The organism is Janthinobacterium sp. 75 (assembly GCF_004365495.1).
Classification (GTDB): Bacteria; Pseudomonadota; Gammaproteobacteria; order Burkholderiales; family Burkholderiaceae_D; genus Janthinobacterium.
This window is the reverse complement of record NZ_SORD01000001.1, coordinates 4,392,704-4,503,843: the sequence shown is the minus strand read 5'-3', so window position 1 is coordinate 4,503,843 and position 111,140 is coordinate 4,392,704. Positions and strand designations below refer to the sequence as shown.

112 protein-coding genes (2 of these 112 running past the window's edge) are annotated in these 111,140 nt (G+C 60.8%); 47 read left to right on the top strand and 65 right to left on the bottom strand.

Translation table 11 applies throughout. From position 1 onward, the window contains the following. On the top strand, positions 1-744 hold the 3' portion of the coding sequence (locus tag C8C89_RS20490; RefSeq protein ID WP_101480792.1) for a histidine kinase. It extends 519 nt beyond the left edge of the window; 744 of the gene's 1,263 nt are visible here — the last part of the coding sequence; its start codon lies beyond the left edge, outside the window; its stop codon occupies positions 742-744. Continuing rightward, positions 741-1,490 carry a LytTR family DNA-binding domain-containing protein gene (locus C8C89_RS20485; protein WP_101480793.1) on the top strand — a complete coding sequence of 250 codons (750 nt, stop codon included), beginning with the start codon at positions 741-743 and terminating at the stop codon, positions 1,488-1,490. The genes C8C89_RS20490 and C8C89_RS20485 overlap by 4 nt, the downstream gene beginning before the upstream one ends. 58 nt (positions 1,491-1,548) lie before the next feature. Here the strand turns inward: C8C89_RS20485 and C8C89_RS20480 are convergent, their stop codons facing one another. Continuing rightward, complete coding sequence (locus tag C8C89_RS20480; protein WP_034757699.1) at positions 1,549-1,767, bottom strand: TOBE domain-containing protein; 219 nt, start codon at positions 1,765-1,767, stop codon at positions 1,549-1,551. A gap of 162 nt (positions 1,768-1,929) precedes the next feature. Beyond that, the gene (locus C8C89_RS20475) at positions 1,930-2,985 is read right to left on the bottom strand and encodes a sulfate ABC transporter substrate-binding protein (RefSeq protein WP_101480794.1); all 1,056 of its coding nucleotides are present in this window, start codon (positions 2,983-2,985) and stop codon (positions 1,930-1,932) included. Positions 2,986-3,287: 302 nt separating this feature from the next. Here C8C89_RS20475 and C8C89_RS20470 point away from each other — a divergent pair, with 302 nt between their 5' ends. Further along, positions 3,288-3,818, top strand: a complete 531-nt coding sequence (locus C8C89_RS20470; RefSeq protein WP_133992212.1) for a GNAT family N-acetyltransferase — start codon at positions 3,288-3,290, stop codon at positions 3,816-3,818. Between the two features lie 65 nt (positions 3,819-3,883). Here C8C89_RS20470 and C8C89_RS20465 read toward each other — a convergent pair whose 3' ends face one another. Continuing rightward, complete coding sequence (locus C8C89_RS20465) at positions 3,884-4,696, bottom strand: class II glutamine amidotransferase (protein ID WP_133992210.1); 813 nt, start codon at positions 4,694-4,696, stop codon at positions 3,884-3,886. 234 nt (positions 4,697-4,930) lie between these two features. Between C8C89_RS20465 and C8C89_RS20460 the strand changes: the two genes are divergently transcribed. The 3 genes from C8C89_RS20460 (at position 4,931) to C8C89_RS20450 (ending at position 7,739) form a co-directional block, all read left to right on the top strand. Then, positions 4,931-5,767: an EAL domain-containing protein gene (locus tag C8C89_RS20460; RefSeq protein ID WP_133992208.1), complete on the top strand. Its 837-nt coding sequence runs from the start codon at positions 4,931-4,933 to the stop codon at positions 5,765-5,767. Between the two features lie 132 nt (positions 5,768-5,899). Next, positions 5,900-6,616 (top strand): DUF882 domain-containing protein, encoded by a 717-nt coding sequence (locus C8C89_RS20455; RefSeq protein ID WP_101480798.1) that lies wholly within the window; start codon positions 5,900-5,902, stop codon positions 6,614-6,616. 229 nt (positions 6,617-6,845) lie between these two features. Continuing rightward, positions 6,846-7,739 carry a LysR family transcriptional regulator gene (locus C8C89_RS20450; protein ID WP_133992206.1) on the top strand — a complete coding sequence of 298 codons (894 nt, stop codon included), beginning with the start codon at positions 6,846-6,848 and terminating at the stop codon, positions 7,737-7,739. Here C8C89_RS20450 and C8C89_RS20445 read toward each other — a convergent pair. Then, the gene (locus C8C89_RS20445) at positions 7,703-8,182 is read right to left on the bottom strand and encodes a PACE efflux transporter (protein ID WP_101480800.1); all 480 of its coding nucleotides are present in this window, start codon (positions 8,180-8,182) and stop codon (positions 7,703-7,705) included. The two genes, C8C89_RS20450 and C8C89_RS20445, sit on opposite strands and share 37 nt — an antisense overlap. A gap of 182 nt (positions 8,183-8,364) precedes the next feature. Here C8C89_RS20445 and C8C89_RS20440 point away from each other — a divergent pair, with 182 nt between their 5' ends. From C8C89_RS20440 to C8C89_RS20430, 3 genes are all read left to right on the top strand, one after another. Beyond that, positions 8,365-8,808 carry a hypothetical protein gene (locus tag C8C89_RS20440; RefSeq protein ID WP_133992204.1) on the top strand — a complete coding sequence of 148 codons (444 nt, stop codon included), beginning with the start codon at positions 8,365-8,367 and terminating at the stop codon, positions 8,806-8,808. A gap of 140 nt (positions 8,809-8,948) precedes the next feature. After that, positions 8,949-9,545, top strand: coding sequence for a DUF5672 family protein (locus C8C89_RS20435; RefSeq protein WP_133992202.1), 597 nt, complete (start codon positions 8,949-8,951; stop codon positions 9,543-9,545). A gap of 120 nt (positions 9,546-9,665) precedes the next feature. Then, positions 9,666-11,831 carry an EAL domain-containing protein gene (locus C8C89_RS20430; protein ID WP_166674809.1) on the top strand — a complete coding sequence of 722 codons (2,166 nt, stop codon included), beginning with the start codon at positions 9,666-9,668 and terminating at the stop codon, positions 11,829-11,831. On the opposite strand, the gene C8C89_RS20425 is transcribed toward C8C89_RS20430, so the two are convergent. The 13 genes from C8C89_RS20425 to flgB form a co-directional block, all read right to left on the bottom strand. Next, positions 11,816-12,916, bottom strand: coding sequence for a glycosyltransferase family 9 protein (locus tag C8C89_RS20425; protein WP_133992200.1), 1,101 nt, complete (start codon positions 12,914-12,916; stop codon positions 11,816-11,818). The two genes, C8C89_RS20430 and C8C89_RS20425, sit on opposite strands and share 16 nt — an antisense overlap. 152 nt (positions 12,917-13,068) lie before the next feature. Continuing rightward, positions 13,069-14,112: a hypothetical protein gene (locus C8C89_RS20420; RefSeq protein ID WP_243858151.1), complete on the bottom strand. Its 1,044-nt coding sequence runs from the start codon at positions 14,110-14,112 to the stop codon at positions 13,069-13,071. Positions 14,113-14,117: 5 nt separating this feature from the next. After that, positions 14,118-15,029, bottom strand: coding sequence for a flagellar hook-associated protein FlgL (gene flgL, locus C8C89_RS20415; protein WP_133992198.1), 912 nt, complete (start codon positions 15,027-15,029; stop codon positions 14,118-14,120). A gap of 10 nt (positions 15,030-15,039) precedes the next feature. Continuing rightward, complete coding sequence (flgK, locus tag C8C89_RS20410) at positions 15,040-16,401, bottom strand: flagellar hook-associated protein FlgK (protein WP_133992196.1); 1,362 nt, start codon at positions 16,399-16,401, stop codon at positions 15,040-15,042. An 81-nt stretch (positions 16,402-16,482) separates the two neighbouring features. Further along, positions 16,483-16,875, bottom strand: a complete 393-nt coding sequence (locus tag C8C89_RS20405; RefSeq protein WP_101480806.1) for a rod-binding protein — start codon at positions 16,873-16,875, stop codon at positions 16,483-16,485. After that, positions 16,875-17,987 (bottom strand): flagellar basal body P-ring protein FlgI, encoded by a 1,113-nt coding sequence (locus C8C89_RS20400; RefSeq protein WP_101480807.1) that lies wholly within the window; start codon positions 17,985-17,987, stop codon positions 16,875-16,877. Before C8C89_RS20400 ends, C8C89_RS20405 begins: the two co-directional genes overlap by 1 nt. A gap of 9 nt (positions 17,988-17,996) precedes the next feature. Next, positions 17,997-18,659, bottom strand: a complete 663-nt coding sequence (gene flgH, locus C8C89_RS20395) for a flagellar basal body L-ring protein FlgH (protein WP_166674808.1) — start codon at positions 18,657-18,659, stop codon at positions 17,997-17,999. Positions 18,660-18,670: 11 nt separating this feature from the next. Continuing rightward, positions 18,671-19,459 (bottom strand): flagellar basal-body rod protein FlgG, encoded by a 789-nt coding sequence (gene flgG / locus C8C89_RS20390; protein ID WP_180338421.1) that lies wholly within the window; start codon positions 19,457-19,459, stop codon positions 18,671-18,673. 32 nt (positions 19,460-19,491) lie between these two features. Next, on the bottom strand, positions 19,492-20,220 hold the full coding sequence (locus C8C89_RS20385) for a flagellar basal body rod protein FlgF (protein WP_133992194.1): 729 nt from the start codon (positions 20,218-20,220) through the stop codon (positions 19,492-19,494). Positions 20,221-20,246: 26 nt separating this feature from the next. Next, positions 20,247-21,425, bottom strand: coding sequence for a flagellar hook-basal body complex protein (locus tag C8C89_RS20380; RefSeq protein ID WP_133992192.1), 1,179 nt, complete (start codon positions 21,423-21,425; stop codon positions 20,247-20,249). A 58-nt stretch (positions 21,426-21,483) separates the two neighbouring features. After that, complete coding sequence (locus C8C89_RS20375) at positions 21,484-22,137, bottom strand: flagellar hook capping FlgD N-terminal domain-containing protein (protein ID WP_101480812.1); 654 nt, start codon at positions 22,135-22,137, stop codon at positions 21,484-21,486. Between the two features lie 3 nt (positions 22,138-22,140). After that, positions 22,141-22,557: a flagellar basal body rod protein FlgC gene (flgC, locus tag C8C89_RS20370; protein WP_034757795.1), complete on the bottom strand. Its 417-nt coding sequence runs from the start codon at positions 22,555-22,557 to the stop codon at positions 22,141-22,143. An 8-nt stretch (positions 22,558-22,565) separates the two neighbouring features. Then, positions 22,566-22,928 (bottom strand): flagellar basal body rod protein FlgB, encoded by a 363-nt coding sequence (gene flgB, locus C8C89_RS20365; RefSeq protein WP_034758109.1) that lies wholly within the window; start codon positions 22,926-22,928, stop codon positions 22,566-22,568. A 254-nt stretch (positions 22,929-23,182) separates the two neighbouring features. Between flgB and flgA the strand changes: the two genes are divergently transcribed. Next, on the top strand, positions 23,183-23,830 hold the full coding sequence (flgA, locus tag C8C89_RS20360; RefSeq protein WP_133992190.1) for a flagellar basal body P-ring formation chaperone FlgA: 648 nt from the start codon (positions 23,183-23,185) through the stop codon (positions 23,828-23,830). Between the two features lie 6 nt (positions 23,831-23,836). Here the strand turns inward: flgA and C8C89_RS20355 are convergent, their stop codons facing one another. The 17 genes from C8C89_RS20355 to C8C89_RS20275 all read right to left on the bottom strand — a co-directional run bounded on the left by C8C89_RS20355 (position 23,837) and on the right by C8C89_RS20275 (position 37,572). After that, positions 23,837-24,589 carry a glucosaminidase domain-containing protein gene (locus tag C8C89_RS20355; protein ID WP_101480814.1) on the bottom strand — a complete coding sequence of 251 codons (753 nt, stop codon included), beginning with the start codon at positions 24,587-24,589 and terminating at the stop codon, positions 23,837-23,839. Further along, on the bottom strand, positions 24,576-25,016 hold the full coding sequence (flgN, locus tag C8C89_RS20350; RefSeq protein ID WP_101480815.1) for a flagellar export chaperone FlgN: 441 nt from the start codon (positions 25,014-25,016) through the stop codon (positions 24,576-24,578). Before flgN ends, C8C89_RS20355 begins: the two co-directional genes overlap by 14 nt. Then, positions 25,013-25,303, bottom strand: a complete 291-nt coding sequence (gene flgM, locus C8C89_RS20345; protein WP_133992188.1) for a flagellar biosynthesis anti-sigma factor FlgM — start codon at positions 25,301-25,303, stop codon at positions 25,013-25,015. The genes flgN and flgM overlap by 4 nt, the downstream gene beginning before the upstream one ends. A gap of 16 nt (positions 25,304-25,319) precedes the next feature. Continuing rightward, positions 25,320-26,381: a flagellar motor protein MotB gene (locus C8C89_RS20340; protein ID WP_101480817.1), complete on the bottom strand. Its 1,062-nt coding sequence runs from the start codon at positions 26,379-26,381 to the stop codon at positions 25,320-25,322. Beyond that, positions 26,308-27,222 (bottom strand): flagellar motor stator protein MotA, encoded by a 915-nt coding sequence (gene motA, locus C8C89_RS20335; RefSeq protein WP_034757817.1) that lies wholly within the window; start codon positions 27,220-27,222, stop codon positions 26,308-26,310. The genes C8C89_RS20340 and motA overlap by 74 nt, the downstream gene beginning before the upstream one ends. A gap of 68 nt (positions 27,223-27,290) precedes the next feature. Next, positions 27,291-28,034, bottom strand: coding sequence for a FliA/WhiG family RNA polymerase sigma factor (locus C8C89_RS20330; protein ID WP_133992186.1), 744 nt, complete (start codon positions 28,032-28,034; stop codon positions 27,291-27,293). 33 nt (positions 28,035-28,067) lie between these two features. Continuing rightward, positions 28,068-28,544, bottom strand: coding sequence for a flagellar basal body-associated FliL family protein (locus tag C8C89_RS20325; protein ID WP_101480818.1), 477 nt, complete (start codon positions 28,542-28,544; stop codon positions 28,068-28,070). Beyond that, positions 28,544-29,740, bottom strand: coding sequence for a flagellar hook-length control protein FliK (locus C8C89_RS20320; protein ID WP_133992184.1), 1,197 nt, complete (start codon positions 29,738-29,740; stop codon positions 28,544-28,546). Before C8C89_RS20320 ends, C8C89_RS20325 begins: the two co-directional genes overlap by 1 nt. Next, on the bottom strand, positions 29,737-30,015 hold the full coding sequence (locus C8C89_RS20315) for a hypothetical protein (RefSeq protein WP_243858149.1): 279 nt from the start codon (positions 30,013-30,015) through the stop codon (positions 29,737-29,739). Before C8C89_RS20315 ends, C8C89_RS20320 begins: the two co-directional genes overlap by 4 nt. Positions 30,016-30,046: 31 nt before the next feature. Continuing rightward, positions 30,047-30,436, bottom strand: coding sequence for a flagellar export chaperone FliS (gene fliS / locus C8C89_RS20310; RefSeq protein WP_092802392.1), 390 nt, complete (start codon positions 30,434-30,436; stop codon positions 30,047-30,049). A gap of 50 nt (positions 30,437-30,486) precedes the next feature. Beyond that, positions 30,487-31,896 (bottom strand): flagellar filament capping protein FliD, encoded by a 1,410-nt coding sequence (fliD, locus tag C8C89_RS20305; RefSeq protein WP_133992182.1) that lies wholly within the window; start codon positions 31,894-31,896, stop codon positions 30,487-30,489. An 89-nt stretch (positions 31,897-31,985) separates the two neighbouring features. After that, positions 31,986-32,423, bottom strand: coding sequence for a flagellar export protein FliJ (locus C8C89_RS20300; RefSeq protein WP_133992180.1), 438 nt, complete (start codon positions 32,421-32,423; stop codon positions 31,986-31,988). A gap of 8 nt (positions 32,424-32,431) precedes the next feature. Further along, positions 32,432-33,742, bottom strand: coding sequence for a flagellar protein export ATPase FliI (fliI, locus tag C8C89_RS20295; RefSeq protein ID WP_133992178.1), 1,311 nt, complete (start codon positions 33,740-33,742; stop codon positions 32,432-32,434). Then, entirely contained in the window at positions 33,739-34,428 is a 690-nt protein-coding gene (fliH, locus tag C8C89_RS20290; protein ID WP_077403169.1) for a flagellar assembly protein FliH, read from the bottom strand. The genes fliI and fliH overlap by 4 nt, the downstream gene beginning before the upstream one ends. After that, positions 34,425-35,465, bottom strand: coding sequence for a flagellar motor switch protein FliG (locus C8C89_RS20285; protein WP_035818015.1), 1,041 nt, complete (start codon positions 35,463-35,465; stop codon positions 34,425-34,427). The genes fliH and C8C89_RS20285 overlap by 4 nt, the downstream gene beginning before the upstream one ends. Beyond that, positions 35,443-37,173 (bottom strand): flagellar basal-body MS-ring/collar protein FliF, encoded by a 1,731-nt coding sequence (fliF, locus tag C8C89_RS20280; RefSeq protein ID WP_101480823.1) that lies wholly within the window; start codon positions 37,171-37,173, stop codon positions 35,443-35,445. The genes C8C89_RS20285 and fliF overlap by 23 nt, the downstream gene beginning before the upstream one ends. Positions 37,174-37,233: 60 nt before the next feature. Continuing rightward, complete coding sequence (locus tag C8C89_RS20275) at positions 37,234-37,572, bottom strand: flagellar hook-basal body complex protein FliE (protein WP_096235044.1); 339 nt, start codon at positions 37,570-37,572, stop codon at positions 37,234-37,236. 74 nt (positions 37,573-37,646) lie between these two features. On the opposite strand from C8C89_RS20275, the gene C8C89_RS27545 reads away from it, so the two are divergent. From C8C89_RS27545 to C8C89_RS20240, 8 genes are all read left to right on the top strand, one after another. Then, positions 37,647-37,778 (top strand): hypothetical protein, encoded by a 132-nt coding sequence (locus C8C89_RS27545; protein WP_279587401.1) that lies wholly within the window; start codon positions 37,647-37,649, stop codon positions 37,776-37,778. Between the two features lie 344 nt (positions 37,779-38,122). Continuing rightward, entirely contained in the window at positions 38,123-38,998 is an 876-nt protein-coding gene (locus tag C8C89_RS20270) for a FliM/FliN family flagellar motor switch protein (RefSeq protein ID WP_243858147.1), read from the top strand. A 1-nt stretch (position 38,999) separates the two neighbouring features. Further along, positions 39,000-39,365, top strand: a complete 366-nt coding sequence (locus tag C8C89_RS20265) for a FliM/FliN family flagellar motor switch protein (protein ID WP_046684914.1) — start codon at positions 39,000-39,002, stop codon at positions 39,363-39,365. Continuing rightward, complete coding sequence (gene fliP, locus C8C89_RS20260; protein WP_133992176.1) at positions 39,362-40,132, top strand: flagellar type III secretion system pore protein FliP; 771 nt, start codon at positions 39,362-39,364, stop codon at positions 40,130-40,132. The genes C8C89_RS20265 and fliP overlap by 4 nt, the downstream gene beginning before the upstream one ends. A gap of 3 nt (positions 40,133-40,135) precedes the next feature. Beyond that, the gene (locus tag C8C89_RS20255) at positions 40,136-40,408 is read left to right on the top strand and encodes a flagellar biosynthetic protein FliQ (RefSeq protein WP_034757874.1); all 273 of its coding nucleotides are present in this window, start codon (positions 40,136-40,138) and stop codon (positions 40,406-40,408) included. 12 nt (positions 40,409-40,420) lie between these two features. Further along, positions 40,421-41,221, top strand: coding sequence for a flagellar biosynthetic protein FliR (locus C8C89_RS20250; protein ID WP_133992174.1), 801 nt, complete (start codon positions 40,421-40,423; stop codon positions 41,219-41,221). After that, entirely contained in the window at positions 41,211-42,350 is a 1,140-nt protein-coding gene (locus tag C8C89_RS20245; RefSeq protein ID WP_101480828.1) for a flagellar type III secretion system protein FlhB, read from the top strand. Before C8C89_RS20250 ends, C8C89_RS20245 begins: the two co-directional genes overlap by 11 nt. After that, complete coding sequence (locus C8C89_RS20240) at positions 42,347-44,434, top strand: flagellar biosynthesis protein FlhA (RefSeq protein ID WP_101480829.1); 2,088 nt, start codon at positions 42,347-42,349, stop codon at positions 44,432-44,434. Before C8C89_RS20245 ends, C8C89_RS20240 begins: the two co-directional genes overlap by 4 nt. Before the next feature lie 66 nt (positions 44,435-44,500). On the opposite strand, the gene C8C89_RS20235 is transcribed toward C8C89_RS20240, so the two are convergent. From C8C89_RS20235 to C8C89_RS20185, 11 genes are all read right to left on the bottom strand, one after another. After that, positions 44,501-45,601 carry a hypothetical protein gene (locus C8C89_RS20235; RefSeq protein ID WP_208327740.1) on the bottom strand — a complete coding sequence of 367 codons (1,101 nt, stop codon included), beginning with the start codon at positions 45,599-45,601 and terminating at the stop codon, positions 44,501-44,503. A gap of 56 nt (positions 45,602-45,657) precedes the next feature. Next, on the bottom strand, positions 45,658-46,536 hold the full coding sequence (locus C8C89_RS20230) for a flagellin (protein ID WP_133992172.1): 879 nt from the start codon (positions 46,534-46,536) through the stop codon (positions 45,658-45,660). A 174-nt stretch (positions 46,537-46,710) separates the two neighbouring features. Next, a complete protein-coding gene (locus C8C89_RS20225) occupies positions 46,711-47,592 on the bottom strand; it encodes a flagellin (RefSeq protein WP_101480831.1) in 882 nt (293 codons plus the stop codon). A gap of 193 nt (positions 47,593-47,785) precedes the next feature. Then, positions 47,786-48,658: a flagellin gene (locus tag C8C89_RS20220; RefSeq protein ID WP_133992170.1), complete on the bottom strand. Its 873-nt coding sequence runs from the start codon at positions 48,656-48,658 to the stop codon at positions 47,786-47,788. A gap of 176 nt (positions 48,659-48,834) precedes the next feature. Continuing rightward, entirely contained in the window at positions 48,835-49,704 is an 870-nt protein-coding gene (locus C8C89_RS20215) for a flagellin (RefSeq protein WP_133992168.1), read from the bottom strand. Between the two features lie 180 nt (positions 49,705-49,884). Then, positions 49,885-50,772 (bottom strand): flagellin, encoded by an 888-nt coding sequence (locus tag C8C89_RS20210; protein WP_133992166.1) that lies wholly within the window; start codon positions 50,770-50,772, stop codon positions 49,885-49,887. Positions 50,773-50,898: 126 nt separating this feature from the next. Further along, positions 50,899-54,111, bottom strand: a complete 3,213-nt coding sequence (locus tag C8C89_RS20205; protein WP_133992164.1) for a tetratricopeptide repeat protein — start codon at positions 54,109-54,111, stop codon at positions 50,899-50,901. Positions 54,112-54,245: 134 nt separating this feature from the next. Then, complete coding sequence (locus C8C89_RS20200; protein WP_133992162.1) at positions 54,246-54,701, bottom strand: GNAT family N-acetyltransferase; 456 nt, start codon at positions 54,699-54,701, stop codon at positions 54,246-54,248. Next, complete coding sequence (locus tag C8C89_RS20195) at positions 54,698-55,669, bottom strand: hypothetical protein (RefSeq protein WP_133992160.1); 972 nt, start codon at positions 55,667-55,669, stop codon at positions 54,698-54,700. Before C8C89_RS20195 ends, C8C89_RS20200 begins: the two co-directional genes overlap by 4 nt. A 129-nt stretch (positions 55,670-55,798) precedes the next feature. Next, positions 55,799-56,509 (bottom strand): WbqC family protein, encoded by a 711-nt coding sequence (locus C8C89_RS20190; protein WP_133992158.1) that lies wholly within the window; start codon positions 56,507-56,509, stop codon positions 55,799-55,801. Then, positions 56,506-57,657, bottom strand: coding sequence for a DegT/DnrJ/EryC1/StrS family aminotransferase (locus C8C89_RS20185; RefSeq protein ID WP_133992156.1), 1,152 nt, complete (start codon positions 57,655-57,657; stop codon positions 56,506-56,508). The genes C8C89_RS20190 and C8C89_RS20185 overlap by 4 nt, the downstream gene beginning before the upstream one ends. Before the next feature lie 324 nt (positions 57,658-57,981). On the opposite strand from C8C89_RS20185, the gene C8C89_RS20180 reads away from it, so the two are divergent. The 3 genes from C8C89_RS20180 to C8C89_RS20170 are packed head-to-tail and all read left to right on the top strand — an operon-like array spanning position 57,982 to position 61,040. After that, positions 57,982-59,145 (top strand): hypothetical protein, encoded by a 1,164-nt coding sequence (locus C8C89_RS20180; RefSeq protein WP_208327739.1) that lies wholly within the window; start codon positions 57,982-57,984, stop codon positions 59,143-59,145. A 26-nt stretch (positions 59,146-59,171) separates the two neighbouring features. Further along, a complete protein-coding gene (locus tag C8C89_RS20175; protein WP_133992154.1) occupies positions 59,172-59,921 on the top strand; it encodes a class I SAM-dependent methyltransferase in 750 nt (249 codons plus the stop codon). 21 nt (positions 59,922-59,942) lie between these two features. Further along, a complete protein-coding gene (locus C8C89_RS20170; RefSeq protein WP_133992152.1) occupies positions 59,943-61,040 on the top strand; it encodes a class I SAM-dependent methyltransferase in 1,098 nt (365 codons plus the stop codon). A 136-nt stretch (positions 61,041-61,176) separates the two neighbouring features. Here the strand turns inward: C8C89_RS20170 and C8C89_RS20165 are convergent, their stop codons facing one another. Beyond that, complete coding sequence (locus C8C89_RS20165; RefSeq protein WP_208327738.1) at positions 61,177-62,853, bottom strand: electron transfer flavoprotein-ubiquinone oxidoreductase; 1,677 nt, start codon at positions 62,851-62,853, stop codon at positions 61,177-61,179. A gap of 251 nt (positions 62,854-63,104) precedes the next feature. On the opposite strand from C8C89_RS20165, the gene C8C89_RS20160 reads away from it, so the two are divergent. Next, entirely contained in the window at positions 63,105-63,881 is a 777-nt protein-coding gene (locus C8C89_RS20160) for an SDR family oxidoreductase (RefSeq protein WP_034752351.1), read from the top strand. Between the two features lie 29 nt (positions 63,882-63,910). Here C8C89_RS20160 and C8C89_RS20155 read toward each other — a convergent pair whose 3' ends face one another. After that, positions 63,911-64,477, bottom strand: a complete 567-nt coding sequence (locus C8C89_RS20155) for a LuxR C-terminal-related transcriptional regulator (protein ID WP_101480843.1) — start codon at positions 64,475-64,477, stop codon at positions 63,911-63,913. 147 nt (positions 64,478-64,624) lie between these two features. Here C8C89_RS20155 and C8C89_RS20150 point away from each other — a divergent pair, with 147 nt between their 5' ends. Further along, a complete protein-coding gene (locus C8C89_RS20150; protein ID WP_133992150.1) occupies positions 64,625-65,326 on the top strand; it encodes a CoA transferase subunit A in 702 nt (233 codons plus the stop codon). Between the two features lie 20 nt (positions 65,327-65,346). Continuing rightward, the gene (locus C8C89_RS20145; protein WP_101480845.1) at positions 65,347-65,997 is read left to right on the top strand and encodes a CoA transferase subunit B; all 651 of its coding nucleotides are present in this window, start codon (positions 65,347-65,349) and stop codon (positions 65,995-65,997) included. 49 nt (positions 65,998-66,046) lie between these two features. Here the strand turns inward: C8C89_RS20145 and C8C89_RS20140 are convergent, their stop codons facing one another. After that, positions 66,047-66,457 (bottom strand): DoxX family protein, encoded by a 411-nt coding sequence (locus tag C8C89_RS20140; protein ID WP_133992148.1) that lies wholly within the window; start codon positions 66,455-66,457, stop codon positions 66,047-66,049. Positions 66,458-66,691: 234 nt separating this feature from the next. After that, a complete protein-coding gene (locus C8C89_RS20135) occupies positions 66,692-68,029 on the bottom strand; it encodes a dicarboxylate/amino acid:cation symporter (RefSeq protein WP_243858145.1) in 1,338 nt (445 codons plus the stop codon). A 215-nt stretch (positions 68,030-68,244) separates the two neighbouring features. Here C8C89_RS20135 and C8C89_RS20130 point away from each other — a divergent pair, with 215 nt between their 5' ends. The 3 genes from C8C89_RS20130 to C8C89_RS20120 are packed head-to-tail and all read left to right on the top strand — an operon-like array spanning position 68,245 to position 71,824. Beyond that, positions 68,245-69,126, top strand: coding sequence for an alpha/beta hydrolase (locus C8C89_RS20130; protein WP_133992146.1), 882 nt, complete (start codon positions 68,245-68,247; stop codon positions 69,124-69,126). Positions 69,127-69,179: 53 nt separating this feature from the next. After that, positions 69,180-69,530 (top strand): RidA family protein, encoded by a 351-nt coding sequence (locus tag C8C89_RS20125; RefSeq protein WP_101480849.1) that lies wholly within the window; start codon positions 69,180-69,182, stop codon positions 69,528-69,530. Positions 69,531-69,571: 41 nt separating this feature from the next. Beyond that, positions 69,572-71,824 (top strand): bifunctional (p)ppGpp synthetase/guanosine-3',5'-bis(diphosphate) 3'-pyrophosphohydrolase, encoded by a 2,253-nt coding sequence (locus C8C89_RS20120; RefSeq protein WP_133992144.1) that lies wholly within the window; start codon positions 69,572-69,574, stop codon positions 71,822-71,824. 53 nt (positions 71,825-71,877) lie between these two features. Here C8C89_RS20120 and C8C89_RS20115 read toward each other — a convergent pair whose 3' ends face one another. The 3 genes from C8C89_RS20115 to C8C89_RS20105 all read right to left on the bottom strand — a co-directional run bounded on the left by C8C89_RS20115 (position 71,878) and on the right by C8C89_RS20105 (position 74,497). Further along, on the bottom strand, positions 71,878-72,861 hold the full coding sequence (locus C8C89_RS20115) for a cation diffusion facilitator family transporter (protein WP_101480851.1): 984 nt from the start codon (positions 72,859-72,861) through the stop codon (positions 71,878-71,880). A 117-nt stretch (positions 72,862-72,978) separates the two neighbouring features. Continuing rightward, a complete protein-coding gene (locus tag C8C89_RS20110) occupies positions 72,979-73,854 on the bottom strand; it encodes a pirin family protein (protein ID WP_133992142.1) in 876 nt (291 codons plus the stop codon). A gap of 43 nt (positions 73,855-73,897) precedes the next feature. Beyond that, on the bottom strand, positions 73,898-74,497 hold the full coding sequence (locus tag C8C89_RS20105; RefSeq protein WP_101480853.1) for an NAD(P)H-dependent oxidoreductase: 600 nt from the start codon (positions 74,495-74,497) through the stop codon (positions 73,898-73,900). A 113-nt stretch (positions 74,498-74,610) separates the two neighbouring features. Here C8C89_RS20105 and C8C89_RS20100 point away from each other — a divergent pair, with 113 nt between their 5' ends. After that, positions 74,611-75,516, top strand: a complete 906-nt coding sequence (locus C8C89_RS20100) for a LysR family transcriptional regulator (protein ID WP_101484479.1) — start codon at positions 74,611-74,613, stop codon at positions 75,514-75,516. Positions 75,517-75,533: 17 nt separating this feature from the next. Here C8C89_RS20100 and asd read toward each other — a convergent pair whose 3' ends face one another. Beyond that, positions 75,534-76,382 (bottom strand): archaetidylserine decarboxylase, encoded by an 849-nt coding sequence (asd, locus tag C8C89_RS20095; RefSeq protein WP_133992140.1) that lies wholly within the window; start codon positions 76,380-76,382, stop codon positions 75,534-75,536. Between the two features lie 240 nt (positions 76,383-76,622). On the opposite strand from asd, the gene C8C89_RS20090 reads away from it, so the two are divergent. The 5 genes from C8C89_RS20090 (at position 76,623) to C8C89_RS20070 (ending at position 83,007) form a co-directional block, all read left to right on the top strand. After that, a complete protein-coding gene (locus C8C89_RS20090) occupies positions 76,623-78,851 on the top strand; it encodes a TonB-dependent receptor (protein ID WP_243858144.1) in 2,229 nt (742 codons plus the stop codon). A 119-nt stretch (positions 78,852-78,970) separates the two neighbouring features. Beyond that, the gene (locus C8C89_RS20085) at positions 78,971-80,209 is read left to right on the top strand and encodes a DEAD/DEAH box helicase (RefSeq protein WP_101484481.1); all 1,239 of its coding nucleotides are present in this window, start codon (positions 78,971-78,973) and stop codon (positions 80,207-80,209) included. 67 nt (positions 80,210-80,276) lie between these two features. Next, on the top strand, positions 80,277-80,894 hold the full coding sequence (locus tag C8C89_RS20080) for an LON peptidase substrate-binding domain-containing protein (protein ID WP_133992138.1): 618 nt from the start codon (positions 80,277-80,279) through the stop codon (positions 80,892-80,894). Between the two features lie 143 nt (positions 80,895-81,037). Then, positions 81,038-81,781 carry a DNA-binding protein gene (locus C8C89_RS20075; RefSeq protein WP_133992136.1) on the top strand — a complete coding sequence of 248 codons (744 nt, stop codon included), beginning with the start codon at positions 81,038-81,040 and terminating at the stop codon, positions 81,779-81,781. Between the two features lie 278 nt (positions 81,782-82,059). Further along, entirely contained in the window at positions 82,060-83,007 is a 948-nt protein-coding gene (locus tag C8C89_RS20070) for a cupin-like domain-containing protein (RefSeq protein WP_133992134.1), read from the top strand. Here C8C89_RS20070 and C8C89_RS20065 read toward each other — a convergent pair. Beyond that, positions 83,004-83,921 carry a DMT family transporter gene (locus C8C89_RS20065; RefSeq protein WP_133992132.1) on the bottom strand — a complete coding sequence of 306 codons (918 nt, stop codon included), beginning with the start codon at positions 83,919-83,921 and terminating at the stop codon, positions 83,004-83,006. The two genes, C8C89_RS20070 and C8C89_RS20065, sit on opposite strands and share 4 nt — an antisense overlap. 51 nt (positions 83,922-83,972) lie before the next feature. Here C8C89_RS20065 and C8C89_RS20060 point away from each other — a divergent pair, with 51 nt between their 5' ends. Beyond that, complete coding sequence (locus C8C89_RS20060; protein ID WP_101480858.1) at positions 83,973-84,530, top strand: XRE family transcriptional regulator; 558 nt, start codon at positions 83,973-83,975, stop codon at positions 84,528-84,530. 15 nt (positions 84,531-84,545) lie between these two features. Further along, the gene (locus tag C8C89_RS20055; RefSeq protein WP_208327737.1) at positions 84,546-85,457 is read left to right on the top strand and encodes an ADP-ribosylglycohydrolase family protein; all 912 of its coding nucleotides are present in this window, start codon (positions 84,546-84,548) and stop codon (positions 85,455-85,457) included. Here the strand turns inward: C8C89_RS20055 and C8C89_RS20050 are convergent. The 4 genes from C8C89_RS20050 to trpS all read right to left on the bottom strand — a co-directional run bounded on the left by C8C89_RS20050 (position 85,454) and on the right by trpS (position 90,243). Further along, positions 85,454-86,185: a class I SAM-dependent methyltransferase gene (locus C8C89_RS20050; RefSeq protein WP_101480859.1), complete on the bottom strand. Its 732-nt coding sequence runs from the start codon at positions 86,183-86,185 to the stop codon at positions 85,454-85,456. The two genes, C8C89_RS20055 and C8C89_RS20050, sit on opposite strands and share 4 nt — an antisense overlap. Next, positions 86,182-87,423: a voltage-gated chloride channel family protein gene (locus C8C89_RS20045; RefSeq protein ID WP_133992130.1), complete on the bottom strand. Its 1,242-nt coding sequence runs from the start codon at positions 87,421-87,423 to the stop codon at positions 86,182-86,184. The genes C8C89_RS20050 and C8C89_RS20045 overlap by 4 nt, the downstream gene beginning before the upstream one ends. 34 nt (positions 87,424-87,457) lie before the next feature. After that, a complete protein-coding gene (locus C8C89_RS20040; RefSeq protein ID WP_133992128.1) occupies positions 87,458-89,047 on the bottom strand; it encodes a pyridoxal-dependent decarboxylase in 1,590 nt (529 codons plus the stop codon). A gap of 119 nt (positions 89,048-89,166) precedes the next feature. After that, the gene (trpS, locus tag C8C89_RS20035; RefSeq protein WP_243858142.1) at positions 89,167-90,243 is read right to left on the bottom strand and encodes a tryptophan--tRNA ligase; all 1,077 of its coding nucleotides are present in this window, start codon (positions 90,241-90,243) and stop codon (positions 89,167-89,169) included. Positions 90,244-90,561: 318 nt separating this feature from the next. Here trpS and C8C89_RS20030 point away from each other — a divergent pair, with 318 nt between their 5' ends. After that, positions 90,562-92,517 (top strand): CocE/NonD family hydrolase, encoded by a 1,956-nt coding sequence (locus tag C8C89_RS20030; protein ID WP_208327736.1) that lies wholly within the window; start codon positions 90,562-90,564, stop codon positions 92,515-92,517. On the opposite strand, the gene C8C89_RS20025 is transcribed toward C8C89_RS20030, so the two are convergent. The 4 genes from C8C89_RS20025 to C8C89_RS20010 form a co-directional block, all read right to left on the bottom strand. Then, entirely contained in the window at positions 92,514-93,371 is an 858-nt protein-coding gene (locus tag C8C89_RS20025; RefSeq protein WP_133992126.1) for a DMT family transporter, read from the bottom strand. The two genes, C8C89_RS20030 and C8C89_RS20025, sit on opposite strands and share 4 nt — an antisense overlap. Before the next feature lie 10 nt (positions 93,372-93,381). Next, positions 93,382-94,203: a transporter substrate-binding domain-containing protein gene (locus tag C8C89_RS20020; RefSeq protein ID WP_133992124.1), complete on the bottom strand. Its 822-nt coding sequence runs from the start codon at positions 94,201-94,203 to the stop codon at positions 93,382-93,384. A gap of 100 nt (positions 94,204-94,303) precedes the next feature. Further along, a complete protein-coding gene (locus C8C89_RS20015) occupies positions 94,304-95,578 on the bottom strand; it encodes a TCR/Tet family MFS transporter (protein ID WP_101480863.1) in 1,275 nt (424 codons plus the stop codon). Positions 95,579-95,697: 119 nt separating this feature from the next. Then, positions 95,698-96,348 (bottom strand): HD domain-containing protein, encoded by a 651-nt coding sequence (locus C8C89_RS20010; RefSeq protein ID WP_133992121.1) that lies wholly within the window; start codon positions 96,346-96,348, stop codon positions 95,698-95,700. Positions 96,349-96,681: 333 nt separating this feature from the next. Between C8C89_RS20010 and C8C89_RS20005 the strand changes: the two genes are divergently transcribed. The 3 genes from C8C89_RS20005 to C8C89_RS19995 all read left to right on the top strand — a co-directional run bounded on the left by C8C89_RS20005 (position 96,682) and on the right by C8C89_RS19995 (position 100,734). Further along, positions 96,682-97,173, top strand: coding sequence for a chemotaxis protein CheW (locus C8C89_RS20005; protein ID WP_101480865.1), 492 nt, complete (start codon positions 96,682-96,684; stop codon positions 97,171-97,173). Between the two features lie 217 nt (positions 97,174-97,390). Then, on the top strand, positions 97,391-99,019 hold the full coding sequence (locus C8C89_RS20000; protein ID WP_133992119.1) for a methyl-accepting chemotaxis protein: 1,629 nt from the start codon (positions 97,391-97,393) through the stop codon (positions 99,017-99,019). Between the two features lie 77 nt (positions 99,020-99,096). Further along, entirely contained in the window at positions 99,097-100,734 is a 1,638-nt protein-coding gene (locus C8C89_RS19995) for a methyl-accepting chemotaxis protein (protein WP_133992117.1), read from the top strand. Here the strand turns inward: C8C89_RS19995 and C8C89_RS19990 are convergent. Genes C8C89_RS19990 through mgtA form a run of 3 tightly spaced genes read right to left on the bottom strand, consistent with a single transcriptional unit; the run spans position 100,731 to position 104,317 of the window. Then, entirely contained in the window at positions 100,731-101,258 is a 528-nt protein-coding gene (locus C8C89_RS19990; RefSeq protein WP_101480868.1) for a ribonuclease HI family protein, read from the bottom strand. The two genes, C8C89_RS19995 and C8C89_RS19990, sit on opposite strands and share 4 nt — an antisense overlap. Next, positions 101,255-101,596 (bottom strand): DUF6677 family protein, encoded by a 342-nt coding sequence (locus tag C8C89_RS19985; protein WP_101480869.1) that lies wholly within the window; start codon positions 101,594-101,596, stop codon positions 101,255-101,257. Before C8C89_RS19985 ends, C8C89_RS19990 begins: the two co-directional genes overlap by 4 nt. Positions 101,597-101,632: 36 nt before the next feature. Continuing rightward, entirely contained in the window at positions 101,633-104,317 is a 2,685-nt protein-coding gene (gene mgtA / locus C8C89_RS19980) for a magnesium-translocating P-type ATPase (RefSeq protein WP_133992115.1), read from the bottom strand. A 578-nt stretch (positions 104,318-104,895) separates the two neighbouring features. Between mgtA and C8C89_RS19975 the strand changes: the two genes are divergently transcribed. The 8 genes from C8C89_RS19975 to C8C89_RS19940 form a co-directional block, all read left to right on the top strand. Then, on the top strand, positions 104,896-105,249 hold the full coding sequence (locus tag C8C89_RS19975; RefSeq protein ID WP_133992113.1) for a hypothetical protein: 354 nt from the start codon (positions 104,896-104,898) through the stop codon (positions 105,247-105,249). Between the two features lie 12 nt (positions 105,250-105,261). Beyond that, positions 105,262-105,663 (top strand): hypothetical protein, encoded by a 402-nt coding sequence (locus tag C8C89_RS19970; protein ID WP_133992111.1) that lies wholly within the window; start codon positions 105,262-105,264, stop codon positions 105,661-105,663. Positions 105,664-105,696: 33 nt separating this feature from the next. Next, the gene (locus C8C89_RS19965; RefSeq protein WP_243858140.1) at positions 105,697-106,890 is read left to right on the top strand and encodes a GGDEF domain-containing protein; all 1,194 of its coding nucleotides are present in this window, start codon (positions 105,697-105,699) and stop codon (positions 106,888-106,890) included. Between the two features lie 138 nt (positions 106,891-107,028). Further along, complete coding sequence (locus tag C8C89_RS19960) at positions 107,029-107,325, top strand: hypothetical protein (RefSeq protein ID WP_133992109.1); 297 nt, start codon at positions 107,029-107,031, stop codon at positions 107,323-107,325. A gap of 234 nt (positions 107,326-107,559) precedes the next feature. Then, positions 107,560-108,081: a hypothetical protein gene (locus C8C89_RS19955; protein WP_133992107.1), complete on the top strand. Its 522-nt coding sequence runs from the start codon at positions 107,560-107,562 to the stop codon at positions 108,079-108,081. Positions 108,082-108,325: 244 nt separating this feature from the next. Continuing rightward, positions 108,326-110,020: an ATP-binding protein gene (locus tag C8C89_RS19950; RefSeq protein WP_133992104.1), complete on the top strand. Its 1,695-nt coding sequence runs from the start codon at positions 108,326-108,328 to the stop codon at positions 110,018-110,020. Between the two features lie 431 nt (positions 110,021-110,451). Beyond that, positions 110,452-110,814 (top strand): DUF6434 domain-containing protein, encoded by a 363-nt coding sequence (locus C8C89_RS27420; protein WP_243858138.1) that lies wholly within the window; start codon positions 110,452-110,454, stop codon positions 110,812-110,814. 99 nt (positions 110,815-110,913) lie between these two features. Beyond that, on the top strand, positions 110,914-111,140 hold the start of the coding sequence (locus C8C89_RS19940) for a hypothetical protein (RefSeq protein ID WP_133992102.1). The gene runs 283 nt beyond the window's last position; the window shows 227 of its 510 coding nt (coding positions 1-227); its start codon is at positions 110,914-110,916; the stop codon falls past the right edge of the window.

The window sequence follows — 111,140 nt, the reverse complement described above, 5'->3', positions numbered from 1 at the left end:
AGCCTGCTTTACTTCGTGCCGCTGGGAATAGTCGCCATGTGGCGCAACCGCCAGTACGAAGCACTGACTCTGCAACTGCAGCAAGGTGCCGAGCGCGACCGCCTGGCGCGCGAACTGAGCGAGTCGCAGCTGCGGCTGTTGCGTGCCCAGATCGAACCGCATTTCCTGTTCAATACCCTGGGTGCGGTGCAGCAGCTGGCCGAGCAGGGTGAGCAAGGCGCCGGCAAGGCCGCAGCGTTGACAGCCGACCTGATCGCATTTTTGCGCGCCAGCCTGGCGGAGATGCGCAGCGAGCAAGTGCCGCTGCATAGCGAATTCGACATGGTGGCGGCGTATTTGCGTGTGATGCAGGCGCGCATGGGCGCCCGCCTGCGCTACACACTGGATTTGCCGGCCGAGTTTGCGCACGCGACGATACCCAGCATGATCTTGCTGACATTGGCGGAAAATGCCATCAAGCACGGTATTGAACCCTCCTTGCGCGGCGGCGAGATCCGCCTGTCGGCGCTGCTGGTGGATGGCATGCTGCGCCTGCGCGTGCAGGATACGGGCATGGGTTTGCCAGAAAGCGGCGCGGAGAGCGCGCAGGAAAGTGGTCTGGGCCTGGAAAACGTGCGCAGCCGGCTGTTGCTGTCCGATCCGTCCGCCAGCCTGATCGTGCGCGACGGCGAAGAGGGCGGCGTGATCGCTGAAATATTGCTGTCCATCAAAATTGCATCCAGCCTGAAAGAAGCCGCCGCATGAACACCACCATCCTGATCGCCGAAGACGAACCTTTGATGCGCGAGCGCCTGCAAACGATGCTGGCGCTGGCCTGGCCCGAGGCGCGCATCGTACTGGCGGCGGAAAACGGCAACGATGCCTGGGACGGCTTCCTCGAGCACGAGCCGGACGTGGTCTTTCTCGATATCCGCATGCCTGGCCTGTCGGGCCTGGAAGTGGCCGAGCGCATCGGCAAGCGCGCCCACGTGGTGTTTGTCACGGCCTATGACCAGTACGCCGTTGATGCGTTCGACGCGGGCGCCGTCGACTACCTGTTGAAACCCGTGCAGGCTGGGCGACTGCAGCGGGCGCTGGCGCGTTTGCGCGACAAGCTCGGGGCCCAGCCGGCCGACATGGCCAATTTATTGCAGTCGCTGCGCGCGGCGTTGCCGGCCGCTCCGCGCGACAAGTTGAAATGGATCAAGGCCAGCGTGGGCAAGCAGATCCGTTTGATCGACATCGACGACGTGCTGTTTTTTCAGGCCGACACCAAGTACACGCGCGTGGTGCTGGCCGGCTCGGAAGCGCTCGTGCGCACGCCGCTGAAGGATTTGCTGGGCGGTCTTGATCCCGACCAGTTCTGGCAAATCCACCGCGGCACCATGGTCAACGTGAAAGCCATCGAGGCGGCCGAACGTATCGACGCCGAGCGCATGCAGGTACTGGTGCGCGGCAGCACGGAAAAGTTGCCCGTCAGCCGCACATTCACGTATTTGTTTCGCGATTAGCCTGTAATGCAAACGCCCCGCACTTGGCGGGGCGGGGCGATCAGCGGCGCTGCTGTGCTTACTGGATCTTGGCGATCGACACTTCCGTCGATTTCACCAGGGCGATGACTTCGCTGCCCACTTTCAGGTCCAGGTCCTTGATCGAGCGCGAGGTGATCACCGAAGTGACGATGCCGTGCGGCGTTTCCACGTCCACTTCCGAGACCACGGGGCCAAAGATGATTTCCTTGATCTTGCCGCGAAACTGGTTGCGTACATTCACTTCCGAGATAGCCATGATTTTTCCTCTGTGCCCGTAATACGCCGTGCGGCGCGACATGGCCAGAGTACGGCGCGCGCACGCTTTTGACCACGAATCGATGCGCATATCGATATGCGCAAACCGGGCGGACATGAAAAAACCGGGACAAGTCCCGGTTTTTGTTGATACAGCGCAAGCTTACTTCTGATAAATCTTGTCGAATTCGCCGCCATCGTCAAAATGTTTCTTTTGCGCTTGTTTCCAGCCGCCAAAGACGTCATCGATGGTAAACAGGGAGATCGGCTTGAAGCTGGCCGCATATTTCTTCGCGACGGCTGCCGAACGGGGACGCAGGTAGTGCTTGGCGACCAGTTCCTGGCCCGGTTCCGAGTACAGGTATTGCAGGTAGGCCGTGGCTTCCTTGCGGATGCCACGGCGGTCGACCACCTTGTCGACGACGGCCACTGGCGACTCGGCCAGGATGGAGATGCTCGGATAGACCACTTCGAAGTTGTCGCCGAATTCGGCGCGCACCAGTTGTACTTCGTTTTCAAACGTCACCAGCACGTCGCCGATTTCACGCTGCGTGAAGGTGGTGGTGGCGCCGCGGCCGCCGCCGTCGAGCACGGGCACGTTCTTGAACAGCTTGGTCACCAGCTCGCGCGCCTGCGCTTCGCTGCCACCTTTTTTCACGGCATAGCCCCAGGCTGCCAGATAGGTGTAGCGGCCGTTGCCCGAGGTTTTCGGGTTCGGCACGATGACCTTGATGCCGGGCTTGGCCAGGTCGTCCCAATCCTTGATGTGTTTCGGGTTGCCTTTGCGCACCAGATACACCATGGTGGAATAGAACGGCGCCGCATTGTTCGGAAACTTCTTGGCCCAGTCGGCCACCACCAGGCCACGGTCGACGAGGATATCGATGTCATTCGCCTGGTTCATGGTCACGACGGACGCTTCCAGGCCATCGGCAACGGAGCGCGCCTGCTTGCTCGAGCCGCCGTGCGACTGCTTGATGGTGATGGTTTCGCCCGTTTTGGCTTTCCAATCAGCAATAAATGCAGGATTCACATCCTTGAACAGTTCGCGCATCACGTCGTACGAGGCGTTCAGCAAGACCACGGGTTCGGCGGCGCTGGCGGCCATCGGCAGGCTCATGGCGGCAGCGGAAGCTGCCAGGGCGCTGGCCAGGAACCAGCGGCGCGAGCGTTGGGTGAGTGTCGCTGCGGCAGTCGATACGGCGTTGGAATGGGTCATGTTGAACTCTTATTGTGAGAATAGACAGTCATAGTCTAAAATTCCGGCCGGAAAAGAAACGAATTTTTCGTAATATGCTTAGATCCGATTCCCGTTTGCGCTGAAAAACAGATATCGATTTTTGAAATGATTCGTGGGCAAGACGACAGTCAAGGCTTAGCCTGCAAGAGGTCCGTCATAGGCAAATCCGTCCCGTGGCGTGGCGCGAAAAAACCCGATCGCGCCGCTTGGTGTATAGTCGAACGGCGCGATACAGGGGCAAAACCGTCTGCATCGGCAACTGGAATATTTTGTGAGCGTACATGAGTCTTGAAATTCGTATTGCAACATCGACCGACGCTTTCGAGGCGTGCAACGTATTACGACGCTCCATCGTCGAATGCTGCAGCCTCGATCATCGGGACGATCCGGTCATCCTGGAAGCTTGGCTGGGCAATAAAACACCGCAGATGGTGGCGTGCTGGTTTGCGTCGCCTACCAATTTTTCGCTGGTCGCAATCGAGCATGGCGCCGTCGTCGGCGTCGGTTTGCTGACGCGCGCCGGCAAGCTGGCCCTGTGCTACCTGCTGCCCGAGGCGCAAGGCCGGGGCGCGGGCAAGGCGCTAGTGGAACAGCTGGAAGCGCAGGCGCGCGAGTGGGGCATCAAGGCCCTGCAATTGCACAGCACGGCCAGCAGCCAGGCCTTTTTCGTCAAGCAGGGATATATCGAGGCGGGCAATGTGCGTTCGCCGTATGGCGTGGAAACGATTTTTTGCTGGAAACAGATTGACCCCGCAGGCCTCTCCAGCGGTGACCCCAAGCGCAAGCGCTTTTGCAACTGCAATTCGGCCTGACTTACCGTTGGCGCCTCAGCCCGCCCATCCGGCGGCGGGCCTTCCCCCTCTTTGAATATTTCCCTTCAGTAACTGATCTGGATATACACGCCTTGTTGCGCGCTATCGTTTGCCGGCAGCAAGGTGCCGCCGGCAAACATTTTCAGTTCGCCGGGCGCGAACGCCAGCCAGTCTTCGTTTTGCGTCAGGGGATGCGTGGCGATCACGGCGATGCGGTCGTCCAGGTGGTTGTGCTGGCGAAAGTCGATGCTGCGCTCGCAGTCGATCAGTTGCGCTACGGAAAATGGGTATTCGCGTATCACATAGTGCAAATGCGTGGAGCAGTGGGCAAACAGCAGGTCGCCGTCCGACAGGATGAAGTTGAAACTGCCGTGCACGGCGATGTCCGTGGCGACCTCGGCGATAGCCGCGCGCAGGGCGGCGCGCGTCGGTACGCCCAGGGGAAACTGCGTGCGCAAGCGGGCCAGCAGGTGGCAAAAGGCTTGTTCGCTGTCCGTGTCGCCGCTGGCACGGTAGTAGGCATTGGCAGGCGGGCGCCACGTTTTCAAGTCGCCATTGTGGGCGAAGGACCAGGTCTTGCCCCACAGTTCGCGGGCGAACGGATGGGTGTTTTCCGGTGCGATGCGGCCCTGCGTGGCCTTGCGGATGTGCGCGACGATGTTTTTCGCCTTCACGGGATGCTGCTGCACGGCGGCAGCCAGCGGCGAATCGACGGCGGCCAGGTGATCCGTCAGCAAGGTGCAGCCGCTACTGGAATGATAGGCGATGCCCCAGCCGTCGCGGTGCTCGTCCGTGCGTCCTCCCCGCTCGGCAAAACCGGCAAAGGAAAATCCCAGCGCGGCCGGCTTGCTGCTGTTCATTGCGAGTAACTGGCACATGGCGGCCCTTCCTGATGGTCTTGGTACATGCCCACAGTAAAGGCGGGCGTCTGTGGCGGGAAGGAATGTTTCCGACTATCGTTATGCGCTGTCCATTGCGGTGTTCTTATTTGCTGGCCGCATATCAAAGGGCGAAACCATTCGTTCTCCTTTGCCTGGCGCTGCCTTACTCTGCACACTTTGGCGCCGCCTTCCCCACGAGGGATGCCGGCGCAGCCCGATGAAGGAGCATCCATGCCATTTCCCGTCCTGCAAAATTACCTGGCCCGCTTGTCGCATCAAACCCAGGCCGGCACCAGTGTCTGGCTTGACGGGGAGGGCAGGGCGCTGGGGCGCTTTTTCAATTGCACCATGACCAGCGCTTTCCAGCCGCTGCGCGAACTGGGCAGCGGCAAGCTGGTGGCGTTCGAGGGACTGGCGCGCAGCGTGTCGAAGGCGGACGAGGGCTTGTCGCTGTGGCGTTTGCTCGACCATGCGGCCAGCGACGACGAATCCGTGGAGTTGGACCGCCTGTGCCGCATGTTGCATGCGATTAACTTTTTCCGCCAGAGCGAAGCAGAGCAGTCAGACTTGTACCTGAACGTGCACGACCGCCTGCTGAGTGCCGTCAGCAGCAATCATGGCCATGCCTTCCAGCGCATCCTCGACGCGCTGGGCTTGCCCATCGAGCGCATCGTGCTGCAATTGCCCGCAGTGACACCGAACCAGGGCTGGCTGCTCAACTACGTGGCCGACAATTACCGGCGCAACGGGTTCCGCCTGGCCATCAACGTGGCCAGCGTGCACGAGGCAAGCGGCATGCTGGAGCGCTTGCACCCGCATGCGTTCAAGCTTGACGCGGGCAACCTCAGCGACGAGCAGGCCGTTGCCAGCTTCGTCGCCCTGTGCCATGCGGCGAAAATTCGCGTCATCTTCAAACGCCTCGACACGCCAGCGGCGCTGGCTTCGCTGCAGCGCGTCGCCGCCATCACGGGCTTGCCCATCGTGGCGCAGGGCTATTTGCTGGACAAACCGCTGACGGCACTGGCGCAGGCAAAGCAGGACGTCGCGGCCACCGCAGTCGCCGCGTAGGGTGCCAGATGCTGAAATGAGGGCGACACGATAGGCATTGAGGGTTTTTCTTCGCGGCACAATACGCTATAGTATTCCCATCGTTAAATTGGACTGACTATGGCATCGCGCAGAAATTTTTTACACCACGGTATGGGCTTGGCCGCGCTGGGCCTGGTCGCCACTCCTCTCATCGGCTGCGCCTCGCGCACGGCCGCTCCCGCCTCGGCTTCTGCCAGCGCCAAGCCGCGCGCACCGCGCACGGGCGTGCCACCCCAGCCGACGCAATTGGCCAGCGTCGACCGTTCGATCACTTCGCAGTCGCGCCAGGCCATCACGGAGATGGAACCGCCTCCCGATATATTCGATGCGCAGGCGCTGGATCTGGAATTCTGGCTCAAGCCCCGCACCCTGGAAGTGGTGCGTCCTGCCAGCAATGAGAAGGCCAGGCTGCTGTACTGGAAAGATGGTGAAGTCATCGATTCGGCCTACCAGGAACTGTGCCATTTGCTACGCGACGTGAACGGCAAGAAGACGGCGCCCATCGACCCGAAACTGCTGGAAACCCTGTGGGGCACGCAAGCGTTCGTGGCCCGCTACGGTATCGAGCAGCCGCTGGAGATCCTGTCGGGCTACCGCACGGCCGAGTCGAACAGCCGGCTGCGCGAAGCAGGCGTGCCGGCCGCGCGCCAGTCGCTGCACATCTCGGGCCGCGCCGCAGACATCCGCGTCGCCAACCTGAACGCGGAAGTGCTCGGTTCCCTGGTGCGCAGTTTCAAACAGGGTGGCGTGGGCTTTTATTACCGCTCCGGCCCCCGTGGCGGCTGGATTCATGCCGATACTGGCTTGCAGCGCACCTGGAAAGGTTAAACACCTGACTAAACCTCGCGCGGCGCGCTTTGCGGCCTGTGATGCTCGCCGTACCTTGGTACGGCTGCGCGTCTCGGCCATAATTCACTGCCGCTCGCGACGGTTTTGTCAGGCGTTTGTTTGATCAGTCATCGTGATATGGCGGTTCGGGCACGCTATCGTGTCCGGTGCGCCGCCATGTCCTCAAAATTCCTGGGGCGTTCCCGGTGAATTCCCACTTCAGCTTCCCATGAAACTGTCCAGCCATAACATCGAACTGTTTCTGGCCGTCGTCGACGGCGGTTCGTTCTCGGCCGCCGCGCGCGCCTTGCGCCGGGCGCCATCGGCTGTCAGCATGGCCATTGCCAACATCGAGGCGGAACTGGGCATCGCCCTGTTTGACCGCGGCGCGCGCGAAGCCGTGCCCACGCCGGCTGCGATGGCGCTGATGCCCCACGCGCGCCTGATCGCCGAGCAGTTGAAGCAGTTGCACCTGCACGTACAGGAATTGTCGCAGGGACTGGAAAGCCGCATTTCGCTGGGCATCGCGGCCGAGCTCGACCATGCACCTTTCCTGGCCGCCGTGCGCGCGCTGTCGCAGCGCCATCCGCTGCTCGACATCGAGGTGCTGACGGCGCCGCAGGACGATGTGCTTGACATGCTGCACCGCGGCCGCATCAGCGCCTGCATGGCCTTCGCTGGAGGGCGCATCAATCACGAGGAACAGTTCCAGTTGGTGGGTAGTGATTCCTTGCTTGCAATTATTTCCACCCAGCATCCGCCCAGCGCGGCGGGCCGGCCCCTGTATATCGAGGAATTGGTGAATTTGCGGCAGATCATCGTGGCCAGCCGCGAACTGGACCTGGCCGATGCGCGCCCCGTCGTCGGACTGTCTTATTGGCGCACCGACAGTTTGCCGATGGCGCTGGCGATGGTGGAGGCGGGACTGGGGTGGGGTAACTTTGCCGCCTCGGCCATTGCCCACTCGCTGGCGGCTGGGCGGGTGCGCCGCGTGGCGTTCAAGAATACGGGCAATGGCCTGGTCGTGCCCATCCACCTGGTGTGGATGAAGGACCGGCCGCTGGGTATGGCGGCGCGGTCCTTTCTTCAGTTGCTGACCGAAGTGCCGGCAGTGGCACCCTGAAGTCCGGTCGCTTCTTCCTTCGGCTGCTGCGCCGACAGGGGCACGCCGAACAGGCCATCGAAGAAATAGTTGAAGATGAAGCTGTAGCACGGGATAATCAGCATCAGGGCGAAGTCCAGCACGAAGGCTTGCCACAGGCTGATGTTCAGCCACCAGGCGATCAGCGGGATCAGGTAGATCACCAGCGTGATCTGAAAGCCGATCGCGTGCAGGATGCGGCGCCAGACGGTGCGCGTGCGTGACACTTGGCGGATTTCCCAGTATTCGAAAGCCGTGTTGTAGAGCAGGTTCCAGATCACGGCAATGGTGGTGATCATGATCGCCAGCGGGCCCGTGCTGGTGGGCGATTCGCCCGAAAGCAGGGTCAGCCAAGCCGTGGAAATGGCCATGCCGATGATTTCAAAGGCGGTGACGTAGACGATTTTGCGTTTGATGCCTTGCATGTAAAGCCTGTAAAGAAGAGATGGCGCGTATTTTAAGTCAGGTATGCTGATGTTAAAAGTTGATAGCTATCAGTTTATCTGATGAATGTGCGCCAGCAACACCATGCTGGCCGTGAACGGTGGATAATGGCGCCAGGCGGGCAACCGGTCCCGCCGCATCACCGCAGAAAAGGTCAACGAGCATGCAAGGCGTAGCAGACAGCAACATCCCCGACACCCCCGCCAGCCCGGACGAACGTCCCCGTTTTCGCCCCTGTCCCTGGGAGCACCTGGAAACGCCGTACGACGTGGAAGTGTGGATCGAGGAGCATAACCGCAGCATGCAGGACAATATCCGTGCCACGGAAACGGGCGTGGGCATCTGCTTTACCCTGGCTGAAGGGGGCGATATCTATATGCAGACCAGCGCCGACGGCGCCGTCGTGCTGGACGTGACGCCGGACGCGGCCTGGGTCTCTCCCCTGATCAGCGCGGCGACGGGCTGCGAGGCGCCGGACTCGTCGCTGTGGATCTTGCCTGACGACAAGCTGATCCAGCTGATCGTGGGCCTGTCCAGCCTGGTGGCCAGCACCTTGCTGGTGGTGGGCCATGACTTTGGCTTGCGCCGGCGCAGCATGGGCCGCTGAACCGTTCGCACGGCGGTGGGGAGGGGCGGCCATGCCTCTTGTATGGCTCCGGTTTGCGCTGCAGGACGCGTGCGTTGCAAAAATATGGCATGCCCGCGCCTGGCATGCCTTCCGCCGTACACTCCGATGAAAAGTCCGCGATGCATAATGACAAGCTGGACCTCCACAACATCAGTCTGGTGTGCGTGGAAACGCGTTATCCCGAGCTGGCCAGCTTTGCCATCGAGCGCTGCCTGGCCGGCGCCGATTTCAAGGAATGCCTGCTCTTCACTTCCCGCCTGCATGACTTGCCCCCGCATATGCGCCAGGTGCTGATCGCCCCCATCGAGAGCGTGGAGGCGTATTCGGCATTCGTGGTGCATGAGCTGGGCGACCATTTCAAGGGCACGCATGTGCTCATCGTGCAGTGGGACAGTTTCATCGTGGATGCGCGTCAATGGCAAAGCGCTTTCCTGGACTGTGATTACATAGGCGCACCGTGGTCGCATCGCCCCGTGGCCGTCGGCAATGGCGGTTTTTCGCTGCGATCGCGGCGCCTGTACGAAGTCTTGCCACAGCTGGCCATCACACAAGTCCATCCCGAGGACTATGCGATCTGCGAGTTGCATGGCGACCAGTTGCGCGAGGATTTTGGCGTGCGCTTTGCCGATGCCTGCCTGCTTGCACTACGCGCCAGCTGGCATGCGCTTACGCGTGGCCGCTCGCGCACCGCGGTGCTGCCGGCGCAGGGGGCTTGACGGCCCGTGCTTGTGGTGAAATTGGCCTACCTGCGTGCTTTGCTCGACACTGCGCTTTGCACATGCTAGTCTCGGTACTGCACCCACCTTTTTGCCAGGGCGGCAGTGCAAAGGACAGCCATGGATACGCCACCGCAAGCGGTACCTGTTCCGGATTTCTCTCCACGCTGCCACGACGGCATGCCGCTGCATGCCGCGCCCCTGCTTGATGATGGCGTCTTCAGCCCGGAACGGGTGGAGGCTGAACGCGAGCAAGCCTATTTCAACGATTTATACCTGCTGGCGCCCGTCGCCCATTTCGTGCTGGGACTCGATGGCGTGATCCTGCAAGTCAACCTGGTGGCGGCCGAGCTGTTCGGCCTGCCCCGGGAACGGCCCGGCCACGTGCTGTTCCGCTCCTATGTGCACGAGGCGTTTCGTCACGATTACGAGCGCTTCGTGCAGCGCGTGCTCAATAGCAGCGAGCCCGAGCGTATCCAGCTGCAGGTGCAGTCCCGTCCCGGCGCGCGCGAGGCCGGCTTGCCCGTCTGCCTGCTAGGCAGCGCCGACCCGAACGGCCAGGCCTTGCGCCTGGTGCTGGAGCAGGCCGAGGGCAAACTGGCGGCGCTTGAACGCAGCGAAGAACGCTTCCGGCGCATCGTGCACAGTGCCGAGGAGGGGATTTGGGAAATCGATGCGCAGGCGCTGACCAGCTTTGTCAATCCGAAGATGGCGCACATGCTTGGCTGCCAGATCGAGGATATGCTGGGCCAACCGCTGGTGGCCTTCATGGATGACGAGGGACGCGCCATCCTGGAGCGCAATATTGCGCGGCGCCAGGTTGGCATTGCCGAACGCCACGAATTCAAGTTCCTGCGGCGTGATGGCAGCACCCTGTGGGCCACCCTGGCCACCAATCCCATCTTCGACTCCGGCGGCACCTATCTGGGTGCGCTGGCGCTGGTCAGCGACATCACGGCGCAGCGCGCAGCATCCGAGCGCATCTGGCGGCAAGCCAATTTCGATGAGCTGACGGGCTTGCCGAACCGCCACATGTTTCTCGACCGGCTGCAGCACGAGGCGCACCACGCCAGGCGCGAAGGCACTTGCCTGGCCCTGCTGTTCATCGACCTGGACCATTTCAAGCAGGTGAATGACCGTCTGGGCCACGAGAAGGGCGACATGCTGCTGCGCCAGGCGGCGCGGCGCATCAGCGAACGCGTGCGCGCCACCGATTCGGTAGCGCGTCTGGGCGGCGACGAGTTCACCGTCATCCTGGCCGGCGTGGGGCAGTTGGGTGGCATCGAGCGTGTGCTGCAGGAACTGACGGCCGGGCTGACCCAGCCTTTCGTGCTTGACGGCGATACGGTGCAAGTGTCGGCCAGCGTGGGCGTGGCGCTGTATCCAGCTGACGGCGATACGCCGGACAGCTTGCTGCGGCATGCCGACCAGGCCATGTATGCTGCCAAGAACGGGGGGCGCAACGGCTACAGCTATTTCACGCCGGCGTTGCAGCAGGCGGCCGAAGTGCGCCGCCATACGGTGCGCGAGATGCGCCTGGCCCTGACGCATGAGCAATTTGAAGTGCATTACCAGCCCATCATCCGCCTGCGCGATGGCGCCATCGAGCGGGCCGAGGCGCTGCTGCGCTGGCGCCATCCGCTGCGCGGCCTGTTGCTGCCCGCCGACTTCATCGCTTTTGCCGAGACGAACGGCCTGATCATCGATATCGGCGAGTGGGTGTTTCGCCAGGTCGTGCGCCAGGCACGGCAGTGGCAAGACGAGCATGGTGCCGCGCTCCAGATCAGTATCAACAAGTCGGCCGTGGAATTTCGCTGCGACGGTGCGCTGTACCAGGACTGGGGCGGGCACCTGACGCGGCAGGGCCTGGCGTCGGGCGCCATCGTTATCGAAACAACAGAAGCGGTGCTGCTCGACAAGGCATGCCAGGTGACCGACCGGCTGCGCCAGTTTCGCGCCATGGGCCTGGCGCTGGCGCTCGACGATTTCGGCAGCGGGCAAGTGTCGCTCGCGTGCCTGAAAACAGCCGATATCGACTTTCTCAAGATCGACCGTTCCCTGGTCGGCGAACTGGAACGCGACGATGCCGGGCTGGGCTTGTGCGAATCGATCATTACGCTGGCGCAGCGGCTGGGACTGAAAGTCGTGGCCGAAGGGGTGGAAACGGCGTCGCAGCGCGATCTGTTGCGCGCTGCCGGCTGCGATTATGCGCAGGGGTATTTCTTCTCCCGCGCGCTACCGGCAGGGCAAATGGACCGCCTGCTGGCGGCTCAGGCGGCTGGCTGAACGGTTTCCTGCGCCTGCCCTTCGCCCTCCATCAGCTGTTCCACGGCGGCCAGGGTGTCGGCGTCGCTGACCTTGGCCAAGGTCAGGCCAGGCGCCAGGATGACACGGTAGTGGCGGCTGGCCGGGTAAAACCAGCGGTAGTTATCGGTGCGGATGTAGTAGCCGACGATTTTCTTGTCATACGCCGAGGCGATGTGGATCACCGAGGTGTCGGGTGACAGCACCAGTTCGCAGCGGCGGATCAGGGCCGCCAGTTCGAGGATGTGGCCGGTGGGTGGTGCGGCCATCACGTTGGCATGGCCGGCACCGTCCACGATTTCGGCGGCGCGCGCCTCGGTGCCCGGCGCGGCGATCACCAGCAGCGCATGGCGCGGATAGCGTGCCGCCAGGGTGGCGCAGCAGCGCTGGGCGTCAGCCAGGCTGACCGTGCGTTGCGCATTGCTGCCCTGGAAGTTGAGGCAGAACAAGCCTTCATAGCTACGCAGCAGGGTGTCGCAGGCGGCGTCGACCTGTGCCGCGTGCGCATCGACACCGAACAGTTCATAGCGCATGTCGATGTCGCGCAGGTCAAATTGCCCGAACGTGGCAAAAAAGCTGTGCAGAATGTGGCGGCTGCGGTCGCAGGGCACCGTATGGTCGAACATGCCCAGATTTTCCGTCGAGGTGCCATATTTTGGAATGGCAAAGCCCGTCAAATAGCGCGCGCCCAGCCATTTGATGCGCAGCAGCAAGGGAATCGAAAAACGGTTGTAGGGGTTGAAGATGACGTCGTAGCGGCGTCGGCGCAGCTCGGCGATGGTGGTGCGCAAATCGCGCAGCAGCGGCTGCTTGTCCCAAATGAGGATGTCGCTCACATGCGGATTGTCGGCGATGATGTCGCGGTTGGCGCTGCTGGCTGCCACGTCGATCTGCCAGTGCGGATAGTTCTTTTTCAGCTCGCGCAGCAGTGCGGAGGTCACGATCATGTCGCCGATCTTGTCGTTGCGCAAAATCAATACCTTGCGCACCTTGGCGATATCGAGTGGCTGCTTGTCGGATTTGCCCAGCAGGGCGTAACTGATCAGCCGGGCGGCGGTTTTTATCAAGGGAACTCCGGAAATGGATGGCAGGATGCGCTGGCGTATTGGCTAATAAGCAAGCGACACCAGCATCTTACGGATTTCCACCATCCTGGGCTAGGGGGCATGCCCCGTTTATTGCTGCGTGCGCCAAGATAGCGCACGCGGGGGGGGCGAACTTACTCCAGGCCCAGCAGGGCGACGACGCGCTCGCGGCTGATGCCGACCAGTGCCGAACTGATCGCCAGCAGCGACTCATAGCCAGGCTGGCTGGCCTTTTGCGTGAAGTTTTCGGCCAGCGTATCCATGCTGACGCTCACTTGCACCGGTTGCGCCCGTGCCACACGTCCCGTGGCCTGCGCCAGGGCCAGGCTGACGGAACTGCGCGCCGCCTGCAACCGCGCCAGCGCCTGCACCACTTGCTGCAGGGTGGCGCGCAGGGCTTCCATGTCGCCGGTATGCCATTCTTCCGGGGTAATGGCGGCCGGTTCCGCGTCCGTGCGCACGCGGCTCATCTGGCCGGTCGGGTAGCGGATGCCGCTGCCGCGCACCGACAGGCTGTCGCGCACGTTGGCCCAGGCCGCTTCCGACGTGCTGAACACCAGTTCGCCATTCTCGCCCAGTTTGACGCCGATGCCGGACGGCATGAGTGCACGGTCGAAGCGGGAAACGATTTCATTCTCGCTCAGGCCAGGTTCGATATTCACAGAGCGCAAGGCCTGGTTCGCGCCGCCGACGGAAAACGCCAGCACTTCCTGCGGGCCTTCCTGCAGACTGGCCATGGTCAGGCCACGGATGCTGAAGTTCTGCTGTGATGCCTGCGGGCTGGTATAGCTGAGCTGTGCGTCCAGCGTGCCGCCCGAGGCGCTGGCGCGCTGGCGCCAGGTATTGCTGAACTGGCGTACTCTTGCCTCGACTTGCCCTTCGCGGCCCAGGCGCGCTGCCAGCTTGGCCGCCAGTTCACTTTTCAGCGACTGCAACTGGCTGCTGCTGCGTTCCAGGTAGTCCAGGGTTTGTTGTGCGTTAGAAATTTCCCCCTGCAACTGGTGATCCCAGTTGCTCAGGCCGCGCTGCAGGCCCGCCGCCGACCTCCTTGCCGCCGGCGCCTCGCTGCGCGCGCTGGCGCTGCCGTTGATGGCAGCGGACGCGTCATCGACGACGCGGGCTGTGCCGGCGCCTTTGGCATTGACGCCGGAAGAGGAGGAGGTCTGAACGATTTGCATGATGGTCAGAGAAGATCAAACAGGGAAATAGTGCCAACCTTGGCGTAGGCTTTATAGGTTGCCTGCAGGGCCGTCTGGTAGCCGGTCAGTTCAATGGCTGCCGCACCCATGTCGGTCTTTTTCAGGTCCAGCAGGGCCGAATTGTTCGACAGCGACACATTGGCCAGGTTGCCGGAGAGCGTGGTGAGGATGTTTTGCGCGCCGCCGAAGATGGCGATCTTGCCAGAGAGTAAATCCATGCCGTCATCGGTGCCATCGAGCGCGGCGACCACCACGCTGCGCACGGCCGGATCGTTGGGGCTGACGCCCTTCGTACCGAGGGTGGTGATGGCCTGGTCGATCTTGTTCAGCCATACTTCCAGGTTCTTCACGTCTACGTTGGCCGCCTGTGTGACGCCATTGCCCACCACCACGGTCTGCGTGTCGGTATTGCCGATGTAGGCGTAGCGCGAACCTACAGTTGCTGCCGGATCGTATTTGATGGCGGGTTGGTCGGTAGCGGTGCCGGAAAACATGTAGCGGCCTTCCTGGTCCTTCAGATTGGCCGTGTACAGTACGCTGTCGCGCATGGCGATCAGCGACTGCGTCATCGCATTCAGGTCGTCCGGCGCATTGCCGCCGTCGGCAGCCCACACCAGCAGGTCGCGCGCCTGGCCCATGTCGGTGACCATGCTCGACAGGTAGTTTTCGTTCTTCAGCAGGCGCACTTTCACCGTGGCGATATTGTCCTGGTATTGCGTGACCATGGCTTGCTCGCGCGTCAGGCGCGAAATGCGCACGTTGCCGATTGGATCGTCCGATGGCAGCTGGATGCGCAAGCCCGAAGACATTTGCTGGGTCAGGTAATTGATGCGTTCCTGATTTTGCTGAAGCGATATATTAATCAGCGATTGGTATTGGCTGCTGGCGACACGCATAGTCTTCTCCTTAACCCATCATTTGCAAAGTGGCATCAAACAAGGTGTTCGCCACGGAAATGACTTTCATGTTTGCCTGGTACATATTCTGGAATTCGACCAGATTCATCGCTTCCTCGTCCTTGTTCACGCCGCTGGTGGACTTCCAGTCGTCGATGGCTTGCGCGCGCACCGTGTTAGACGTCTTCAGCAGGGCCTGGTTCTGCTGGCTGTAGATAGCCAGCTTGCCGACCAGTTGCGTATCCGCATCGCTCATCAGGACGGAACCCACCCAGCTGACATTGATCGATTGATTCTTGATATCGATCAATTTTTGCAAGTTGCCGCTGTCGCCTGCCGCACCTGTCAGCGACAGGGCCAGGTCCTTGGCGTTGAAGCCGGGGGTAATGCTCAGCTTGCCGTTCGCGTAGGCCAGCAGGGGGCCGCCGGCGGCGCCAGCCATGGTCTTGCCCAGGGCCAGCTGCGCATTGACCTGGCTGGTCAACTGGGTGGCCATGTCTTGCAGCGACTGTTGCAGCGGTCTCAGGGTGTTTTGCTCGAACTCGCCCAGGCCGCCCATCTGGCCGCCGATGGCTGACAGATCGAGGTTGTACGAGGACTTGGCGAAATCGAGGCTCAGGGTTTGCTGGCCCGTGTTCGTCATGCCGCTGGTCAAGGTGCCGGCCAGGCTGCCGATGACCAGCGGCTGGCCCGACTTCAGCGAAATATTGCGCGAGCCGTCCGGCTGGTCGAGGACGTCGATGCCCATTTGCGAGGCCAGGCCGTCGATCAGCTGGTCGCGCGCATCCATCAGCGATGACACGTTCGTGCCCGAGGCCGTGGAGGTGCTGATGCGCTGGTTCAGCGCGGCGATATTGGCCAGGGTGGTATTGGCTTGTGGCACGATCGCTGCGCGTTGCTGCTGCACCGACAGCAACTGGTTGGCCATGACGGTGCTGATGCTGTTGAAGCGCTGCGCCATGGCGTCGGCGGAGGTGATGATCTGCTGGCGCAGTGGCGTCGAGGTCGGGTCAACGGCCGCCGCGTTGAGGGCGGCGAAAAAGCCGTCGATGCCGTTGCTGATGCTGGAGGCATCGTCGCCCATCACGCGCTCGAGCTGGGTCAGGTAAGGCTGGGTCTGCGAACGGGCACCCTGGTCGGACGCGGCGCGCCACATTTGCTGGCTTTTATACGCATCGGCAAAGCGCAGCAGGGCGGACACTTCCACGCCATTGCCGGCCGAGCGCACGCCGGCGGTGGCGCCCAGCGATGACAGCAGCACGCCCTGGCGCGTGTAGCCCGCCGTTTGCAGGTTGGCGATGTTCTGGCTGGCCGCATTGAGTGCGGCCTGGGCGGCGATGCTGCCTGACAATGCATTGCTGATGATGCTCATTGGGCAAGTTTCTTTCGTGAAGAGTGTGGCGCGTGCGGGTGGGCAGGCATTGAATCGTTGTTACCTTGTACAGGCGACGCTTCAGACAGATTTATTAAGCGGCGCCGCAATATTGTCGGTCTTGACAGGGCTTTTGGCAGCCACGGGGGCGCCGGCCGCCGGCAGCAGCTGGCGTAGGATGGCGTCGGCGATGCCGAAGGCGCGCTGGCCGGCCATCTTGTCGGCCACCAGGTTGTCGGCCATTTCCAGCATGTCGCTGTTGATGGGGTCCTTGAAGACGCTGTCCTCGCCAGCCATCTCGCGCGTGCCCGAACGCATCTGGCGCAGCATGTGCGAGATAAAGAAGGCTTCGAACTTGACGGCCGCCTCGGTGGCCTTGGCCGCGTAGCGGGGATCGGCCGGCGTGGCCGCGGCAGGAGAGCGGTCGTCGAGCGCCGAAGGCAGGGCGCTGCTGCTGTCATTGATATTAAGCATCAGATTACCACCAGTTCGCCTTCGATGGCGCCAGCCTGGTCGAGGGCTTGCAAAATTGCCATGATGTCATCGGGCGAGGCGCCCAGGCTGTTGACCACATCGATGATAGACTGCAGTTTGGCGCCGGCCGGCCATTTGAACATATTGCCGTTGCCCTGGTCGACGGACACTTTTGATTGCGGTGTGACAGTGGTCTGGCCGCGGCCGAACGGCGCCGGCTGGCTCACTGCCGAGCTTTCGGAAATGACGACCTTGAGCGAGCCGTGCGTGACGGCAGCCGCCTTCACGCGCAAGCCTTCGGCGATGACTACGGTGCCGGTGCGCGAATTGAAGACCACTTTCGGGGTGTCGACACCCACATCGACGCTCAAGGCTTCCAGCTTGGCCATGAAAGCCACGCGCTGGGTCGGGTTTTCCGGCGCCAGCACGTCCACGCTGGTGGCGTCGCGCGTGGTGGCGACGGCACCGAAGCGGCGGTTCACGGCTTCGACGATATTGATGGCCGTCTCGAAATGCGGGTGGCGCAAGTTCAGGGTGACGGAAGGCCTGGTGGAAAAGTCGCTGAGAATCTCGCGTTCGATGTTGGCACCGTTGGGAATGCGGCCCGAGGTGGGCGTGTTGACGGTGACGGACGAGCCGCTCTTGCCGGTGGCGTTCAAGCCGCCGACGACCACGTTGCCTTGCGCCAGCGCATACGTTTCATTGTCGGCCGCGCGCAATTGCGTCAGCAGCAAGGTGCCGCCACGCAAGCTTTTCGCATCGCCCAGGGACGAGACGGTGACGTCGATGGCCTGGCCACGGCGGTATCCTGGTGGAAACACGGCGCTGACCATGACGGTGGCGACGTTTTTGCTTTTCGCTTCGGCACCGTCCGGCATCTTCACGCCGAACTGCTTGAGCATGTTGACCACGGACTGGCTGGAAAATTTTACCTGGGTGGTGTCGCCGCTGCCGTTCAGGCCCACGACGAGGCCATAGCCGACCAGCGGGTTGTCGCGCACGCCCTCGATGCTGACCAGGTTGCGCAGCACTTGCGCGGCGCTGGCGGGCAGGGACAGGCCGGAGAGCACGGCCAGCATGGCTGCCAGGGGCAGGGCGGAACGAAATTTCATGAGCTCACCTTAAAACGGCATCCATGGGCCGACGAAGAAGCGCGTCAGCCAGCCTGGTGTATTGGCTTCGGCCAGGGTGCCCTGGCCGGAATAGGCGATTTGCGCATTGGCGATGCGCAAGGACGATACCTGGTTGTTGGAATCGATGTCGGCTGCGCGCAGGTAGCCGCGCAGGCGCACGAATTCTTCGCCCTGGTTCAGGGTCAGCGTCTTCTCGCCTTGCACGCGCAGCAAGCCGTTCGGCAACACTTCCTGCACGATCACGGTGATGGCGCCGGACAGCGCATTTTGCTGCGTGCTGGTCGAGTCGCCGGCGAAGTCGCGTTCGGCAGAGAGGTCTATGCCCGTCTTGGGGAAAGTCTTGCCGAGGATGTTGGCCGCTTTCACGCCGACGGACGAGCCCTTGTTGAAGGAGGTACCGGCCTTCTTGCTGGCCTGCGTGGTTTCCTGCAGGGCCACGGTGACGACGTCACCCACGCGGAAGGCGCGGCTGTCCGAGATCAGGTCCAGGCCCGCGTCAGGATTGAACACGCCGCCTCCCACGCCGCCGCGCGCAGCGCTGCGCGGCGCCACGGGCAGCGGCGTATCGGAAAAGCTGGGCGCCACCGGCGCGGCGGGCTGGCTGGCACAACCGGCCATCAACACCAGCAGCGCGGCCGCCGTGGCTTTCATGGCGCCTGTCATCAGCGTGCCGCTTGCGCCAGGTATTGCAGCATATTGTCGGCGGCCGACAGCACCTTGGTGTTCATTTCATAGGTGCGCTGGGCAGCGATCATGTCGACCATCTCTTCGACCACCTGCACGTTCGAGCCTTCCAGCGCAAACTGCTTCAGCTTGCCCAGGGCGCCTTCACCGGGACGGCCTTCGGTCGGCGTGCCGCTCGATGCCGTTTCCTGGAACAGGTTTTCGCCCAGTGCCAGCAGGCCCGTCGGGTTGATAAAGCTGGTCAGGTTCAGCTGGCCCAGCTGGGTGCCGTTGACATTGCCCGGCACGGTGGCCGTGACCATGCCATTTTCGCCGATGGTGATCGCCGTGGCATTGTTTGGCACGGTGATCTGCGGCACCAGCGGCAAGCCCTGGGCGTTGACCATCACGCCGTTTTCATTGATGCCCAGTTGGCCGGCGCGCGTGTAGGCTGCTTCGCCGTTCGGGCGCAACACTTGCAAAAAGCCGTTGCCGGTGATGGCGACGTCGAATTCGCGGCTCGTCGTTTGCAGGCTGCCGGTGGTAAACACTTTTTGCGTGCCCACCATGTGCGTGCCGTTACCCAGCTGTACGCCCGATGGCGAGAGTGTGTTGTCGGCGCGCTGCGTGCCCGGTTGCTGTTCGACCTGGTAAAACAGGTCTTCGAACACGACGCGGTCGCGCTTGAAACCGACGGTGTTGACGTTGGCCAGGTTATTTGCGATGGCTTGCAGTTTGGCATCTTGTGCCTGCACGCCGGTCTTGCTGATCCACATTGCTGGATTCATGTGTTGCTCCTAGTAATAGTTTGGCGTTGGGCTTAAGCGCCCAGCAGGCGGTTACCGGATTCGGTCATGGAATCGCTGGCCTTGAATACTTTCATTTGCATCTCGAAACTGCGGTTCAGGCTCATGGTGGCGACCATTTCCTCGACGGCCGAGACGTTGCTGCCTTCCAGATGGCGGTCGCGCAGGCGCACCGTCGGGTCAGCCTGCAAGTCTTCGCCGCTGCGCGCGACGATCAGGCCCGCCTCGTTCTTGGTCAGTTCGCCCGCTTCGGCGTTGACCAGCTTGAGTTTGTCGACAGTCTGCATTTGCGCAGTGCCCGGCACCTGGATGGAGATCGTGCCATCACCGCCGATCGACAGGCTGGTGTGCTCGGGAATCGTGATCGGGCCACCTTCGCCCAGCACAGGGCGGCCGTTGATGGTCAGCGCGCCCGTTTCATCGAGGTCCATGGCGCCGGCGCGCGTGTAGGCTTCGCCGTTTTGCCACTGTACCGCGAGAAAACCGTTGCCCGTGACGGCCACGTCGAGTTCGCGTCCCGTTTCCTTGATGGCGCCCGTGCGCGTGCCGACGGCGCTCGACTGCGTCTGCGTCATGTGGCGGTCGTCGTAGCCATAGCCGTTTTGTAGCGGCTGGGCAGTGGACACTTCCAGATTGGCGCGAAAGCCGCCCGTCTCGATGTTGGCCAGGTTGTTGGCGTGTACCTGCTGTGCCCGCAGGGCACGGTCGGCCCCGCTCATGGCGGTATAAATCAGCGCATCCATTGCTCTTTACCTTCGCGTATCGTGGATTACAACGCTTGCATCAGCGATTGCAGCATGGCGTTCTCGGTCGAGATGACCTTCGAATTCGCCTGGTAATTGCGCTGCGACGTCATCAGGCCCACCAGTTCGGAGGTGATGTCGACGTTCGACTGTTCCAGCGAGCTCGTCACCAGTTTGCCGGCCATGCCGACGCCCGGACGGTCATAGATGGCGGTGCCGGACGTGGTCGAGGCGACCCAGCTGGTATCGTTGACGGCCGTCAGCGCGCCTTCGTCTGGGAAGGTGGCCAGGGCGATCACGCCGATGCTTTGCTTCTGGCCGTTCGTGTATTTCGCCACAACGGAGCCGTCATTGGCCAGTTCCACGCCCGTGTAGGTGCCCGAGGCATAGCCGTCGGCGCGGTCGGTCGAGGTGGTGGCTTCGCCCGCGAACTGGGTCGTGCCCGTGTAGTCGATGGCGATCGACAGCGCCGCGGCGCCGGGCGGCGTGCCCAGCGCCAGCGTGACCGCCGTGCCGGTCTGCAGCTTGCCGGACGTGTCGAAGGTCATGTTTGTCACCGGTGCCAGATCGGCGTTGTCGAGGGTGTAGTGCACGGTCACGCCCGTTGCCGTCTTGACGAAGTACTGGCCCAGCGAGTGCTTGGCACCCAGCGAATCGTAGACGATCGAGGACTTGGCGCTGTTGTAGCTCAGTTCATTGGTCTTGTCGAAAGGCGGGGTCTTGATAGGCCACTCGGACGACATGTTGGCGGCATACGCCAGCTTGGTCGACGCTTCTGCAGGAATCTGGCCCGTCGGAATGTTCATGTCGCCCATGGTGCCCAGGGTGGTGCTGCCCTTGACGGAGGCATAGCCCTGTACCAGGCGGCCGTTCGAGTCGATCAGCTTGCCGTCATTGCTGGCCGAAAAGATGCCAACGCGGCTGTAGCTCATGGTGTTTTGCGCATCGCGCGCGACGAAGTAGCCGCGGCCATCGATGGCGGCGTCGAGCGCGCGGCCCGTGTTCAGCACGCCGCCATTGAGCGACATGCTTTGCGTGATCGAGCCGATTTCCGTGCCCGTTGCGCGCGAACCGGCGTACATGGCCGAAAAGTTGGCGCGGCTGCTCTTGAAGCCGTAGGTGCCGGCATTGGCGATATTGTTACTGGTGCTGTTCAACTGTTGGTTGATGGACTGGATACCGGACAGGGCGATGTCGAAACTCATGTTGACTTCCTTTAGTGAAGGACGAGATTAGTGTGCAGGAAACGAAGGGGCGAGCGGATCAGGCCGTCTTGCCGTTGAAGCCGGTGATCGCGCCAGGGTTGACTTCGCCCAGGTTCGACACGCTCAATATCATGCTGCCACCAGACGACAGGCGCACGCTGTTGAGTTTGCCTGCAATATCGACCGATGGTTTTTCGGTGCCGCTGGTGCTGACCTTCATGCTGTAGGTACCGGCAGGCAAGCCCAAGGCCACAGGATCGATGGTAAACGGCACCGTGCCGGGCGATTTGGCGCCCAGTTCGATCTTGTATTCCTTGTCGTCCAGCCCTTTCAGGGTCACGGTGGTCTTGGTGGTGCTGGCGGCCAGCGCGATGGTGCCGCTGACCTTGCTCTTGTCGAGCTGGACCGTTTCGCTGTTGACCATGACTTCTGAGCCCACTTGCGCGCCCAATGCCAGCACCTGCATCGATTGCAGCACGCTGGCATTGGCGCTGGTCAGCGCCGACAGATTCTGCATCGCTTCTGTTTGCGCCTGCTGCGTCAATTGATTGACGAACTGGCTCGGGTCGGTCGGCGCGAGGGGATCCTGGTTTTTGATCTGCGCGACCAGCAACTTGGTGAACATATCCTGGGTGGCATTGCCTTGCGACTTGACGGCATTGTTGTTGCTGCCGCTGCCGCTGGTGTTGTTTGTAAAGAGATTGGTTTCCATGGATTATGCTTCACCTAATTTGAGGAGCGATTGCTGCATCGACTTGATGCGGCCCAGAACTTCGACATTTGTTTCAAACGCGCGCGACGCCGACATCATGTCGGTCATCTCTGCCACCTGATTGACGTTGGGGTAGAACACCATGCCATCGGCATTGGCCATCGGGTGGCCCGGTTCATACACCTTGCGCAGCGGCTCATCGCTTTGCACCACGTCGAGCACTTGTACTCTTCCACCGGCGCCGCTGGCGCCGGGGCCATCCATCACGGCTGCAAACACGGGCTTGCGCGCGCGATAGGTTTCGCCTTCGGAACCGGCAACGGAATCGGCATTGGCCAGGTTGCTGGCGATGGTATTGAGGCGCACGGTCTGCGCCGCCATCGCCGAACCGGCGATCTTGGAAATATCCTGGAAGCTCATGCTGATCCTTATTGTCCGGAAATGGCCTTGGACAGACCCTTCAGTTTCATGTTGACGAAAGTAAGGCTGGTCTGGAAGTCGGTGGCATTCTGCGAGAACGCCGCCTGCTCGACGCCGATTTCGACGGTATTGCCGTCGCGGCTGGGGTGGTAGGGTACGCGGTACAGGGCACTGGCATCGTCATCGGTCGACAGCAGGCCGGCCTCGTTGTCCTGCAACTGCTGCAGGGCGCTGCCGAAATCCATGTCCATGGCCTGGAAGCCGGGCGTATTTTCATTGGCAATATTGGCCGCCAGCACGCGGGTACGGTCGGCACGCAGCGCGAGTGCATCAGCGTGCACGCCCAGCGCATCCTTGAAATTAATCCCCATGGTCATCCTTTGTATTGAATTCGATCGTGCTTTTTGCGGTTCGGGCTAGAAAATAGGTGGTGCAGAGGTAAAATCCCCGCCTGGTCATGTTGACGCATGGTAAGGTCATGCCGCTTCAGTATCTTTGATTAAGGTTAGCAATGATTCATTTCAACAGCATTACGATGATCCGAAACAAGGTGCCACTCCCTCATATACTGCTTCCTGGCCTATTTTTACTGACCAGCCTATATAGTAGTGCAGGTCGCGCAGAATTGCCAGCCGACAATATATTTTCGCGTGTGGAACAGTTGGCGCGAGAGCAATTGGCGCAGCAGGCAGGCAAGGCGGGGTTGCTGGAACCGCAGTTCCAGGTGGCCGTGGTGAAAAGCACGCGCCCCGTGCCTGCTTGCGCGGCGCCTGTTACCCTGGAAACGGCGGACAGCCGTTCGGCGCAGCGCATGCGCTTTGTGGCAGTGTGTCCTGGAAGCAACGGTTGGCGTTACGAAATGCTGGCGCGCGGCAGCATCACGGCTCAGGTCGCCGTCACCAGCGCGCCCGTCACGGCCAATACGCCGTTGCAGGCGGGCGACGTGACGATGGCGCGACGCGACGTGACGATGGTGCCGGACAGTATTTCCTCCCTGCCGGGCGCCGTCGGCCTGTCGAGCCGGCGCAGCTTGCGTGCCGGCGAAGTGCTGCGCCAGGGACAGCTGGCAGCGCCCATGTTGATCAAGCGGGGCAGTGCGGTCAATATCGTGGCACGCAAGGAGCAGGTGGAAGTGAGCATGGCCGGCGAAGCGCTGGATCCCGGCGCGCTGGGGGAGGTGATCCGCGTGCGCAACACCACCAGCGGCACGGTGATACGTGCCAGGGTGGTCGATGCGGGCGTGGTGGAACCGGCCGACATTAGCGGCCGTTAAGGAAGGTCAGTCTGCGGCGGCCGTGCGCTGCAAGCGGGTCGCCAGCTGCGTGAGCTTGGCGGCGTAGTTGGGGTCGGTGGCATAGCCGCCGCGCGCCAGACCTTGCGCGAAGGCGCCCGCGTCGGTACCCGTGTTCAGGGCGGCGCGGTAGCGTGGATTGTCGAGCAACACCTGTGCATAGTCGCGGAAGGCGCTGGCCTGGTCCGGATAGCTGCGGAAGCGCTCGGTTTTCTTCAGCGCCGTGCCGCTGCCCGCTTCGTACTCGGTGGTGACATTGCTGGCCACATCGCCCTGCCATTTGCCGCCGGCCTTGATGCCGAACAGATTATTCGTGTCTGCCCCCGTGCCCTGGCGCAGCGGACGCTGGCCCCAGCCCGATTCCAGCGCGGCGTGGGCGGCGACAATTTCCGGCGCCACGCCCAGGCGCGCGCCCGTTTCTTGCGTCCACGGCTTGATCGAGGCGAGGAACTGCTGCTGCACTTCTCCGATCTCGCCACCCTGGTTGATACTGCCCAGTACATTCACGGGCTGGCTCTGCTCCAGGTAGGCGCGGCCTTGCGGGCTCAGGCTAGTGGCGTTGCCGCCACCCTGTTCGATGAAGCGGGCCACTTCGCCCTGTACCTGCTGGAAAACGCTGCCAAAACTGCCAGCGGCCACCGTGGCAGGGGTAGCGCGCATATTGCTCTGCACGGCGGAGGTGGCCAACGTCGACGGCGTCGCCGCCGTGGCGCGGGTGGTGGGGAAATCAGCCTGGCGCATAGGTATCTTCCTCGCCATGCAGCACACGCCGCATGATGCTGTACTGCTCTGTTAATAAATCACTGTTGCGGGCATTCAGGCGCTTGCATTCCAGCACCATCTGCTCCAGCGCTGCCCAGTCGGCCTCCGCCTTGCTGCGCGCGTCTTCTTGCAACAACGCAAACAATTGCGGCATATCGCCTTGCGGGCCCAGCAGGGCAGTGACCAGGCTGACGCGCTGACGGCGGCGTGCATCGAGGGGATCGACCGCGGCGATGACCTGGTCGGCCAGCGCCGTCAGTCTGGTGCTCTGGTGGTGCAAGGTGGCCTGGAATTGTTCTTCCAGCAAGGTTTTCAGGGCGGCGTAGCCGACGCTGTCGTCCGTCATGCCTTGCAGCACGCGGTGCACGGCTTCCTGACGCGTGATGCCCTTGCGCGATGCGGTCATGACTCACCACCGTGGAAACGCTGGATCAAGCCTGCCAGTTTTGCTGGATCGAATGGCAATTCGCCCTTGGCCAGTGCATCGCGCAGCATTGCCACGCGCTCGTGGTCGATCTCGGGCATGGCGCGCAGGGCGGCCATGGCTGGTTGCAGCACGGCCGACTGCAATTCCGCTCCGGCCGACGAGCCGTGCATGACGCCTGCGGCGCCCGCGTTCTCGGCGATCGCCTCGGCGGGTGCGATGGCGCTGCTGCGTACGGCAGCGCCGGTATTGCCGGAGGAGATTTTCATACGTTGTCCCTTGCCCTTAATTTGCATGCTCATCGCGCTCCTTCTTTGCGGGCAGGCCCAGTTTTTCGCGCAGGCGCTGCAAGGTTCCCGAGTCCGGTTCACCCACTTGCAGCTCTTCGCCTTGCGCCTTTTGCCCCGCCATGCCAAACATGGCGGCGATGCTGTCGGCCTGGCCACGCGTCAATATTAACAGTTCGATGCGGCGGTTGATGCCGGCGCTGGCATTTTTCACGTCCAGCGGCGCGCGGTCGGCCATGCCCACCACTTGCAGCACGCTGTCCGGACTCATGCTGCCAATCAACAATTGCGCGCGCGCCGACATGGCGCGGTTGGCCGACAGGGTCCAGTTCGAATAGCCTTCATAGCCGTTATTGGCGTATTGCATCGAATCCGTGTGGCCAACGATCAGCATCTGGTTGTCCATCTGGGCGAAGACGGGCCCCATCTGGCGCAGCAGCTTGCGGAAACGGTCGGTCGGCACGGCGCTGCCGCGCACGAACATGCCTTGCTTGTCCGTATCGTGCAGCATGACGCGCAAGCCATATGGCGTGATCACGGATTGCAGATTGCTTTTCAATCCCGCTTCGTCGCTGAGCTTGTCGAGTGCGCGCGACAGGGACAGCAAGTCTTCCGGTGACTGGTAGCTGACCTTGGTCTGGTTTTGCGGCGCGGCACCGGCCTTGCCATCGTGCGTTTGCTTGCCTTCCGTGCGCGTGTCGCCCGTGCCCTTGCGGGGCATGGGGAAACGCTCGATCAGGCTGCCGCGCGGGCCGCCTTTCTGTTCCGGCATGACGCCCTGGCCTTCGCCCTGGCGGCTGCCTGCCGACGCGTCCATCATGATTTCCTTCATCGCCTGCTGCTCGCGCGCGGCCATCAGCCACAGCACGAGGAAGAGCGACAGCAGGGCCAGGCAAAAGTCGGCGAACGCTACTTTCCAGGCACCGCCATGGCCATCGTCATCATGCTTGCGACCGGCACGCTTGATGATGGCCTGCTCATGTTTCTCATGCGGCTTTAGCACGGCGGCCTCCCCGGCCTTGGCCTTGCTCTTGCTCGGCGCCGCCATCTTCCAGCGCATTGATCCAGCTTTCCAGCTGGGCGAAGCTCGGCTTGATGTTCAGCTGCACCAAGCGGCGGCCTGCATCGATGGCCAGCAGGGGCGGCTTGCCCGCCACGTGCGTGACCAGCACGACCTTCACGCATTCCATGGTCGAACCTTCCTCGCCCACCAGCTGTTTCATCATGTTGCACATCGGATCGAGCACGCCGTAGCAGAAGAAGATGCCGATGAAGGTACCGACCATCGCGGCGCCCACTTTTTCCGAAATTTCCGCCGCATCGGCGCCGTCTGCCACGGAATTCATGGCCATCACGATACCCAGAACGGCGGCCAGAATACCGAAACCGGGCATGGCTTCGGCGATCTTGTGCAGGGACTTCGACGGTTGCAGCAGTTCGTCGTGGATGGCTTCCAGTTCCTGCTCCAGCACACCTTCGAGCTCATGCGCGTTGATCTTGCCCATCGCCATCAAACGGAAGTTGTCGACGATGAAGGCCAGCAGCTTCGGTTCTTCCAGCACCAGCGGATAGCGCTGGAACAGGGCGCTTTCGCGCGGTGCTTCGACGTGGGCGTCGAGCGCCTTCAGGCCGCCGGCGGCCGTTTGCAGCAGTTCATACATCAGCAGCAGCAACTGGCGCTGGAATTCCGAACCTTGCTTCTTGTGCGTGACGATCTTGCGCATCTGGTGCAGCATTTCCCCGAGTACATGCTTGGGGTTGCCCAGCACCAGGGCGCCGACGGCGGCGCCGATGATGATGATCAACTCGACCGGTTGCCAGATCGCGTGGACGGTGCCGCCCATCAGGGCGAAGCCTCCGAATACACACCCCATCACGATTAAGATACCGATAATTACCATGTCAACTGCCTTTCTGCGTCATTGTGCTACGTCAATTTGATTGGTGCTTCTGAAACTTTTGCTGAAACCTATGCGTCTTGCAGCATGGCTTTCATCTTGCCCAGCGCCGTCTTGTTCAACTGGCAGACGCGGGCGTCGCTCAGGTCCAGCACGGCGGCAATTTCTTTATAGCTCAGTTCGAATTCGTAATACATCTGGATCACGCGCTGCTCGCGTTCGTCGAGCGCGCGCAGGGCTTGCTCCAGGCTGCGCCGCACCATCAATTGCTCTTCCGGGCTCGGTGCGCTGTCGGCCTGGCCCAGGCTTTCCTGCAGCACTTCGTCGAAACTGACGATCAGCTCGGCGTTTTCCGCCAGCTGGTATTCCTGGAAAGCTTCCGGCGTCAGCTTCAGGGCGGCCATGATTTCCGCATCCAGCGGTTCGCGCCCCAGGCGCCGGGTCAGGGCGCGCACGCTGTCGCGCAGGCGATGGCTTTCCTGCCGCACTGCGCGCGGGCGCCAGTCCTGGCGCCGCAGTTCATCGAGGATGGCGCCGCGGATGCGCAGGCTGGCATAGCTGCCGAATGACTGATCCGGCACGCCGTAGCGGCGCAGCGCCTCCAGCAAACCCATCAGGCCGATCTGTTCCATGTCGTCGCGGTCGATGGCGCCCGACACCTGCGAATTGAGCTGGCGCACGATGCGCTTCACCAAAGGGGCATACGCCACCAGATGTTGTTGCTCTTCGGCAATGCTGAGCACGGCCGCGCAAGCGCTGGCGGCGGCATATTCACCGGCGCCATACGCTTCCTGGTATTGCTCTACATAGGCCACGGGGTCTCCCACTAGGTCGGCTGGCGTGTTGGCTTATTCAATGATCAGCTTGCCGACCATGACTTCGGTGTAGGGTTTTTCCATCTGCTCGCGTTCATAGCTGACATTGAAGGCCTTGTTGATCTGCTCGGCATATTGCTCCACCGTCATGGTCTGTGCCTTGTCCATCGGAAAGCTCGACAGGGTGCTGACGGCGATCGAGCGCATCAGCGGCAAGTGGTCCTTGGTCAGCTTTTCCTTTTCTTCGGTGGTGGCGATCACCAGGTCGGCAGACAGATAATGCGTTTCGGTGTCGCCAGGTCCGCGGCGCAGCATCACGATGACCTTATCCAGCGTGAGGAACTTGCGCGCCTTCTTGCCCGTGGCGGGCGGTGGCGGGGCTTTTGCGTCGGCAACCTCGGCATGGCCGGCGACCGGCTTGGCCAAATACCACATGGCGCCGCCAGCCGCGCCGGCGGCCAGCACGGCCACGGCGACAAAGCCGACTATCAGTTTCAGTTTCATATTCATCAGGCGTTCTCTCGCTCGTGCATGGCGTAAGTGGTGCTGGAAGAAGTGCCGGACGGCGTGCCGTCGGACAGGGCGCGGCCCGGCTCGGCATCGTCCTGCTGGCGTCCCGGTTGACGCTGGCCGCGCGCATCGCCTTCGGCAAACGCCTGGGCGGCGGGGCTGCGCGGAGTCGCGCTGATATTCACGGCCACGTCGGTGAACTGGCGCTGTGCCAGGTCGCTGCGCATGTTTTCGCCTATGCCTTGCAACTGGCGCAACACCTCCGAGTTCGACGCCGTGACGTTCACCTGCAGCGCGCCGGCCGTGTGGCGGATGGAAATTTCAATGCGGCCCAGCATGGGCGGATCGAGGCGGATCGTCGCGTGTTCGCTGTTGCGCCCGATCTGCGTCTGCAGGCGTTCGCCCAGCGCTTCGCGCAGCGGTTCCTGCCATTGCTGGGCAGGGCCGTTGAGCTTGATGGTGTCGCCAGCCGGGGCCGCCGTGGCGGTATTGCCGACCGTGCCCGACAAGCCCAGGTTGGGCGTGGCTGGGGCCGGCGTTGCGGCGCCACGCTCGCCCTCGCGTGCGGCAGGGGCGGCGACGGCTGTCGCCGGCGCGCCTTGTTGCAGCAACGCTTCGAACGGCTGTGCCGGCGCGTTACCTTTTGCAACTGTCGCCGGATTGGCGGCGGCCAGCGGCTCGCGCGTGTCGCGCCCTGATGCCGGCGCTGGCGCCGTGGCCGGTGCGGCGAGGGTGATCGCCGCAGGATGCACGCTGATGTTGAGTGCCGGGTTGGCTTGCGCGACATTCGCCTGCACTGGTGTCTGTACTTGCGCCTGGGCAGCGGCACGCGCCTCGGCTGCGGCCGCGTCCGTCGGCGGCATCGTCACCGGCAGCATCGCCGCCGGCAAGCCAATGAGGGGGGCGGCCATGGCTGGCAGGGCGCTGTCGGCCTGGCTGTCGCTGTCGCTGTCCTTGGCGGGTGCGGGCGTGGGTGCGGGCGTGCCGGCATCGGCCGTTTCCACGGCCGTCACATCGAGCACCTGCGCAAACAGGGGCAGGGCGGAGGCCGCGGCGCCATTGCCGGCATAGCCTGGCACACCTGGCGTGCCGGGAAAGGCCGCAGCCTGCTCCGACGCTGGCGCCGGTGCTGCTGCAGTTGCCGCTGTGGCTGCCGGTGCCGGAGCGGCGGCCGCCGTGTTGAAGTTCATGATCATGCTTGATACCCTTCAGAGTCGTATTCGCCGAGCGCGGCGTAGGCGACCCAACCTTCTTTATTTGCCTGTAATGCACCCAGGTGTAAGCCCAGGCGTTCTTTTTCCTCAGAGCAAATTTTAACCGCTTGCGCGTGAATTTTGCGCAATTGCAACAATTCTGCGTGTTCCAGCGCAGTCCATGCACCCCGTTCGGCCAAGAGCGGGATGTTTTTCGCCAGGCTGGCCGAGAGTTTTTCCATCGCATCCCAGTCCGGCTGCGCGATCGCCGCGCTCAATTGCCGGCTCAGCTGCTGCAGCGCAGCGCGCCTAGGCATTGTTGGCCTGCACGCCTACCCAGCCGCGCTTGATGGTGGTCATCAAGGTCGTTACTTCATCGATCAGGGTCGGGTCTAGCTTGATGCCAGCCGTGTACAGGCGCGCCACGCAGTAGTCGTACAGGCGGGCCAGGTTGACTACCACCTCGCCGCCATTGTCGAAATCGAGCGAGCTCGACAGACCGTTGATGATCTGCGTGCATTTATCCAGGCTGATGGCCTTCTGTTCGTAGCGTTTGCCCACGATATGCCCGCGCGCGCGCGCCAGTTCTTCCAGCAAGCCATCGGTCAGGACAAGTACCAGTTCCACCGGCGAGGCGCGCGAGGTCTGGGCATCCAGGTTGACTGCATGGTAATTGCCGTAAGCTTCATTGTTTAACATTATTTCTTCTCGCTATGTTAACGTGCGGCGGCGCTGCAGGCGCATCCGCCTTAGGATTTATTGTTGCTGAACATGGCATCGAACATATCGGACGTCTTGCTCATTTGTTCCTGCATGACTTGCAGGCGGGTAAATTGATCGAGGAAACGTTTGTATGCCGTGTCATATTGGGCCGTGAGGCGTTCACCGCTCTTGACCAGGCTCTTCTGCAGCTTGTCCGTGGCTGCCTGGCGCTGGACGATCTGGCCCTTGGTGATATTGCTCCACTGGCCCAGTACTTTGTCCAGACCGCCCAGCACGCCGGCCGGGGAGGACAGGCTGTTGTTGCCGAACAGCTGATCCAGGCCGGTCGGGTTGGTGGCCAGCTTGGCCGTCAGCTTGGCGGTATTGAGGCTAATGGAGCCATCACGCTGAGCGGTGATGCCATACGACACCAGCGAATCGCCACCGATGCTCAGGCGCAGGGCATTGCCCATGCTGCTGCGCAGCGCGTTCAGTCCGGAATCATGGGCAAAGATGCCTGCGGCGATATTCTTTTCCGGGTTACCGGGACTGGCCAGTCCATCGATCAGGGTTTTCAGTTTGTTGTAGGCATCGACGAACGTTTGCACGTTGGCGGCGGTGCCGCTGCTGTCCGTGGCGACGGTCAACAGCACGGGCGCTTCGCTGGCCATCATGGCGCGCGTGAAAGTGATTTTCACATCCTGCACGTTGGTGAAGGTATTCGACGCTTGCGTGATTTTCGTGCCTGTATCCTTGCCGCCCAGCCAGACGATGGCGTCGTCGGCCTTCACCACTTCCTTGATGTTGGCAGGGGCGATCAGCGCGCCTTTCAGCGCGACGTTGGTGACGCCGCTGGCGTCGAGCGTGGCAGCGTTCGCGATGCCCGTCACATTCGACGTCAGCACCAGTTGCGCTTCGTTGCCGACGGTGACGATGGACGCAGTCACGCGGGAATTGTTCTTGCTGTTGCCATTGATGGCGGCAGCGACTTCCTGTGGCGTCAGCGTGCCATTGCCATCCTTGTCGGCGGCGGCCAGGTCGATATCGAGCGTGTTGTCGCCCACACCATCGCCGATCTTCACTTTCAGAGTGCCGGTGCCGTCGGCCGTGGCAACGCCGCTCAGGCCACCATATGACACCTGGCTGGCCGTGGCGAGTTTTTCCACGAAAAAGCTGTATGAGCCTGGCACGGCCTTGATGCCGGCCGTGGCCGTGCCATAGCCGGCGGTCGGGAAGGTAGCGGACTGGCTCAGCACCGACTTGCTGCCGGTCATGGCCGACATGGCGCTCTGGAAGGTCGAGATGGCCGACTTCAGGTTACCCAGCGCCGTCGTGGTGTTATTGGCCAGCGCCGTTTGCGCCGCCAGGGCAGCTTTCTGCCCTGCGACTGCCTTGGTCGCCAGCTTCTCCGCCGTTGGGATCGGATCGTATTGCGGTGAGGTAATTACGCTTGCCATGCCAGACTCCTGAATAAAGGGATATACCGGTACAAGGCGACCCCCATTCCCGTTTTGTGAAGTTTTCCTGAAAGAAACTTACACAAACCTCATTTTACCTGCCCGCGGAACCAGAACTGCGTCGCAAGCTCGTCTTGCCGCTTGGCATCGACACGCTGTTGCTCATTTGCAACATGCCTTTGTTTTTGCGTCAGCACCTGGTCCAGTACCTCGCGTTTGGCCCAGGCCGTATTCAGGGCGCGCTGCGACACGGCCATGTTGGCTTCGTGCAGGTGCAAATCGGTACGGTGCTGGTCGGCCATCTGCATGACCGCCTGCTTGAAATTGCCGCAATTGACGGACAGGGCCAGGGGCAGGGCGCCGCTGGGGCCGCTATCCGTGTACAGGCCCGTCAGGCGTTCCAGGTTTTTCTGGTAGCGCTCGCGCACGGCCGTCTGCGCCGCCATGTCACTCTGCAGGCGTTCCACTTCAGTGCTGCGCAGGCCGACCAGGGTGGTCAGGTTGCGGATGGTATGCGCGTCGCTCACATATGCTCCTAGGCCATGATCTGTTCAAGTTGGGCTATGCACGGCCCCATCGGCGCCTCTTCCTTGGTGCCCTGGCACAGGAAGGTTTCGATGGGGGCGTGCAGCTGTACGGCGCGGTCGGTAATCGGGTCGGCGCCAGGCACGTAGGCGCCCAGCGGGATCAGGTCGCGCACGCGCGCATGGCGCGCCATCGACGCTTTCAGCGCGCGCGCCGCCTGCATGTGCTCGGGCGTGATCACCTGCGCCATGCAGCGGCTGATCGAGGCGGCGATGTCGATGGCGGGGTAGTGGCCCCGCTCGGCCAGTTCGCGCGTGAGTACGATGTGGCCGTCGAGAATCGCGCGCGCCGTGTCGACCACCGGGTCCTGCTGGTCGTCGCCTTCGGCCAGCACCGTGTAGATGGCGCTCATGCTGCCGTCAGGGTGGGCGCCATTGCCGGCGCTTTCCACCAATTGCGGCAGGTTCGAAAAGACGGACGGCGGATAGCCGCGCGTGGCCGGCGGCTCCCCCAGGGCCAGCGCCACTTCGCGCAAGGCCATCGCATAGCGCGTCAACGAATCGACCAGCAGCAGCACGTGCTTGCCCTGGTCGCGGTAATGCGCGGCAATCGAATGGCACAGTTCGGTGGCCATGATGCGCATCAAGGGCGATTCATCGGCCGGCGCGATCACCAGCACGGCTTTCTTCAAACCTTCGGCGCCCAGCGATTTTTCCACGAATTCGCGCACTTCGCGGCCCCGTTCGCCGATCAGGCCGACGACGACGACATCGGCCACCGTCTGGCGCGTGATCAGGCCCAGCAGCACGCTCTTGCCCACGCCGGAACCGGCCATCAGGCCCACGCGCTGTCCCTTGCCCAGGGTCAGCATGCTGTTAATCGCCCGCACGCCCACGTCCAGCGGTTCGACCACAGGTTGTTTCTTCAGCGGATTGATTTTCGGCGGCGTGACTTCCAGAATGTGTTCGCCACCGAGGCGGCCCAGGTCATCGATCGGCTCGCCCAGTCCATTCACCATGCGGCCCAGCCACGACGGGCCGATCTGCAGGCTGGCCTTGTCGGGCAGGGGCAGCACGCGGGCGCCCGTGGTCAGGCCCGTGGCTTTCTTGAAGGGCATCAGGTAGGAGAGTTTTTCGCGGAAACCGACGACTTGCGCATCGAGCCACTCGCCGCTCACAGTTTCAATTTGACAACGCTGGCCCGTGTGCAGGCGGCAGCCGGCGCTTTCCAGCAGCAGGCCGGACGCGCCGACCAGGCGGCCGGTGGGCGTCGCGACCGGAATGTCGCCGATCTCGAAGCTGCGCAGCGTGTCGGCGATCATGCAGGCGCGCCCTGGTCCGCGTGTTCGGCTGCCAGCGCCAGGTGGCTGCTGACCTGTTCCATGCAGGCCGACAGGCGCTGGTGACAGCCCGCGTCGACTTCATTGTCGCCCGCCTTGATGCGGCATTCGCCCGCGTCGAGGCGGGCGTCGGCGATCAGGTTCCAGCGCTTGGCGCGCTTCGGATCGAGTTCGCTGATGCGTTTGAGTTCTTCCGGATTGAGGAAGACGTCGATTTCTTCTCGCGTGGGCGGCATCGAGGCGAGGGTCTCGTCGACCAGGGCCAGCAATTGCACCGGTTGCAGCGCCAGTTCCGCGCGGATCACCTGGCGGGCCACCTTGGCCACCAGGTCGACCACTTCCTTGCGCTGTGCTTCGCGGTAATCCGCGCGCACTTTTTTCAGGTCGCGCAAGATGGCGTCGACGGGACGCGCCAGGCGGTCCAGCGCCACCAGGGTTTCATTGCGGCCTTCTTCGCGGCCCTGCGCCATGCCATCGCTGCGCCCGGAGTCGTAGCCGTCCTGCTGGCCTTGTACCAGGCCCACTTCGTAGCCGTCGCGCTGGCCCTGCTCGAAACCTTCCGAGACGGACGCCTGCCACTGGCCATCCGTATCCTCGTTGGAGGCGCGCTGGCCGGCGGCGATGAATTGCGACAGGGGCGGGAAACGATACGAGCGGAAGTGTTTCATTCGATCACCGCTTCAGCAAACAGTTGCACTTCGATCTCGCCCGCATCGGCGAGGCCTTTGACGGTGGCCATGATTTCCTGGCGCGTCTGTTCGATACGGGAGAGGGGCACGGGGCCGGAGCGGCGCATCATGTCTTCGAAGCTCTGTGCCTGGCGACGCGGCATGGTTTTCAGCACGGCGTCGCGGATCGACGGTTCCGCGCCCTTGAGGGCGATGGCCCACTGTTCCATCGGCACGTCTTCCAGGATGCGTGTGAGCGTGACATCGCTTTGCGTGGCCAGGATCAGGAAGTCGTACATGCTCAGTTCGATTTCCGAGACGACGTCCGGGTCGTGCGCGCGCAGCAGTTCGACCAGCGCGGCCCGGTTGCCCGGCATGCGGTTGAGGATCTCGGCGGCCTGGCGGATGCCTTCCACGCTGGTGCTTTGCGTGTCGAGCGTGCCCAGGCAGCGGCCTACCAGTTCGTCGAGCTCGACCAGCAGGTCGCGGTCGATTTCGTCCAGGCGCGCCAGGTTCAGCAAAACCAGGTCGCGGCCTTCGACGGGCAGGGCGTCGAGAATCTGGCCTGCCAGCGCGGGTGGCAAAAAGGCCAGGAACACGGCTTGCATCTGCACGTGCTCGTTGACGATGTATTCGGCCAGCCATTTTGGCGAAGCCCACTGCAGGCGCGCCATTTTCGGACGGATCGCGTCGCCATAAATGTTGTTCAGCACGCTGTTTGCGATATCGCTGCCCAGCGCCATGTCCAGCGAGCGCTTCAGGTAGCTGCGCGAGGCGCCGTGCACGCCGCTTTGCTGGCGGTAGTCGTCGAAGAAGGTCTGCATGGCCGTTTTCACGGATTCGACCTTGATGCCGCTCATGCGCGACATCACTTGCGTGACTTCCAGCAATTCTTCGCGCGACAGGCAGCGCAGCACGTTGGCTGCCTGCTCTTCGCCTATGCTCAGCAGCACGATGGCGGCCTGTTCCACTGGATTCAGGCTGACGCTTTCGTACTCAGCGCCGTCGGAGGGATTATTGTTGTTGAGTTCGGCCATTTTTCTGCATCCATTGTTTGACGACTTCGGCGACACGCTCGGGTTCTTTTTCAGCCAGCACTTTCAGGTGATCGACCATCACGTCGACCGCCGAGCCTGGTGGCGGCAAATCATAATTTTCCAGCAGGGGCACGACTGGCATGTTGCCAGCGCTGGCCTCGCCTTCGAGCGCCAGCGGACTGCCATTCACGCCCAGGGCTGGCGCGCCAGCGGCGGCCACGCCATTCGCGCCGGCGCCGCTGCTGCCGCCCAGTGCCAGGGCAGGATCGAGCTGTTTCAGTGCCGGCGGCGCCAGGCGCGTGGTCAGCAAACGCATCAGCGGACGAAGGATCAGGAAGTAGCCGAGCACGGCGCCCAGGGCGTACAGCAGCCAGCTGCTGAAATCGACAACGGTGTCACGCTCTTCCCACCACTGCGCCACGGGCGGCTTGGCAGGGAAGGTCAGCGCAGTCAGACTCAGGCTGTCGCCGCGCTGGGCGTTGATGCCCAGGCCGCTGCTCAGCATTTTTTCAATATTGCCCAGTTCGGCAGGGGTCCAGCCGGTTTTCGGATTCGGTGCGGCGGCGCTGTTGAGGACAACGGCGACGCTGAGTTTTTCCAGGCGGCCACGGCTGCGCTTGATCTGCGTGATGCTGCGGTCGTAGGCGTACTGGCGCGTGGTGGCGTTCTTGCGGGCCGTGCCATCGTCGGACGGCCTCGGTGCTCCGTCGGCCGGCGCGGCGCCTGCTGCATCGGCCGGCGCCGGCACGGCGGCCGCTGGCGGACGGTTCGACAGGCTGCCCGGGATGCCGGCCACGGTGCGGTTGCGTTCCTGCTCTTCACGCATCGCTTCGCTGGTCACTTTCGGGGCTTCGCCGTATTTTTCCAGCGTTTCGTCCACGCGGTCGTTGTTCACGGCGGCCGTCACGCTGAGCTTGAAGTTGTCTTCGCCGATAACGGGACCGAGCAAGCCCGTGACGTTGCGGCGGATTTCATCCTGGAAACGCTTCGCGCCTTCATTGCCGGCGGCCGACGCATCGAAGCCGTCCGTCAGGTCGACGTGCGAGGACAGCAGGTTGCCGCCCTGGTCGACCAGGCTCACGCGCGTAGGCGCCAGGCTGGCGACGCTGCCGGCCACCATATTGATGACGGCGGCGATCTGTTCCGGCGCCAGGGTGCGGCCCGGTTTCAGCGCCACGACGATCGAGGCGGACGATTTGTCGCCGTCGCTGGCGACGAACGAGGTCGACTTGGCAATCGACAGATGGACGCGCGCCGAAGCGATCGCGTCCATCGTCATGATGCTTTGTGCCAGTTCGCCTTCCAGGCCGCGGCGGAAGCGTACGTCCTGCACGAATTGCGATACACCCAGCGGGTCGTTCTTGTCCATCAGCTCCAGGCCTGCCGGCAGCTGCGCCGTCACGCCCTTCGAGGCGAGCAGCATGCGCACCTTGCCCAGCATGGCATCGGGCACCAGCACCTGGCCACTGTCCGGATGCAAACGGTAGGGGATGTGCTCGGCGTCCAGGGTTGCCATCATGTCCGTCACGGCCACTTTTTCGCGCGCGCCAAACACCGGCTTGTAGTTGGCCTGGTCGCGCCAGGCATACATGGTCACCATGGCGGTGATGCCGATGGCCAGCACGACGATGGGAACCAGGTTTTTCAGCAGGGCGGGCGGGATGGCGGGCTGGGCACCAAGGCGCCAGCGCGCAAATGCGGACTTCATGGGGGTAATCACTTGGGGTAACTTTCGCTGGGAGGCTGGGCGTGGATCAGGACGTGAAGATTACAGAGGCAGTTTGATGAGTTCGTCGACGGCGCCCATGACCTTGTTGCGCACTTGCATCAACATGGAGAAGGACAGGCTCGCTTCCTGGCTGGCCAGCATGGCGCCGACCATGTCGTCACTCTTGCCGCTATCGACGTCGCTCATTTTCTGCGCGGCCATGCGGTCGTCGCCATTGACCTTGCCGATGGCGTCTTTCATGCTTTGCGCAAAGGAGAAGCCGGATTGTTCCGGTGCGCCGAACTGGGCGGCCGGGGCGATGCTGGCGCCCAGGGCGTGCGCGTCATTGCTCAGTGCTGCCAGATCGGCCTTGATCAAACCTGCGAGTTCGTTGCTCATCGTGCCCTCTACTTTCAATATGCGGTGACGTATCAATCAGAATTACTGGTGTTGCCAATCCGGCGGAAGTGCATATGAATGCCTTCCTGCCCGGCCCGATCCGCAAGGCCCATCAGTTTTATCAGTTGCCACACCATCCGCTCAAGCAGATTCAAACAAACCCGGCAAAAACACGCCGACATGATTTACATGGCCATGACAACTAATAATTATCTGATAAAAGTTTCTGCTAGTGGCAATAAGAGGAACTGGAATTGCCATAAAAACCGGAATCAGGTAAGCGGAATGGCGCACTGCAAATCACTATTTTGTGGCTATAAGCTTACCTCGGGGCAACTATAAAGTAAAGAGAGGATTGCCTCAAGGAATATTGATACATGGCAATATTCGTCTTTTTCATGTATTGTTCAGCACCGTAGTCATCTAGCATGCGATACGATGCGCAATCGTTTGCTTGCACACCTGTCGGCAAGGCCAAGATGATGCTGTATTTAATTTCGGGCGATCCGTATAATTTGTTCTGCCACCGCAATACCGACATGACCACTACATGACAATCATTACCAAGACAGATCAAACTGTGCGCCATCAAGTCCTCGATTCCTGTCTGCTTGGACGTCCTGTCCATTTGCTGCATGTATTCGGCGCCCAGCTGCGCGACGACCTGGCCGTGGCGCTGCGCCAACCGATGAGCCGTCGCTACTGGGGTAATTTCCAGGTCGACGCCGTGACCTTGTCGCGCGCCGAAAACGAGGACAGCGTGAATCGCTGGCTGAGTTTTTCCACGCCGGCCGGCCAGACGGGCTTCACGCTCGAACGGCAGATACTCTTGAGCGTGCTGAACTATCGCTACGGTAGTGCCGGCGCCAAGGGTGTGCTGCCCGATCCGGCGCAGGTGCGCGTGACGGCCACGGAAGAGCGCCTCGCTGTGGTGTTGGGACAACAGTTGGTGAACAGTTTGTTCGCCCGCGTCCACAAAAACCTGCAAACATTGGGCAAAAGCAGCGACATCGACACCAGTGCCGAGTTTGCCGTGCAGTCGGGCGTGCACCCGTCGCGCGGCAGCTGGATTGTCACCGTGGCGCTCAGCGACGTCGAAGCCGGGCAGAGCGGCCACTTCTGGTTCTCGCTGGACAAGCGCCTGATGACCGACGTGCTGCGCGGCTTGCTGCCCGAGCGCGCGCAGGCGAAGAAGGCGCTGCGCAGCGTGCGCCCGCTCGCTTCGCGCCTGCAAGTGACGCTGGAAGGCCGGCTCGTCAGCAAGCAGGTGCAACTGGGCGCCTTGTTCGACTTGCGCGTGGGCGACGTGATTCCTGTCAGCCTCAGCCGTACTGACGTCATGCTCGACGACTCCCGTCTCTTTACAGCTGCTGTTTCCGAACACAAGGGCAAGCTCTGTTTAACCTCCTTTGAAGATGTCGAATAATATGAATATGACCGATACCAACCAGAGCGAAACCCTGCTGGAAGACCTGGGTGATGACATGATCATCGACCAGGGCGACGTGTCCGACGTGGCCAGCACCCGCGCGCGGCGCGACATTCCGCAGATGATGCGCAAGATTCCCGTCACGCTGACCCTGGAAGTGGGCTCGGCCCGCATTTCGCTGGAAGAACTGATGGCCATCGGCCCGGAAAGCGTGATCGAACTCGACATGCTGGCCGGCGAACCGCTGGTGATCAAGGTCAACGGCACGCCGATCGGCCGTGCCGAAGTGGTGGTGGCCGGCGAGAACTATGGCCTGAAAGTCATCGACCTCGACGGCCTCAATCTCGACCTGATGACAGCATGAAGCTGGCGGTACCCGGTCTGAGCCGGCGCCGCGGCGCGCTGGCTGCCGCGCTGGCTGTCCCCGTTTTGATGCTGTGCTGCAGCGCCGTCGGGGCGCAGGATTTGTTGTCCGGCGTGGTGCCGGGCGCGAAGACTGACCTGTCGGTGAAGATGCAGATCCTCGTCGTCATGACCCTGCTCGGGCTGCTGCCCGTGATGGTCATGATGATGACCAGCTTTACCCGCTTCGTCATCGTGCTGTCCCTCCTGCGCCAGGCCCTGGGCCTGCAGCAGGGTTTGCCCAACCGCATCGTCACGGGCATCGCCCTGATTCTCACCCTGCTGGTCATGCGTCCCATCGGTGACCAGGTGTGGAAGGATGCGTTCGTGCCCTACGATCGCGACCAGATCGGCATGCAGGAAGCCCTGAAGATCGCCGAAGTGCCGATTTCGCGCTTCATGCTGGCGCAGACGAGCAAGGCTGCGCTGGCGCAGATCGCCCATCTGGCAGGCGAGCCGTCCACCATGCGTCCGCAAGACCATAGTTTCACGGTCAAGTTGGCGGCGTTTGTCTTGTCCGAACTCAAGACGGCGTTCCAGATCGGCTGCATGCTGTTCATCCCGTTCCTCATCATCGATCTGGTGGTGGCGTCGGTGCTGATGGCGATGGGCATGATGATGCTCTCGCCGCTGGTGATTTCGCTGCCGTTCAAGCTGCTGCTGTTCGTGCTGGTCGACGGCTGGACCCTGACCGTCAACACCTTGGTTACCAGCATACAGGGCTATTGAACGATGTTTACCCCTGAAGTCGCCGTCGACCTGATCATCGAAGCGCTGCATGTCGTCATGCTGCTGGTGGTGATCCTGGTCGTGCCAGGTCTGCTCATGGGCCTGTTGGTTGCGCTGGTGCAGGCGGCCACCTCGATCAATGAACAGACCATGAGTTTCCTGCCGCGCCTGCTGGTCACCCTGTTGGCGCTGATCCTGGCCGGACGCTGGATGGCCGGTTACCTGATGGATTATTGCGTGTCCATTTTTCAGCGCGCGGCCACCCTGGTCGGATAGCGCCGCGCGCCCATGGATCAGATTTTCAATCAGGTGCTGCCGTTTCTGCTGGCCGTGTGGTGGCCGTTCTGCCGCATCCTGGCCATGCTCAGCGCCTCGCCCGTCATCGGTGACGCCATGGTGCCCGTTCCCGTGCGAGTGTTGCTGTCGCTGGTGCTGGCGATCCTGATGCTGCCCGTGATGCAGGCGTCGGGCATCTCGCAGGACTTGTTGAAAATCGATCCATTTTCCCTGCGCGCCGTCGTCGCCACCCTGGAGCAGGCCATCATCGGCTTCGTCCTCGGCCTGGCTTTCCACTTTGCCATGTCGGTCATGTCGGTGCTCGGCTACCTGGTGTCGAGCCAGGTGGGCTTTTCCATGGCCGTCATGAACGATCCGCTCAATGGCACCTCGTCGGACGTGATTACGGGGATGCTCACCATCATGTGCATGATCGTGTTTTTCGCCATCGACGGCCACCTCGTGCTGACGGGCGTGATCGGCGCCAGTTTTACTGCCTGGCCCGTGGGACAGGGCTACGGGCCGCTGCTGTTGCAGACGGTGGCCTACAACGTGGCGTGGATCTTTGCCGCCGCCATGCTGCTGGCCTTGCCCATCGTTTTTTCCACCATGGTGGTGCAACTGGGCTTCGGCTTCCTGAACCGCGTGGCGCCGTCGCTGAACCTGTTTTCGCTTGGCTTTTCCATGATCACCATGTTCGGCCTGCTGATGCTGGTGCAGATCGTGCGCTTTATCCCGGAACACTATATAGCGATGACGAACCGCGTGCTCGACATGATCGCCGAACAGATGCGGGTGGCCCATGGCGGATAGCAGCACCGGCGACAAGACAGAAAAGGCCTCACAGCAAAAGCTGAAGAAGTCGCGCCAGGAAGGGCAGGTGGTGCGCTCGCGCGACCTGTCGACGGCGCTGGGCATCCTGATCAGCATGAAGGTCTTTATTTACCTGCTGCCGGGCTACCTGCAAAGCTTTCGCGAGCTGTTCGCCATGGCCTTTATGCCGCTCGACAGCAAGGGCGCGCTGGAAAATGCCATGTCGATGGCGTTTACGACGTCGGTGGGCTTGCTGATCAAGATGATCGTACCGCTGTTCTGCGTGCCCCTGTTCGTCGTGCTGGGCTCATTGATCCCTGGCGGCTGGGTCATCAGCTCGAAGAACTGGATGCCGAAAATGGAGCGCCTGAGCCCGGCCAAGAACCTCGGTCGTCTGATTGCGCCCAAGCATGCTTTTGAATTCGGCCTGTCCATCGCCAAGGCCGCCGTGCTGGGCATGGTGCTCGTGCATGTGAGCCGCTCCAGCCTGACGCAGTACGTGGACTTGCAGCACCGGCCCCTGCAACAGGCCATGCTCGATGGCTCGGCGCTGATGCTCGACGGCTTGATGGCGCTCATTTCCGTCTTCGTCCTGTTTGCCATCATCGACGTGCCGGCGCAGGCGTTTTTCTTTGCCCGCAACCAGCGCATGAGCAAGCAGGATGTCAAGGAAGAGCACAAGAGCAGCGAAGGCCGGCCCGAAGTGCGCCAGCGCATCCGCCAGCTGCAGCAGCAGATCGGCCGGCGCAGCGTGCGCAAGACCGTGCCCGACGCCGACGTGGTGATCGTCAATCCCGAGCATTACGCCGTCGCGCTCAAGTATGACCAGGACCGCGCCGAGGCGCCGTTTGTCGTTGCCAAGGGCGTCGACGAGATGGCGCTGTATATCCGGCAAGTGGCGAAGGAACACAATATCGAAACGCTGGAGTTGCCGCCGCTGGCGCGCGCCATCTACAACACCAGCCAGGTACAGCAGCAGATTCCCGTGCAGCTGTACCAGGCCGTGTCGCAGGTACTCAACTACATCCTGCAATTGAAAGCATTCCGGTCCGGGCAGCGTGCTGCCCAGCCCGTATTACCCACCGAGATGGCCGTGCCATCTCATTTGAGCGAGGTAGTCCCTTCATGAATTTCCTGAACCGGTTGGTTGCCGAAATGCGCCGCCACAAGTTCGCCACGCCGCTGTTCCTGCTGGTGATCCTGGCGATGATCATCCTGCCGCTGCCGCCCGTGCTGCTCGATATCTTGTTCACTTTCAATATCGTGCTGGCTCTGATCGTCATCCTGGTCAGCGTGTCGGCCAAGCGGCCGCTTGATTTCTCCGTCTTCCCGACGGTGATCCTGGCCACCACCATGCTCAGGCTGACGTTGAACGTGGCGTCCACGCGCGTGGTGTTGCTGCACGGCCATACGGGCGCGGACGCGGCCGGTAAGGTGATCGAGGCCTTCGGTAATGTGGTGATCGGTGGTAACTTCGTCGTCGGTATCGTGGTCTTCGTGATCTTGATGATCATCAACTTCGCCGTCGTCACCAAGGGCGCCGAACGTATTTCCGAAGTGTCCGCGCGCTTTACCCTCGATGCCTTGCCGGGCAAGCAGATGGCCATCGACGCCGACCTGAACGCCGGCCTGATCAACCAGGAAAAAGCGCAGATCCGGCGCAAGGATGTGGCCGCTGAAGCCGATTTCTATGGCGCCATGGACGGCGCGTCGAAGTTCGTGCGCGGCGATGCCGTCGCCAGTATCCTGATTTTGATCATCAATATGGTCGGTGGCGTGGCCATCGGCTCGCTGATGCACGACCTGTCGTTCGGCGATGCTTTCCGTCAATACGCACTGCTGACCATCGGTGATGGCCTGGTGGCGCAGATCCCGGCGCTGCTGCTGTCGGCCGCGGCCGCCATCCTGGTCACCCGTATCAGCGATTCGGGCGACTTCGAACAGCAGGTGGCAGGCCAGGTACTGACTTCGCCAACGGTGATCTTCAGCGCGTCCGGCATGATGGTGGCGCTGGCATTGATCCCGGGCATGCCGTGGTTCATGTTCATGACCTTCGCCGGTGTGCTGGCCTTCGTGGCATGGCGCCTGACCAAGCGCGTGAAGGGGCCCGATGCGGCCGGCATGGCGGCCATCGAGGCGGCCTTGCGCGACGACAAGCCTGCCGAGCTGGAGTGGCAGCAACTGCCCGCCGTGCAACCGCTGATGGTGATGCTCGGCTATAAACTGGTGGGCATGGTGGATAAAACGCAAGGCGAACCGCTAAACAAGCGTGTCAAGGGTGTGCGCCAGAGCCTGTCCGAATCGATGGGCTTGCTGCTGCCGAACATCGGCGTGCGCGACGACCTGGCTCTGAAGCCATCGCAATATGCCATCGTGTTGTCGGGCACCGTGGTGGCGCAGGCGGAAGTGCAGGCCGACCGCCTGATGGCGATCCCGTCGCCGAACGTGTATGGCCAGCTCGATGGCATTCCCGGCATTGAGCCGGCTTACGGCATGCCCGTCACCTGGATCGAACCCGGTGAAAAGGCGCATGCGCTTGGCCTGGGTTACCAGGTGATTGAGGCGCCAAGCGTGATCGCCACGCACTTGTCGAAGATGGTGCGCGAGTACTTGCCGGAATTGTTCCGCCACGAAGACGTCTCGAACATGATGGAGCGCCTGACGGCCCTGTCGCCCAAGCTGGCCGGCGCGCTCGACAAGGCCCTCACGCACACGCAGATGCTGCGCGTGTTTCGCGTCTTGCTGGCAGAAAATGTGTCACTGAAGGATATCGTGCCCATCGCCACCACCTTGCTCGACAGTTCGGAAACCACCAAGGACCCGATCCTGCTGGCGGCCGAAGTGCGCTGTGCGCTGCGGCGCCAGATCGTCAGCGGCCTGTTTGGCCAGAAGATGGAAATGCAGGCGTTTAACCTAGGTGGCGAGCTGGAAAACATGCTGCTCGGTTCGCTGAACCAGGCGCGCCAGTCGGGCAAGGTCACGCTGGATAATTACCCGATCGACCCGCATCTGCTGTCACAGTTGCAGGTGAACATGCCGGTGGCGCGCGAGCAGATGAAGCAGCAGGCTACGCCGCCGCTGCTGCTGGTGCTGCCGCAGATCCGTCCGTTGCTGGCCCGCTACGCGCGCCTGTTCGCGCCTGGCCTGCATGTGCTGTCGTATAATGAAATCCCGGAGAACCGCGAGGTGAGCATTATCGGCACGGTGGGGTAAACGGTGAAATAAACAAAAAAACGGCGCTTCGGGCGCCGTTTTTTATGTTGTATCAATCTTGCTGTATCAATCCTGCTCGTCGATGGGCGGCAGCAGGTCGTGCTCCTGGCCGTCGGCCAGCAGCAGCACGGTGCTGCCTTGCGCTATTTCTTCCTCATCGCCATAGTCGTATCCGAGCGGCGCCGCCACTTCCTTCGAGGTGATGATGGTTTCCGCTTCAGTTTCGCCCCGGGAAGCCGCGGGCGCCTCGGGATCGGCCGCCGCTTCCGCTTCCGGCTGCGTCAGCAGCAGCGCCACTTCGGCCATGGCGCGGAACAGGGGCAGCGACAGCGACGCGGCGCCCGCCTGCATCGGGTAATTGCCATGCACGCGCTGCGCATGAAGCTGGCGGTTCAGGCGGCAGCGCACCACGCGCAGGCCGGCGCGCCGCACGGCGTCGGCGATTTCGGGCAGGGCCAGGCGCAAATGGCGCAATGCGGCTTCCTCGTCGGCAGCCAGTTCCAGCAGCACGCCGTCGCCGGCCGGTTCCATCTGGATCACGACGCGGCCGATGCCGATGATGATCAGTTCGACGCGCAGCGCCACCTTGCCGCGCCGCCGGGGTGCCGCATCGTCTTCCTCGTCGCTGGCCAGCACGCGCAGCAGCAGGCGCTGGCCGCCCCAGCCATACACGGCAAAGCGCCACGCTTCGCTGTCGACACTCAGTGGAGGACGGGCGCCTTCGCGCAGCAGGGCCGGTTGCTGCTCGGCCATGAACAGGTTGCCCGGTACGTGCTGGCCGCGCGCCTGTTCCTGCAGGGCCGCATATTGCTCGCCGTACGTCTTGACCATCACGCGCCACGAGGCGGCCAATTGCGCCGCGTCGGGCGGCTGCCAGACCAGCTGGCGCGTGAAGAACAGCTGATTGACCTGCATGGCGCTGCTGTCGCGCGGCATGGCGCCGCCCGTACCATCGGCATTGGGCTTGATGAGGGATGCCAGGCTGTCCTGTCCCTTCTGTTGCAGCTGGGCGGGCAGGGTGCCGGCGTCCGGCGCGGGCGCCATGTAGGGGCCGATGGGCACCAGCGGCTGCACCACGCCCGGCACCATCGGCGTCGCGGGGCTGACGTCGAAGCGCTGGGTAATCAGGGGAACCGGGTTACCCGATGAAATGCGGTCTATCGCCATGCCACTATGTCCGGAAGAGAGTCTATACGAGCTGGTGAATCAGGCTGTATCAGCCATCATGGCTGCAACAGTGACAGTATCATTTTCTGCATGCTCTGGCTTTGCTTGAGCATCGCCGTGCTCGCCTGCAGCAACATTTGTGCTGACACCATGTTGGCGCTTTCCGCCGCGTAATCGACATCCATGATGCGGCCGATGGCGGCCTTGGTATTGGTGACCATGTTGGCCAGGTTGTTGTGCACGTGGCCGAGGCGGTTGGCCGCCGCGCCCAGGGCCGAGCGCACGCCGCCGACCTGGTCGAGCGCTGCCGCCAGCTGGTCGATCATGCTGTTGGCGCCGCCATTCGTGGCGATTTCGCTGCCGGCCGTGGCGCCTGGCGCAAAGTTGGCCGAAATGGCTTTCAGAACCGTGTCCATTCCGCCCATCTTGCCTGACACGTCGAACTTCATGGTTTCGCTGCTGCTGGCGCCGATCTGGAAGGTCATCGCCTCCGACAGCGTGCCCTTGCCAATACTACCATTGCCCAGCAACAGGCTGCCGCCGTAGGTGGTATTCGTCATGACGTTGTACAGTTCCAGCCCCAGCGCATCGTATTCGGACTGCATGGCGTCGCGGTCTGTCTGGTTGGAGGAAGCGTCGGCCGCCTGCGTGGCCAGGTCTTTCATGCGTACTAGCATGCTGGTCACTTCGCCAAACGCGCCTTCGGCCGTCTGCAGCATCGAGGTACTGTTCTGCGTATTGCGCATGGCCACCGTCATGCCGCTCACCTGGGCACTGAGGCGCGTGGCGATTTGCAGGCCAGCTGCGTCGTCCATGGCCGAGTTGATGCGAAAGCCGGTGGAGAGGCGCTGCATCGATGTGGATAACTGGCTATGCGCCCATCCCATCGCGCGTTGTGCGTACAGTGCGGCGATATTGGTGTGAATGCTCAGCACTTGGCGGCTCCGGTGGGCGGTGAGGGTGAAACGGGTCTATCTTGTATAGGCGACTGTGGCGCCAGCATTGTTAAATCGAAAGGCAATATAGTCAAATTAATACGTTTCGCATATAAAAAAAAGCCAGACCGCAGCCTGGCTTTGCGTTGCTGGCCGCAAGCGGCCAAGCATAGATTATTGCAGCAGGGACATGACCATCGAGGACATGCTGTTGCTTTGTTTCAGCATCGCGGTGCCGGCTTGCAGCAGCATTTGCGACGATGTCATGTTCGAGCTTTCGGTGGCGAAGTCAACGTCCATGATGCGGCCGGTAGCGGCTTTGGTGTTGGTGGCGATGTTCGACAGGTTGCTGTTGATGTGGTCGAGACGGTTGGCGGCGGCGCCCAGGGCGGAACGCACGGTGCCGACGTTGTCGATGGCAGCTGCCAGTTTGTCGATGGTGGTATTGGCGGTACCGGCGGCAGTCAGTTCGGTACCCACGCCTGCGGTGCTGGCCTTGAAATTGTTGGCCGACAGCGCAATCAGCTTGGTGTTCAGCGCGCCCATGTCAGTGGATACGTTGATGCTCATTTTTTCCGTCGAGCTTGCGCCGATCTGGAAGGTCATCGCATCCGACAGCGTACCCTTGCCGGCGGTGCCGTCGCCCAGCAGGGTCTGGCCACCAAAGGTGGTGTTGGTCATGACGTTGTACAGTTCCAGGCCCAGCGCGTCGTATTCGGCTTGCATGGCGGTTTTGTCCTGGCCGTTCGACGAAGCATCGGCCGCTTGCGTAGCCAGATCCTTCATCCGTACCAGCATGTTAGTGACTTCGCCAAACGCACCTTCAGCCGTTTGCAGCATCGAGGTGCTGTTTTGCGTGTTGCTCATGGCAACGGTCATGCCGCTGGTCTGCGCTTTCAGGCGCGTGGCGATCTGCAGGCCGGCGGCGTCGTCCATGGCTGAGTTGATGCGGTAGCCGGTGGACAAGCGTGTCATCGAGGTCGACAGTTGCGATTGGGTCTTGGCGATCGAGTTCTGTGCGGACAGCGATGCGTTGTTGGTGTGTAGGCTCAGCATATGGTAACTCCTGTGGTAAATGCATTGCAGGACGGTAGTATTTTTCGTCCTCAAGCAAAATAGGCGACCACTTGGAGGTAAACGTTAAATGCTGTGTGAAAATTATTTAATAGAATGCGATGGGTGTAAGAAAGCCAGACGCGCGGTCTGGCTTTCTTGCTGGCCGGTACCAGCGGAAACTACAGGAAGAAAATTATTGCAACAAGGACATGACCATCGAGGACATGCTATTGCTTTGTTTTAACATCGCGGTGCCTGCTTGCAGCAGCATTTGCGACGACGTCATGTTCGAGCTTTCGGTGGCGAAATCGACGTCCATGATGCGGCCGGTCGCGGCCTTGGTGTTGGTGGCGATGTTCGACAGGTTGCTGTTGATGTGGTCGAGGCGGTTGGCGGCAGCGCCCAGGGCCGAGCGTACGGTACCCACGTCGTTGATGGCCGTGGCCAGCAGGTCGATGGTGGCGTTGGCGGTGGTGGTCAGTTCCGACGCGCCGGTCGAGGCAGCGGCGGCGAAGTTCTTCGTCGCGGCCAGCAGCGATGCCGACAGGTCAACCATGTTTTGCTTGACGTCGATCGACATGTTTTCCGTCGAGCTCGCGCCGATTTGGAAGGTCATGGCGGCCGACAGCGTGCCGGTGGTGCCTGTGCCATTACCCATCAGCAAGCTGCCGCCGAAGGTGGTGTTGGTCATGACGTTGTACAGTTCCTGGCCCAGGGCGTTGTACTCTGCCTGCATGGCGGTCTTGTCTTGTGCGTTCGACGAGGCATCGGCAGCTTGGGTGGCCAGATCCTTCATGCGTACCAGCATGTTAGTGACTTCGCCAAACGCGCCTTCAGCAGTTTGCAGCATCGAGGTGCTGTTTTGCGTGTTGCTCATGGCAACGGTCATGCCGCTGGTCTGGGCTTTCAGGCGCGTGGCGATCTGCAGGCCGGCCGCGTCATCCATGGCGGAGTTGATGCGGTAGCCGGTGCTCAGGCGTGTCATCGAGGTCGACAGCTGCGATTGGGTCTTGGCAATCGAGTTCTGTGCGGACAGCGATGCGTTATTGGTGTGAAGGCTCAGCATGGTGTTGCTCCTGTAAGGTGAATTCGTCGAGGGGCAACGTTTCTTGCCCTCATTAGTACAAGACGACCAGATCTGCCGGCTTATTAAATGCTGTATGGAAATTTTTCATAATCGCGTACGGTCATGAAAAAAGCCCCGGCAATCGCTTGCCGGGGCTGTTCTTGAGGCGTAGTCGATTATTGCAGCAGGGACATGACCATCGAGGACATGCTGTTGCTTTGTTTCAGCATCGCGGTGCCGGCTTGCAGCAGCATTTGCGACGACGTCATGTTCGAGCTTTCGGTGGCGAAGTCAACGTCCATGATGCGGCCGGTCGCGGCCTTGGTGTTGGTGGCGATGTTCGACAGGTTGCTGTTGATGTGGTCAAGGCGGTTGGCGGCGGCGCCCAGGGCCGAGCGCACGGTGCCAACCTTGTCGATGGCGGTGGTCAAGTTGCCGATGGCGGCGTTGGCCGCTGCCGTCAATTCCGTACCGGCGGCACCGGCGGTGGAGAAGCTGGCCGAAACGGCTTTCAGGGCAGCTGCCAGGCCGGTCATGCCGGCGGTGACGTCGATCGACATTTTTTCCGTCGAGCTCGCGCCGATCTGGAAGGTCATGGCCGACGACAGCGTGCCGGTGGTGCCCGTGCCATCGCCCAGCAACAAGCTGCCGCCGAAGGTGGTGTTGGTCATGACGTTGGCCAGTTCCGAACCCAGAGCATCGAACTCGGCTTGCATGGCGGTCTTGTCGTCGGTGTTCGACGAGGCATCGGCGGCTTGCGTTGCCAGATCCTTCATGCGGATCAGCATGTTGGTGACTTCACCAAACGCGCCTTCGGCCGTTTGCAGCATCGAGGTGCTGTTTTGCGTGTTGCTCATGGCAACGGTCATACCGCTGGTCTGGGCTTTCAAGCGCGTGGCGATCTGCAGGCCGGCCGCGTCATCCATGGCCGAATTGATGCGGTAGCCTGTGCTCAGGCGGGTCATCGAGGTGGACAGTTGCGATTGCGTTTTAGCAATCGAATTTTGCGCGGACAGCGACGCATTGTTGGTATGCAGGCTCAGCATTGGAAAAACTCCTAATAAGTATGTTCGGTCGGGAGCCGCGAACCATCGCGCTCTCCTTAGTACAAGACGACCATGCCTCGACGTTTATTAAATGCCATATGGAAATTTTTTATATGGATGTTGCTGGATGAAAAAAGCCCCGGCAATCGCTTGCCGGGGCTGGTCTTGAAGTGCAGTCGATTATTGCAGCAGGGACATGACCATCGAGGACATGCTGTTGCTTTGTTTCAGCATCGCGGTGCCGGCTTGCAGCAGCATTTGCGACGACGTCATGTTCGAGCTTTCGGTAGCGAAGTCAACGTCCATGATGCGTCCGGTCGCGGCCTTGGTGTTGGTCGAGATATTCGACAGGTTGCTGTTGATGTGGTCCAGACGGTTGGCTGCGGCGCCCAGTGCGGAGCGCACGGTGCCGACGTTGTCGATGGCATCGGCCAGTGTCTTGATCATGGTATTGGCGGCGGTGCCCGTGGAGATTTCGGCGCCGGCGGTCGTCGTGGCAACCGACGAGAATTTGGTCGACACGGCTTTCAGCGCCGTGTTCAGGGTCGACATGCCACCCGAGACGTCGATCGACATTTTTTCCGTCGAGCTTGCGCCAATCTGGAACGTCATGGTGGTCGACAGGGTCGGCGAACCGGCGGTGCCGGCACCGTCGCCCAGCAGCTTGCTGCCGCCGAACGTGGTGTTGCTCATGATGTTGTACAGTTCTTGGCCCAGGGCGTCGAACTCCGCCTGCATGGCTTTCTGATCATCCGTGTTCGACGAGGCATCTGCCGCTTGCGTAGCCAGATCCTTCATGCGCACCAGCATGTTGGTCACTTCGCCAAACGCGCCTTCGGCCGTTTGCAGCATCGAGGTGCTGTTTTGCGTGTTGCTCATGGCAACGGTCATGCCGCTGGTCTGGGCTTTCAGACGTGTGGCGATCTGCAGGCCGGCGGCGTCGTCCATAGCCGAATTGATGCGGTAGCCGGTGCTCAGGCGGGTCATCGAGGTCGACAATTGCGATTGCGTTTTTGCAATCGAGTTTTGTGCGGACAGCGACGCGTTGTTGGTATGCAAACTCAGCATGGGAAAACTCCTAATAGGGTAAATTCGGCCGGGAGCTGCAAAGTTGCGCTCTCCATCACTACAGGACGACCATCAGCGCTTTTTTATTAAATGCTTTCTGGAAATATTTATGCGGCCAGGGCGCTGTCAGGCAATTTCCTCATGAGAATCCAGTTCAATCTCGAAGGTGGCCGCTGCCTTGCCTTCGCACCAGCGGTGCCACATGGCGCGCATGGCGCCTTCGAGACCGGCGGCGATGACTTCCGAGCGACCCATGGCCGAATTTTCAATCAGTTGGCGCAAATTGCTGCGGATATTGGCCAGCAGCGCCGGATCGTTGGCGATATACGTGCCCTTGGCAACGAAATCATCGGTGTCGCGCGCGATGAAGGCGGTCAGGCCCATGTGGCTGAGGGCGCATGCCGTGACCCTGCCCGGCAAGGTGTTGCCCGGGATGGTCAGCGTGGGCACGCCCATCCACAGGGCATGCATGGTGGTGGTGCCGCCTGTATATGGGAAAGTGTCGAGGCACAGGTCTACTTTGTGATGCAAATGCAAATATTCCTCGGTTGAGGTGCGCGGATGAAACTCGAGGCGGTCGCGCGCGATGCCCTCGCTGGCGAACCAGTCGATGTAAGTATCGAAGGTGCCGCTTTTTGGCATCGCACCCATCAGCATGCGTGCGGTGGGTACGGCGCGCAGCAGTTGCGCCCAGGCGGCGATCACTTCGCGGCTGAGTTTGTTCGGCCGGTTGAAGCTGCCGAAGGTCATATAGCCGTTCTGCAACGCAGGCAGGGCATTCACGGATGGCGACATCGCGGACGGCAGGAACGGCGCAGCAGCCGGCAGATAGGCGATGGCTTCGCTGAACTGCTTTTCCATCTCGCCAGGCGGCAGGTAAAAGCGGTCGCACAGGAAGTAATCGATGGCTTTCAGGCCCGTGGTGCCAGGGTAGCCCATCCAGCTTGCCTGTACTGGCGCCGGTTTGTGGGCAAAGGCCAGCAAGCGGTTGATGCCTGTATGGCCCGACAGGTCGATCAGGACATCGATCCTGTCGTTTTCAATCTGCGCCGCCAGCTCGGTATTGCTGAGGTGATTCACGGGGCGCCAATGGTGCAGCAGTTCGCGGATGCGCGCGGTGCAGTCATCCTCGAGCACATTGGTGTAGTAACCATACAACACGACGCGTGGTGAGGGGCTCAGGTGATGGAAGATGGGTAGGACAAAATTAGCCACCGCGTGGTTATTGAAGTCACCCGAGACAAAGCCCACCTTCAGCACCCGCTCCGGATCGCGGTCATTGCGGTGTTGCGGCCAGCTGGCGCGCAGCGGCGTTTCGAATATGTCGGCAAATTTCTGGTGTTCCGCAAACAGCAGGGCCGGATCAGGGTAATCCAGGTGCGTCAGGCAAAACAGCAAGTTGCTATACACGGGGGCGCATTGCGGATCGATGGCCAGGGCGGCCCGGCAACTGGCGATGGCTTCCTGCAGCATGCCTTTTTCGCACAAGGTTGCGCCCAGGCTGGCATGCGCCTCCAGGTAGGCAGGCTTGAGCGCGATCGCCTGGTTGAACGCGGCGATGGCCTCGTCATAGTGGCTCAGCATGCGATACGCGATGCCCATGTTCAGGTGGGCGGCGGCAAAGCCGGGGTCGAGCGCGATCGCCTTGCGGTATTGCTCCAACGCCTCTTCGTGGCGCTTCTGGTCATGCAGCACGGCACCGATATTGCTATGCACGATGGCATGCCCGGTTTCAAATTCGAGTGCCTTGGCGTACACGAGCAGTGCTTCGTCATAGCATTTGGCTTTTTGCAGGGCGATGCCGAGCCTGTTGTGCAAGTCGGCCGACTCCGGATCCAGTGCCAGCGCCTGGCGTTGGCAATCGACCGCGCCGTCGAAGTCGCGCGCGGCAGTCAGGGCATCTGCCAGATGTAGCAGGGTCTTGCCGTAGCCAGGGTCCAGCTGCAGCGCCTTGCGGTGCATTGCAATGGCGTCGTCCAGGCGTGCCAGCTCCAGCAGAATCAGGCCCAGATTGTTATAGTTGAGGGCATTTTCCGCATCCAGTTCCACCAGGGCCTGATAGATGTCCAGAGCCTGCGGCTTGCGATCCATCGTCAGCAGCGTGCTGCCGAGATTGGTGCAGATGCCAATGTCCATGGGGCTGCTATCATGCGCACGCTGGAAGGCATCGAGCGCCTCTTCCTGCCGCTCCAGCGCATTTAGGCACAGTCCCAAGCCATTCTGGAAAGCGGCATTGCCAGCGTCGAGGCGCACCGCCGTTGCATGGCAGGCCAGCGCTTCGTCCAGCTGCTCCAGGTCTTGCAAGGTGGCGCCCAGGTTGCTGTGGACCAAGGCATAGTCCGGCGCCAGCGCGATGGCGCGCCGGTAACTGGCCGCCGCATCGTCGAGCTGCCCGAGGGCCTGCAGCGCATTGCCCAGGTTGCCGTGCAGTTCGGCATCGTCAGGCACGATCTCCAGCGCTTGGCGATAACTGGTAACGGCGCCGTCCAGGTCGCCCAGCGACTTGAGGGTGTTGCCTAAATTGAAGTGTGCCATGGCATAGGCCGGATTGATGGTCAAGGCCTGGCGATACGCGTGCTCCGCCTCGTCCAGCCGCCCCAGCGCCACCAGTGCACTGCCCAGGTTGCCATGCGCTTCGGCAAAGTCGGGCTGGATCTCCAGTGCTCGCAGATAGGATTCAATGGATTGTTCGTATTGTCCTGTAGCTTGCCAGGCATTGCCCAAATTGCCATGGGCTTCCGCATCGTGTGGTGTGAGCGCCACGGTTTTTTGTAAAGTCGACAGCGCATCTTTCCCCTGCAGTTGCAAGGCCGTACCGAGGACGCTCCATGCAAAGCCCGATTCAGGATAGCTGGCGATAAGGGCGCGCGTGGCACTCTCGAGCTGCGCGTACTGGCCCGCGTTATACAACGCAATCACATGTTGCATTTCCTCTGCGCATGGGGTCTGTGGCAGCTGCGCGACTGCGACTTGGGCGCGAGCCAACAATGCCTGTGACTCCGCGTTATCGAGTCCGCGCTGGATCGCGCTTTCAATGATTTCCAGTCCATGTTCGGCCTGTTCCGCCGCCAGCAGGCCATTTGCATAGGAGATCCAGAATTGGCCTTCGTCCGGATTGACCGACAGCGCCGTGCGCAAATAGGGCAGCGCCGCATCGTGAAAGCCCAGTTGCCCGGCCAGCAGGCCGACATTGTGGTTGGCAATGGCATGATATGGCTGTGCCTGCACTATTGACAGATACAGCGCCTCCGCTTCCGCATGGCGCCCTGCCTGGTGATGTTCGATAGCGCGCTGCAGATCAGCGTCGAGGTTCACTGCTTCAGGGGTCTGGGTGCTCATGGATGTCGGAGGAAGATGTGCCAGCGCGAATTGTAACTGCTGGGAATTGAAATAGAGAGTTTCCGTGTGGAATTTTTTCGCTATATCCGTTTTGCAACAATACGCAGCCAAGGTACTGCGCTGCTAGCGCCGGGCTAGGGATGCCTGAATTGTAATTGCATGCGCAAGCGCTCGTCATCGGCTCCGGGCAGGGGGGAAAAGCCATGGCGGTGATACAGCGCGATGGCCGGCTGATTGTCGCGCGCCACTTCCAGCGTGATTGCGCGCAGCCCTTGCTGGCGCGCATGCGCAAGGCAGGTGGTGAGCATCTGGCTGGCGACGCCCTGGCGGCAGTAATCTGTCAACACGCTGACGTTGCTGATGTAGGCCACACCCGCCGTGGAGTCATGATAGACGGCCAGCAAGCCGGCTAGCCGCCCGCCTGACCACGCTTCGAAGCGCAGCGCGCGTGCGTGCAGCTTGCTGGCGTAATCAGGCAAACTGGTGCGTGCACGCAAGGACGCGAGGAATGCGGGATCGCAGGCGAGAAAATGCGTCATGAGTTCTGCGGCCGAGGCCTGTTCGCGCCGCAAGTCCAGTGCGGTATTCATCGTTCCAGCTTGGCGAGGCCGAAACCATGGCGGCCGAACTGGTTGCCGTTATACAGCAGGTAGACGCTGCCGTCGCACTCGAATACATGCGGATAGCACTGCATTTCCCCATCCCATTCACCCTCGGTGCCTTCCAGGCCTAGCTGGCAGTCGTTGCGCGTCCAGTTCGTCAGGTCGTCGGACCAGGCGTGGCCGATGCGATAGGCGCGCCCGCTGTTCACGCGGAAATCCGATGATTGCCGGTAGCAGAAGAACATATGGTGGCGCCCCTCAATGGTAATCACCGTGGGCAGTGCCTGGCTTTCATCGGGGCCAAGACGGTCCGTGATGATCTGGCGCGCCTCTTCCTTGGTCCAGTTGATGCCGTCACTGGACGTGGCATGGCCGATCTTGTAGGTGCGGTCGGGAGCGTTGTCCTGGCTGTAGCGCCGCCAGCCTGTGCCAAAAATGTACCACATGTGAAAGACACCGTTGATGTGCTTGACGAAACCATCGCCGACCAGGCAAGGCTCGTGCAGTGATGGGCCGAGGACCGGGCCGGGGCCGATGCGCTCGAACGTCAGCCCATTGTCGTGGCTGATGGCCAGGCCGATGGCCGTATCGACGGAAACGGAAACGCGTCGGTTCCAGCCGCATGTGTAGCCATATACGGCGTCGCCATGGCGCATGACGTTCATTGGGAAAATGCCATGTTCGTCGAAACATCCCAGGCCACCGAGGGTGATGACGGGTTGCCTGGCAACGCCGATGATCGTGCGCAGATCCTTGCGCATATCGACGAAGGACACGTGGCTCAGGTATTTGCCATTTGCGGGATCCACTGCGCGGGTAGAGAAATAGATGCGCACGAAATCGTCGAAGACCAACGCTTGTGGCGATTGCGCAAAGTGCTTGCAGTCATTTGCCAGCACATGATCGGCAGGGTCGAATATGTGGCCAAGTTTCTTCCATTGCATGGTTTTGTTCATGCGTAATGTCCTTTCGATGCTGCCTGGTCAAGGTTGCTGCGCCATGGCGATGCCAGCCTTGCTGATGTCGCGGCGGGGAGGTCCCGTGCCTGTTGTGTTGGGTGTGCTGTCATGCCGAGTCCTGCGGCCTCACGCCGTGGGCCGCGTCATGTCGAATTGCTGGCGAATGGCCGTCTGCAAGGAAGCCGGAGCAGTAAACATCATCACGTCGATGATGGATAGCCACGGCACGAATTCGCCCCCGCTTTGGGGGTAGGGGGGCAGGCGCGACTGCAGGAACTCCAGCACGATGCCATTGGCGAGGAAATCCGCCTCGCGATACAGTTGCAGGCCGCCAATGGGGTTGATGTAACGGTCTGCCCCGGTGGCCTGGCACAGGGCCAGAACCTTGTCTTGGCCCTTGAGCGCATGGTCGATGGCGATCTCCGAAGAACGCTGGAACGGTGTGGCGATGCCAAGGTGCCCGCAGGTCTGTGCCAGGCTGTGCAGCAGGAATTCAAACAGGTTCGCAGCAGGGTGGTGCACGATGCTTTCCAGCAGCGCCATAGTCTCGCGCAGATACGGCGCGCGCCGATATGCGCCTTTGAATTGGTTTAGCAGTTTTTCCGCATCGAACTGCGGTGAAATTTCGCGTTCGCAGACATGCAAGTGATCAGAAGCATTTTTTAAGGGCAAGGTGAAGGTGGTGTCCTTGTCATTGAACAGCATGCGATTACGGTTGATCCAGCCTTTCTTGGTGTATTTGATATTGTCATAGACAATAAACAGGTCCGCGGCCGCGATTAGCTGGAAATAGCCGATGTAGGGCAGAAAATACGGCTGCATGATGGCCACTCTCATACTGCCTGCAGCAGCACTGGCGGCGCCCCGTATTGCGCAATCAGGTGACTGATGGCGTCGATTTGTTGCGTCTCCAGCGTGGGATACAGCGGCAGGCAAATCACCTGTTCCGCGGCAACGCGGGCAGCCGGGAGATTCGCTGGCGCAGCCGATGGCATGCCGCGGTACATGGGGAAGTCACTGATCAGCGGATAAAAATAGCGTCGCGCGTAAATATTACTTTCGCGCAATTTCGTGAACAGGGCATCGCGGCTCAGCGGGTAGTCTGGCCTGACCAGTATCGGGAAATATGCGTGGTTGGTGGTGACGTTGGGCGGAGGGGGGATGCAGTCGATGCCCCGCACGTGCGCCAGATTTCTGCGGTAGCGCGCGTCGACTTCTTTGCGCTGAGCAAGGGTCGTATCGATATTCTTGAGTTGCAGTAGCCCGAAGGCGGCGTTGATTTCACTCATTTTGCCGTTAATGCCAGGCGCAACGACGGTTGTTTCATCGACAAAACCAAAATTTTTCAAATGGTCAATACGCTGCTTGGTCTTGGCATCCGGTGAAATGATCGCGCCACCCTCAAAGGTATTGAATACTTTAGTGGCATGAAAGCTCAGTACGGACAGATCGCCGTCATTGAGCACGCTGCCGCCCGCATGTCTGACGCCAAATGCGTGAGCTGCATCGTAGATGACTTTCAGACCGTAATTGTCCGCAATTTTTTGTATGCGATCGACCTCGCAAGGGTGACCGTAGCAGTGCACCGGCATGATGGCGGTTGTCTGCGGCGTAATGGCCGCTTCGATTTTTGAGGGATCGAGGTTGAAAGTGTGCGGATCGATATCGACAAACACCGGTTTGATGCCGTTCCACAGCAGTGAATGCGCTGTGGCCACGAACGAATACGGCGTCGTGATGACTTCGCCGGTGATGCGCAGCGACTGCAAGGCTGTGATCAGGGCCAGCGTGCCATTGGTAAACAGGCTGATATGTTTGACGCCGAGGTAGTCGCAAAGGGCCTGCTCCAGCTGCTGATGGAATGGTCCACCATTCGTCAGGATCTTGTTTTGCCAGATTTCCTGTAAGTAAGGAAGGAAATCCTCCAGCGGCGGCAGCACAGGCTGGGTAACATAGACCGGCTTGGTCAGGGCGTCAGGATACATGCGTGTTCCCGGATGCAATAGGCAGTTCGACAATCATGATATCAATGTCCATTTTGAATGTTTCACGGACGCGCAGATGCACAATCTGTTCAGGGTTGATGGGCATAGCCGGAGCAGCGTTCGCGTTCATGGACAGGAATGAAAATGTTTAGCAACGGGAATTGTAACTGTTGGAAGTGCTTAAGAGAAACTTTCCCGATCGAATTTATATGCGTACGTGGTAGCTTGGCCCGCTTGCTGTTGCAAGTTGGTCGTAGTACCGGGGAATAGGGCGTTTTCGATGCGAAAAAAACAGCGCCACGCCTCGGCAGGCGGGCGCTTCCCGTGCTGCACGGAACGCCAGGTGAATGGGGGCTGGCGAACTTCTTTACGGTGAGCCTGGCGCGCTTCGCGGCATTGCCCATGCGGCCTAATTTCACTTTCACTGCCAGGGGAATATGCGATAATCTTGTCCGCTGGCAAGATTGTCTTTCACTGCTCAACGGCGGCGCAGAGTTGATCTGGCCCTATTTTCGATTGGAGAAGCGAGCGATGTTCAAGTGGGAAAAGCTGGGGAAAATGTTCGACCCGTCGACAGTGAGAGATCGCCCCTGGATGAATGAGTTTTCCCAGGCGCCATCAGTTGTGGTCATGGACCAAGTGGTGCGTGTGTATTTTGCCTGCCGTCCGCCTCCCGATGCGCAGGGTAATTATGTCAGCCTTTCCGCCTACGCCGATTTCCGGCGCGACAACCTTTTCGAATTGGTCGGCGTCAGCGAGCAGCCATTGCTGGAATTGGGCGGCCTCGGCACGTTTGACGAATTCGGCGCCTATTTTACGTCGGTGGTGGCGCGCGACGATGACGTGATGGCCTACTACGTAGGTTATACCCGTTGCGAATCGGTACCGTTTACCATCAATATAGGTGCCGCAGTCAGCAGCGATGGCGGCAATACTTTCACTCGCCTGGGACCCGGACCTCTTTTGCCCTGCACCCCGAATGAGCCATTTTTTCTGACGACTCCTCGGGTCCGGAGGTTCGGTGCGCGCTGGCATATGTGGTATAGCGCCGGCAAACGGTGGGTGAATACCGGCCGCAGGGCGGAGCCTGTGTATCACATACGTATGGCCACTTCGGACGATGGAGTGCACTGGGTGAAGGAAGATCGCGACCTGGTCGAGTGCGTGATAGGCGACAACGAATGCCAGGCCTGTCCCGATGTCTTCGAGTCTGGCGGCAAATACCACATGCTGTTCTGTTATCGGGCGCATGAGAACTACCACGGGAAGGATGGCGGCTACAAGCTCGGTTACGCGGTATCGGACGATCTGCTGCACTGGGAGCGCGACGACAGCAAGGTGGGACTGAGCGTGTCCGAAGAGGGCTGGGACTCGGAAATGGTGTGCTTCCCGCACGTGTTTGCTCTGGATGGCGAGATTTACCTGCTTTACTTGGGCAATCAGATGGGACGGCACGGCTTTGGGCTGGCCAGGATGAACATACAATAAATAATTGCGCAGAGGGAGTAGTGAAAATGCAAACAGGTTTGAATGAGGAAAAAACGCTGCTGGAGAATTATGCGGCCAACTACATTACTTCGGATGATTCGAGCCAGCAGAGGCTGATGCGCCATCTGGAAATGCGGGTATTCAAGCCGTATGTCAACAGGGGACGTGCGCTGGAACTAGGATGCGAAATCGGTTACATGTCCGAACTGATCGCGCCGCTGGTCGACCAGCTGGACATCGTCGATGCTTCCGAGTTGTTCCTGGAAAGAACGCGGGCGCGCAACATTCCCAATGCTCGCTTTTTCTGTTCCCTGTTCGAAGAATATGTTGCGCAGCAGCCTTACGAGGCCGTGTTCGCTTCCCATGTGCTTGAACATCTGCTTGATGTGCAACAGGTCTTGAAGCAGGTCAAGGCGCAGATGTCGCCCACCGGACACCTGCTCGTGGCAGTGCCGAATGCGCGCGCAATGTCGCGTCAGCTCGCGCGTCACATGGGGCTGATCAATGACCTGTATGAGCTGACGCCGAACGATCTGCGTGGCGGTCACCGCCGGGTCTACGACCGCGTAACATTGAACCGTGAACTCGAGACTGCCGGTTTCGAGGTGGTGGCGCTGGGAGGGATTTTCTTCAAGCCGCTGGCAGATTTCCAGATGGATAAGATGATTGATTCCGGTATCCTCGGCGAGCCGCAGCTGGAAGGCTTGTATCGCATGGGCAACGAGTATCCGGATATGTGCGCGGACGTGTACGCGATCGCGCGTCCCAAGGCGTAGCCCTGTCTGGATCGGCTATCGATGAATATTGGAAAGGCGGACATTATAAATAAGCGCGTATTGATTTTTCCCGCAGGGATGCCACGCTCGCTGGTCTACCTCGACCAGGCCCTGGCGAATGGCATGGAGGTGGTGGGTTCGTCTTCGCTCGGGCACGACCCGGCGCGCGAGCGTTACTCGCGCTGGGTGCAACTCCCCTACGTTACCGCGCCGGAATTCGACGAGGCCTTGCGGCAGGCGGTTTCTGCCCATGACGTCGGCAGTATCTACACGCCCAATCCCGTGGTTTGGGATTACCTGCAGCGGCGCCTGGGACACGATTTTCCAGGCCTGGTGCTGGTCAACAGCGCACCGCTCGCCAGTGAAATGGCACCGTATGCCCGTGCCCTCGCATTTGGCAAGGCAGTGCTGGCGCAGCCGTTCGGACTGGCCGCCAGCGGCGAGCGTCCGCCGACCGCCGCCACTGAAATTGCCGCGCTGTTCCGGCATGCCGAAACCATCCCCGGTATGTGCGACCAGGAAAAGATACGCGCCCTGTGCGAAGTTTTCCGCTATTGCCCGACAGGCGACGTGGTGGAGGTGGGCAGCTGGTGGGGGAAATCCGCCTTCGTGCTCGCTTCCCTGGCGCGTTGCCATGGCACGGGCAAGCTGCTGTGCGTTGATCCGTGGACAAGCGAGCATCTGGTGCAGGAAAACAAGAGTGACCTGATCGATAACGTTGCGTGGGATGCCAGTGAGGCGCTGACCGTCTTCCAGATCAACCTGTTACCCTATGCGAATGGTATGGTGAACTATCTGCGCTTGCCATCGGTGGAGGCGGCGCTCGCGTACCGTCAGGATCGCGTGGTCGAGACGGAGGCCTTTGGCCGGACCCAGTACAGTGGAAAAATTGCCCTTCTGCACATCGACGGTAACCACGGCTACGCCGAGGTGCGGGCCGATATTGCTTCTTGGTACGATCTGGTCAGACCGGGTGGCTGGATCGTGATGGACGACTATGCCTGGGCTTATGGTGACGGGCCGCGCCGGGCCACGGACGAATTCCTGGCACAGCATGGCATGCGCATTTCCTGTGCTTTCTTTTCGGGCGGAGCACTCTTCATCCAGATGTCAGGCTAGCTTCAGTCTTGAATCAGCGGTGCCAGCCATGGCACTTCCGGGGCTGGCCCGCCTGGCCAGTCCCGCTATTGCAGTCAGTCCCCAATTGCAGCCAATGAAAGCGGCAACAGCCGCCTCTGGGACGGCTGATCGCAATTTACATGTTCGGATAATTCGGCCCGCCACCACCCTCCGGCGTCACCCACACGATGTTCTGCGTCGGGTCCTTGATGTCGCAGGTCTTGCAGTGCACGCAGTTCTGCGCATTGATCTGCAGGCGTTCGGCGCCGTCATCATTCTTCACGAATTCGTACACGCCGGCGGGACAGTAACGCGCTTCCGGGCCCGCATACGTGGTCAGGTTGACGTCGACGGGGACGCTGGCGTTCTTCAAGGTCAGGTGGATGGGCTGGTCTTCCGCGTGGTTCGTGTTCGAGATGAAGACGGAGGACATCTTGTCGAAAGTCAGCTTGCCATCCGGTTTCGGATACACGATCTTTTTCGACTGGGCCGCAGGCTTCAGGCATTCGTGGTCGCCATGCGAATGGTGCAGGGTCCACGGCGCCTTGCCACGGAAGAGGATCTGGTCGATGCCCGTCATCAGGCTGCCCAGGTACAGGCCTTTCGACAGCCATGGCTTGACGTTGCGCGCCACGTGCAGTTCTTCATGCAGCCACGACTGTTCAAAAGCAACAGGGTAGCCGGCCAGTTCGTCGTGCTGGCGTTGTTCGCCCAGCGCGCCGAAGGCCGCTTCCGCCGCCAGCATGCCGCTCTTGATGGCTGCGTGGCTGCCCTTGATGCGGCTCATGTTCAAAAAGCCCGCATCGCAGCCGATCAGCGCGCCGCCGGCAAACACCAGTCTCGGCAGCGATTGCAGGCCGCCGGCCGTGATGGCGCGCGCGCCGTACGAGATGCGCTTGCCGCCTTCGAAGAACTTGCGGATTTCCGGATGTGTTTTATAACGCTGGAATTCCTCGTACGGCGACAGATACGGGTTTTCGTAGGCCAGGCCCACCACATAGCCGACCATGACCTGGTTGTTTTCCAGGTGGTACAGGAAGGAGCCACCATAGGTTTTGGCGTCCAGCGGCCAGCCCGTCGAGTGGATCACCAAGCCCGGCTTGTGCTGCGCCGGGTCGATTTCCCACAATTCCTTGATGCCGATACCGTAAGATTGGGGATCCTTGCCGGCGTTCAAATCATACTTGGCCATCAGCTGCTTGCCCAGGTGTCCGCGCGCGCCTTCGGCGAACAAGGTGTACTTGGCGTGCAATTCCATGCCCAGCTGGAAGTCGGGACCGGGTTCACCGTCGCGCTTGACACCCATGTTGCCAGTTGCCACGCCCTTGACGGAGCCGTCGTCGTTGTAAAGGATTTCCGCGGCAGGGAAGCCCGGGAAGATTTCCACGCCCAGGTTTTCCGCCTGCTGGCCCATCCAGCGCACCACATTGCCCAGCGAGACAATGTAGTTGCCGTGGTTTTCAAAGCATGCTGGCACGGCGAAGTTCGGTGTCTTGTACGCTTTGGTTTCCGTCAGGAACAGGATGCGGTCTTCCGTCACTGCCGTGTTCAGGGGCGCGCCCAGTTCTTTCCAGTTCGGAATCAGTTCGGTCAGCGCTTTCGGGTCCATGATGGCGCCGGACAGGATGTGAGCGCCCAGTTCGCCGCCTTTTTCCAGCACGCAGACGGACACTTCCTGGCTCTTTTCAGCGGCCAGCTGCTTCAGGCGGATTGCCGCCGCCAAGCCTGCGGGGCCACCGCCGACGATCACCACGTCATACTCCATGGTCTCGCGCGGTCCGTACTGTTCAACTAAGTTATTAGGCTGTGTCATGGTCTCGATTGTTAGTCACTAAATGGGTGGGTGAGGAATCTTCGGATAAATTTAAGCACGAGTGTGCTTGTTTTTGGCGAGGATTGCAACTTTGGCGCCATTTTGCGTGACATTGCCCCTCGCCGCAATCTAAATCCGGCCATTTTGTGTAATGATGGCGTTTACCTTTGCTCAAGTGCGACGCAGGGTATTTTGCCCCTGTGCCAGTGGCACGGTGTAAAGTGTTATCTAAAATAAAACAGGAGTAGCTCGTGGGCATAGAAGTTAATTTCGAGGGCAAGATTGCCCTGATTACCGGCGCATCGAGCGGCCTCGGCGCGCGCTTTGCGAAAGTGCTGGCCCAGGCCGGTGCCCAGGTCGTGCTGGCGTCGCGCCGCACCGAACGCCTGAAGGAATTGCGCGCCGAGATCGAAGCGGACGGCGGTGCCGCGCACGTGGTGTCGCTCGACGTGACCGACTTCGCCAGCATCAAGTCGGCCATCGCGCACGCGGAAACGGAAGCGGGCCCCATCGATATACTCGTCAACAATTCCGGTGTCTCCACCACGCAACGCCTGGTCGATGTCACGCCCGAAGATTATTCGTTCGTGATGGATACCAACCTGCGCGGTTCCTTCTTCGTGGCCCAGCAGACGGCCAAGCGCATGATCGCGCGCGCCAAGGGCGACCCGAAGAAACAGCACCGCATCATCAATATCGCCTCGATGGCGGGCTTGCAAGTGCTGCCGCAGATCGGCGTGTATTGCATGAGCAAGGCGGGCATGGTGCACATGACGCGTGCCATGGCCGTGGAGTGGGGCAAATACGGCATCAACACCAACGCCATCTGTCCCGGCTACATCTCGACCGAGATCAACGAAGATTATTTCGCCACCGAGCAGGGCAAGAAGCTGATCGAAATGCTGCCCAATAAACGTCCGGGGAAACCGGAAGACCTCGATGGCCTGCTGTTGTTGCTGGCGGGCGAGGATTCGCACTTCATCAATGGCGCGATTATCTCGGCCGATGGCGGCATGAGCACCTTTTAATCCGTGTAGAGTAACAGGCAGCTGCAGCGTCAGCGCTGCAGCTGCAGTCCCACCAGTTTGTGCACCAGCTCGGATGACGTGGCGGCCGCGAACTTGCGCATCAGCTTGGCGCGGTGCATTTCCACCGTGCGGGGGCTGAGGTCGATCTGGCGGGCGATGACCTTGCTGGTTTTGCCTTCCACCAGCAGGGCGGCGATTTCGCGCTCGCGCGGGGTCAGCTCCGCCGTCACGGGGCGTTTCTCGCTGACATCCTCGAACGTCCAGATGCCGGCCCCCAGTGGCTGGCCCGGCAGCATGGCGTGGCCCGTCACATGGCACCAGAACAATTCTCCATTGCTGCGGCGCATGATGCGCTCGTCCGAATAGCGTCCCCTGGTGTTCATGATGGGGATGATGCGGTCACCCGTGCGCAGGAATTCGTCGTGCGTGGGGTAGAGTACTTCGAAGGACTGGTTGTCGAGCTGGGCGCGTGCATAGCCGAACATGGCCGCCAGTGCCTCGTTGCAACTGCGCATGATGCGGTTTTCCGACATGCACATGCCCACGGGCGCGTGCAGGAAGATGCTTTCATAATCGATGGCTGACGCGGCGTTCATCTGATACGTATCACTCTCACAGGGGGATGGCTGGCACGGCGCCGGTAGTTCTACGGTATTGTACTTTCCACTCGCGTATTTTATGCTGAGTCGCTGCCTGAGTCATGGACTCAAGACCAAAGCTTAACAAAAGATAGAGGGACACCCATGAATAAAGTTTATCCTGACGCCGCCTCGGCGCTGGTCGGTATCGTCCAAGATGGCCAGACCATCGCCGTTGGCGGCTTTGGCCTGTGCGGCATTCCCGAAGCGCTGATCGCTGCCTTGCGCGATTCGGGCGTGACGGGCCTGACGGCCATTTCCAACAATGCCGGCGTGGACGGCTTCGGCCTGGGCCAGCTGCTTACCACGCGCCAGATCAAGAAAATGATCGCCTCCTACGTGGGCGAAAACAAGGAGTTCGCGCGCCAGTACCTGGCCGGCGAACTGGAACTGGAATTCACGCCGCAAGGTACCCTGGCCGAGAAACTGCGCGCCGGCGGCGCAGGCATTCCCGCCTTCTTCACCAAGACGGGGGTGGGCACCATCGTTGCCGACGGCAAGGAACTGCGCGAGTTCGACGGCGAACAATATGTGATGGAACGCAGCCTGGTGGCCGATGTGTCGCTGGTGAAAGCCTACATGGCGGACCGCGCCGGTAATTTGGTTTACCGCAAGACGGCGCGCAATTTCAACCCGAACGTGGCCATGGCGGGCAAGATTACCATCGTCGAAGTGGAAAAACTGGTGGAAGTGGGCGAGATCGACCCGGACCAGGTGCATACGCCGAGCATCTTCGTGCACCGCATCGTGGTCAACGCGAACCCGGAAAAACGCATCGAGCAGCGCACGGTGCGCACCGAAGCATAAAAAAGAATACGGAGATTAATATGGCTTGGACGAGAGATCAAATGGCCGCGCGCGCGGCGAAAGAGCTGCAAGACGGCTTTTATGTGAACCTGGGCATCGGCTTGCCGACCCTGGTGGCGAACTATGTGCCGGAGAACATCGAAGTATTCCTGCAGTCGGAAAACGGCTTGCTGGGCATCGGCCCGTTTCCCACCGACGCGGAAGTCGATGCTGACCTGATCAACGCGGGCAAGCAGACGGTGACGGCCTTGCCGGGCGCCGCCTACTTCAGCTCGGCTGACTCCTTTGGCATGATCCGTGGCGGCAAGATCAACCTGGCCATCCTGGGTGCCATGCAAGTGTCGGAAAAGGGCGACCTGGCAAACTGGATGATTCCAGGCAAGATGGTCAAGGGTATGGGCGGCGCAATGGACCTCGTCGCTGGCGTCAAGCGTGTCGTCGTGCTGATGGAACACGTGGCCACGGCCAAGGATGGCACGACGTCGCACAAGCTGCTCAAGCAGTGCGACTTGCCGCTGACGGGCGTGGGCGTGGTCGATGTCATCATCAGCGACCTGGGCGTCATCGACGTGACGGAAAACGGACTGAAGCTGGTGGAACTGGCGCCGGGCGTCACCAAGGAACAAGTGCAGGCGGCCACGGGCGCGGAACTGGACGTTTCCGCCGTGTAAGTCGCACGTTGTGGGGCATGAAAGGGCGGACAGCGATGTCCGCCTTTTTTTATGCGTCCGCCTTGCCGCGCAAGCCGTCCAGGCTGTAGGCGCCGGCGCCCGCAACTGCAAAGTACAGGAAGGTGAAGCAGTACATCACGGCCATCTCGCCGCCGTTCAGGATGGGCAGAAAGCCGGCAGGTGCATGTGCCATGAAGTAAGCGGCCGCCATCTGGCCCGACAGGATGAAGGCGACGGGGCGCGTGAACAGGCCCACCAGCAGCAAGCTGCCGCCCACCAGTTCGATGACGCCGGCCGCGCCCATCACGGACAACAGTTGCAGGCCGTCGAACATGGCCACGTGCGGTGCGCCGAACAGCTTGGCAGTGCCGTGCTGCAGGAAGAGAAAACCGAGGATGATGCGCAGCAGGCCAAGCAGGCGTGGGTTCCAGGTGGCGTAGAAGGCGGGCGTGAGGGACATGACGTACTCCATTCAAAAAGGTGGATGGTTCTGTGTCAGGCTTGTATTAACGCAATGTCATTATGCGCGAGCCTGGCGGCGAACAGGTGACAGCACTGTAATGGTTTTTGATTCATTGATCATTATGGTAAATATTGATACATGATTTACTGTGTGTTGATGATGCAATAAAACGTGCGCGCATGAAAAAAGCCCCGCAGATCGCTCTGCGGGGCTCCTAGTGGAGAGGTCAGCTTACTTGACGATATTCACGGCTGGTGCAATGTAGGCGTCGTCGGTCGGGTGGGTGGGATGAGCCAGCTCGCTGTGCAGCTTGTCCATGTCCAGTTCTTTTTCCCATTTCGACACGACGATGGTGGCCACGCCGTTGCCGACGAAGTTGGTCAGCGCGCGGCATTCGCTCATGAAGCGGTCGATGCCCAGGATCAGCGCCATGCCGGCCACGGGAATCGTCGGCACCACGGCCAGGGTGGCGGCCAGGGTAATGAAGCCGGCGCCGGTGATGCCTGAGGCGCCTTTCGAGGTCAGCATCGCCACGCCCAGGATGGTCAGTTCCTGCCAGATGGTCAGTTCCGTGTTGGTCGCTTGCGCCACGAACAGGGCGGCCATGGTCATGTAGATGTTGGTGCCGTCCAGGTTGAACGAGTAGCCGGTAGGCACGACCAGGCCGACCACCGGTTTCGAGCAGCCCAGGCGCTCGAGTTTTTTCATCAGCGCCGGCAGGGCCGATTCCGACGAGCTCGTACCCAGCACGATCAGCAGTTCTTCCTTGATGTACAACAAGAAGCGGCCGATGGAAAAGCCCGTGTACTTGGCGATCAGTCCCAGCACGACGAAGACGAACAGGAAGCAGGTCAGGTAGAACGAACCCATCAGTTTAGCCAGCGGGATCAGCGAAGCCAGGCCGTATTTGCCGATGGTGAAGGCCATCGCGCCGAACGCACCGATGGGAGCGACTTTCATGATGATGTTGACCATGCCGAAGATGGCATGCGACAGTTCGTCGATCAGCTTGGTGACCGGACGGCCGCGCTCGCCCAGCAGGGACAGCGAGAAGCCGAACAGGATGGCGATCAACAGCACTTGCAGGATGTCGCCCTTGGCGAAGGCATCGACGAAGGTCTTCGGGATGATATTCATCAGGAAGTCGACGGTGGTCAAGCCTTCGGCGTGCGTATATTGCGCGATCGACTTGGCATCCAGGTGAGCCGGGTCGGCGTTGAAGCCGGCGCCCGGTTTCAGGATATTGGCAACCAGCAAGCCGATGGCCAGCGCAAAAGTGGAGACCACTTCGAAGTACAGCAGTGCCTTGCCGCCCACTCTGCCGATCTTCTTGACGTCCTGCATGCCGGCAATGCCGGAGACCACGGTACAGAAGATCACCGGGGCGATGATCATCTTGATCAGTTTGATAAAGCCGTCACCCAGCGGTTTCATGTCGACGGCGTTCGATGGGTAGAACACCCCAAGCAGCACGCCTGCCACGATGGCGAACAGGACCTGTACATACAGGATTTTATAGAATGGTTTTTTCACGAGTGGTCTCCTCTTGCGGGTTGATGCTGCGATCATCCGCCCATTGCCAGGCTGGCTCAATTGTGGATAACCGCAGATATGCATTTTCGCTATATCGGGTATTGCTCCATGGTTGGCGTGCTGCGGCGCAGCATTTCAGGCGCGCGCTTGGAGCATTGCCCGCGCTGCGCTACACTGCCGTAGCGTCGCGCGCGGGATACCCCATGGCAGGCAGGAAGCGGTGCTCTTTTTATATCGAATAAGGAAATCGCATGATCGAAGCGAGCATCAAATCTGTCCAGTGCATCTCCCCCGCAGGCTTGCATACCATGTCGTACAAGGAGTGGGGCGCGCCCGACAATCCGAACGTGCTCGTCTGCGCCCATGGCGTGACGCGCGTGGCGGACGACTTCGACAGCCTGGCGCGCGCCATGGCCAGCGATTACCGCGTCATCTGCCCCGACGTGGTGGGGCGCGGGCGTTCGGGCTGGCTGGCCAATCCGCAGTTTTACCGCGTACCGCAATATGTGAGCGACATGGTGACCTTGCTGGCGCGCGTGCTGGCCAATGGCGAGCGCCAGACGGTGGACTGGTTCGGTACTTCAATGGGCGGCTTGATCGGCCTGGGTCTGGCATCGTTGCCGTACAGCCCGATCAGCAAGCTGGTGCTGAACGATATCGGCCCGACCCTGGCGCCGGAAGCCTTGCAGCGCATCGGCGACTACATCGGCCAGGATCTGCGTTTCGAGACGTTCGAGCAGGGTGCCAGGTTTGTGCGCGATGTGTCCGCCAGCTTCGGCCCGCACACGGACGCGGAATGGCATAAACTGGCCGTGGATGTGTTGCGCCAGGATAAGGATGGCCATTGGCGCCGTCACTATGACATGGGACTGGCCATGCCGTTCCGTTCGGCCACACCGGAATCGGCAGCCAGCGACGAAGCCATGCTGTGGGCCGCGTATGATGCCGTGCGCTGTCCCACCTTGCTGGTGCGCGGTTCGGAATCCGATTTGCTGTCGCACGCGACGGCGCAAAGTATGCTGGGCCGTGGTCCGAAGGCGGAGCTGGTGGAAATTGCCGGCGTGGGCCATGCGCCCACTTTTGTCCATGACGACCAGATCGCCATCGCGCGCAAGTTTCTGCTGGGCAAGTAAGTAGTGGTGAGAGATAACGCTGTACAGATTTTGAAACAACCGAAAGAAGAAGCATGGAAATTACACGACTGCACGTAGGCAAACGCCTCTCCGAAGTAGCGATACACAACAACACCATCTACCTGGCTGGGCAGATTGCCGAAGACACGACGCAAGACATCGTCGGCCAGACGCGCGAAGTGCTCGGTCACGTCGACCGCCTGCTGATGGAAGCGGGCAGCGACAAGACCTGCATCCTGTCGTGCCAGATCTATATCGCCGACATGAAAGACTTCCCCGGCATGAATGAAGTGTGGGATGACTGGGTCGCGTCCGGCCACACGCCGCCGCGCGCCACGGTGGAGGCGAAGCTGGCCAATCCGGCATGCCTGGTTGAAATCGTCATCATCGCTGCAGAGCGCTAGGTTATTAAGTTATTTAGTTTTTTAAGTTTATAAGGCATTACATGGTTTCCATCTCGGCCCCGAATAGCGTCACATCGGAACAACTGGTAGAGGGCTTGAGTGCGCCGGACAGCGCCCGCGTGCTGGACGCGCTCGCGTATGCCACCGAAGCGTATGGTGACAAGCAGACCTTTGCCGGCCGTTCTGCGCTGGACTTCGCCATCGGCGTGGCCACCACCCTGGCTTTCCTGCGCAGCGATGCGGAAACGCGCATTGCCGGTCTGATGTTCGAGCTGACGATGCTGGACCCGGATACGGCGGCCGACATCGAGCCGCGCTTCGGCAAGCAGGTGTGCGACCTGGCCACCGGCGTGCGCCAGCTGATTCGCCTGCGCGCGCTGACCCAGACACAGCACGGCAGCGCTGCCGGTCGTGGCAAGAACGCGGCGCAGCAAGCCGTGGCCCAGGTGGAAACCTTGCGCAAGATGCTGCTGGCGATGGCCTCCGACATGCGCGTGGTGCTGGTGCGCCTGGCCGCATGCGTGACGACCTTGCGCTATTTTGCCGAATTGAAGCTGTTCAACGAAATGACGCGTGAATACGGCAAGGAAACGCTGGATTTGTACGCGCCCCTGGCCAACCGCCTCGGCATCTGGCAACTGAAGTGGGAACTGGAAGACTTGTCGTTCCGCTTCATCGAGCCGGAAGCGTATAAACGCATCGCCAAGATGCTGGAAGAAAAGCGCATGATGCGCGAGGGCTTTGTTTCCTCGGCCATCTTGCGCCTGCAGACGGAACTGGCCTCGGCCGGTATCCAGGCGGAAGTATTTGGCCGCCCGAAACACATTTACAGCATCTGGAACAAGATGCGCGGCAAGGAACTCGATTTTACGGCACTGTACGATGTGCGCGCCTTCCGCGTCATCGTCGCCGACGTGAAAACCTGCTACACGGTACTGGGCGTAGTCCACAATATCTGGACCCCCATCCCGAAGGAATTCGACGATTACATTTCGCGGCCAAAACCTAACGGTTATCAGTCGCTGCACACGGTGGTGACGGCCGAGGATGGCCGGCCGCTGGAAGTGCAGATACGCACGAATGAAATGCACAGCTTTGCCGAGTACGGCGTGGCTGCGCACTGGCGCTACAAGGAAGAGGGCGGCTCGAACTTTGCCGGCCAGAAATACGACGAAAAGATCGCCTGGCTACGCCAGTTGCTGGCGTGGAAGACGGAAGTGGCCGATGCTGTCGTGGGCCAGGAAGAAATCCAGCGCGAATGGGTGGAAAAGTTGAAATCCGCCACGCTGGACGACCGCATCTTCGTCATGACGCCGCAGGCGCGGGTGCTGGAATTGCCTGTGGGCGCCACGCCCGTCGATTTTGCGTATCACCTGCATACGGATGTGGGCCACCGCTGCCGCGGCGCCAAGGTCGACGGCATCATGGTGCCCCTGAATACGCAATTAAAGAACGGCCAGACCTGCGAAATCATCACGGCCAAGGGCGCGCCCGGTACGGCCGGGCCGTCGCGCGACTGGTTGGGCGCCGGCTACGCCGTCAGCACGCGCACGCGTTCGAAGATCCGCGCGTGGTTCCATGCCATCGACATGCAGGAAACCCTGGCCCACGGCCGCGCGCTGGTGGAGAAATCCCTGCAGCGCGAAGGCAAGACGGCCGTCAATCTGGAAGCGCTGGCGCAAAAGCTGGGCTTTGCCAAGGTCGACGAGCTGTTCCTGTCGGTCGGCAAGGATGAATTCAGCCTGCGCCACGTAGAGCAGGCGCTGCACGACACTGGCGAAGTGGTGGTGCCGGAAGACGCTGTGCTGGTCGGCAAGAGCCGCGCCTCCAGCGTGGAGCAGGGCGCCAAGTCCGGCGTGCTGGTGGTGGGAACGGAGGGCTTGATGACGGTGCTGGCCAAGTGCTGCAAGCCGGCGCCGCCCGATAGCATCGTGGGCTTCGTGACGCGCGGCAAGGGCGTCTCTATCCACCGCGCCACCTGCAAGAATTTCGAGGAAATGCGCGCCAAGTCGCCCGAACGGGTGATTTTCACGGAGTGGGGCAGCACGGGCGGGCAAGACACCGTGTATCCGGTCGATATCTTCATTCTGGCCGGCGACCGTCAGGGCTTGCTGCGCGACATCTCCGAAATCTTTTCGCGCGAAAAGATCAACGTGATCGGCGTCAACACCCAAAGCGCCAAGGGCCAGGCCCGCATGACATTTACGGCCGAGATTAGCTCGACGGCGCAGCTATTGAAGGCATTGAATGTCATCAAGGACGTGAGTGGTGTCCTGGAGGCAAGGCGCAGTTGACGCAATAAACTGCCGGGGTCAGACCCCCAAGGCCGCTAACGCAAAGTGCTGAGCTAGCGTGGCCGAGGGTCTGACCCCAGGCCTTGCTGGTGGGTCTTGTCACCCGCATGCAACCCAGCCATCGCCGCCGTCTCCGGCTGCAGAGTGATGTGATCGATACCGTGCTTGCTGAGTAACATCTTTTTGATCGCGCGCAATACCTTGGGCCAATGGTCGAGGTGTTCGATTTCCACGTGGCCGATCAGGGCCGGATGGCCCGGCGACATGTCCCACACATGCAGATCGTGCACGGCAATCACGCCGTCCACCTGTTCCACGTCCGTGCCCACGGCGATGTAGTCGATGTGCAAGGGCACGCCTTCCATCAGGAAGTGATAGGACTCGCGCAGCACGCCAAATGTCGACTTTAAAATCAGCAGGGACACCAGCACCGACAGCAGCGGGTCGATCTGCATCCAGCCCGTAAAGTAAATCACGGCGCCGGCGATGATGGCGGCAACCGAACCGAGCAAATCGCCCATCACATGCACGAGGGCGGCACGCGTGTTGACGCTTTGCTTGTCTTTCGATAATACCCACGCCACTACCACGTTGATCGCCAGGCCGATGAAGGCGACGATGAAAACCATGCCGCCCTTGACGGGTTGCGGGGCGGAAAAGCGCAACGCGGCTTCATAGCAGATCCAGCCCACCACGCACAGCATGGCCAGGCCGTTGACGAAGGCGGCCAACGCCTCGGCGCGGCCAAAGCCGAACGAGTGGCGTGGAGACGGGGGGCGGCGCGCGATGAGCTGCGCCAGCAGGGCCAGGCCCAGCGCGGCCGCGTCCGTGACCATGTGGCCCGCGTCGGAAATCAGGGCCAGCGAATTGGACATGAAGCCGGCCACGACCTCGATGCCGGCAAACGACAGGGTCAGTCCCAGCGCCCACGCGAGGATGCTCTGACTGCGTCCCTCGAACGAGTGGGTGTGCTGGGCGTCGCCCTTCAGGTGGGCGTGCAAATGGGTGGCGTCGTGTTCGGTGTGCGTCGGCTGCATGGAATGCTTTGTGGAATGAGGTTGCCGTCAGTGTAATTGAAAAGCAACAAGACAGTCGGCACGTAAAAAAACCTGCAGGGCCGGAGGCGCCGCAGGTTTTTGATGGAGCAGACAACTTTACTGCGCGGCCGTCTCGCCAAACTTGCCCTCGCGGAAGTCCTGCACGGCCTGGAACACTTCTGCCTGGGTATTCATGACAAACGGGCCGTACTGCGCGATGGGCTCGTTCAAGGGCTGGCCGGCGACGAAGATCACGCGGCCACCTTGCGGTGCCTCGATGCGCACGCCGTCGCTGCCCGGCGTGTTGGCGAAGATCGCCATGCGCAGGGCGGGCACGGCCTTGCCGTCCACCTGCACTTCGCCACGGAAGGTGTAGAGGAAAGCGTTATGGCCTTGCGGCAAGGGCTGCTCGAAGCTGCTGCCGGCAGGCAAGTCGATATCCAGGTACAGCGGTTCCGTCAGCTCGCGCTGCACGGCGCCCGTCACGCCATGGCTCGCGCCGGCGATCACTTGCACGGCCACTCCCGCGTCCGTCGTGTAGCGGGGGATTTCGCTGCTGGTGAAATCGCGGTACCACGGCGTGCGCATCTTGTCGCGCGCGGGCAGGTTCAGCCACAGCTGAAAACCTTCCATCACACCTTCTTCCTGTTCTGGCATCTCCGAATGGATCACGCCGCTGCCGGCCGTCATCCATTGCACGCCGCCCGAGCTCAGCAAGCCTTCGTGGCCCGCGCTGTCCTTGTGGCGCATGCGTCCTGTGATCATGTACGAGACCGTTTCAAAACCCCGGTGCGGATGCTCGGGGAAGCCGGCGATGTAGTCGTTTGGCTTGTCGCTGGCGAAATTGTCGAGCATCAAAAACGGGTCGAGACGGCGCTGCAGCTGCTGCGTCAGCACGCGGTTGATCTTCACGCCAGCGCCATCCATGACAGCCTGGCCGGCGATCACGCGCTCGACGGCGCGTGCTTTGTTGACGGTGGTGATGTCGCTCATTGTGTTCTCCTGTTTGGGGTCAGACCCCGGCTTGGTACGTGCGTTACACCAAAATGGCGTTGATTTCGGCGTCCGCTTGCGCCTGTGCCTTGGCCACGGCGTCCGGGCCCATGCCCATGCCTTCCGAATACACGTATTGCACGTCGGTCAGGCCCAGGAAGCCGAACATGGTGTTCAGGTAAGGCACCTGGCTATCGTTGGCGCTGTCGCGGTGCAAGCCGCCGCGGGACAGGCCCACATAGACTTTCTTGCCGGTCAGCAGGCCAACGGGGCCGTTTTCCGTGTACTTGAAAGTGACGTTGGCGCGGGCAATTGCGTCGAACCAGCTTTTCAGTTGCACGGTGATGCCGAAGTTGTACATCGGTGCGCCGATGACGATGACGTCGGCTGCTTGTACTTGCGCAATCAGCGCGTCGTCCAGGGCGATGCGGGCCGCCTGCTCCGGCGTGCGCTTGTCCGCCGGCGTGAACAGCGCTTGCAGGGTCGGCTCGTCGAGCACGGGGTGCGGTTGGGCAGCCAGGTCGCGGCGCACCAGGGTGGCTTCAGGGTTGCTGGCTTGCACGCGGGCAACGATAGCATCAGCCAGACGGGTCGAGGCGGAACCGGTGCTGCGGGCGCTGGAATTGATTTGCAGGATGTTCATCTTGTTTCTCCGTGTGAGGTGTCTTGCGATGGATGAACTATAGCAATTCCAAAAACCATCCGGAAGCCGTTAAAATGGATAACATTAATCCACCAATGGAACAATGGGAACATATGGATATCGATCCTGGAGATTTGCTGCTGTTCGCTCGCGTCGTCGAATGCGGCAGTTTCTCGCGCGCCGCCCAGCGCGTGGACTTGCCCAAGTCGACCCTGTCGCGGCGTATTTCACTGCTGGAGGCCAAGCTGGGCGAACGGCTGCTGCTGCGCACCACGCGCAAGCTGGCGCTGACGGAATTTGGCGCCAGTTTGCTCGAGCATGCGCGCAAGGTAGTCGAGGAAACGGAAGCGGCCGGCGCCTTGGCCCAGCACCGCCAGGCGGGCCCCAGTGGCTTGTTGCGTATTTCCATGCCGGCCGATTTCGGCGATGCGCTGATGCGCCAGGTGCTGGCCGAGTTCGTGCGCCGTTACCCGGCCATTTCGCTGGAACTGGACTTGTCGGCGCGGCGTGTGGATTTGCTGGAAGAAAATTTTGACCTGGCCATCCGCATGGGCAACTTGCCCGATGATGCCAGTCTGTCCGCGCGCCGGGTGGCGTTCAGCACCCTGTCCCTGTATGCCTCACCGCAATATACGAGCGTGCACGGCTTGCCCGAGCATCCCGACGACCTCTACGGCCATGACTTGCTCAGCTTGCCCCGTGCCGTGCATGGCCTCGTGCACTGGACTTTGATCCGCGGCAAGACAACGTGGGAGCGCGATTTGCCCGTGCGCCTGTTGGCGAACTCGCCGGAATTGCTGGTGCGCATGGCCTGCACGGGCGTGGGGATTGCGGCCAGTACGGACCGCTTCGCCAGGGCCTATGTGGCGACGGGGGAATTGGTGCGCGTGCTGCCGGAGTGGAGTTTCCCGCTGGTCACGGGCTGGGCCGTGTTTCCCGGCCGGCGCTTGATGCCGGCCAAGACGCGCGCGTTCCTGGACCTGATGGAGGAAATGTATCAAACCGACGCGCCCGTGTAGGCGCGCGTCCCGTTGGCTTACTTGGGCAGATTGCCCATGACTTCGCCAAGCTGCACTGGACCGGCAGGTTGCCAGTTGGCATTGAATGCCACGGTGTCTTTCGGGAATAGCATGACGACGGTGGAGCCCAGCAGGAAGCGTCCCAGCTCTTCGCCCTGTTTCAGCACGACATTGTCATTCGCATAGCTCCAGTCGCGTACCTGGCCCGTTCGGGGCGGGTTGACGACGCCGTGCCAGACGGTGGCCATGCTGCCGACGATGGTGGCGCCCACCAGGGTCATGACGAAGGGACCGTTGGCCGTGTCGAACACGCAGACGACTCTCTCGTTGCGCGCGAACAGGCCGGGAATGCCGCGCGCCGTCGTCGGGTTGACGGAAAACAGTTCACCAGGGACATAAATCATGCGCGTCAGGCGGCCATCGCACGGCATGTGGATGCGGTGGTAGTCGCGCGGGCTCAGGTACAGGTTGGCGAAGCTGCCGTGATCGAACCTGGCCGCCAGGGCCGCATCGCCGCCCACCAGGGCCGTGGTGCTGAAGTTGTGGCCCTTGGCCTGGAAAATCTGGTCCTTGTCGATGCTGCCGAACTGGCTGATGCGGCCATCGACGGGGCAGACGTAGTCGGCCTTGGCCAAGGGGCGGGCGTCCGGGCGCAGCGCGCGCGTGAAAAAGTCGTTGAAGCTCGTGTAGTGCGTGATGTCCGGGTCCAGCGCCTCATCCATGTTGACGTTGTAGCGGCCCACGAACCAGCGGATCAAACGCGTCGTCATGGCGCCTCCCTTGGCGCCGGCGATGCGGCCGGCAAAGTTGGTCAACGCTCCTTTTGGAAGCAGATATTGAGGCAGGACGGCAAGACGGTCAGACACGATGGGAAGCCTTTGACGGGGTGATGGGAATAATGATGAAAACGCATTATAGCGGCGATGTGGCGCGCAATGATATGCACCGTATGCAAGGGTGCGTATCGCAGGCTGTCACCAAATTTAATTTGCTAAAGGAAATATTTTCAGGAAACTGTGCCGCTCGGAAAAAATTGCAGCACAATACAGCGGCCTGTTTTTTAGCATTTAGCCATTTTTATTCAGCCAACTTTTTTCAGCCAAGTCATGATGCCACGCCGTTGCTTCCGCCTTACCGTTGTTTGTTCCGCTGTCCTGTTTGCCTGGAATGCCCAGGCGCAGCAATCCGAAGCGCCAGTCGGCGCTGACGCTGCCGCCGCGCCGCTGAAGGCTGAAAAGCCTGCCGCGCCCGCCATGCAGACCGTCGAGGTCAAGGGCAGCGGCTATGATCCGCGCCGCGACGATACGGCAAGCAAGATGGTCGTGGGCAGCGAGGAAATCCTCAAGTATGGCGACACGAATGTCACCGATGTGCTCAAGCGCTTGCCCGGCATTACCGTTTCCGGCGCGGCCGGGCGCTCGGGCGGCGAAATCCGCATGCGCGGGCTGGGCAGCGGCTACACGCAGATTCTGCTTAACGGCGAGCGGGCACCGGCCGGTTTTTCGCTCGATACCCTGTCGCCCGACGTGATCGAGCGCATCGAGATTTTGCATGCGGCCAGCGCCGAGTACAGCACGCAGTCGATCGCCGGCACCATCAACGTGGTGCTGAAAAAGGCCGTCAAGACAGCGCAGCGCGAGATCAAGCTGGGCGTGCAGGGCAGCGACGTGAGCTTTTCGCCCAGTGTCAACGTGCAACTGTCCGACCGCGATGGTAATTTCTCGTACTCGATGGCCGGTTCGCTGTTCCGCTATGACTATCATTATGATAATCCCGGACTGGAACTGGGCTACGCGCCCGATGGCCGGCAAAACCTGCTGCGCCGCACGAATGGCACGGGTGATGGCCGCCCGGAAGGCATCAATCTGTCGCCCCGCCTGAATTGGGCGCTGGCCAATGGCGACAATGTGACGGCGCAATTGTTCTTCAACGGCGGGCGCTCGAACCATCGCAATATCAGCCGTGCGGAAACAGAACAGGGCTTGCGCCCCGACTACGACACGAACACGGGCAGCTCCAGCAACCACAATGCCTTCGGCCGCAGCGACCTGACGTGGATGCACAAGCTGGCCGGCGGCGCCAAGCTGGAACTGAAAATTGGCGCCTCTGCCGCCCGCAATACGTCCGACAGCTTGCAGCAAGGCTTCATCGATGGCAGCGGCCTGGCGCTTGAGCGCAAGGTGGGCGTGAAGGCGACGGAAAACGGCGTCAGTTCCACCGGCAAGTATTCCTCGCCCTTGCTGCCGGCCCATGCCCTGTCCATGGGTTGGGATGGTGCCTACACGGAGCGCGAGGAAACCCGCCGCCAGCGCGAAGCGGCCCTGGGCGCGTTGGGTGCACGCCCGCCCGTCAACAGCGACGAAGGTTTCGACGCCACGATCCAGCGCCTGGCCCTGTACGTGCAGGATGAGTGGGAAATTACGCCGCGCTGGTCCATGTATGCGGGCGTGCGATGGGAAGGCATCGATACGCGCAGCGCGGGCGATACCTATGAGGAAGTGAATCAGCGCACCAGCGTGTGGAGCCCGCTGCTGCAAACCCTGTGGAAGTTGCCTGATACCAAGGGCGACCAGGTGCGCCTGGCCCTGACGCGTACCTACAAGGCGCAGCCCACGTCCAGCCTGATTCCGCGCCGCAATACCTCGACCAACAACAGCCAGACGGACCCTGACCGCGAAGGCAATCCGTATCTGAAACCGGAGCTGGCGCTGGGCATCGATGCCTCGTACGAGCACTACTGGGCCGAAGGCGCCTTGCTCAGCGCGCGCGCCTCGGCCCGCCGCATCGACGGCTATACGCGCCAGGGCTTGCTGTTCATCGATGACCGCTGGATATCGACGCCCGTCAACGATGGCCGCGCCAATACGCAGACACTGGAACTGGAAGCGAAGTTCCCGCTGCGCGCCGTGCTGTCCGCGCCCGTGCCGGCCATCGACTTGCGCGCCAGCGTCAGCCGCAACTGGTCGCAGGTGGAGCAGGTGCCGGGGCCGGACAACCGGCTCGACCAGCAAACCCCCGTCAGCGGCAACTTTGGCCTCGACTACAAGACGCCGGACGGCGTGCTGACCACGGGTGGCAGCTTCAATTTCCGCAATGGCGGCCCCGTGCGCATCACCGAGCGCCAGAGCGCCTACACGTCGCCGCGGCGCGACCTCGACATTTATGCGCTGTGGAAATTTGATGCGAAGAACCAGCTGCGCCTGGCCGTGTCGAATTTGCTGGCACAAGACTTTGAAAGCAACACCATCTATACAGACGCCAGCGGCACGATAGTGCGCAACAGCATTTCGCCGAGTTCGCCGCAGGCGCGCGCGACCCTGGAAATGAAGTTCTGATCGTGACGTTCTCGTACTGAAATCCCCGGCCCGCATCCCCGCTGGCCTATAATCTCGGCAATTGCGCGCGCGGCCAGTCCGTGCGCGCCACCTTTTCCTTTGCCAAGATTGCTTTCCCCATGACGTTTTCCTCCCTCGGCCTGATCGATCCCCTGGTCCGCAAACTTGATGAGCTCGGCTATGCCAAGCCCACGCCGGTGCAGGCGCAAGCGATTCCTGCCGTACTGGCCGGGCGCGACCTGATGGCCGCCGCCCAGACGGGCACGGGCAAGACGGCCGGCTTTGCCGTGCCGCTGCTGCAGCGCCTGACCCTGGAAGGCGTGGTGGCGCCCCAGTGCGTGCGCGTGCTGGTGCTGGTGCCCACGCGCGAACTGGCCGAGCAAGTCTATGCCAGCTTCCGCAGCTATGGCGGCAACTTGCCTCTGCGCAGCTTTGTTGCCTATGGCGGCGTGCCGATCGAGCCGCAGATCAGCAAATTGCGCAAGGGCCTCGACGTGCTGGTGGCCACGCCAGGCCGCCTGCTGGACTTGCAGACGCAGGGCGCCGTCAAGTTCGAGCAAGTGCAGACGTTGGTACTGGACGAGGCGGACCGCATGCTGGACCTGGGCTTCGAGCGCGAACTCGATATATTGCTGATGACCATGCCCAAGCAGCGCCAGACCCTGCTGTTTTCGGCCACCTTTTCGGATGCCATCCGCGCCATGGCGAAAACCATGCTGAAGGATCCCGTTTCGGTGGAAGTGAGCGCGCGCAACAGCACGGTCAAGGCCGTCAAGCAGTCGGTGATCGTGTGCGACAAGAAACGCAAGCCGGAACTGTTTTTGCACCTGCTGAAGAAAAAGCGCTGGGGCCAGGTATTGGTCTTCGTCAAGACGCGCAAGGGTGTCGAGCTACTGGTGAACACCTTGCTGGAGCAGGGCGTGCGCGCCGACTCCATCCACGGCGACAAGACGCAGCCGAACCGCCTGCGCGCGCTGGCCCGTTTCAAGGAGGCCGAGGTGCAGGTGCTGGTGGCCACCGACGTGGCCGCCCGCGGCCTGGATATCGATCAATTGCCCGTCGTCGTCAATTTCGACTTGCCCACCGTGGCGGAAGACTATATCCACCGCATCGGCCGTACGGGCCGCGCGGGCGCCTCGGGCGAAGCGATATCGCTGGTCTGCGCCGACGAAGTGGAATTGCTGTCGGCCGTGGAAGCGCTGACGCGGCAAACGCTGAAACGCAATGAGGAGCCCGGTTTCGAGGCGGAACACCGCGTGCCGGGCACGTCCGCCGGCGGTACCATCCAGAAAAAGGCCGTCAAGGTGCTGGCGCCGAAGGCGGCGGAGCGGGCCAAGAAGCGCCGCTTCTACAAATAAGCGGCGCAGTTAGCTTGGCGAGGCAAGGCGCGCAGCACGGATATGCCATTCGTGCCATCATGCGCCTATGACCTCGATACCTTTGTTCCCGCTCAATACGGTGCTGTATCCCGATGGCTATCTGCCCTTGCAGATCTTCGAGGTACGCTACCTGGACATGATACGTCAGTGCATCATGGGTGGGCAGCCGTTTGGCGTGGTGCAGCTGCTGGACGGCGCGGAAGTGCGCAAGCCGGGCCAGCAGGAAACTCTGGCGCCCGTGGGTACCCTGGCGCGCGTCATCGACTGGGCGGCGCCCCTGTCGGGCTTGCTGCAAATCAAATGCATGGGCATGCAGCGCTTTCACATCGTGGCCAGCGAGCAGCTCAAGTACGGCTTGTGGATGGCGCAGATTGAAACCTTGCCGCCCGATAAAACGATTCCCATCCCGCAAGAGCAACAGAACGTGGCCGATGCGCTGGGCGCGTTGATACGCACCTTGCAGGAGCAAAAGATTCCGCCAGAGCAGATGCCCCTGCAGCCGCCGTACCGCCTTGACGAATGCGGCTGGGTGGCGAACCGCTGGTGCGAGCTCTTGTCCCTGAGCGCCATGCAAAAGCAATTGCTGCTGAGCCAAGACAATCCCGTGCTGCGCCTGGAACTGGTGCAAGATATGCTTACTGAAAATGGTTTGCTCGAAGAGTAAATTAGCGGAAGCCGCATGTTTTCTCATGCTTCCGTTGTGCAATTGCAATTTCTATTGAGAAATACTTTACGCTTTGCCGCCGCTAGCATAAGATAATGCCCCTGGGCAAGATTGCCCTGAGCAACATTCAAGAGCACACGATAATGGCAAAAGTAAGCGCGGAACAGATCAATGCGGCAATGGAAGCGATGGCGGGGGAAGGCCAGGCCATCACGGTGCGCGCCTTGCGCGAGCGGCTGGGCAATGGCGCCTGCCTGGGCACTATCAGCAAGCTCTTGCAGCGCCGCAAGGCCGGCGCGCAGCGACAGATCGCTGCCGCCGCCGAACTGTCGCCCGTGCTGCAGCAAGCCATTCTCGATTATGTAGGACAGGAATTAAGCGCCAGCCACAATGCGCATGAAGCCGAGATGAACGACAATCAACAGGAATTGATGGACCTGGCCAGCGAGAACGAGCGCCAGCAAGAGTTGCTTGACCTGCAGGGGGGCGAGCTGGAAACCTTGCGCGAGGAACTCGAACGCGAGCGGCAAGTGGCCAACCAGGCACGCACGGACTTGGCCAAGGCGCAGCTGCGCCTGGAAGGCTTGCCGCGCCTGGAAGAGGCCGCCGAGCAGGCGCGCATGGACCTGGCCAAGGCGCAATTCAAGCTCGAAGGCATCCCCCGCCTGGAAGAGGCAGCCGAAGCGGCGCGCGCCGAATTGATCCAGGCCCAGCTGAAGCTGGAAAGCCTGACCCGCGTGGAAACGGAACTGGCTGCCGCGCGTCTGGAACTGGAAGCGGAACGCGAAGAGCTGGGCGAAACGCGCGCCGAGCTGGACGAAGAGCGCACATTGCGTATCAAGGCGCAGCAGTTCATCGTCGATCCCATCTTCAAGACCCCTGTCTGAGGACACCTGACCAAACCTGCTGCGCGTTGGTATAGGCGGCTTGCGATGCTCACCGTGCTCTAGCACGGTTGCGCTTCGCGGCCACCTCTACCTTCCGCTCGCGACGGTTTTGTCAGGTGCCGATACGTTCCTGGGTAACCCTGGCGGGCGATATCACTCTTTTTGCTGGCTTGCACTCTGCCTTGCAGCCACGCTGATGCGCGCAGTCGGGCCTTGCTGGCTTAAAATGGCGCACTGTCGCGTCATGCCGTGCGACGCCTTGATCGCAAAGAAGGTTTATGTCTGTAGAAAAAGAAGTGCCGCTCCCGCTTGCGGCCGCCCCCCTATCGTCGCGCGCGTTGCCGCCCAGGCCGCCAGCCGCATTCAGTTCGCCCGAAGCGGCACTCGCGCGCAAGCAGGCGCGCGAAGACAAGGATGCGCAGGTGCGCGGCGTTACCTCCATCGATGCCATGCGCGAGGCCATCAAGCAGGCGGCGCGCGACTTGCCCACCATCAGCGCCGTGCCGCGCCTGGCCATGCTCGGCGCCGCCGCCTTCCGCGCGCGCGCCGCGCTGGGCTTGCCTTTCCTGATGCGCGGGCTGGTGCAGCGCTGGCCCCTGTCTGCAGTGGGTCCGGAAATCTTGCGCGAGCAGTTCAGCCACGTGCCCGTGCGCGCGCGGGTGGGCGACTACATCAACACGGCATTTGCGGCCGACCGCGCCATGCAGGACATGTCGATGGGGCAATACCTGGACCTGGTGGCAGAGGGCAAGTATGCGCTGCCGCCGTATCTGGGCAATCTGGAATTGCGCGAATTGAACCGCCTGTGCCACTGGCCCACGTATTTTGACAAGATGGGTCCGCCGCGTTTCTGGGTGGGGCCGGCTGGCACGGTAACGCCTTTGCATTGCGATTACGATGACAATATCTTCGCCCAGGTGTGGGGCTGCAAGCGCATCATTTTATCCCCGCCGCACCACGACGAATTCCTGTATCCCAGCGAAGCGAACGCCATCCTGTTCGGCTCGCCGTTTGACCCGGAAGCGCCCGATTTCGAGCGTTTTCCCCTGGCGCGCCAGGCCAGCATGATCGAATGCCTTGTCGAACCGGGCGACATGTTGTACGTGCCCGCCGGCTGGTATCACCAGGTGCGCGCGCTGACGTTTTCGCTCTCATCGAACCGCTGGGCCAGGGCCATGCCGCTGGCACTGCATGGCGGGGCGGCGCTGCGGCGTACCGCGGCTTAATCTGATGCCGCGATGGCCTTGCCATCGGCGCGCAAGCGCCTGGGCCGCCATTCGCTGAGGATGCCTGCGCCAATGATCAGGATGGCCCCGACGATGGCCAACCCGGGCAAGCGCTCGCCCGCGATGCGCCCGATCACGCCAGCCCAGACTGGCTCGCCCGCATAGATCAGCGTGGCCTTGGTGGCGGAGATGCGCTTTTGCGCCCAGTTCATCACATACTGGATCAGCGCACTGGCGCAGCCCAGCGCGAGGACGCTGAGAATGAAAGTTTTGCTCAGGGCCGGCGGCGCTTCGCCCATGACGGGCATCAACAGCAGGGCAATCAACGACGCCGTTGCCAGTTGCACGATGGTCACGCGCAAGATGTTCAGCTGCGGCGAGACGCGGCTGATGAGGATGATTTCCAGGGCAATCGCGATGGCGCCTATCGCCGTGATCAGCTCGCCTTTGCCCAGGCCCAGGCCCAGGCCCAGGCCATCCGTGCCCGTGAGCAGCAGCAAGCCGACGAATGCCAGCACGACGGCCACCCACACTGCGGGGCGGGGCCGCTGCTTGAAGACCAGCCATTGCACCAGCGGCACAATGGGAACATAGAAGGCCGTGATGAAGGCCGACTTGCTGCTGGAAATATGCATCAAGCCATAGGTTTGCAGTGCGTAGCCGCCAAAGATGCTGACGCCGATGAGCATGCCGGTGAATAACTCGGCCTTGCTCAAGTGACGTAGCTGGCCCCGGCAAACGAGGGCGCCGATGCTGGCGGCGACGGCAAAGCGGGCGGCTACAAAGGCCAGTGGGCCGCTGACCGTCACGGCATGCTGCACGATGAGAAATGTTCCGCCCCAGATGAAGGTGATGGCGATCAGGGCCAGTTCGGGCAGGCCGAAGGCGGGCGGGGGACTTGCGTGCGTTTTCATGGGAGGCTATGCTATGAGCAAAATATTTCCCATCATAATAGGAGCAATATATTGCGCAGTCAAGCCGAGGCCGGTGGCGTGCTGGAGCACCTGGCCAAAAATCTGCGGCGCTTGCGCCTCGCCGCCGGCCTCAGTCAGGAGGAGCTGGCGCGCCAGTCTGGCCTCAGCCGGCGCATGGTCAACGGCGTCGAGGCGGGCAGCACCAACATCAGCCTGGCCAACCTCGACCATGTGGCCGCCGCCTTGGGCGTGGCCTTTGTCGACTTGGTGCAGCCGCCGCGGCAGCCGCACGACAGCCTGCGCGTGCTGATGTGGCAAAGCGCATCGCAAGCGAGCCGGGCAGTGCTGCTGGGCGCCGCGCCCGCCAGCCGCCAGGTGGAGCTGTGGTCGTGGACCCTGGCGCCGGGCGAGCGCTATGATGCGCAAGCCGACCAGGCCGGATTCAGCGAAATGCTCTACGTGCTGGAAGGCGAGCTGCAACTGGTCCTGGCGGCCGGGACGAGAACGCTGGCCACCGGTGATTTTCTTGTATTCAGCAGCGCGCAAGCGTATGCCTACGTCAATGCCGGCGTATCGACCTTGCGCTTTACGCGCAATGTGGCCAGCTAGGAATCAATGGAAACCATGATGACATTAACTTTGCACAACCGTTATCTGGGCGCCATGCTGGCGCTGGCCTGTGGCGATGCCATCGGCACGAGCGTGGAGTTTTCTCCGCGTGGCAGCTTCGCGCCCGTGACGGGCATGACTGGCGGCGGTCCGTTCGGCCTGCAGCCGGGACAATGGACGGACGATACCTCGATGGCGCTATGCCTGGCCGAGAGCCTGGTGCTCAAGGGGGCATTCGCCCCGGAAGACCAGATGGCACGGTATCTGAACTGGTGGCAATGGGGCTATCTGAGCTCCACCGGCACCTGCTTCGATATCGGTGGCACGGTAAGAGACGCGCTGGCCAGGTTCCAGGAAACGGGCAATCCCTGGAGCGGTTCTACCGCGCCGGATTCGGCCGGCAATGGTTCGCTCATGCGCCTGGCCCCGGTGGTGCTGTTTGCTTATCCCGATGTGACGGCGGCCGTGGCCTACGCCGCCGATAGCTCGCGCACGACCCATGCGGCGCCGGAGGCGGTCGAAAGCTGTCAATTGTTTGCTGCCTTGCTGTGCAGCGCGCTGGCGGGTACGCCGAAAGAGGTGCTCATGGGCAGTGTTGCATATCGGCCTGCCGAACCCAGGCTGAGGGAGATGGCCACTGGCCGTTTCATCGCCAAGACGGAAAGGCAGATACGCGGCACGGGCTATTGCGTGGAGTCGCTGGAAGCGGCGCTCTGGTGCTTTTTCAATACCGACTCACTGGAAGAGGCCGTGTTGCGCGCCGTCAATCTGGGCGAGGATGCCGATACGACTGGTGCCATCGTCGGCCAGCTTGCCGGCGCCTATTATGGCGCCCAGGCGATTCCCCCGTGCTGGCTGGATGCGCTGGCCATGCGCGGCGATATCGAAGAGCTTGCGGGCAAATTGTTCGAGCGCACCCGGGGCTAGCGCAGGGCGCAGCCCACCAGCAACAGCATCGGCCGCTCACGCTCTTCGGCCAGGGCTGGCTGCTGCGCGAGCTGTGCGTCGGTGGGACCCCATTCTTCCACATGTTCCAGCTGGAAACCGGCGCGTAACAGGGCATTCAAGGTGGTGCCCAGGGTGCGGTGCTGCTTGATCACGCCGGGCGCCAGCCAGTCCGACACGCGCGGGCCTTGCTGCTGGTAGCTGTCGACAGGCCAGCACTTGCGGCCTTGCGCATCGGTCAGCCAGCCGGGCTGGCGCGGCGCCATGAAGATCGGGTGCTCGACTGAAAACACCAGCTTGCCACCCGGTTTCAAGCCGTGCCGGATGGTGGCCAGCATGGCGTCGAAACCTTCGATGTAGTGGAAGGCCAGCGAGCTGTAGATCAGATCGTAGCTGGCGTGCGGCAAGGCCAGTTGTTCCAGGTCAATCCGGGCATAATCGACCTCCGCATGGCTCCCCATTCCACGCGCCTGCGCCAGCATCTTTTCCGAAACGTCAACGCCCAGCACCCGTGCCGCGCCGGCATCGGCAGCCCAGCGGCAGAACCAGCCATAGCCGCAGCCCAGGTCCAGTACGCTTTTGCCTTGCAACTCTGGCAGCATGGCGCGCAGGGCTGGCCACTCGGGGGCGCTGTCGAGGCCGCCGACGGAGCGGGGCAGCTGGCTGTAGGCCGTGAAGAAAGTGTCGTTGTCGTAGATATTCTGTGTCATGTGTCTTGATCCTTTTGGGCTATGCGTTTGGCGTGGCCGCCCCGCTGCGCCCGGTAAATGCCCGCGTGGCCGGAAAACAGATACGCCACGACGCAGGCGATGGCCGCATACACGCCGATCTCGGCGCCGAACAGTTCCATCGCCATCAGGGTCGAGGCGATGGGCGTGTTGGCCGCGCCTGCAAACACGGCAACAAAGCCGATGGCGGCCAGCAGGGTGACGGGCTGGTGCAGCAGGGGGGCCAGCGCATTGCCCAGGGTCGCGCCGATGTAGAACAGGGGCGTCACTTCGCCGCCCTTGAAGCCCGTGCCCAGCGAAACGATGGTGAACGCCATCTTGCCCAGAAAGTCCCAGGCTGGCAGCGGTTCCTTCAGGGCGTCGACGATGGTGGGAATGCCCAGGCCGATGTAGCGATCCGTACCGATCAGCCAGACGGCAGCGGCGATGACCACGCCGCCGGCCAGCGGGCGCAGTGGCGCGTAGCTGATCCAGCGCTTCATCAACCCGCTCAAGCCATGCGTGGCTTGCGCAAACACTTTGCCCGTCACGCCGAACACCACGCCCGCGATGACCATGGCACACAAGGTCCAGGCAGAGAGGGCGTGGGGCAAAGGCACGGCGTAATGCGTGTGGTGGACGCCCCACAGCAAGCCCACCTGGTCGGCGATGACGGCAGCAGCCAGGCAGGGCAACATGGCTTCGTAGCGCAATCGGCCGATGGCCAGTACTTCCAGGCCGAAGATGGCGCCGGCCAGCGGCGTGCCGAAGACGGAGGCAAAGCCGGCGCTGATGCCGGCCATCAGGATGATGCGGCGGTCTTCATTGTTCAAACGAAATATGCGGGTCAGCTGGTCGGCCAGCGCGCCACCCATCTGCACGGCCGTGCCTTCGCGCCCGACGGAGGCGCCAAACAAATGCGAGAGCACCGTACCGCCCAGCACGAGCGGCGCCATGCGCAGCGGGATGATTTTTTTCGGGTCGTGGATTTCATCGATGAGCAGGTTCGCGCCGCCTTCGACACTGCTGCCGAAGCGCAAGTACAGCCAGCCGACGGCAAAGCCCGCCACAGGAAGCAGCCAGATCAGCCAGGCGTGCGCCAGGCGCGTGCGCGTCGCCCAGTCCAGGGCAAACAGGAAGCCTGCCGAGGCCGTCCCTGCCAGCACGGCCACAACGAAGGCAAGCAGCAGCCATTTCAACAGATGTCGTAACAGATCGGTGAGGGCGCTCAGGCGGTGCATCGGGCATCCAGTCGGGGCTGATGGGTGGGATTGCCTACAGGCCGAGTTCGGCCACCAGCGCCTGGCCGATGGCCCGCTGTTCGGCCAGGATGGCGCGCAGGTGGTGGGGGCGCGTCTTGACATTTGTCATGACTACGCGCAGCACATTGGTCGGGCCAGGGTAGCGCGTCGATTCGAGCACCGTGCGCGACACAAAGCTGTGGCCCTGCGCCTTTTGCCTGTTTTGCAGCTTGGCGTTGAGCGTGTTCAGCTGCTTGTTCAGCTCGGTCGCCGCCTCCGCCTGGCCGCTGGCCAGCAAGCTTTCCATGCGCTGGCGTAAGTGTGCGGGCACGTAGCGGTAGGTCAGAATGAAGGTGTCGGAGCGCGTAAGCAGTTCGAAATCCTGCTGGTCGGCCAATAAATCCTGCAACTGGCCGGACAGAGTGGCAGCCTGCTGCAGCAAGGTCGTGTAGCCGGACACGCCCAGCACCTTGAACGAGGTCCACAGTTTCAAGGCGTCGAAGCGGCGCGACCCTTCCAGCGAAGTCTGGCCCAGGTCGCCCGAGTTGTCGCGCAAGATGTAGTTGGCGTTGTGTTTCAGCAAGTTCAGGCTGGCGCTGTCCTTGAACAGCACCATGCTTTGCGCCATCGGCACCCACAGCAGCTTATGCCCGTCGATGACGACGGAGTCGGCCAGGGCTATGCCGTCGTACAGCGCGCGGTACTGTTCCGCGATCAGCAGGGCGCCGCCCCAGGCCGCGTCCACATGGAACCAGATGCTTTCTCGGGCGGCAATTGCCGCCATGGCGGCCAGCGGATCGATGGCGCCCGTTTCCGTCGTGCCGGCGATGCCGATCATGGCGATGACCTTGATCTTGCGCGACTTCAATTCGGTAATCGTCGCTTCCAGTGCGGCGATATCAATGCGGTTGTCGCGGTCGACGGCCACCAGGTGCAGGGCGTTTTCGCCCAGGCCCAGGGTCGCCAGCGCCTTTTTCACGGAATAATGGCTGCGGGCCGAGCCGATCACGGCCAGCCCCGCATAGCCCGATTCCTGCATGGCGGCAAACAGGCCCCGCTTGCGCGTGCCGGGCAGCTGCTGTTCCAGCGCCACGGCCAGCGCCGTCAAATTGCCCATGGTGCCGCCATTGACGACATTGCCCAGCGCGCCGCTGGTGGCGGCCATCGCCTGCGTGTAGACGCTATCGGGCTGCTGGTATACCTGGCGGTGCAGCCAGCCCAGGATCTGTTTTTCGATCAGGGTCGAGACGTACGCCGTCTCGATCTTCACCTGGTTCTGGTTCAAGGTGGCCGTAAATGCTTCGGCCAGCACGCTGATCCAGGGCAGGGCCTGGGTCATGTGGCCGATGTATTGCGGGTGGTTCAGCTGGGCCGTATTGGCCAGCACGGTGGCGTCGAGTTCTTGCAGGAATGCCGCCACGGGCATGCCGTGCGCGGGCAGGCAGGTGTCGGACAGTTGCGTCAGCAGTTCCGCGTACGGCGTGTGCGGATACGGCGTGTCGCGGTCTGCCGCCAGCCAGCCGCCCAGCATGTGCAGCGCCTGCTGCAGGGGCACGGGCGAGCGTTGCAGCGCATCGATGGAAAAATGCTGCTGCAGCAGCTGTTCGACAGTGGTATCGGTCATGGCGCTTTGTCTTCTCTACGGATTGCTGATGCCACGGTGACAAACGAATTGCGCCCAGGCGGAAGCGGGATTTTACCCGACTCCGCCTGGGCGCATCAGTTTGCTGTTACTGTCTGTGATCAGAAGTAGTTCAGGCCCAGTGCGGACTTGACTTCATCGGCCGTGCGGGCCGCTACTTCGCGTGCCTTGAAGGTACCTTCCTTGAGCATCTGGATGACTTGGCCCTTGTCCTTGGCGAACTCTTCGCGGCGGGCGCGGATCGGCGCCAGCATTTCCTGCAAGACCAGGTCCAGGCGCTTTTTGACGATGCTGTCGCCCAGGCCGCCACGCACATAATGGGCTTTCATGTCGGCCAGCGCCGCTTTTTCCGGGTCAAACGCATCCAGGTAAGTGAAGGCGATATTGCCTTCGAGGTGGCCCGGGTCTTCCACGCGCAGGTGCAGTGGGTCCGTGTAGACTTTTTTCACGGCGGCCGTGATTTCGGCCGATGTGGCGCCCAGGTTGATGGTATTGCCCAGCGACTTGCTCATCTTGGCCTTGCCGTCGATGCCGGGCAGGCGGCCAATGTCCGGCACCAGCGCCTTGCATTCCATCAGCACTTCACGGTTGTACATGCGGTTGAAGCGGCGCACGATTTCATTGGTTTGTTCGATCATGGGGATCTGGTCTTCGCCCACGGGAACCACGCCTGCCTTGAAGGCCGTGATGTCGGCCGCCTGGCTGGCCGGGTAAGTCAAAAAGCCGGCCGGGATGTCCCGCTCGAAGCCGCGCAGGCGGATTTCTTCCTTGACGGTGGGGTTGCGCTCGAGGCGCGCCACGGTGACGATGTTCAGGTAGTAAAAGGTCAGTTCGGCCAGTTCCGGAATTTGCGACTGGATGAATACCGTGGTCTTGGTCGGGTCGATGCCGACGGCCAGGTAATCGAGCGCCACTTCGACGACGTTGCGGTGCACCTTGTCGATGTCATCCATATTGTCCGTCAGCGCTTGCGCGTCGGCCAGCATGATGAATTGCTTGTAGTTGTTTTGATAGGAAACACGGTCGCGCAGGCTGCCGACAAAGTGGCCCAGGTGCAAGGGGCCGGTAGGGCGGTCGCCCGTCAGGATCACGGATTGCGAGGCGATGGCGGCGGCGGACAGCGGTGCGGCTGGGGCGTTATCGGTGTCGGGGGTATCGGGAGTATTAGGCAAGCTCATCAAGTTTCCTTTTGAGCCGCCTGCATCGGGGATGATCCAGGCTGTAACCTGTTACGCCACCGATCGAGGCGGCGTGGATCAAATTCACATCACTATGCAGTGGCCGCGCGAAAGTGAGCGGGACCACCAATTCAAGCAGGCGTGTTGTGACGGGATAAATTTCATGGCGTTATGGTTGCAGTTCGTGCGCGTTCTGTCAAGTTGCGTGCCGATATATCTGCTGCGCCGCGTCAGAGCTTGGTCTACTGCGGAACTTGCTTTCCGGGTACTATTGCCGTTCGGCCACTTTTGCGTGGCATGAATCTATTGGAGAACAGTATGCGCGTGTCGTCCCCCGTCCGGCTCACCGGCCTGGCCCTGGTATTGAGTACCACCTTCGGTTCCCTGTTTGCTGCACCCGTTCTGGCGCAAACGCCACCCATGGCGCCCGATATCGGTGCCAAGCTGGTGATGCCCGACCTGAACGATTACGTCAAGCGCGTGGTGATGATCCCCATGCGCGACGGCGTCAAGCTGTACACGGTAATCGTCGTGCCGAAAGATGCCAAGAGAGCGCCTATCATGCTTACGCGCACGCCGTACAACGCGGCCCGCCGCGCCCAGCGCGCGACCAGCGCCAGCATGCTGGCCACCTTGCCGCAGGGTGACGATACCCTGGTGGAAAACGGCTACATCCGCGTGTTCCAGGACGTGCGCGGCAAGCATGGCTCGGAAGGCGACTACGTGATGACGCGCCCTGTGCGCGGCCCGCTGAACAATACCAAGGTCGATAACGTCACGGATGCGTGGGACACCATCGACTGGCTGTCGAAGAATATTCCGGAGAGCAATGGCAAGGTGGGCATGCTGGGTTCCTCGTACGAGGGCCATACGGTGCTGATGGCCCTGGTCGACCCGCATCCGGCGCTGAAGGTGGCCATACCCATGAGCGCCATGGTCGATGGCTGGCGCGGCGATGACTGGTTCCACAACGGCGCCTTCCGCATGCCGAGCCTGTCTTACCTGGCGTGGCAGACGAGCGTGCGCGGCAGCGCCGAGGCGCCCGTGCTGGGCGTCTACGACGATTACGACGCGTATCTGCGCATAGGCTCGGCCAGCGATTACGCGAAGAAATTCGGCATCGACAAGCTGACCTACACGAAAAAGCTGTTCGAACACCCGGCTTACGACAGTTACTGGCAGGAACAGGCACTCGACAAGATACTGGCGAAGCGCCCGTTGATCGTGCCCACCATGCACGTGGTGGGGCAGTGGGACCAGGAAGATATCTACGGCCCCTACGCCACGTACACGGCATTGGAGGGACGCGACAAGCGCAACAACCTCAATTACCTGGCCATTGGCCCGTGGCGTCATAGCGGCGTCAACTATGACGGTTCCAGTCTGGGCGCCCTGAAGTTTGACGGCGACACGGCGCGCCAGTTCCGCGAAAAAGTCATGCAGCCATTCCTGAATCAATACCTGAAGGATGGCGCACCGGACGCGAACACGGCGCCCGTGGTGTCCTACCAGAGCGGCACGAACCAGTGGCAGCGCCTGCAGCAATGGCCGCTGGCTTGCGAGACTTGCGAGACCAAGCTGACGCCGATCTACCTGCAGGATGGCTACAAGCTGGGCTTTGCGCCGGCGCAAGCGGCGGCTGACTCCGCCAATGGCGCGTATGACGAGTACGTGGCCGACCCGGCGAAACCTGTGCCGTTTGTCGCGCGTCCAGTGCGTCTCGGTGATGCCGACCAGTGGAAACCATGGCTGGTCAGCGACCAGCGCGGCTATGCCGACCGCACGGATGTGCTCAGCTATGTTTCCGAACCGTTGAAGACGGCCGTGCGCATCGCCGGCGCGCCGATGGTCAACCTGTTCGCCGCCACCAGCGGCACGGATGCCGACTGGGTGGTGAAACTGATCGATGTGTATCCGGACGAAGTGCCGTCGCAGCCGGCCATGGGCGGCTACCAGTTGGGGGTGGCGATGGATATCTTCCGTGGCCGCTATCGCGACAGCCTCGAGCATCCGAAGGCCATTCCTGCCGGCAAGGTGGAACGCTATCGCTTCGCCTTGCCGAACGCCAACCACGTCTTCCTGCCTGGCCACCGCATCGCCGTGCAAGTGCAGTCGAGCTGGTTCCCTCTGTACGACCGCAATCCGCAAACCTTCGTGCCAAACATCTTCCTGGCCCAGCCAGGCGATTACAAGAAAGCCACGCAGCGCGTCTACCACGCGGCAGGCGCGGCCAGCGCGATCGAGTTGCCGATAGCGCCGCTAGACGCGCGTTAGGCGATTCGCATCAGGATGGCTCCCGCCGCGATCAGGGCGATGGCCTGGTAGCGGCGGCGGCTGATTTTTTCGCGCAGGAACAGGGCGGCAATCGCGATGGCGAACAGGATCGACGTTTCGCGCAGTGCCGCAATGGCCGCCACGGGCGCCTGGGTCATGGCCCACAGGGCCAGCCCATACGAGGCGAGGGTGCCGAAACCGCCCAGGGCGGCCAGCCGCCATTGGGTTTGCGCATACGCCAGCAAGTCGGCGGGGCGGCGCATTGCCGTCCACAGCAGCAGTCCCGCGCCGTTCAAGACAAAAATCCACATGGTGTAGGCGGCCGGCGCGCCGGACAGCCGTACGCCGACGCCATCGATCAAGGTATAACTGGCAATGACGCAGGCGTTGCCCAGTGCAAAGGCGGTGGCGCGTCCCGTGTTTTTCGGCAGGCTGTCAATGGCGGGCAGGCGCGCCGCAAAATACAGGCCGAAGATGCCAGCGCAGATGCAGGCGACGGCGGCCATTTGCATGGAAGAAAGACGTTCGCCTATCAGCGGCCAGCTGGCCAGCGCCACGAGCAGGGGCGCGCTGCCGCGCATCAGTGGGTAGGCATGGCTCATGTCGCCCGCCTTGTAGGCCGCCGCCAGCAGAGAGTAATACGCCAGTTGCGCCACGGCCGAGGCGGCCAGGTAGGGCCAGCTGGCGGAGGCGGGAGCATCGACGAAGGGTAGCACCGCCAGCGAGATCAGGGCCGCGCCCACGGAAACGAGCACGGTGCTGAGAAAGGTATCCTTGCCGGACTTGACGATGGCATTCCAGCTGGCATGCAGCAGGGCGGCAAACAGAACGACGGCGACAACGAAGCCCGACATGCGAATATCCTTAGCGCGGACGTATGCTGAGCGACAGCAATTCCTGGCGGTGATGGCGCTGGAAGCCTTCCATCAAGGTGCCCGAGCGGCCCGCTTTTTCCAGCAGTTCACGCAGGGTCGCCTGGTCTTCCGCCGTCAGCGACTTGCGCGACAGGTAGACGCCGCTCATGCCCCACGGCAATTCCGGCAAGGCTTCCAGGCGCAGGCGGTCGGCCAGGCCATACACGCGCGCGTCGTTTTGCGCCACGCCGGCCAGGATGGTGGGACTCATGATGGTGGCGTCGATGAAGCCGCTTTGCATCAGGCGCGCCACGGAGAGTGCATCGACTTCGTAGAACAGGCGGCCCTGGCTGCTCAGCTCCTTGGCCAGCGCCTGGTAGGACACGCCATAATCGTAGCCGCGCACCAGCGCCACGCGCAATTCGCGCCGCTCGATCAGTTCCTGCATGGTGTTGACGGGCGCGCGCGCGCTTTGCAGCGAGATCAGCAGGGGACGGTTGCCCATCAGGGGGATGAACAGGCCGTGCTGGTCGCGCCGCGGCGTGCTGCTGGCGGGAATCAGCATATCGGCCTTGCCCGCCTCGAACATCGCTTCCAGGCGCGCGCGCGGCACGGCCGTGAAGATGAAGTTGCAGCCGAGCTTGGCGCCCATGCTGCGCAGCAAGTCGGGATAGATGCCGCCGATGCTGGCGCCATTGATCACCACGCTGGCGCCGATGGCCGAGACGGGCACCTGGATATCGCGCGAGCATTGCGCGCCCGCCAGTGACGGCAGCGCCAGCGCCAGCAGGGCCACGGTTCGGCGCCAGGCGCTGGAATAAAAGTCAGTCATACCCATCCTTGCTTGCCATCGAATCGCGGGCGTTGGCAACGCCCGCTTGATTATCCCATTCTCGCCTATTAATTTCTCAAATGCAATATTATCTTGCCGACTACTTTGTGGTGGAAACCACAAGTCTGGCCTGGCGTTGTGCCTTGAAGTAGCGCCAAGCCACCAGGATGCCCAGGGTTTGCATGATGGCGCACAGATAGAAGGTGCTGCCGATGCGCCAGTCCTGCGGCGGCAAGTGGCTCACTTCGCCGAGAATCATGCTACCGAGCAAGGGCATGATGATGATGCCAAGGCTGCTGATCGATTGCAGGGAGCCCATCAGCTCTCCCTGTTCGCTGGCGGCGGACGCCTTCGAGATGATGCCTTGCAGGGCCGGACCGGCGGCAAAGGCCAGCAGGTTGCACAAAATCAACGCATACATCATCCAGCCTTGCGTGGCCAGGCCGTACAGCAGGTAGGTGAGGGCGCCCGAGGCCATGCCCAGCAGCGACAAGCGCACTTCGCCAAAGCGCTTGATGAGTATCCCCAGCAAGCCCGCCTGCACCACGGCCGCGCACAGGCCCACACAGAACAGGGCGATGCCGTTCTGGCGCGGCGTCCAGTCGAAGCGGAAATGCGTGTACAGCACCCAGGTGGTGTTGAGCATCATTTGCGCAAACGTCATCAGGCCGAAGGCCAGCACCAGGCCGCGGATGTCCACGCGGCGCACCAGTTTCAGCAGGGCGGCAAACGGATTGATGCGCGCCAAAGTAAATGGCGCGCGCGGACCCGGCGGCAGCGATTCGGGCACGAAGAAATAGCCGTAGATGAAATTGGCCGCCGACAGGCCCGCCGCCACGTAAAACGGCAGGTGCAGATTGATCTCGCCCAGCAGGCCTCCCAGCATGGGCCCGCAAATGAAGCCCAGGCCAAAGGCCGCGCCGATCTTGCCAAAGCTCTTGGCGCGGTTGTCGTGCGTGGAAATGTCGGAGGCATAGGCGGATGCGACCGACATGCTGGCCGACGAGACGCCGCCGATGATGCGCCCGATGAACAGGCAGGCCAGGTTGGGCGCCCAGCCCGTGGCGAGAAAATTGATGCCCATGCCGGCCATCGAGTACAGCAGCACGGGACGGCGTCCCACGCGGTCGCTGATGGCGCCCAGCATGGGCATGAAGATGAACTGCAGCAAGCCGAAGACGGCTGCCATGATGCCGTACCAGAATGCTTGCGCTTCCTTGCCGCTGACAAAGTCGCCGATCAGGATGGGCAGCACTGGCACCACTAGGCCGATGCCCAGCATGTCGATGAAGACGCAGACGAGGATGAAATTGAGGTTGCCGGCGCGCGCGGGGGCGGACGGGGAATGGCTGTCGGGGCTGGCTTTATCGGTCATGCATGCTTTCGGCGCGTTGGCAAAGCACCGGCGCGTGACAGGTTTTTGCCGACGCGCGGCGCGATAGCTGAGGCTTGCATTATAGACAGCATGCTCGCTGCTGGCTATCGCCACCAAGCTTATGCGCTCATTCCCCATTCGTCGGCAAAAGCGGCGCGAAAATCCGTCAGCACGGCCAGGCGCTGTGCGGCCAGGGCGCGCCCAGCCACCGTCTGCATCTTGCCGGGCAGCTTGTCGAGCTTGGTGACGATATGGTCGAGCGCGTATGCCTTGTCGTCCAGTGCGCGATGTTCGGCCAGCGGATCGCTGCCATGCGCCAATGCGCTATCCATGCGCGCCGCCGTATAGAACAGGCGTGCCAGTCCCACGGCCCCCAGCGCATCGATGCGGTCGGCATCCTGCACGATTTGCGCTTCGATGGTGTGCGGCGGCAGATTGGCGGAAAAGCTGTGCGTTTCGATGGCGTGCGCTACGCCTGCCAGTTTTTCTGCAGGAAAATCCAGCTCGGCCAGTTGGTGGCAAGCCAGCACGGCCGCCTGGCGCGAGGCCAGGTGGCGTTCAGGATGATTTTTCGGCAAGTTGACCAGGTCGTGCAGGTAACAAGCAGCCATCACGACGAGCGCATCGGCCTGCCCATGCTCCTGCAGCAGGACGGTGGCGTTACGCCACACGCGGTGCAAATGGTTGATATCGTGGGCGCTGTCGTCGCCCAAGCCGGCCATGGCCAGTGCCAGCAGGCGTGGTTGCCATTGGGAAAGCAAAGAGTGCATGGTTCAAAGTCGTCAAAAGCAGGGGCCGCCAGTGTGGCATAAAACGCCGCCGCATGTGGCCGGGAGCTTGGTGCGCTGGCGTGCCGTATTTGCTACATAAGTGCATTTTGGAAAAGCATCAGTCCGGGAATCGCTCTTTTTTAGTGCATGTAAAATTTACATGGGGTAACATTGCCGCACGGAAATTAGAGACATCAGCTAATTGCTGGAAAGTATTTGCAAAAACATACAAGTGGCAGCCATTTCATTGCATCGTGAATGGCTTGTCACGTCCAGGGCGCGCGTGCAGCGTGTCCTGGCCTGCGCCCAAGGCGAGTTAACGAAAGGATTATCATGAACACCATTTCCAGCGATACTGGCGCAACCGTTGCCAAGGCTGCCGAATACCTGGCCTTTACCCTGGGCCAGGAAGAGTATGGCATCGACATCCAGAAAGTCAGCGAAATCCGCAGCTATGAAACGCCGACCCGCATCGCCAACGCGCCCGAGTTCGTCAAGGGCGTGGTCAACTTGCGCGGCATTATCGTGCCGATCGTCGACATGCGCATCAAGTTCAACCTGGGCACGCCCAGCTATGACCAGTTCACCGTCGTCATCATCCTCAATATCGGCAACCGCGTGGTCGGCATGGTCGTGGACCGCGTGTCCGACGTCACTACCTTGCTGCCGGAACAGATCAAGCCGGCGCCGGACATGGGCCGCTCGATCAACACGGAATACGTGATTGGCCTGGGCACCATCGACGAGCGCATGCTGATACTGGTCGATATCGACCAGCTGATGTCCAGCGCCGACATGGGCCTGATCGAGAAACTGGCTGCTTAATGGCGCAGTGAAGAGAATTGCCCTGCATATTGTCAAAAACTATTGACATTAAGTATTGCATATCGTTTCCGCAGGGAGCACGCTAGCGCATTTTCTTGGCGCACGGTTCAACCGAACCGTGCGCCAGTTTACTTGGCGGGACAGATTTGGCGGCGTCCGCCATGCTGTTCCAGGCGCTGGCTGCAGGGCCTCTCTTCGAGATATTAGGATAGTTCACATGAATTTGTTAAGAAACGTCAGCATCGGGGTCCGTCTGGGACTGGGCTTTGCCGTCATTTTGCTGTTTTCCATGATCATCACCGGCATCAGTGTCTGGCGTCTGCATGACGTGGCCAGCGCCACGCGCACGATGATGGAAGAACCGCTGGCCAAGGAACGTTATATTTCCGACTGGTATACACGCATTGACAGCGCCGTGCGGCGCACGATCGCCATCGCCCGCAGCAGCGACACCTCGCTGAGCGGTTATTTCGCCGAAGAGTCGAAAGTGTCTACCGCCAGCTCGGCTGTCCTGCAAAAGAAGATCGCGGCGCTGCTCAAGGACCCGAAAGAGCAGGCCATGTTCGCCAGCTTGCTGGAATTGCGCGAGGTCTACGTCGGCTCGCGCGACCAGGTCTACAAACTCAAGGGCGGGGCCCAGGCCGAGGCCGCCAACGAAGTGTTCGAAAAAACCTTCGTGCCCGCCGCAGCCAAGTACCAGAAGATGGTTTACGGCTTGCTGGAGCACCAGCGCGCCACCATAGACGCCACTGCGCGCCAGATTGATGACATCGCCAGCACCAGCCGCAACTTGCTGTTATTGATGTCGACGCTGGCACTGGCCTTTGGCGTCGTCTGTGCCTGGCTGTTGACGATGGGCATCGTGCGTCCGCTGCGCACGGCCGTGGAGATTGCCCGCAAGGTGGCCGATGGCGACTTGACGGCGCAGATCGATGCCAGCGCCAAGGATGAAACGGGCCAGTTGCTGCAAGCGTTGAAGGACATGAACACCAGCCTGCTCAACATCGTCAGTGAAGTGCGCAGCGGCACGGACAGCATCGCCACATCCTCGACGCAAATTGCCGCCGGCAACCAGGACTTGTCTTCCCGTACGGAAGAGCAGGCCGGTTCGCTGGAAGAAACAGCGTCCTCGATGGAGGAGCTGACCAGTACCGTGAAACAGAATGCGGACAATGCGCGCCAGGCGAATCAACTGGCAGCGTCGGCCGCGCAGGTGGCCGTCAAGGGCGGCGCCGTGGTGGCGCAAGTGGTGGGCACGATGGAATCGATCAACGCTTCGTCGAACAAGATCGTCGACATCATTTCGGTCATCGATGGCATTGCCTTCCAGACGAATATCCTGGCCTTGAACGCAGCCGTGGAAGCGGCCAGGGCCGGCGAGCAGGGCCGCGGCTTTGCCGTGGTGGCGTCCGAAGTGCGCAACCTGGCGCAGCGTTCGGCTTCTGCAGCAAAAGAGATCAAGACCCTGATCGGCGCCTCGGTGGAACAAGTCAACGCAGGCAGCATGCTGGTGGCGCAAGCCGGTTCGACGATGAACGATATCGTCGACAGCGTGCAGCGCGTGAGCGACATCATCACGGAAATCACGGCGGCCAGCAGCGAGCAAAGCGTGGGCATTGACGAGATCAACCGGGCCATCGGCCAGATGGATGCCGTGACGCAACAAAATGCGGCCCTGGTGGAAGAGTCGGCGGCCGCCGCCGAATCGATGCAGCACCAGGCGCACAACTTGGCGCAAGTGGTCAGCGTGTTCAAGCTCAATGGCCAGCAGGCCAAGGTGAGTGGCGCGAGCACGCTGAAGCGCCCGGCAGCGCCACAATCCGCCTTGCGCCTGGGCGCACGCTGAAGGCTGCGGCCGCCCCGTGCCGCCGCAGCCTTCAGTTCCTTTTATATAGTCTGGTTCCGATTTTTTAGGATATTCACATGAATTTGTTAAGAAACGTCAGTATTGGTGTGCGTCTCGGCCTGGGTTTTGCCGTCATTTTGCTGTTTTCCATGGTCATTACCGGCATCAGCGTCTGGCGTTTGCACGACGTGGCCACCGCTACGCGCACCATGATGGAGCAGCCGCTGGCGAAGGAACGCTATATTTCCGACTGGTACAGCAAGATCGACAGCGGCATCCGCCGCACCACGGCCATCGTGCGTAGCGCCGACACCTCGCTGGGACCGTATTTTGCGGAAGAAGCGAAACAGTCGTCCGTTGTCTCGAGTGAATTGCAAAAGAAAATCGAAGCGCTGATTTCCGGCCCGCAAGAAACAGAACTGTTTCGCCAGGTCAGTGAGATGCGCAAGGTATATCTGGATTCCCGTGAGCAAGTATCGAAGCTGAAGGCGGCTGGCCAGACGGAGGAAGCGGAGAAGGCCTTCCAGACCGTGTTCGTGCCTGGCTCGACGAAGTACCAGAAAGTCATCATGAACATGCTGGAACACCAGCGCGCCAGCATCGACGCCACCGCGCGCGAGATCGATGCCGTAGCCAAGACCAGCCGCAACCTGCTGCTGGTGCTGGCCGCGCTGGCGCTGGCTTTTGGCGTCGTCTGCGCCTGGGTCTTGACGATGGGCATCGTGCGTCCGCTGCGCACGGCCGTGGAGATTGCCCGCAAGGTGGCCGATGGCGACTTGACGGCGCAGATCGATGCCAGCGCCAAGGATGAAACGGGCCAGTTGCTGCAAGCGTTGAAGGACATGAACACCAGCCTGCTCAACATCGTCAGTGAAGTGCGCAGCGGCACGGACAGCATCGCCACATCATCGACGCAAATTGCCGCCGGCAACCAGGACTTGTCTTCCCGTACGGAAGAGCAGGCCGGTTCGCTGGAAGAAACAGCGTCCTCGATGGAGGAGCTGACCAGTACCGTGAAACAGAATGCGGACAATGCGCGCCAGGCGAATCAACTGGCGGCATCGGCCGCGCAGGTGGCCGTCAAGGGCGGCGCCGTGGTGGCGCAAGTGGTGGGCACGATGGAATCGATCAACGCTTCGTCGAACAAGATCGTCGACATCATTTCGGTCATCGATGGCATTGCCTTCCAGACGAATATCCTGGCCTTGAACGCGGCCGTGGAAGCGGCGCGCGCCGGCGAGCAGGGCCGTGGCTTTGCCGTGGTGGCGTCCGAAGTGCGCAACCTGGCGCAGCGTTCGGCTTCTGCAGCAAAAGAGATCAAGACCCTGATCGGCGCCTCGGTGGAACAAGTCAACGCAGGCAGCATGCTGGTGGCGCAAGCCGGTTCGACGATGAACGATATCGTCGACAGCGTGCAGCGCGTGAGCGACATCATCACGGAAATCACTGCGGCCAGCAGTGAGCAAAGCGTGGGCATTGACGAGATCAACCGGGCCATCGGCCAGATGGATGCCGTGACGCAACAAAATGCCGCCCTGGTGGAAGAGTCGGCGGCCGCCGCCGAATCGATGCAGCACCAGGCGCACAATCTGGCGCAAGTGGTCAGCGTGTTCAAGCTCAATGGCCAGCAGGCCAGTGTCAGTGGCTTGAAGGGGATGAAGCGCCCAGCGGTCAAGATGCCGCAAGGAACATTGCAGATTGGCCGCGCCGCTTAATCTTCCGGCAATGCAGCATCCTCTACCCAGCCGGCGATCGCCAGCTGCGATAGCCGGTCCGCCTCGCCATTCCTGTGGCGCGGCAGCCAGCGCAAGCTCACATCATTGAATTGTTCCAGCAGGGCCACTACGGTGGCCCTGTGCGTTTCCAGTCCCTTGGCGCCCTGCGGCGTCGTTCCCAGCACATCGTTGATCACCACCTGGCTGTCGCCGTACAGCAGCAGTTGCACGGGCGGCGGGCGCACGCCCTGGGCCGCCTGCAGCACGGCTATCAGTGCCGCATATTCCGCTTCGCTGCTGCTGCCATGGCCGGCCGCCTGGCTCACTTCGATGCGCTCGCCATCCGGCCCCAGCAGCAGGGCGCCTATGCCCAGCTTGCCCGGGTTCGGGTGGGCGGAGCCATCGAACCAGCCGCGCCAGGCCTGCGGGCCGCCGTCGTCCTGGCGCCTGAGCGCCAGCTGCGCGCGGCGGGCCTGCATCTTTGCTTCCTTGCGCTGTTTGCGCGCCTGTGATTCTGCCGTCATGGCTTGATGAGCAAGGTGTCGATCAGGCTGCCTATCCAGCACGCCACCAGCACGCCCACGGCCACCGTCATGGCGGGGCCGTCATTGGCAGAGAGCAGCTCCACTTTTTCCATGATCAGCTGCACATCGAGGGGCAGGGCGCCACTGTCGATCTGTGCCATAAGCTGGTCCAAGCGTGCCATGATCTGGCGCAATATGAGCAACAGGGCGATCAACGCCGGCACGAGGAACAGGCAGCCACGCGTCTTGCGTCCGAGCAGGAAATGCCCGCTGCCGGGAAATACCAGCGCCGACAGCAGCAGGGCCTGATGACGTTTGGAAAGGGGGGAGCCGCTCATGCGCGCCTTTTGTAGAGGAAACAGCCTTTCATCATACTATTGCCAGCCGAATTTGCGCAGATACACGCGTTTCATGAACGTCGTCAGCACGGTGTAGCAGACGAGGATGCCCAGCAGCCATGGAAAGTAGCCCAGTGGCAAGGCTTGCAGCTTGAAGTAAGTCGCCAGCGGTCCCATCGGCAAGAACACGCCCACGGCCATGATGGCAGTGGTGGCCACCAGCAGGGGCACGGACGCGATGCTGTCGATGAAGGGCAGCTTGGGCGTGCGGATCAGGTGCACGATCAGGGTTTGCGTCAGCAAGCCGACGACGAACCAGCCGGATTGGAACAGGGTCTGCTGTTCTGGCGTATTCGCGCCAAACACATGCCACATCAAAATAAAGGTGCTGATGTCGAAGATTGAGCTGATGGGACCGAAGAACACCATGAAGCGGCCAATGTCGCGCGGGTTCCAGCTCAGCGGCTTCTGGATCAGTTCAGCGTCGACATTGTCGAAGGGAATGGCGATCTGCGACACGTCATACAGCAGGTTTTGCACCAATAAGTGCAGCGGCAGCATCGGCAAAAACGGCAAAAAGGCGCTGGCCACCAGCACGGAAAATACATTGCCGAAGTTCGAGCTGGCCGTCATGCGGATATATTTGAGCATGTTGCTGAAGGTGCGCCGGCCTTCCAGCACGCCTTCTTCCAGCACCATCAGGCTTTTTTCCAGCAGGATGATGTCGGCCGCTTCCTTGGCGATATCGACGGCCGAATCGACGGAAATGCCGATGTCGGCCGCGCGCAGGGCGGGCGCGTCGTTGATGCCGTCGCCCATGAAACCGACGATATGGCCATTGCCGCGCAGGGCGCGCACCAGGCGCTCCTTGTGCAGCGGGCTGAGCTTGGCAAACACGGTATTGTCTTCGGCTGCCCTGGCCAGGGTAGCGTCGTCCATGTCGTCCAGTTGCGGGCCTTGCAGCACGCCATGCACGGCCAGGCCCACCTCGCGGCAAATCTTCGCCGTCACCAGATGGTTGTCGCCTGTCAAGACTTTCACGGTGACGCCATGTTCCGCCAGCGCGCGCAGGGCGGGCGCCGTCGATTCCTTCGGCGGATCGAGGAAGGCGACGTAGCCGATCAGGGTCAGTGCCGTTTCATCGGCCACGCCGTACACGGTTTTATGCGGCGGCACTTCCTTGACGGCCACGGCCACCACGCGCAAGCCTTCCGCGTTCAAGCCGTGCGTGGTTTCCAGCACTTTCGCCAGCAGGGCGGCATCGAGCGGCACGTTTACGCCATTCAAGCGCAAATGGCTGCAGGCGGCGAGGATTTCCTCGACGGCACCCTTGCAGATCAGTTCATGGTGATCGTTTTTTTCGGAAACGACGACGGACATGCGGCGGCGCACGAAATCGAAGGGGATTTCATCGACTTTGACGTAATCGCGTGCCAGCTGCATTTCCGTTTGCAGTTCAACATGGTCGAGCACGGCCCGGTCCAGCAGGTTTTTGAGACCAGTCTGGTAATGGCTGTTCAGGAAGGCAAATTGCAGTACTTCATCGGATTGCTGGCCGAACACGTCGGTATGGCGTTCCAGCACGATCTTGTCCTGCGTCAAGGTGCCTGTCTTGTCCGTGCACAGCACATCCATGGCGCCGAAGTTCTGGATCGCATCCAGGCGTTTCACGACGACTTTCTTTTTCGACAGTTTCACGGCGCCCTTGGCCAGGGTGCTGGTGACAATCATGGGCAGCATCTCCGGCGTCAGGCCTACGGCCACGGACAGGGCGAAGAGGAACGCTTCCATCCAGTCGCCCTTGGTCCAGCCATTGATCAGGAACACCAGCGGCGCCATCACGAGGGCGAAGCGGATCAGCAGCCAGCTGACGCTATTCACGCCCGCTTCAAACGCCGTCGGCGTGCGCTCGGTGGCCGTCACGCGCGTGGCGATGGTGCCGAAATAGGTGCGGTTGCCTGTGGCCAAGACCAGCGCCGTGGCGGCGCCCGAGATGACGTTCGTGCCCATGAACAGCAAATTGGCCAGGTCCATCGGGTCTTTGCCATGGGCATCGGCCAGTTCCGCCATCTTTTCCACGGGCAAGGATTCACCCGTCATGGCGGCCTGGCTGACGAACAGGTCTTTCGCGGAAAGCAAGCGGCAATCGGCGGGGATCATGTCGCCGGCCGACAGCACGATGATGTCGCCCTGCACCAGCTGGCGGATAGGCAGCTCGATCTGCTGGCCATTGCGCAGCACGGTGGCGGTATTGCTGACCATGGCTTTCAGGCGCTCGGCGGCCCGGTTCGAGCGGCCTTCCTGCACGAAGCGCAGCAGGGTCGACAAAATCACCATGGTGCCGATGACGATGGTGGCCTTAGGGTCTTCCGTCAGGTAGGACACGATGGCCAGCACCGTCAGCAGCAGGTTGAACGGATTCTTGTAGCAAAGCCACAGGTGCTGGTACCAGGCCAGCGGCTTTTCATGCTCGACTTCATTCGGACCCGTCTGTGCGCCGATGACTTGCGCCTCGGCATCGCGCAAGCCTTCCAGGCGCGTATGCAGGCGGTTCAGGGCACTGTCCAGATCTTCGTGGGCGGCGCCCAGCAGCTGGCGCGCCAGGTGGTCGGGCACGGGACGGGCCGTGCTGTTTTCCAGTGGCATGGCGCGGCGACGGAAATGGCCGGCCGTATGGCGCTTGCGCAGGAACGATTCGAACAAACGGGTGAAGAGATTCATGCTCTTCCTTTCACGACGAGGTGTTGACGGGCGGCGCAGCCGCAGGCAAGACTTGCGTGCCGCCAACGCGGCATGTCGAAGCATGGCGCTGGCGGGCAATCCGGGTCAGTAGCCGGTCGCGATCGGAAAGAGGGGGGAGGCGCGCGGCCAGACTGGCCGCACGAGACACCGCACCTTGCTCAGCAAGGCACGGAGGAAAGAGAGTTCCGCGTTGCTTGCTGTTTAGCTGCCGAGGCAATCACCGATACAAGATCGGCTACTGTCACTAGAACAAGTACCCACGTGGGACTCCGTAAATGAATAATGAGGGCATCTTATGGATGCGCTGCAAGGGTGTCAACTGAAGAAATCTTAGGTTTCCAAAGTGTAATGTGGGTGTGGGCGATTATGAAAGCAAGATGCCAAATAATAAAGGTTGATAGAAGTAGTGCAGGCGGACTTGCTCGTGGGGACCAGAAGCGGCCATTCGCGTTGATGTGACAATGTGTTATTTTTTCCGCCCGGCAATCCGTTATGCTCGGGTACGCTGATGGGCTAGCAATAGCCATGGTAAACGCTATGCATATACAGAAAAACAAATGACTATGGAATTGATCGTGGGGGCAATAGTAGCCGGACTTGTTGTCATGCTCTTTGCCGGCAAGTACTTTTCTAAAAAACTACCCAAAGAAACACATTTCGAATGTGCCCGTTGCGGCACGGTTGCACACCATACCGATCGAACCATCGAAGCCTGGCGTAACAACAAAACCACCTTTTTTTGCCAGTCCTGTCATATCAAATGGGTGCATGCCAGGACGCCACGAGAGCGTGCGCGTAGCGCTTCTCCTGCCGGTTCCAGATCTGGATCGAAATCAGGATGCCTTGGCGTTGTTGTGCTGTTTGCCGTCGTTCCGCTTGCTGGCTTTCTACTGGTGCACGCATATGCCTGACCCATTTCTGGCGTGGTGCGCCTTGCCAGAAACATCTCCTTCCTTTCCAGCTTCTGGGATGTTGCTGCTCAGTATGTCTGGAAACGGGAAGATGACTGTTTTACGGCGAGCACTATTGGCAGCGACGAATGTCTTGCGGCCTATTGTGTTGAAAAGATCGAGCGGCAACAATTTCGGATGGTTTCAGACCTCCAGGCAAGCGGTGAGCGTTCGCTATCAACGATGAACGACAAAATCGACGTTGACGCCGCCGAGAAATATCACCCGCTTGACGTGACGTCAGCGCTCGGCCAAGAGCATACGGTCGCTTTATCAACGAGAAACAGCTTACGCACGCTAACCACCAATTCGGTTGAGCCCCAAACGAAAGATGCCAAACTAAAGTTGCCTCAAGTAAGTAATTGCCGATTTTAAGTGGATGCAGGTTTGTTGGGATAATACGGCCCCTTGGATTACTTTGAAAGTGCGATAGTGGCTATAACGGACGTATCGACCCTATTCTTCGGCATGACACTTAACCTGTCGATCATGGCCGTGGCGTTGCCCTATTTTATGGGGCGGGTGAACCGTGCTGCGCGCTATGCACAAGCCGGTATCGTATTGCAAACTGCAGGTTGGATTTTCCTGCTGTGGTCAAGCACTTTTGAACGGGGCGGCTGGGCCGACCACCTATTGTCAACGATGGCAATGGGCAGCGTCTCGGGCGGCATGGTTTTCAATGCCATGGCCTTTCAATTGTGGTACGGCCGTAAGGCGAGTGCTCGCATTCCAGCCGCCATAGCCGTACTGATGACAGTAGGCTACTGCATCGGTTTTTCCGACTATCCGTTCAGGGTAGGCTGGGCGAATGGCCTGCTGGCATTGCAGATTGCAACCATCATAGTTCCCCTGTGCCGTGCGCCACAGGTAGCAGTTGGACGCTGGCGTTGGCTATTAATCATATGTCTTACAGTTCAGATGCTGGTACTTGCCGGCCGCGCCGTGCTGGGTGCGTTCTACACCGCTGAGTTTCCGAATTTTTTTGGGCCGTATCTGATCAACCGGGTGTTTGCCTTGTCATCGAACTCGATGATGATGATGTCGGTGGTGGCCATCCTCCTTGCGCACCGCGACGAGGCGGCCCGGGAACTGGAACGGTTGGCTACGCTAGACGGTCTGACCGGCGCCTTGAACCGCCGCGCCTGGATACTAAAGTCCGAAATCGACCTGGCCAGAAGTTTGCGATACAAGCAGCCGCTCGGCGTGTTGATGCTTGACCTCGACTATTTCAAGCAAATCAACGACAAGCACGGCCATGCCGGTGGCGACAGGGCGTTGCAAGTTTTCGTCACTGGCTTACGGGCTGTGAGCCGTGCCGGAGATCTGTTCTGCCGCTACGGCGGCGAGGAATTCTGCGTGCTACTCAACTGTGCCGACCTCGCCTCGATCATAGCTTACGACGAACGCATGCGGCAGTGGCTGGCGCTGCATTCGTTCAACGAACTGGGTTTTGCACTCTCTTACAGCGGAGGCATCGCCATGCGTATGCACAAAACCGACTCCATAGAGAATATGCTTGAGCGTGCCGACGTCGCCCTCTACAAAGCCAAGTCGCAGGGGCGTGGCTGTACGCTTGCCAGCTCGGAAGTTCTCTGCGCATAAATCGGTGGTTTCTGTTTCATCTTCAACACTCCTGTAACCTAGCCGTTTAGGTTAGAGTGTTGCGACCACCGATTGAATCCGCAGCCAGAAGCAGCCGTTGAAGCGAAACTTGAATAACTAAAATCAATGATAAAAATTATGGAATATAAAATACGACTTCAGTTGGGACAGAAAATTTCCCGCATTTCTCTATTTTTTTTCTCGTTAATGTTCTTTGGCTGTGCCTTTGCTCCTGAAGTTTTACCGGCTCATGTAAGGTTTTTTTCCTTGGCGCTATCGGCACTATTTGCTTGCGTAGGGAGCAATAAATCTGCTTTGGTTTCACCGGCGAAGAGCTTGCAATGGAAGTTCATGCCGCCGACACCACGAGCTTTGTTTCTCGCTTTTTTTCAGTTGCTAGTATTGTCGGCTGTGATGATGTTCTTGGATGTTTAAATTGCCACGAGTTCACTAGACACTGCTGAACTGCTCATAAGCACTGGCTGGACGACAGTTGCAAAGGGTCAGTAAAGCATCCAATGGGGCGGTACCTGCCAACGACGGCAAGCGGCCAGGAGCAGTCATTGAGTCGCATATCGATGTGCGCATTTGCTCAGCAGGTTTCATGGTTTACGAGGTCAAATCTAAAAGAATTTTTTTGGTCCGTCAAAGTCGAGATTGGAGAATATAATGCTGGAGAAACCCATCACTCGCCTTGCTTTGGACACTCCGCACGACATGTTCGAAAAGTTGAAATGGGAAGAAGCTCGATTAGTTGAATCGTGGAGTGTTTACGATTCCTTTAATTTTATCGTTACCGCACACCATTTGTACGTTGATTGGCTTAAGTCCGATAGTGCAAGTGCGGACCAGATTGCCCGAAAAGCAGAGCTTCCTCAGGGTGCAAAGGATGTTTTCCGTGCGGTGATAGATGTCTCGAATGGATCTAAGCACTGGAAAATGACGAATAAGCACTCGCTGGAGGCTCAAGTTATTGTGAAGATGGAACGACCGTTGATAGGTTGCTGGTTCGCATACTTCCAGAATAAACCCATGGCTTACTTTGACTTTTCCGGTTACAGCCTGAGCATGGCGGAGTTGTCGGCGTTCGTAGTGCACTATTTTGAATGGATCTTGAGCGGTGACGGACTACCATTCCCGGTCGAGTTGACTGCGAATCTAGACGCTCTGAGAATGCCATCGACATCATAAAGAAACAAAGGCCGCAGTCGTCGGAACTATGAGCGCTGACCGAGCCCAATTTTTTGGAAACGCGCCGTAGGTCGGCGATCGGCCAGAAGCTGTCACTCGACGCCAATTGAACATCGCATCTTGATTAGATGAAAAACCATAAATGATGGATACTGTTTTACGTCATTCGATGTCATATGAGCGCCGCGAAGATTTTATTTAAGAAGCTGAGTTGTAATTTAAATTAATTTCGAATAGGTTATCAATGCAATTTTCAACAGAGCAGGAAAATTTCCAGAAGCCATCAGCATCAATTTCTAAAATTAAATTTTCAGGCGGTGCTGAGTTTAAATTTAAAAAAAATGAGAAAATAATATTGGTCGGGCCGAACAATAGTGGAAAATCTCAAACACTTCGTGAAATATATTCCATATGCAAAACTGGAAAAACCGATCACACGGTGGTTATTTCTGATTTGGAATTATTGAAAGATGGAAGCGTAGAATTATTGAAGGAATTCTTTGAGATTCACGGCGACTTGGTTGGAGTTAATTATCAATATAAAAATTGGCAAATCAACGAAGGTCATATTCAGTTTTGGAATGATGACTTTCTCATTCATGGTATTGCGGACGGCTTTATCAAGAACATCAGTGCAAGCGAACGCTTGACCATTTGTAACCAACAAAGCAGTATAGCTCCGGGCGAACAAAAATCAAGACCTCAACATGTGCTCTATGATGACAGTGCCTTGATGAAAAAGATTAGTGGGCTTTTTCGCCGTGCGTTTGGAAAAGACATTATGTTTGACTATAGAGGAGGTAGTAGAATTCCGATTCATGTAGGTGAACTTCCGTCTTTAGATAGCAATATAGACCGTGTTGGCGATGAATATGTTCAGGCTATTCGAAAAAATCCACCTCTGGATTTGCAGGGCGACGGAATGAAAAGCTACGCTGGTATCTTGTTCGATGCAGTCGTGTCCGAAGTCGATATGACGCTAATAGATGAGCCGGAGGCATTTTTACATCCACCTCAAATGCGTCGTCTTGGTGAGACGCTTGCGGCAGAAGTAAAGGGGCAATTAATTGTTGCGACTCATAGTAGCGACATAATGCGCGGATTTTTGGAGGGAATGCGCGGCAACGTCCGAATACTTCGTATTCATCGAGAGAATGGTGTTAACAAAGTCGCCGAGGCAGCTTCCAGTGTAGTAAAAGACCTATGGGAAAAGCCAGAGCTTCGTTACTCTAATGCGCTTGAAGGGATATTTCACGAGCAAACAATAATATGTGAAGATGATAGCGATTGTAGGCTAATAAACTGCATCGCGGACTACATGGCAATGCAGTCCACTTCACAGTGGAAGGACACGGCATACGTTCCTACTGGTGGCAAACATGGAGTTGCCAAAGTTGCAAGTATCCTCCGTCAAGTTGGGGTCCCTGTGAAAGCCGTATTTGATATAGATTTATTGTCCGAGGAAAATCTTCTTCAAACAGTCGTAGAAGCTTTTGGGGGGGATTGGACGAAATTTAAACCGATTTGGGGGCGTATCGACTCAGCCGTACGCAAAGGCAATAAACCAAAAACGGTGAATCAGATTAAAGAAGAGGTGATTTCCATTATTAATAGTGCTGGGCCTGAGGAATTGCCAAAGGGGGATGTGATTGAGGCGATGAAGCAAGGGAAGGCTTGGAGTGTAGTGAAGAAATATGGTTGGCGAGGCATTCCAAATGGAGATTCTCAGAAAGTTGCTATAACTCTCCAGGATATGTTGGAAGATATTGGCGTTTACCTAGTGCCGGTGGGGGAAATAGAAGATTTTTGCCCACAAATAGGGTCACATGGGCCAAAATTTGTATCGAAATTGCTTTCGACCGTTGAATTGGGTGATGCCTGTTTAAATGATTTGCGTGTATTTGTTGACCGAGTACATAACGGGCCACATAGCAATTAGGTGATGCAAAAAACGGTGAAAATTCGAATTCATGGACTAGAGTCGTTACGGTTGTTTATTCGAATCTAAAACATTGTTTGTGAGCGACCGCTTTGGGGCGAAAGCGGAACTTCGCATGCGAAAAATCTGGCAGCAAGTCGTACCACATTTGAATGTGGCAATCCGCTTACTTTGGAGCTACGGCATTGGCATTCGGCGGAGTATCCGACGAATGTCACTTTATCGGGGATGAGTGGTAGTTACCTGGTGGTGAATGGAGTCAACGTCAAATTTTTTAGTTTCCAACATCACCGTCAGTTAGAAACTATCACTGTTAACGCTTGATTAGTGACATGCTATGCTAGGGGCAGCCGACTGCATTTGACCAAAGCGAACTTAGCTCAGTTCGATTTTATGATGTTTTAGCGAAAGAATATAGATGGCTCGAGACAATGAACGAGCGACCTCTGGATTTCATGCTGCGCCTTCGAGATGCGCTAACTGCCTCCTGGGACAAACGAACAGCTTATCTGGAAGTGGAACAAAGAGGCAACCCGCCAATAGCAGCCGGACGTTTTCCAGTATCTGAGATGTTGCATATGAAATTCGATTGGCATGGTGGAGAAATATCACGCACAACGGCAATCGATGTTGACTACCGCAACAGGCAAAACGTTCGGCGGTTTCTTGCCCATGAGTGTGGACCACATTTCAAATTCGACCGTGAACTCATGGCGTGGATGCGCAATGGCAATGCGAAAAACACGGGCGAGGTTGCGGACGAGTGGACGCGTAGCCGTTTAGGACGCGACTGAGTTCGGCTAATCGCGGACTGTCGCGTATTTCTCAAAACGGTGGCTTCAGTATTTATTCATTAGGGGAAAGCAATGAGTCGATTATTTCCAGAAGATCGCATGGCGTTTGCCTGGTTGCGCAACAACTGGTTCTACCCATTGGCAAGTGCCGTAGTCCTTGGCGACGTAAGCGCGCTTTATGTCCAGGACTGGAGCCATCCTCGCCTGCTCGAAGCCGCAGTGGTATTCGACTTGGTGGTTGTTCTGCCGCTACTCTACCTTTGGTGCTACCGCTCCCGAGGAGCAGCGGCGATCGTGCGCGCGGTATGTCTCGCTTCGCTCGGGAT

What these genes read in the sequence shown, in the direction of transcription:
- C8C89_RS20485 (WP_101480793.1), top strand. Translation starts at nt 741, where the DNA reads ATGAACACCACCATCCTGATCGCCGAAGACGAACCTTTGATGCGCGAG.
- C8C89_RS20480 (WP_034757699.1), bottom strand. Translation starts at nt 1,767, where the DNA reads ATGGCTATCTCGGAAGTGAATGTACGCAACCAGTTTCGCGGCAAGATC.
- C8C89_RS20475 (WP_101480794.1), bottom strand. Translation starts at nt 2,985, where the DNA reads ATGACCCATTCCAACGCCGTATCGACTGCCGCAGCGACACTCACCCAA.
- C8C89_RS20470 (WP_133992212.1), top strand. Translation starts at nt 3,288, where the DNA reads ATGAGTCTTGAAATTCGTATTGCAACATCGACCGACGCTTTCGAGGCG.
- C8C89_RS20465 (WP_133992210.1), bottom strand. Translation starts at nt 4,696, where the DNA reads ATGTGCCAGTTACTCGCAATGAACAGCAGCAAGCCGGCCGCGCTGGGA.
- C8C89_RS20460 (WP_133992208.1), top strand. Translation starts at nt 4,931, where the DNA reads ATGCCATTTCCCGTCCTGCAAAATTACCTGGCCCGCTTGTCGCATCAA.
- C8C89_RS20455 (WP_101480798.1), top strand. Translation starts at nt 5,900, where the DNA reads ATGGGCTTGGCCGCGCTGGGCCTGGTCGCCACTCCTCTCATCGGCTGC.
- C8C89_RS20450 (WP_133992206.1), top strand. Translation starts at nt 6,846, where the DNA reads ATGAAACTGTCCAGCCATAACATCGAACTGTTTCTGGCCGTCGTCGAC.
- C8C89_RS20445 (WP_101480800.1), bottom strand. Translation starts at nt 8,182, where the DNA reads ATGCAAGGCATCAAACGCAAAATCGTCTACGTCACCGCCTTTGAAATC.
- C8C89_RS20440 (WP_133992204.1), top strand. Translation starts at nt 8,365, where the DNA reads ATGCAAGGCGTAGCAGACAGCAACATCCCCGACACCCCCGCCAGCCCG.
- C8C89_RS20435 (WP_133992202.1), top strand. Translation starts at nt 8,949, where the DNA reads ATGCATAATGACAAGCTGGACCTCCACAACATCAGTCTGGTGTGCGTG.
- C8C89_RS20430 (WP_166674809.1), top strand. Translation starts at nt 9,666, where the DNA reads ATGGATACGCCACCGCAAGCGGTACCTGTTCCGGATTTCTCTCCACGC.
- C8C89_RS20420 (WP_243858151.1), bottom strand. Translation starts at nt 14,112, where the DNA reads ATGCAAATCGTTCAGACCTCCTCCTCTTCCGGCGTCAATGCCAAAGGC.
- flgL (WP_133992198.1), bottom strand. Translation starts at nt 15,029, where the DNA reads ATGCGTGTCGCCAGCAGCCAATACCAATCGCTGATTAATATATCGCTT.
- flgK (WP_133992196.1), bottom strand. Translation starts at nt 16,401, where the DNA reads ATGAGCATCATCAGCAATGCATTGTCAGGCAGCATCGCCGCCCAGGCC.
- C8C89_RS20405 (WP_101480806.1), bottom strand. Translation starts at nt 16,875, where the DNA reads ATGCTTAATATCAATGACAGCAGCAGCGCCCTGCCTTCGGCGCTCGAC.
- C8C89_RS20400 (WP_101480807.1), bottom strand. Translation starts at nt 17,987, where the DNA reads ATGAAATTTCGTTCCGCCCTGCCCCTGGCAGCCATGCTGGCCGTGCTC.
- flgH (WP_166674808.1), bottom strand. Translation starts at nt 18,659, where the DNA reads ATGAAAGCCACGGCGGCCGCGCTGCTGGTGTTGATGGCCGGTTGTGCC.
- flgG (WP_180338421.1), bottom strand. Translation starts at nt 19,459, where the DNA reads ATGAATCCAGCAATGTGGATCAGCAAGACCGGCGTGCAGGCACAAGAT.
- C8C89_RS20385 (WP_133992194.1), bottom strand. Translation starts at nt 20,220, where the DNA reads ATGGATGCGCTGATTTATACCGCCATGAGCGGGGCCGACCGTGCCCTG.
- C8C89_RS20380 (WP_133992192.1), bottom strand. Translation starts at nt 21,425, where the DNA reads ATGAGTTTCGACATCGCCCTGTCCGGTATCCAGTCCATCAACCAACAG.
- C8C89_RS20375 (WP_101480812.1), bottom strand. Translation starts at nt 22,137, where the DNA reads ATGGAAACCAATCTCTTTACAAACAACACCAGCGGCAGCGGCAGCAAC.
- flgC (WP_034757795.1), bottom strand. Translation starts at nt 22,557, where the DNA reads ATGAGCTTCCAGGATATTTCCAAGATCGCCGGTTCGGCGATGGCGGCG.
- flgB (WP_034758109.1), bottom strand. Translation starts at nt 22,928, where the DNA reads ATGGGGATTAATTTCAAGGATGCGCTGGGCGTGCACGCTGATGCACTC.
- C8C89_RS20355 (WP_101480814.1), bottom strand. Translation starts at nt 24,589, where the DNA reads ATGCGCCAGGCTGATTTCCCCACCACCCGCGCCACGGCGGCGACGCCG.
- flgN (WP_101480815.1), bottom strand. Translation starts at nt 25,016, where the DNA reads ATGACCGCATCGCGCAAGGGCATCACGCGTCAGGAAGCCGTGCACCGC.
- flgM (WP_133992188.1), bottom strand. Translation starts at nt 25,303, where the DNA reads ATGAAAATCTCCTCCGGCAATACCGGCGCTGCCGTACGCAGCAGCGCC.
- C8C89_RS20340 (WP_101480817.1), bottom strand. Translation starts at nt 26,381, where the DNA reads ATGCGCTGGAAGATGGCGGCGCCGAGCAAGAGCAAGGCCAAGGCCGGG.
- motA (WP_034757817.1), bottom strand. Translation starts at nt 27,222, where the DNA reads ATGGTAATTATCGGTATCTTAATCGTGATGGGGTGTGTATTCGGAGGC.
- C8C89_RS20325 (WP_101480818.1), bottom strand. Translation starts at nt 28,544, where the DNA reads ATGAATATGAAACTGAAACTGATAGTCGGCTTTGTCGCCGTGGCCGTG.
- C8C89_RS20320 (WP_133992184.1), bottom strand. Translation starts at nt 29,740, where the DNA reads ATGATCATGAACTTCAACACGGCGGCCGCCGCTCCGGCACCGGCAGCC.
- fliS (WP_092802392.1), bottom strand. Translation starts at nt 30,436, where the DNA reads ATGTTAAACAATGAAGCTTACGGCAATTACCATGCAGTCAACCTGGAT.
- fliD (WP_133992182.1), bottom strand. Translation starts at nt 31,896, where the DNA reads ATGGCAAGCGTAATTACCTCACCGCAATACGATCCGATCCCAACGGCG.
- fliI (WP_133992178.1), bottom strand. Translation starts at nt 33,742, where the DNA reads ATGATCGCCGACACGCTGCGCAGCTTCGAGATCGGCGACATTCCGGTC.
- fliH (WP_077403169.1), bottom strand. Translation starts at nt 34,428, where the DNA reads ATGAAACACTTCCGCTCGTATCGTTTCCCGCCCCTGTCGCAATTCATC.
- C8C89_RS20285 (WP_035818015.1), bottom strand. Translation starts at nt 35,465, where the DNA reads ATGGCCGAACTCAACAACAATAATCCCTCCGACGGCGCTGAGTACGAA.
- fliF (WP_101480823.1), bottom strand. Translation starts at nt 37,173, where the DNA reads ATGAAGTCCGCATTTGCGCGCTGGCGCCTTGGTGCCCAGCCCGCCATC.
- C8C89_RS20275 (WP_096235044.1), bottom strand. Translation starts at nt 37,572, where the DNA reads ATGAGCAACGAACTCGCAGGTTTGATCAAGGCCGATCTGGCAGCACTG.
- C8C89_RS27545 (WP_279587401.1), top strand. Translation starts at nt 37,647, where the DNA reads ATGAATGCCTTCCTGCCCGGCCCGATCCGCAAGGCCCATCAGTTTTAT.
- C8C89_RS20270 (WP_243858147.1), top strand. Translation starts at nt 38,123, where the DNA reads ATGACAATCATTACCAAGACAGATCAAACTGTGCGCCATCAAGTCCTC.
- C8C89_RS20265 (WP_046684914.1), top strand. Translation starts at nt 39,000, where the DNA reads ATGAATATGACCGATACCAACCAGAGCGAAACCCTGCTGGAAGACCTG.
- fliP (WP_133992176.1), top strand. Translation starts at nt 39,362, where the DNA reads ATGAAGCTGGCGGTACCCGGTCTGAGCCGGCGCCGCGGCGCGCTGGCT.
- C8C89_RS20255 (WP_034757874.1), top strand. Translation starts at nt 40,136, where the DNA reads ATGTTTACCCCTGAAGTCGCCGTCGACCTGATCATCGAAGCGCTGCAT.
- C8C89_RS20250 (WP_133992174.1), top strand. Translation starts at nt 40,421, where the DNA reads ATGGATCAGATTTTCAATCAGGTGCTGCCGTTTCTGCTGGCCGTGTGG.
- C8C89_RS20245 (WP_101480828.1), top strand. Translation starts at nt 41,211, where the DNA reads ATGGCGGATAGCAGCACCGGCGACAAGACAGAAAAGGCCTCACAGCAA.
- C8C89_RS20240 (WP_101480829.1), top strand. Translation starts at nt 42,347, where the DNA reads ATGAATTTCCTGAACCGGTTGGTTGCCGAAATGCGCCGCCACAAGTTC.
- C8C89_RS20235 (WP_208327740.1), bottom strand. Translation starts at nt 45,601, where the DNA reads ATGGCGATAGACCGCATTTCATCGGGTAACCCGGTTCCCCTGATTACC.
- C8C89_RS20225 (WP_101480831.1), bottom strand. Translation starts at nt 47,592, where the DNA reads ATGCTGAGCCTACACACCAACAACGCATCGCTGTCCGCACAGAACTCG.
- C8C89_RS20220 (WP_133992170.1), bottom strand. Translation starts at nt 48,658, where the DNA reads ATGCTGAGCCTTCACACCAATAACGCATCGCTGTCCGCACAGAACTCG.
- C8C89_RS20215 (WP_133992168.1), bottom strand. Translation starts at nt 49,704, where the DNA reads ATGCTGAGCCTGCATACCAACAATGCGTCGCTGTCCGCGCAAAATTCG.
- C8C89_RS20210 (WP_133992166.1), bottom strand. Translation starts at nt 50,772, where the DNA reads ATGCTGAGTTTGCATACCAACAACGCGTCGCTGTCCGCACAAAACTCG.
- C8C89_RS20205 (WP_133992164.1), bottom strand. Translation starts at nt 54,111, where the DNA reads ATGAGCACCCAGACCCCTGAAGCAGTGAACCTCGACGCTGATCTGCAG.
- C8C89_RS20200 (WP_133992162.1), bottom strand. Translation starts at nt 54,701, where the DNA reads ATGAATACCGCACTGGACTTGCGGCGCGAACAGGCCTCGGCCGCAGAA.
- C8C89_RS20195 (WP_133992160.1), bottom strand. Translation starts at nt 55,669, where the DNA reads ATGAACAAAACCATGCAATGGAAGAAACTTGGCCACATATTCGACCCT.
- C8C89_RS20190 (WP_133992158.1), bottom strand. Translation starts at nt 56,509, where the DNA reads ATGAGAGTGGCCATCATGCAGCCGTATTTTCTGCCCTACATCGGCTAT.
- C8C89_RS20185 (WP_133992156.1), bottom strand. Translation starts at nt 57,657, where the DNA reads ATGTATCCTGACGCCCTGACCAAGCCGGTCTATGTTACCCAGCCTGTG.
- C8C89_RS20175 (WP_133992154.1), top strand. Translation starts at nt 59,172, where the DNA reads ATGCAAACAGGTTTGAATGAGGAAAAAACGCTGCTGGAGAATTATGCG.
- C8C89_RS20170 (WP_133992152.1), top strand. Translation starts at nt 59,943, where the DNA reads ATGAATATTGGAAAGGCGGACATTATAAATAAGCGCGTATTGATTTTT.
- C8C89_RS20165 (WP_208327738.1), bottom strand. Translation starts at nt 62,853, where the DNA reads ATGACACAGCCTAATAACTTAGTTGAACAGTACGGACCGCGCGAGACC.
- C8C89_RS20155 (WP_101480843.1), bottom strand. Translation starts at nt 64,477, where the DNA reads ATGAACGCCGCGTCAGCCATCGATTATGAAAGCATCTTCCTGCACGCG.
- C8C89_RS20150 (WP_133992150.1), top strand. Translation starts at nt 64,625, where the DNA reads ATGAATAAAGTTTATCCTGACGCCGCCTCGGCGCTGGTCGGTATCGTC.
- C8C89_RS20145 (WP_101480845.1), top strand. Translation starts at nt 65,347, where the DNA reads ATGGCTTGGACGAGAGATCAAATGGCCGCGCGCGCGGCGAAAGAGCTG.
- C8C89_RS20140 (WP_133992148.1), bottom strand. Translation starts at nt 66,457, where the DNA reads ATGTCCCTCACGCCCGCCTTCTACGCCACCTGGAACCCACGCCTGCTT.
- C8C89_RS20135 (WP_243858145.1), bottom strand. Translation starts at nt 68,029, where the DNA reads ATGATCGCAGCATCAACCCGCAAGAGGAGACCACTCGTGAAAAAACCA.
- C8C89_RS20130 (WP_133992146.1), top strand. Translation starts at nt 68,245, where the DNA reads ATGATCGAAGCGAGCATCAAATCTGTCCAGTGCATCTCCCCCGCAGGC.
- C8C89_RS20125 (WP_101480849.1), top strand. Translation starts at nt 69,180, where the DNA reads ATGGAAATTACACGACTGCACGTAGGCAAACGCCTCTCCGAAGTAGCG.
- C8C89_RS20120 (WP_133992144.1), top strand. Translation starts at nt 69,572, where the DNA reads ATGGTTTCCATCTCGGCCCCGAATAGCGTCACATCGGAACAACTGGTA.
- C8C89_RS20115 (WP_101480851.1), bottom strand. Translation starts at nt 72,861, where the DNA reads ATGCAGCCGACGCACACCGAACACGACGCCACCCATTTGCACGCCCAC.
- C8C89_RS20110 (WP_133992142.1), bottom strand. Translation starts at nt 73,854, where the DNA reads ATGAGCGACATCACCACCGTCAACAAAGCACGCGCCGTCGAGCGCGTG.
- C8C89_RS20105 (WP_101480853.1), bottom strand. Translation starts at nt 74,497, where the DNA reads ATGAACATCCTGCAAATCAATTCCAGCGCCCGCAGCACCGGTTCCGCC.
- C8C89_RS20100 (WP_101484479.1), top strand. Translation starts at nt 74,611, where the DNA reads ATGGATATCGATCCTGGAGATTTGCTGCTGTTCGCTCGCGTCGTCGAA.
- C8C89_RS20090 (WP_243858144.1), top strand. Translation starts at nt 76,623, where the DNA reads ATGATGCCACGCCGTTGCTTCCGCCTTACCGTTGTTTGTTCCGCTGTC.
- C8C89_RS20085 (WP_101484481.1), top strand. Translation starts at nt 78,971, where the DNA reads ATGACGTTTTCCTCCCTCGGCCTGATCGATCCCCTGGTCCGCAAACTT.
- C8C89_RS20080 (WP_133992138.1), top strand. Translation starts at nt 80,277, where the DNA reads ATGACCTCGATACCTTTGTTCCCGCTCAATACGGTGCTGTATCCCGAT.
- C8C89_RS20075 (WP_133992136.1), top strand. Translation starts at nt 81,038, where the DNA reads ATGGCAAAAGTAAGCGCGGAACAGATCAATGCGGCAATGGAAGCGATG.
- C8C89_RS20070 (WP_133992134.1), top strand. Translation starts at nt 82,060, where the DNA reads ATGTCTGTAGAAAAAGAAGTGCCGCTCCCGCTTGCGGCCGCCCCCCTA.
- C8C89_RS20065 (WP_133992132.1), bottom strand. Translation starts at nt 83,921, where the DNA reads ATGAAAACGCACGCAAGTCCCCCGCCCGCCTTCGGCCTGCCCGAACTG.
- C8C89_RS20055 (WP_208327737.1), top strand. Translation starts at nt 84,546, where the DNA reads ATGATGACATTAACTTTGCACAACCGTTATCTGGGCGCCATGCTGGCG.
- C8C89_RS20050 (WP_101480859.1), bottom strand. Translation starts at nt 86,185, where the DNA reads ATGACACAGAATATCTACGACAACGACACTTTCTTCACGGCCTACAGC.
- C8C89_RS20045 (WP_133992130.1), bottom strand. Translation starts at nt 87,423, where the DNA reads ATGCACCGCCTGAGCGCCCTCACCGATCTGTTACGACATCTGTTGAAA.
- C8C89_RS20040 (WP_133992128.1), bottom strand. Translation starts at nt 89,047, where the DNA reads ATGACCGATACCACTGTCGAACAGCTGCTGCAGCAGCATTTTTCCATC.
- trpS (WP_243858142.1), bottom strand. Translation starts at nt 90,243, where the DNA reads ATGAGCTTGCCTAATACTCCCGATACCCCCGACACCGATAACGCCCCA.
- C8C89_RS20030 (WP_208327736.1), top strand. Translation starts at nt 90,562, where the DNA reads ATGCGCGTGTCGTCCCCCGTCCGGCTCACCGGCCTGGCCCTGGTATTG.
- C8C89_RS20025 (WP_133992126.1), bottom strand. Translation starts at nt 93,371, where the DNA reads ATGTCGGGCTTCGTTGTCGCCGTCGTTCTGTTTGCCGCCCTGCTGCAT.
- C8C89_RS20020 (WP_133992124.1), bottom strand. Translation starts at nt 94,203, where the DNA reads ATGACTGACTTTTATTCCAGCGCCTGGCGCCGAACCGTGGCCCTGCTG.
- C8C89_RS20015 (WP_101480863.1), bottom strand. Translation starts at nt 95,578, where the DNA reads ATGACCGATAAAGCCAGCCCCGACAGCCATTCCCCGTCCGCCCCCGCG.
- C8C89_RS20010 (WP_133992121.1), bottom strand. Translation starts at nt 96,348, where the DNA reads ATGCACTCTTTGCTTTCCCAATGGCAACCACGCCTGCTGGCACTGGCC.
- C8C89_RS20005 (WP_101480865.1), top strand. Translation starts at nt 96,682, where the DNA reads ATGAACACCATTTCCAGCGATACTGGCGCAACCGTTGCCAAGGCTGCC.
- C8C89_RS20000 (WP_133992119.1), top strand. Translation starts at nt 97,391, where the DNA reads ATGAATTTGTTAAGAAACGTCAGCATCGGGGTCCGTCTGGGACTGGGC.
- C8C89_RS19995 (WP_133992117.1), top strand. Translation starts at nt 99,097, where the DNA reads ATGAATTTGTTAAGAAACGTCAGTATTGGTGTGCGTCTCGGCCTGGGT.
- C8C89_RS19990 (WP_101480868.1), bottom strand. Translation starts at nt 101,258, where the DNA reads ATGACGGCAGAATCACAGGCGCGCAAACAGCGCAAGGAAGCAAAGATG.
- C8C89_RS19985 (WP_101480869.1), bottom strand. Translation starts at nt 101,596, where the DNA reads ATGAGCGGCTCCCCCCTTTCCAAACGTCATCAGGCCCTGCTGCTGTCG.
- mgtA (WP_133992115.1), bottom strand. Translation starts at nt 104,317, where the DNA reads ATGAATCTCTTCACCCGTTTGTTCGAATCGTTCCTGCGCAAGCGCCAT.
- C8C89_RS19975 (WP_133992113.1), top strand. Translation starts at nt 104,896, where the DNA reads ATGACTATGGAATTGATCGTGGGGGCAATAGTAGCCGGACTTGTTGTC.
- C8C89_RS19960 (WP_133992109.1), top strand. Translation starts at nt 107,029, where the DNA reads ATGGAATATAAAATACGACTTCAGTTGGGACAGAAAATTTCCCGCATT.
- C8C89_RS19955 (WP_133992107.1), top strand. Translation starts at nt 107,560, where the DNA reads ATGCTGGAGAAACCCATCACTCGCCTTGCTTTGGACACTCCGCACGAC.
- C8C89_RS19950 (WP_133992104.1), top strand. Translation starts at nt 108,326, where the DNA reads ATGCAATTTTCAACAGAGCAGGAAAATTTCCAGAAGCCATCAGCATCA.
- C8C89_RS27420 (WP_243858138.1), top strand. Translation starts at nt 110,452, where the DNA reads ATGAACGAGCGACCTCTGGATTTCATGCTGCGCCTTCGAGATGCGCTA.